Here is a 115,343-nt window from a genome sequence, read left to right as displayed (position 1 = left end):
GCGCGCGTCTACCGGCTCATCGAGGCGCTGAACGTCGCGGCCATCGCGGGGCTGGCCATTGCGTGCATCGGCTACCTCTGGGCGAACCGGCTGGTGCCGCTGGGCATCGACCAGCGCGCCGGCTGGGAACTGCGCGTGTTCTTCGGCCTGTGGCTGTTGGCGCTGGCGCATGCCTTGCTGCGGCCGCCGGCAAAAGCCTGGCGTGAGCAACTGGGTCTTTTGGCGGGCCTGTGCCTGCTGCTGCCGCTGCTTAACTTCGTGAGCATCGGTGACCACCTGGCCGCCCAGTGGCGGCGTGGCGATTGGGAAAGCATGGGCGTCGAGCTGGTGTCGCTTGCCTTTGGCATGGCGGCGGCGTGCGCTTTGCGTTCTCTTGGGCGGCGTGGCAGGCATGGTGCCGCGCTGCGTCGTTCGCCGCGAGCATCGATCACGGCGGAGTCCTCGCCATGACGACGCTGCACGCATCACTACTGGCACTTGCGCTGGCCTTCTCCGGCATGGGCGGGCTGGGCTTTGCCATGGGCCGCCACTACGAGCAGCTCACGCAGTCGCGTGAAGCGCCGCGCCGGCATTGCCTGCTGCTGCGCGGGGCGGGCGTTGTGCTGCTGGCGGCTTCGCTCATTCCCTGCGTGCTGGCCTGGGGCGGCAGCGTGGGCGTGGTGGCGTGGCTGGGTTTTCTTTCTGCCGGCGCGCTGCCGCTGGCGCTGCTGCTTCCCTACCTTCCGCGCGCTGCTGCGGTGGCTGCGGCGTTCTCTGCCGTGGCTGGCCTCGGTGGCCTGGCGTTCTCGCTGGCGCTGTATCCCATCTGATGACCCCGAGATTTTCTTGTCCATGAAGCCTATGTCCGTGACCCTTCGCCTTCGTTCCCTGTCGTTCGCCGCGGCCGTTCTGTCCCTGGCCTGCGCTGCCCATGCCGACTATGTCTGGCTGGCCCGCGATGCCAGCGGCGCTGCCAGTGCCCATGTCGGTGCGCTTGGCAAGGCGCCCCAGCCGGCAGCCAGCGTGGCAGCGCCGCGCGCCTTCCTGGCCGATGGCCAGGACTTGCCGCTGACGACCGAGGCTGAGCGCTTGGTGGTCGCCCCGGCTGCTGCCGGTGACCTGCGGCTGGTCGCCAGCCGCGTGACCGACAAGGGCGTGCTGAACTACTACCAGGCACGGTTTGGCCGCACCGAGACCAAGGCGGTCAATGACCTGGAATTGGTGCCCACCGAGCCCGGCGGCAATAGCTTCAAGTTGTTCTGGAAGGGCAATGTCGTGGCCGCCAGCCAGGTCAACGTCGACACCTCCGAAGGCTGGCGCCGGGTGTTGGCACCGGCAGCGGATGGCAGCATCAGTCTGGGCACGCCTTTCCCTGGCCTGTATGTGCTGGAAGTCACGGCCAAGGTGAATGGCTCGGTCACGGTTGACGGCAAGAAGTACGAGGACGTGCGCCACACCGCCACGCTGAGCTTCGAGGTGGCCCGCTGATGGCGGCGGCCCGACCCGCGCGCAGCCGGCGCGTGCTGGCGATTGCGCTGTTGGCCGCACTGGCAGCCGGTGCCGCGATCTGGTGGTGGGGCGCCCGGCCGTCCGTCGTCTACCAGACGCAACCGGTGTCGCGTGGCGACGTCGAATCCACCGTGACCGCCATCGGCACGCTGCAGCCGCGCAGCTATGTCGACGTGGGCGCGCAGGTGTCGGGCTTGATCCTGCGCTTGCCGGTGCAGCCGGGCAGCGTGGTGAAGAAGGGGCAGTTGCTGGTCGAGATAGACCCCAGCGTGCAGCAGGCCACGGTCGACGCCGGCCGCGCCGCCCTTGCGGGCCTGCGCGCGCAGCGCACCGACCAGCAGTCGCAGCACCGGCTGGCCGAGCAGCAGCTTGCGCGCCAGAAGCAGATGGCCGCCGATGGCGCCACGCGCGCCGAAGACCTGCAGACGGCAGAGGCCACGCTGGCCTCCACCGCCGCCAAGGTTGCGCACCTGGATGCGCAGATCGCGCAGACCCAGGCCACGCAGCGCGCCGAAGAGGCGCGGCTTGGCTACACCCGCATCTACGCGCCCATGGCGGGCACGGTGGTTTCGGTCGAGGCGCGCGAGGGGCAGACGCTCAACGCCACCTACCAGACGCCCAACATCCTGCGCATTGCTGATCTGTCGGCCATGACGGTGTGGACCGAGGTGTCCGAGGCCGACGTGCGCCGCGTGAAGGCGGGCATGCCGGTGTACTTCACTACGCTGGGCGGTGTCGACAGCGCATCGCCGCGCCGCTGGACGGCCAAGGTACGCCAGGTATTGCCGGCGCCGCCGGTGCCGGAAGGCGGGGGCGCCAAGGCTGCAGGCGGTGCGGCGGCCGGTGCCTCGAAGGCCGTGGTCTACACCGTGCTGTTCGACGTCGACAACACCGACGGCGAACTCATGCCGCAGATGACGGCGCAAGTCGGCTTTGTCGCCGCGCAGGCCAAGGGCGTGATCGCCGTGCCGCTGGCTGCGCTCACCGCCGTAGAGGGGCAGCCGGGCGACTTCAGCGCCCGCGTGCTGGGCGCCGACGGCAAGCCTGCGGCGCGCCAGGTGCGCGTGGGCGTGCGCAGCCGCCACCTGGCGGAGGTAGCTGAAGTGGATGGAGGCCTGGCCGAGGGCGAGCGCCTGATCGTCGGCGAGACACCCGCTGGCGGCATGCGGTGGATCCAGTGGTGACGGCGCCCTTGATCGCGCTGCGCGGCATTCGCCGGCGCTACGGCGGCAGCAACGGGCAGCCCCAGGTCGAGGTGCTGCGCGGCATTGATCTGGACATCCAGCAGGGCGAATTTGTGGCGGTGGTCGGCAGCTCGGGCTCGGGCAAATCGACGCTGATGAACCTGCTCGGCTGCCTGGACCGGCCGAGCGACGGCAGCTACCACTTCAGCGGCCACGACGTGGCTGCGCTGGGCGCCGACGAACTCGCCTGGCTGCGGCGCGAGGCCTTTGGCTTTGTGTTTCAGGGCTATCACCTGATAGCGACCGAATCCGCCCGCGAGAACGTAGAGGTGCCCGCCATCTACGCCGGCATGCCCGAGCACGAGCGCGCCACACGCGCCGCCGCGCTGCTGGGCCGGCTCGGCCTGCATGACAAGCTGGAGAACCGGCCCAATCAGTTGTCTGGCGGGCAGCAGCAGCGCGTGTCGATTGCCCGCGCGTTGATGAACGGTGGCCGCATCATCCTGGCTGACGAGCCCACCGGCGCGCTCGACTCCAAAAGCGGCGCCGAGGTGATGGCGCTGCTGCGCGAGCTGGCCGATGCCGGCCACACGGTGATCCTCATCACGCACGACCGTGAAGTAGCCGCGCAGGCACGCCGCGTGATCGAGATCCGCGACGGCGAAATTGTTGGCGACAGCGCCCAGGGCGCGGCCATCATCTCAGGCAACACGCTGCCGCCGCTTAACGTGGCCCATGCCGCAAATGCCGGCGGTGCATCTTTTAGCGCCGACCTGCGTGAGGCCGCGCGCACCGCCTGGCGCGGCATGCGCATGAACCGCGCCCGCACCGGGCTCACGCTGCTGGGCATCGTGATCGGCGTGGCCTCGGTCATCGTGATGCTGGCCATCGGCGAGGGCGCGCGGCAGCGCGTGGTCGAGCAAATGGGCAGCATGGGCACGGCCATCCTGTACATGGGCAGCAGCGCGCCGGCCACCGGCGGGCCACCGGGGCAGATCACACCGGAAGACCTCGACGCCGTGGCCGAGCTGCCCGAGATCCGCCGCGTAATGCCCGTGATCGGCGACCCGATCACCGTGCGCTACGGCAATGCCGACCGGCAGATCTATGTCTTTGCCGCCAGCGAAGACATGCCAAGGGTGCACCACTGGCGCGTGGCGCTTGGCCGCTACTACAGCGACGCAGAAGACCACGACCTGGCACCGCTCGTGGTGCTGGGCCACAAGGCGCACCAGCATTTTTTCCCCGACCTGCCAAACCCGCTGGGCAAGCAACTGCTCATTGGCAACTCGCCCTTCGAGGTGATCGGCGTGATGGCCGAGCGCGGCGCGGAATCAGGCGCGCAAAGCTATGACGACATGGTGTTCATCCCCTATCGCGCCGGCCGCGCACGGGTCTACCAGGTGCAGACGCAGCCCGACTACGTGGTGATAGAGGCCGCATCCTCGGGCCAGGTGAGCGAGGCCGAGGTGGCGATCAGAAAGCTGCTCACCGCGCGCCATGGCCGCGAAGACTTCCGCATCAGCAATGCGGGCGCGCGCCTGCAGGCCGAAGTCGCCACACGCAAGAGCATGACGGTGATGCTGGGCTTGATCGCAGCCGTGTCGCTGGTGGTGGGCGGCATTGGCGTGATGAACGTGATGCTGATGACGGTGCGCGAGCGCACCCGCGAGATCGGCATCCGCATGGCGACCGGTGCACGCCAGCGCGACATCCTGCGCCAGTTCCTGACCGAGTCGGTGCTGGTCACGGTGATCGGCGGTGTGGCGGGCGTGCTGCTGGGCCTGGCGCTGGGCCTGTTGCTGCTGCTGGGCTGGGGCGTGCCGGTGATCTTCTCGCTCACGGCCATGGCGGGGGCCTTTGGCTGCGCCGTGGCAACGGGGCTGGTGTTTGGCTACATGCCGGCAAAGCAGGCGGCCGGGCTCGACCCGGTCGTTGCGCTGGCAAGCGAATAGGGCGGGGCATGCGGTATTCGATACTTTCGGCGGCCTTGTGCGCTGCCCTGTTGGGCGCCTGCGCCGCGCCGACGGCCACGCCTGCGCCAGTCGTGCAAGCGTCAGCCTTTGCCGCGGAGGGCCTGGACTTCGGCAGCGACGAGCTGCGCGCGCTCCTGGCCCGGGGCGCACTGCAAAGCCTTGACCTGGCCGCCGCCCAGGCGCGCGTGCGCCAGGCCCAAGCCCAGGCCCGCATCGCCGGCGCTGCCTTGCTGCCCGAACTGGCGGGCAACCTGGCGGCTGATAGGCAGGCACGGCTGGGCGGCCAGGCCGTGGACGGCAGCAGCTATAGCGCTGGCCTGAGCGCCCGCTATGAGCTCGACTTCTGGGGCCGCAACCGCGCGCTGCAAGACAGCGCCCTGCAATCGCTGCGCGCCAGCGCCTTCGACCGCGACACCGTGCGGCTTACGGTGACGGCGGGCATCGCATCGCTGTGGCTGCAGGCCGTGGGGCTGCAAGAGCGCAGCGACATCGCCGGGCAGAACCTGGCCAGCGCGCAGCGCTTGCTGGCCGCTGTCGAATCCCGCGCCCGCGCCGGTGCCGCCAGCCCACTGGAGCTGGCGCAGCAGCGCGGCCTGGTGGCCGGCCAGCAGCGCAGCCTGGCCGCGCTGCGCCAACAGGCCGGCGACGCCCGCACCGCCTTGGCCGTGTTGCTGGGTGGCCCGGTGCCCGGTGCAGCGCCCGGGCCGGCCAGCCTGGCCACGCTGCGCCTGCCCGTGTGGGACGCAGGCCTGCCGTCGCAACTGCTCACGCGCCGCCCCGACATCGCCCGGGCCGAAGCCGCGCTGGCCGCCGCCAACGCCAACATCGCCGCCGCCCGCGCCGCCATGCTGCCCAGCCTGTCGCTCACGGCCGGCATCGGCCTGGGCAGCGACCGCCTGCGCACCCTTGCCGACAACCCGCTGGCAAGCCTGGCTGCGGGCCTGACCGTGCCCATCTTCAACGCCGGCCGCCTGGCAGCCGGCCGCGACCTGGCGCAGGCGCAGCGTGAGGAACTGCTGGCCAACTACCAACAGTCCATCGTGGCCGCCTTCGGCGACGCAGAAGTCGCCCTCAACGCCGTTGGCGCACTAGACGCCCAGATCGCGGCCCAGACCGAAGAACACACCCAGGCCGAGCGCGCCTTTACCCTGGCCGAGTCCCGCTACCGCGCCGGCGCCGAAACCCTGCTGACCCTGCTCGATGTGCAGCGCACCCTGTATGCCGCGCAAGAGGCAGCGGTGCAGCTACGGCTGGAACGCCTGCAGGCCAGCGTGGGGGTGTATCGGGCCTTTGGGGGCGGGTGGCGGCAGGTCGCGAAGATCTCATGACTACTCAGGCCCATTGAAAGTGCTGCACGACGAAGCCATCAAGGACCGAGCTGAAGGAGAAGGAATGCGTGCCCGACAGGTTGGTAGCTATCGACCAAGTCCTGCCAGACGCTCATGTGGAAAGACGGCTGAGCGTGAAAAATTGGGCGTAATTCGCGCGTTACTACTGTTACTTAATGACTCTTTTGGTACTTTCCGTTAACATTTGTTTGCGTTTTGTGATTCTCACCAGCGCAGCAAAGAAAAAACGGGAGGGGGGATGGGCGTTTACGAACGGGGTGCCTTTGCGGCTGCCTGGGCGCGTTTCATATTGCTTGTCTTGCTGTGCGCAGGACCGAGCTTCTTTGGCCTTGCGGTTGCGCAGGACGCCGACTGCGCCGAAGTCAAGATCGTCATTGAGCAAAAGCTCTCGCTTGAGCGCCAGGCCTTCGATGCGCATATGGTCATCACCAATGGCTTGGATGGCTCGGCGCTACAGAACGTGGGCGTTGAGCTGTACTTCCTTGACCAAGCTGAGCAGGCGGTTGTCGCCACTACTGACCCCAATGCCACAGGGGCAAGTTTTTTCTTCCGCACTGACAGCCTTTCAGGCATCGATTCGATCGACGGGCGGAGCACGATTGCCTCAAAGACTGCAGCTGATATTCATTGGCTGATCATCCCGGCGGCCGGCACAGGTGGCACCGACAGCAAAGGCAAGCTGTACTACGTCGGCGCCAGGGTCACTTACACACTGAACGGCCTGACAAGCACGGTGGACGTCACTCCTGACTACATCGTGGTGCGCCCCCAGCCCTTGCTCAAGCTGGACTACTTTTTGCCGGCTGAGGTTTATGCCGACGATCCTTTCACCTCGGCAGTCGAACCTCCCGTGCCCTTCACGCTGGGCGTGCGCATCAAGAATATCGGTGGCGGAACGTCCTACAAGACCTCGATTGAATCCGCCCAGCCCAAGATCGTCGAAAACAAGCAAGGCTTGTTGATCGGTTTCCAGATTCTTGGTGGTTACGTGGCGGACAAGCCTGTGGGCAAGAGTCTGCTCCTGGACTTTGGTGACATTGCACCGGCCACATCGCAGATGGGCCGCTGGAGCATGGTCACGACCCTGTCTGGTCGCTTTGTGGCCTTCGATGCCAATTATTCGCACGCTGATAGTTTGGGTGGGGCGGTTACCTCGCTGATTCAAGAGGTCGTGACCCATACGCTGGTCCATGACGTCAAGGTGGACCTGCCCGGGCGTGACAACGTACGCGACTTTTTGGCCAAGGATGCGGATGTCCTGCGTGTCTATGAATCGGACGGGCCTGACACCACCGTCTCTGACCAGTCCGCTACGGCCAGACTGCAGACCTCTGGATCCACCTCCTCCCTGAGCTTCAACGCCGCCCCGGGCTTCGTCTATGTGCGGGTGCCGGATCCGTCGAGTGGAAGCAGGGAGCCTACTCGCGTGCTGCGTTCTGATGGCAAGCTCATGGCCCCTGAGAACGTCTGGCTCTCCAAAACCCAGAACCAGGACCTGAGCTGGTCGTATTTCCTCAATCTTTTCGATGCCAATTCCACGGGCAGCTACTCGTTTGCTTTTGGGGAAGGCTCCACAGGCTCGATTGCGGGTGCTGTCTACAACGACCTCAATGCCAACGGCTTGCGGGATGCAGGCGAGCCAGGCATTGGCCTGGTCGGCATTGCGCTCAAGGGCGAAGACCAAAGCGGCGTTTCGGTATCAGTCACGGCGTTCACTGACGCGCAGGGCGGTTTCAGCTTCGCGGGACTGAGTCGTGGCCGATATTCGCTGCAAGCAGCACCGCAGTCAGGCTTGGTCGATGGTGTGGCGTTGGCCGGCTCCTCTGGCGGTACTTCGTCACCTGGCCAGATTGCCGATGTTGCCGTGACGGCGGGCACCGTCGCAAGTGGCATCTTGTTTGCCAAGCGCGCAAGCACTACCACGACGACGGAGAAGGCAGACCTCTCCATACGACTTGAGGCCAATCCGACAAAGTTGCGCAAGGGCGGCAGCGTCGCTCTTACGCTCACTGCCGCCAACCTCGGCCCGGACGCGGCTGCCGACGTGTCGGTGACGGCGGCCCTACCCGCAGGCCTGATGCTGCAAGCGAGCCAAACGGGCGTGGGAACCTACGACGCCGGGACTTGGCGTATTGGCACCTTGGCCACAGGCCAGACGGCAACCCTGTCACTGACCACCACCGCGAGCGAACTGGCTCAGGCCGTCACTCTCACGGCAGCCATAGGGAGCAGAACGGCAGATCTTGTTCCTCAGAACAACACAGCCTCTATCGTGCTGGAGCCAGACGCCGACACCAAGCTTAGGGTGGAGCAAACCTTGCCCAAGGACCTGCGCCTGTTGTTGCTGGCCTCCTGCCCCGACGCGACCCAACCGGATGGTGAAGACGTCGCATGCGTCACGGCCAAGGCAGATTTTGCCAAGGCCTACTTGGAGAGCGAGGGTTATTCCACGCAGATCGTCACAGGGGGGACTGATTTCCGGGCAGCCTTGCGCTCAGGTTTTCACAATGGCATCTGGATCAGTGCCGGCGCTCGCAAGCTAACTCCTCAGCTGTTGGAGGAGGTGCGTGCCGCATTGCGACATGGCACTGTGCTGCTTCTCGACGGGGCGCCTGATCCCTCGCTGGCAGATCTGGCGGACGCATGGGGCGGCAGCTTTGCCGCCGCCGCCGCTGCCTCTGCATCCGGAACCTCCGTGACACTGGACGGTACTGGCACACCCATCGCGGTTGCTGGTGAAGCGTGGCCATTGCAACTCGCGGGCGCACAAGCGCTCGCACATTTCGCTACGGGTGAGAGTGCCATCGCTGCAGGAACCTACGGCGAAGGTCGAGCCCTGGTATTTGGCTTCGATCTGCTGGCCAATTTGCATACGACGACGGCGGACCCCACGCTGGCGGCCTTCTTGAGGCTGCACTTGGAGCAGGCTACGCCCGCCGTTGCCAATCCGGCACTGGCCGGGAGCCGTGCGCGTATCCGGACAGTGATCGAGAACGGCGACACGGCCCCGGTGCAGGCAAAGCTTGTAAGCATGCTGCCTACCGGCATGTCCTGGAGCGCCGCCACGCCGATACCAAGCATGGCCTCGGTTCAGCAACTGAGCTGGGACTTGTCGCTACCGGCGGGGGAGGAGAAGGCCGTGCATTGGCTCGCAGAACTGCCGAAGGTTTCAGGTACTGCCACCATTCAGACTGAAACCCTGAATGCATCCGACGGCAGTGTCGTTAGCAGTCTTGCCCAAGGCTTCAGTCTGTTGGGTGCCGATGTCCTTGTACCGCGCGTGGCAACCAATCTTGCAGTGCTGCCGGCGGCTGATGCAGCACAAGCCGAGTTGCTTGCGCAAGCACGCACAGCTGCGGCAATGGCGCAATCCGCCCATGGCACATCGCAGTACGAAACGGTGATCCAGCAACTGATCGCGGTGGACAAGGCCTTGCGCCAATTGCCCGCAGAGCTTGTCGACGCGAGCCGGCTCGACGTCGCGCGTTGGATCGCGTTGGCCGCAATGCAATGGCAGCAGCCACCCACGGATGGCGTGCCGGCCAGCCTCATTGCCGTGGGCGGCACGCCGCAGACCGTGCAGGTAGGGCAGGCATTCGCTCAGGCACTTCAGGCCAAGGTCATGGATGCGGCAGGGCGCCCGCTGGCTGGCATCAATGTCAATCTGTCGATGCCGGCCAGTGGTGCAAGCGCCGTGTTTGCCAACCAGACTCATGCTGCCACTGCATTGACCGCTGCGGATGGCGTTGCCACATTCCCGGCCCTGGCGGCGAACAACGTTGCGGGCAGCTACCAGGGGCTTGCAACCGTGGCGGGCATTGCGAGCCCCGCAGCCTTCTCCCTGACCAATGCCACAGCGCAGGCAACGGTCCGGGTACTCACTGCTGTCGGTGGCGGGGGGCAGAGCACGGTTGTGACAACGGCATTTGCCCAGGCGCTGCAGGTGCGGGTGACAGATGCAGGCGGCCTGCCGCTGACGGGCATATCGGTTCGGTTTACTGCGCCTTCGGCCGGTGCCTCGGCCAATTTCAGCGGTGGCTCGAACTCGGCGCAAGTTCTGTCGGGCCTGGATGGCGTCGCGACTTCGCCCGTGCCGATGGCCAATAGCCTGGTGGGCACCTTTGTCGTCACAGCCTCTGTTGAGAATGCTGCAACGCCAGCGAGCTTTGCCCTTGGCAACGTGGCCGCTGGCGCCGGAAGCAGCAACTTTGCGGGGGTAAGCGCTACAGGCACTGGTGTGGTGAGCGCGACCACCTCGGGCGGTGGCCCTACGTGCGCCTTCAATCCTGCGGGAACCAGGTTGGCGCCTGCTGATGGTGTGCTGCCCATCCTGCAGAACGTACTGTTGCCGCACGGCGTGTTCGAGTTCGAGCTCAACGGCTGCATTCCCGGCAGCGTTGTCACGGTGAGCACTACCTGGCCCAACCTGCGCGGCATTACTGGATACCTGAAATACGGACCAACCCCTGAAACCGGGTTGTCCCGCAAGGTTTGGTACGTGCCGAACAATCTGCGCATCCAGGGCAATACCGTGACCTACACCGTGCAGGACGGTGGCCTGGGGGACGATGACCTGGTCGCAGACGGCACCATCCACGATCCAGGCGGGCCCGTAGTTCAGGCGGCGGTGGCCGGGGCTATTACGCCCGTGCCTGGGTTGCGGCCTGCATTCCTGGCGGTGCTGTCACTGCTTTTGCTAGGGCTTGGCGCTGCCTATCTGCGGCGTACTCGGTGTGTTGCTCATGGCGCCTAGTCATATGCCTGCCCACAACCTACGGCGCTCATCGCGCGCAGTCTTGCTGACCTTGAGTGGCATGTTGCTGCTGTCCGCGCACGCGAACGAGCCAGTGCTGGCGCCGGCAACCTGTTCTCGCGCCGAAGAAGAAGCCCGGGCCTTGCCTGAACCCGCGGTTGCATTTCATGGGGGCACGCGGAGCATGTCGAACGCAGCGATGGATGCCAGTTGCTGGATTGACGAAATTGACGCCGCGCGCATGGAAAAGGCGGGCGCCATGTTCTGGATTGATATCCGGTCGGCGGAGAAAGCAAAGGCCAGTGCACTCCATGGAGCCTTGCAGATCCCTGCTCACGAGCTTGCAAGCAAAGACTTCTTGCGTGAAGAGCGCGTAGTGCTTGTCGGCGGCGCCTTTGACGAAAACGAAGCCATGCAGGCCTGCCGCTCATTGCGTTTGGCGGGGTTCTCGAGCGTGCATGCACTTGCCGGCGGAGCCCGTGCCTGGGCTCAAGCGGGGCGCTCCATTTCGGGGTCTTCGCTGGGGCCGTTGGATGAGATGACGCCCGAGGAGTTCATCGCTGGCGGCATGAAGGGCCACTGGGCCTTGGTGACTGTCGGACTCGGCGATGACGAAACCAAACTGTTGCCTCTTGAAATCACGAAATCCTTTTCGATGGGTGAGGTGATGGCGGGTAAAGGGAAGTATTGGTTGGAGTCGATGCTTGCTAAGCATGGGCGGGGCAAGAAGTCTCTTAATGACGGGCGTTCAAAGAGATTTTTAATTGTCACCCGCAATGCCGAGATGATTGATGTGCTGAGGCGTGAATTTATTAGAAATGAGGTCGATGTGATATTTGTGAAAGGCGGGTTGACATCCTATCGAGAGTATGTTTCTCAATGGAGCGGGGTGCTTGCCTATTCCAATCGCGGCGTCGTAAAGCCCTGCGGAATCAATTGATGGTGTGCTGAGATGAAAATATTTTTTGAAAGATTGGGTTTTTATTTTCCCAGTCGCTTTGGAGCGGCATGCATTAGGGGTGTTTTCCGCATCGGTTTGTTGCTAGGGTTGCTTGGTTGTGGCCTGGCTGTATCTGCTGTGGGAGTGGATTCTGGGTTTGGTATGTACGAAAACAAATGGTGCATCGGCCCTGTGGAAATAGGATTCAATTTTAAATTTAACAATCGTGAATTCAGAGTGATTGATATTTATGATTCGCAAATAAGGCTAATTCCTGATGGGATTTATCAGGAAGGAGGGCAAGACTGTGATGGTTATTATGCGGAATTTTATAGCATATCGCCGGAGCCTATTTATGGATTGATGCGGTCTAATTTTTATCAAACGAATGCAGCCGTCCATTATTATAAATTTGGTGATGCACCAAATCGTGTGCTGCAAATTCAATTCACGAATTGGACAACATACTATGCAACTGATCAGGCGACCACCTATCAAGTGGAACTCCGCGAAGGAAGTAATGAGGTAAGGTTTTCCTATGGCGGCTTTCACTCGCAGGAGGGAGGGGTCTATGCTGGGTACAGGCCAGTGGGTCTATATATTAATGAGGCTGCTGTTGCTAGTTTTGATGGTGCTGATATTTTGGCTGGGGATGTGATTTCATTTTTACCAAAGTCGGGCGGGGTCGGATATTCTATAGAGAAGAAGGCGGGATTAGGGTTTTCTGATATATCAGGATATGAGCAGTGGAGGGGGCGCCTTCAAAGCATATCTCCGGTGACTTGGGATCGTAATAGAATTGATGGTGGATTTTCTAGGGATAATCCGAAATGGCGCTGGTATCAGCATCGGGATATTAGCAATTGGGAGATTGAAGTTGAGAAAAATGAAGGTGAATTAAATATTTATAATCCATCGAATTATGGATCCTTAGAGCTTATTTTGCCGGGCATTGCGGAAGATGGGGCGACCTACAGGGCTCGTGTCAGAGGGCGTGAAAATGAGGGGGCGCTGTGGATGCCTTGGACCAAATTTTCTTCACCAATAACCATTGACAAAAAGCCGCCTCATGCGGAGTTGGTAAGCCTAATTTCGTCCGGGGATGCTCTAGAAGTTAACTACAAACTTGGTGATGAGGGAAGTGGCCTGGATTGGGCGCAGCTTCGCCTATGTTCTAACATTTGGTTTACAAATGATTGCACTTACTACCGGTTGGATGTTAATGGCTCAATTGGCTATTTTCTCTCTTTTCCACCAGAGGAGAGGTATTTTAGAATAACTGCATATGACATTGCTGGTAATGAATTCCATTCGAATGTGATGAGGTACATGTATGACGCTCCCTATGGGGAGTATCCAAAGGCATCGTTTGTTGCGCAGCCAACTTCCGGGGATGTCCCATTGCAAGTCGAACTCAAAAACACAACGACCGGGCCGGCGCTGGAATATGAATGGGACTATGGAAACGGAACGGATAGTCCCTACTACTCAAGTGTTGGTGAATACACCATTGCACTGACAGCACGTGGCGTGTCGGGTGTTACCCGTGCTACCAAGGTTATTAGTGTTGGCCCCGATGTTGTTGGCCCAGAGATATTTCAGGTCCAGATCGATGGTGTCGATGTAGCGGGGGAGGCCACTATTGCAGGCGCTGCGGCACTCTCTTTTAGTGCGACTGACCGCAGTGGCGTTGCCTGGGTGGGCCTGACGCTAGGCACTCAAGTACTGGCGCCATGGAGTGACGGGGCGCCGCGTTATGCCGCAACACTAAATCCCGGCAACTTGGCAAACGGGACCTACGCGCTGAAGATCACCGCGCGGGACACCAAGGGCAATGAGAGCACGCGCGAGATAGCCGTGGTGTTGGCGCGACCAGTTCCACAAGCGCCGCAAATCGCTGCGCCTGCGGCGGGGGCGACAGTTCGTCAAAGCTCCGTACGGGTCTCTGGGACTGCTATGGCAGGTGCACAAGTGCAGCTTTACCTAAACAGCGCGGCCGTTGGCGGTTTGACGCTGGTGAACGCATCTGGTGGCTTCTCTGCTGAAGTCGTGTTGCCCGCCGAAGGCAGCTATACGCTGGAGGCTGATGCGCGCAATGCGGCGGGCATCGGGCCCAGGAGTAGTGCGGTGCCGTTCACCTACACCGTGCCTGCTCCGGAGCTTGTCTTTGTTGCGCCGTCCTCAGGCGCGGTGCTGACGGGGCCGAGCACCGTTGAAGTATCTGCCGTGGATGCAAGCGGCATAGCGGGCGTCACTTTGTATGTCGATGGCGTCCAGTTGGCCAGCCTCTCCACCCCGCCCTACAGCACCACTTGGAATGCGGCAGGCGCAGCAGACGGCGCACATACCTTCAAAGCCGTGGCGATCAACACCACCGGCAAGTCCACGACGGCCGAGCGTAGCGTGGTGGTACGCAATATCCCGGTTGAGCCGGTGGTGCCCCCAACCGCATACACGGGCAGTGTGCGTTTGGTTTCGCCAGGTGTCTCTTATGGGGAGCAGCGCATCACCATCGCCGGCAACGCCGTCGACAGGGCGAGCGGTCAGAGCGTGCCCAATGCTGTGCTGCGTGTTGTGCTGCGCGTGAGCGGGTTCCAGCGCCGCATCAGCATTGCAACCGATGCGCAGGGGAACTTCGAGTACGAATTCGTTCCGCAGGCAAGCGACAGCGGTACCTATACCGTCTCGGTTGTCCATCCAGACGAGACTGCCTTGAGTGACCAAGGCAGCTTCACCATCAATCGGGTCGGCTTCAGCATCGCGCGGTACACATTGACAGCTGCCCGGGGGTTTCCGTCTGCGGTAACTGTCAGCGCCAGCACAAGTGCTGGCACCGGCGTGCGTGGGCTGCGCTGGGTGGCCCGGCCTGATGACCAGCCGAGCGGGGCGCTGCCTGCTGGCATCCAGATCGATGGTGGGGCCGGCATCAACCTGCCGCCAAGCGCCAGTGCCCCCATGAACATCGGCTTTGTTGCCAATGCGTCGGCCGGACCGACGGGGATCGTGATCCTTTCCGCGTTGGCGGACGACTCCGGCGATATGGTGCGCGGCCAGCTTCGCATCGAGTACCGGTTGGTGGATGCCATGCCGGCGCTGTTTGCCAAACCGACCTACATAGAAACTGGCGTGCAGCAAGGTGGCAGCGCCAGCGAGAGCGTTGCCATTGGCAACCGCGGGCTGGTGACTGCGGTCAATGTCCGGGCTCAACTGGTTGATGCCCAAGGTGGTACGCCGCCCGCGTGGGCGTTTCTCTCCAGCACGGGGGTGTTGGGCGCAGTTGACGTGGGGGCTTCTGTGGCCTTGCAGGTGACGGTTAACCCAGACAGTAGCGTGAGCGACGGCGTCTACAACTTCAAGCTTCTGGTATCTGCTGACAACGACGTCGGCGGTACCGTTCCTGTCTCTGTCAGGGTCACGCAGAGCGGGGAGGGCAACGTCACCTTTGACGCGGCGGATGTCTACACCGCTACGCTCGACGCGAGTGGGCAGCGCATTCCCGGATTGAAGGGGGCCACGATCCGTCTGCAGAACGAGGCGGTTCTTTCGGTGCAGCAGACCTTGGTCACCGATGAGCAGGGGCTGGCCACGGCCAGCAAGTTGCCGCCGGGGGTTTACCTGTACCGCGCCAGCGCCCCCAACCATGCGGATACCAGTGGCAGGGTGCGGATCCGGCCAGGCACCACGGTGAAGGAGCACGTGTTCCTGGACTACAAGGCGGTGAGCATCGAGTTCAGCGTGACCGAAACCACGATCAAGGACCAGTACGACCTGACGCTGACCGCGACCTACAACACGCAGGTACCCGCCGCAGTCGTGCTGATAGAGCCGCTCTCCATCAACCTGCCGAGCCTGCAAGTGGGAGAGGAGTACACCGGAGAGGTGACCATCTCCAACTATGGGCTGGTGCAGGCGGACGATGTGAGTTTCACGCTGCCCGTATCGGATGCGTATTACCGCTATGAGTTCTTCGGTGAGGTGCCCAAAACCATCCCGGCCAAGACCCGCATCAGCATCCCGTACCGGGTGACGGCTGTACAGCTTCGCCCGCAGGGCGCATCCATGCCGGTGGATGTGATGGATTCACCCGTGCAGGCCTATGTCAAGAGCTTGTCTCCCCGCAGTGGAGCGGCCTGCTCCAGCTACATCGCCTCGTTCGGGGTTAGCTTTTCCTGGACTTGCGCCAACGGTGATGTGCGCGGTGGCAGCGTAGGTAGCTATTTCAGCCGCATTGCCGGCTCTAGCTGCACAGGTGCTGGCGGTGCTGCAAGCGGTGGTGGTGGCGGCGGTGGCGGCGGTTTCGGTGGCGGTGGTGGCACCGGCTGGAGCGCTTCCCCCATACCTCTTGCGCCAGGCTGTACGCCTCGTTGTACTTCGGCTGCCTGTATTGGAGGCGGAGGCGGAGGAGGAGGAGGAGGAGGTGGTGGAGGTGGAGGTGGAGGTGGAGGTGGAGGTGGAGGTGGAGGTGGAGGTGGAGGTGGAGGTGGAGGTGGAGGTGGAGGTGGAGGTGGAGGTGGAGGTGGACCTGGACCTGGACCTGGACCTGGACCTGGACCTGGACCTGGACCTGGACCTGGACCTGGACCTGGACCCGGACCTGGACCCGGACCTGGACCCGGACCTTTGGACCCTCCGCCGCCCCCCCGGCAACCGGATGAGCTGCCGCCATGCGCGCAGTAATGGAAACCCGTGGGAGCGGAGGCGCTGGGAGCAGCACTTCGCTCTATTGCAGTTCAAGCCAACCTAGAGCCATGTTTGTCCAATTGCTTCTTGATCGTCTGCAGCCTGCGCTAGTGCAATTCATGCAGGTGATGGCGTTGGTGTTGTGCTGCTGGCTTGCTTTGCCGGCGCCTGCGTCAGCGCAGCAGGTCCGTCTTCCCAATGGGGAGTACACGGAGTCCATCGTGGATCTGCAGGCGAAGGTTCTGGGTGGCTATGTGCGCATCTCGCGCACCTGGACGGGCGGGCGCTGGTATGTCAACTCTGCCTGGGCCACGCTCGCATTCGTCAGGGACCCGCTGGACCAAGGTGTCAAGGCCATCAATCGTGCAGGGGCGCTGTATGAGCGCAGCGGTACGAGCGATGTATACATCTTCGATGGCGTTCTGAATGACCAGGTCTTCATCCGCAAGACCAGCACGGGTTGGCGCTGGTACGACCGCGCGGGCAACTGGATCACCTATGACGCGGCGGGCCGTATCACGGCCTATGGGGACAGCAATGACGTCAAGGTGCAGTTTGTGCTGGATGGCGCGGGGCAGCGCATGGCCATACGCGACCACCTGGGCAACACGGTCTTCACATTCACCTACCAGAACGACCGCCTGACTTCCGTGCAAGACCGTGCAGGCCGCCAGGTGCTCTACACCTGGACCGGCGAGCGCCTGACTCAGGTTACGGACGTGCGCGGTGGCCGCTGGCTGTACCAGTACGACGCTAAAGGCCAACTGACCAGGCGCACTGATCCGGCAGGCGGCACCATACAGATTGCATACGCGGACAGCGTGCAGGCGCCACCGCCCGCCATGGACAGCGGCAAGACCGCAGGCCAAGAGAGTCCGACCAGTGGCATCGTCACCACAGGTTCAAGCAGCAGCACCACGCAAGGCGGCGCGGGCCGGGTCGGAACACTCACGGATGAGTTGGGTGCGACCACTGTCTGGAATACGGCGTACGACCGTATCAATCGCCAGTACACCGTTACTTCCCAGATGCCCGACGGCCAGTCGGTCGTGCGGCGCTACGACAAGGATGGGCGGCTGTTCTTGCAAAGCGTCAATGGTGTGGCGCGCATCACCGTGACGCGCGACGGCAAGTACATGGACAAATACACCGATGCGCGCGGCCTGAGCAGCACCATCGAGTACGACGGTAACCGCCAGCCGCTCAAGATCACCTACCCCGATGGCACGACGGACAGCTTTGCCTATGACAGTGTCACGGGGCGACCAGTGCGCCATACCAATGCACTTGGTGTTGCGACCAGTTTTGACTACGACAGCAAGGGCAACCTTGTCAGGCAGACCGAGGCACAGGGCAAGCCCGCGGAACGGGTGACCACCTGGGTCTATGACGCCTATGGCCAGCCAAGCTCCGTAACGGTGGGTACGGGGGGGAATGCGATCACGGTGCGCAGCACCTACGATGGCTACGGCAACGTGGCCAGCCTGACCAATGGGGAAGGCGCGGTTGACCGCTATACCCACAATGTGCTGGGCCAGCCCCTGACGCACCAGGATGCGTTGGGCCACAGCTGGCTGGCAGAGTACGACAGCGCTGGCAATTTCACCAAGGCAGTCGATCCGCTGGGGCATGCCACGGTCTACACGCTGGACGCGGTCGGGCGCGTGACAGAGGCGCGCAACCCCTTGGGCCAGACGGCGCGCTACAGCTACAACGCTAAGGGGCAAGTCACCAGCCAGACAAACGCCTTGCAGGGCGCCTGGGCCTACCAGTACGACAACATGGGGCGCTGGACGCGCATGAGCAGCCCCAGCGGGCTGGCGCTGCGGCAGGAGTATGACGCGGAGGGCCGCCCACTCAAGCGTATCGACCCCGCCGGCAATGCCACGCAGTACGAGTACGGCACGGTAGACAACGGTCTGCAAGGCCTGCTGGCCGCGCGCATCTACCCTACCTACCGTGAGGAGTACCGCTACGACCAGCGCCAGCGCATGACGCAAGTAGCCCAGGTACTGGATGCCGCCACGCGGCACACCACGCGCCTGGGCTACGACGCCGTGGGGCAGCTCATCAGCCACACGGGAGCCGACGGCGCCGCGACGCTTGTGCAGTACGACACGCTGGGGCGCAAGGTCCAAGCCACTGATGCCCTGGGTGGCAAGACGAGGCAAGAGTGGGATACCTTCAGCCGCCCTGTTCTGCTGGCGGACGCCGCCGGCAATCCGCACCGTTTCGAGTACGACAAGGCGGGGCGCTTGCGCAAGGAAACCCGCCCCGGCGGCGGCGCTACCACCTATGCCTATGACGCCGTGGGCCAGCTCATTCGCCGCACAGAGGCCGCCGGCAACAGCGTCGAGTACCGCTACGACGCAGCCCGGCGAAGAACAGCCGCCATCTACACGGCTGCGGGCCAGACCAGCCCGAGCCAGACGGTGACCTATGGCTATGACGACGCAGGCTGGCTGCGGGATATCAGCCAGACGGGCGACACCGTCACGCGCTTTGTCTACACCCGCGACGCCCTGGGCCGCAAGACGCAAGAAGTCATCACCTATGGCAGCGGCCCGGACGCCCTCGGCAAGACCCTGCAATACAGCTATGACGCAGATGGCAACAAGACCGGCCTGACCTATCCGGACGGCAGCCGGCTGGGTTTCAGCTACGAGCTGGGGCGCCTCAAATCAGCACAGTTGCCCAACAGCCAGGCAATCGCCTGGGGTGGCTACCAGTGGCAGGTGCCCACGCAGGTCAACTTCCCTGGTGCAACCGAGACCATTGGCTATGACCCATTGCAGCGTACCCGGCGCATCCAGGTGGCGGGCGCCAATGGCAGCGTGCTGGACCGCAGCCTGGCATACGACGCCGCTGGCAACATCACCCGACGCCAGACCGAGGACGGCAGCTTTGCCTATGGCTACGACCGCCTGGGCCGGCTGACCCAGGCAACGCCGCCCGCCGCGCTGCAGCGCGGCGACACCAGGCCAGACGGCCTGCCGCTGGAACAGTACAGCTACGACGCGGTGGACAACCGCACTAGCAGCGCGCATCAGCCCGGCGCATGGGTATACAACGCCGACAACCAGTTGCTGCAGTGGGGCGTGGGCAGCGAGCAGACCACGGCCCGCTACAACGCCAACGGCAACCTCGACCAGCAAACCTACGGCGGGCAGACCCGCCACCATGTCTACAACGCCGTGGATCGTCTGGTGGAGATACGGGACGACCAGGGTCTTGGCGCCCGCTACAGCTACGACCCCCTGGGCCGGCGCATCAGCAAAAGCTTTGAAGGCAAGACCACCTGGTACGTCTACAGCGACGAGGGTCTGGTGGCTGAATTCGATGCACAGGGGAAGCTTGCCAAGGCCTATGGCTGGCAGCCTGGTAGTACGTGGGGCACCGCCCCGCTGTGGCAGGCCGAGCCTGCGGCCGGGCAGGGCTTGGGCAGCGCGGACTACCACTACCTGCACACCGACCACCTGGGGACCCCGCAGCTGGCGACCGACGGCAGCGGGCAGACCTCATGGAAGGGCCAGTCGGAAGCCTTTGGCAAGACCACGCCAGAGGGCAGCAGCCGCATCGCGGTGAATCTGCGCCTGCCGGGGCAGTATTGGGATGCGGAAGTCGGAACCCACTACAACCGGTTCCGGGACTATCAGCCGGCCATGGGGCGTTACATCCAGGCTGATCCAATTGGTGTGGAGGGAGGAGGGAATCAATACCTTTACGCTAACGACACGCCGCTGATGTTCACGGACCCGTTGGGGCTCTATACGGAAGTCGTTGTATGGCAAGGCGTTGGAATGGGTTCCTCTTCCTTTGGGCATGTCTCGACTAACGTCAATGGGCAAAACTTCTCTTGGGGTCCTGGCGGTTGGGATACGCAGTCAGCAACAGCAGCTGAGTACAACAGGCGGCAGCAGGACTTCCGAGGTGGTAACGGCGTCATGCTCAGCTTGAGCTCGCAACAGGAGGCTACTCTGGCTTCGTGTATGAGGGCACAGACGGCCGCCTACAACGCTATCACTAACAATTGCGGAAACCCTGTGCAGCAATGTTTGAATATGGTGGGAGCGGGCATTGGTAACTCAGTGCTGCCAAGCTCTATTCTTGAAAATCTGCGCTCATCCCCGAACGCCAACGGAAACGTGTCGTATCCCTCACCACGTCCAAGCGGTGGCGCCGGAAGTGGATTCGGAGGTGGTTTGCTATGGCGATGAGCGTGAAACGTAAGCTGACCTGGGGCGTTGTTGTTGCCCTTGCGGTCTATGGGGGGAACTGGGTGTTGATGGGGCAACGCATCAGTGTGACCGCTAGGAGCCAGATTAATCTGTACGACCGTCCGACGGGCGGGCGGGTCGTCAAAGTTCTAAAGCCTGGGGACGTCGCGGCAGTAGTGGCGTGTGAGGACGTGAAGCATTACATCATTCCCGCCGTCTTGATAGACGGGCGGCGAGCTTACGTGCAAGAAGGTGACTATCGTTTGAACAGGAGGGCTGCATGGGCGTTCAGCACTGCGCCCGTCTCCTGGTCCTGCCGGTGATTCGAGTTGCTTCGAATTTTGCGAAGGCTTCACCTCTTTAGAAGATGAATCCATGAACAAGTTCTCTCCTGATGTACGTGAATGCTTGATATCGGCTGGCTATGAAAATGACGAGGTCACTGCTTGTTTGGACCCTAAGCGGTGCAATTTGTATGCTGCTCTATATGCTGATTGATTGTGCATTCAGCTTGAATGACTCGAGGTCGCAAAACGACTTTCTGCGGGCAAAGTGTGTGTTACTTGCGAGGCTTGCTGATGATGGGCGTCGTGGTCGTGCCATCGATGCCGCGATCGGCGCTGTGGGGACGGATGTGACCGCGAAAACTGAAGGAGCTGAGCTTCGTTTGGACGACGTGGTTCTGCGCATTGATGGGGGCAGAGTGACTGGTATCGACGTTGCGGAGACTTGCCAATAACTCGATGCTCTGGCTTAAACGGTGGCGCAGAGTCAAAAGCCCGCTATTTGCCCCACCACCCGCTGCACCACACCACCCCAATCCCCCCGCGTCTCCTGCTGAAACAGCCGCATCTGCGGATACCAAGGCGAATCCGTGCGGCTGCGCAGCCAGCGCCAGTCGTTGCGGTAGGCCGGTAGCAGCACGCAGCAGGGGCGGCCCAGTGCGCCGGCCAGGTGGGCGGCGGCGGTGTCTACTGATACCAGCAGGTCCAGTTGCTGCAGCAGGGCGGCGGTGTCGGCGAAGCTCTGGATCTCGCCGCCCAGGTGCAGCAGCGGCTGGTCGGTGGGGGGCTGGCGGGCCTCGTCTTCGCCGGCGATTTTCTGCAGGCTGACGAAGCTGGCGCCGGGCAGTTGCCAGAGCGGTGCCAGCGTGGCCAGGCCGGGCAGGGAACGGTCGGCGTCGTTGTCGTGCCAGGCGTTGCCGCGCCAGACCAGGCCTATGCGCGGGCCGGCGCTGCGCGGCGGCAGCGCGGCATCCAGGCGCCGGGCCCAATGGGCGCTGCGGGCCGGGTTGGCCTGCAGGTAGGGCGTGTGGCTGGGGATGTTGTCCAGCGTGGTGCCGCAGAACAGGGGCAGGCTCAGCAGCGGCACCCAGTAGTCGTGCGTGGCCAGGGCGGCGGGGGCGTCGGCCAGCGCGATGACCTGGTCCGGGCCATGCACGCCGCGCAGCAGTTCCAGCAGCGGCTCGCTGCAGGCAAAGCTGAGCTGGGCGGTTTGCTGTTGGGCGCGCACTATGGCCAGGTAGCGGCAGAACTGGATCTGGTCGCCATGGCCTTGCTCGGGCCAGACCAGCAGGCGCTTGCCTTGCAGTGGCTCGCCGGCCCAGCGCGGCGTGGCGGTATGCGCGGGAAAGCCGGGCAGGGCGCCGGGCACGCGCAAGGTGTAGCGCAGTTCCACATGCGGCCAGCCCTCTTGCAGGCGGCCGAGCGACAGCAGCAACTGGCCCAGGTTGAGGCGGGCCGAGGCAAAGTCCGGCTGCAGCGCCAGCGCGGCGCGCAGGCTGGCCTCGGCCTCTGCGGTGCGGCCCAGGTCGAAGTACAGCGCGCCCAGGTTGGAGTGCGGCACCGGGTCTGTGGGCTGCAGGCGGGCGGCTTCGCGGTAATGCGTTTCGGCCTCGGCCTCTTTGCCGGGCTGCCGGGCCAGCACGCCGGCCAGGTGGTTGTGGATTTGAGCGGTGCAGGGGGCCAGCGCCAGGGCGCGGCGCTGGTGCTGCTCGGCCTCTGCGATGCGGCGGGTTTCTTCCAGCAGCAGGCCCAGGTTGGTGTGGGCGGCGGCGTCGTCAGGGGATTGCGCCAGCGCGGTGCGGTAGGCCTGCTCGGCCTCGTCGTGGCGGCGCAGGCCAGCCAGCAGCACGCCCAGGTTGACGCGGGTGCGCAGGTGCTCAGGGGCCAGCGCCAGGGCTTGGTGGTAGGCGGCCTCGGCGGCGGCGGGCTCGCCGGCCTGCATGTGCAGCAGGCCCAGGTTGCCCCAGGTGATGGCATCGGCCACGCCTTGCTGCACGGCGGTGGCGTAGCAGGCCAGGGCCTCGGCCGGCCGGCCGAGCGTAGCCAGCAGTTCGCCCAGGCGGTTGCAGCCTGCGGCGGTGGGCTGCAGCGATGCCGAGCGCTGCCAGCAGTGCACGGCGCGCTCGGCATCGCCGCACAGGCGCGCCGCCAGGCCGGCGACGCTCCAGAGCTGGGCATCATCGGGGTACTGCGCCAGGGCCGCGTCGGCCGCCGCGCGCGCGGCGGCCGGTTGGCCGGCCTCCAGCGCGTCGAGGACGGCGTTCAGGGCCTGCGTCATGTGCGTCAGGGCACGGCCCGGATGCGCTGCACCAGCGCGGTGGTGGAGTGGCCCTGGGCATAGGGCAGGGCCAGTGCGCGGCCGCGCCAACTGCGTACCAGTGCCGCCTCGGGCAGCGTGGCCATGTCGTAGTCGCCGCCCTTGACGTAGACCTCGGGCTGGATCTGGCGCAGCAGCGCAAGCGGCGCGGCTTCGTCGAACAGCACCACCAGCGATACCGCGGCCAGAGCCGCCAGCACGGCGGCGCGGTCTTGCTCGGCGACGATGGGGCGGCCCGGCGCCTTGCCCAGGCCGCGCGCCGAATGGTCGCTGTTGAGGCCCACCACCAGCGCCGCGCCCAGGGCGCGCGCCTGCCGCAGGCAATCGGTGTGGCCGCGGTGCAGCAGGTCGAACACGCCATTGGTGAAGACCAGCGGGCGCGGCAGGGCGGCCAGGTGCGGCGCCAGATCAAGCGCGGTGCAAATAGGTGCGGCTGGCGTCATGCGAACAGCTCGTCGTAGCCCACGCTGGCCGTGCCAAAGCGGCCGACCACGATGCCGCCCGCACGGTTGGCATGCGGCACGGCAGCGCGCGCCGGCAGGCCACAGGCCAGCAGCACGGCCATGACGGCGGCCACGGTGTCGCCGGCGCCGGTCACGTCGAACACCTCGCGCGCGGTGGCCGGCTGGTGCAGCGCGCCGGCGCTGTCGAACAGGCTCATGCCTTCGTCCGCGCGGGTCAGCAGCAGGGCCTGCAGGCTGTGCGCATGGCGCAGCGCCTCGGCACGTGCGGCCAGGTCGGGCTCGCTGTGCCAGGCGCCGACGACCTGCTCCAGCTCGGCCCGGTTGGGCGTGATCAGGCTGGCGCCCGCATAGCGGGCGAAATCATGGCCGCGCGGGTCTACCAGCACCGGCTTGCCGGCGGCGCGCGCCAGGGCGATCAGTGCGGGGACCTGGGCCAGCGTGCCACGGCCGTAGTCGGACAACAGCACGGCATCGTGCTGCGGCAGGGCGTGGGCAAAGGCGTGGGCCAGTCGCTCCAGCGCGGCGGCGCCGGGCTGGCCTTCGACGAAGTCGGCGCGCAGCAGTTGCTGTGCGCGGCCGATGATGCGCAGCTTGACGGTGGTGGGCAGCGCCGGCTCTTCGCAGGCGGCCCAGGCGGCGCCGCTGGCCTCGACCAGGGCGCGCAGGCGCGCGGCGGCGGCATCCGTGCCGGCCACGGTGAGCAGGGTGGCGCCCGCGCCCAGTGCCCGCACGTTGAGCACAGCGTTGGCGGCGCCGCCCGGGCGCTCTTCCTCGCGCGCCACGCGCACCACCGGCACCGGGGCCTCGCGTGAGATTTGCTCGACGCTGCCAAACCAGTAGCGGTCCAGCATGGCGTCGCCCACCACCAGCACGCGGCAGGTTTCTATCTGGCGGCGGGTGGGGGTCATGGTGCGTTCAGGCTTGTTTTGCCCAGTGCCGGATCTGGTCGATGGTGGCCGTGGCACCGCCGCAGACCACCACCAGCAGGCTGTCGAACGGCTCCAGCTCGGGCGCGCGTTCATAGACCGCGGCCAGGCTGGCGCCGCAGGCGGGTTCTACCAGCAGGCGGTGGTCGGCCAGGAAGCGTTCACAGGCGGCCAGCGCGCTGCGGTCGGACACCAGCAGGCTTTGCACCGGGCGCTCTTGCGTCCACTGCCGCGCCCGGTCGCAAACGCGCTTGGCGCCGAGTGTGGTGGCGATGCTGCTGAGCCGTTCCAGCTCGACGGCATGGCCTGCCGCCATGGCGGCATGCAGCGATGCAGCGCCATCGGTTTCTACCGCGAGGATGGGGATGTCGGCGCCGCCATTGCGCTGCAGGCCTTCGGCCACGCCCGACAGCAGGCCGCCGCCGCCAACCGACAGCACCACGGCGCCGGGCTTCAGGCCGGCGCCAAACACCTCATCGACCATCGACGCATGGCCTTGCCACAGCAAAGGGTCATCGAAGGGGTGGATGAAGGCATCGGTCGCGCCCACCATGGACTGCGCCAGCGCATTGGCCTCTTGCCACGAGGCGCCATGGACGATCACCTCGGCCTCTTCCTGGCGCAGCAGGGCTTTGGCGGTGTCGGAGGTGGTCTCGGGCACGACCACGACCACCGGGATGGACAGCTTGCGGCCGGCATAGGCCACGGCCAGCCCGGCGTTGCCGCCGGAGGACGAGACAAAGCGCTGCGCGCCGCGCTGCCGGTGGGTGTCGCAGGCCAGGCCAACGCCACGGATCTTGAAGGAGCCGGCGGGCTGCAGTGCCTCGAGCTTGAGCCAGACGGGGCGCCCGGCGGCCAGGCTCAGCGGGCGGGATTCGACGAGGGGCGTGGTGATGTGCAGGGGCATCGTGTGCGGGCTCATGCGCGTTCGATCAGTTCGATCTGGTAGCCATCAGGGTCGCGCACAAAGGCGATCACGGTGGTGCCGCCCTTCACGGGCCCGGCCTCGCGCGTGACCACGCCGCCGGCGGCCTTGATTTTTTCGCAGGCCGCGGCTACGTCGGGCACGCCCAGGGCGATGTGGCCGTAGCCCTTGCCCAGGTCGTAGGAGTCGATGCCGTAGTTGTAGGTCAGCTCGATCTCGGCATGCTCGGGGTTGCTGCCGTAGCCGACAAAGGCCAGTGAATACTTTTGTTCGGGCCGGTCGGTGGTGCGCAGCAGCTGCATGCCCATGACTTCGGTATAGAAGGTGATGGAGCGTTGCAGGTCGCCAACGCGCAGCATGGTGTGGAGGAGTCGCATGGGGGCTTTCTTCTGGGAGAGAAAAACAGCCCCGGATTGTGGCCTACCGGGTGGGCAGATCGAACACCAGGCAGGTGGTGGTCGCATGCGCATACAGCGTGCCGTCCGGCCCGGTGAGGCGGGCCTCTGCGGTGGCCAACTGGCGGCCGCAGTGGATCACCTTGCCTTCGGCGCGCACGCGCTGCACCTTGGGCGTGATGGCCTTGACCATGTTGATGCCCAGCTCGGCCGTGGTGTAGCCGCGGCCCGCCAGCATGCGGGTTTGAACGGCGCAGCCCAGGGCGGAATCCAGCAGCGTGGCAAACCAGCCGCCGTGCACCGTGCCCATGGGGTTCAGGTGCTCAAAGCGTGGCGTGCCCTGGAACAGCGCGCGGCCTTCGTCCACTTCCAGGATCAAAAAGTCGAGCGTCTTGGCCATGGGCGGGTAGGGCAGTTCGCCTTGCAGCATGGCCTGCATCTGCTGCAGGCCGGTGAGGCCGGCGATCTGCTCGGGCCGGGCCACGCCGGGGCCGACGCCGCTCTGCAGACGCTGGTTGACGGCGTCTTCCTCGGCCAGCCAGAGGACAAGGGCGGCAGCGGGATCACGTGCGGTCATGGGTCAACTTCCATAATGTTGTAGCTGCAATGATTGTAGCTACAATGGTTTGGATGAAAGCCGCCAGCCCGTCCGACACACCGCAGGGTTGCACCAACCTCAAGCTGCGCCAGCTTACCCGCCGCGTCACCCAGCGCTATGACGTCGAGGTGGGCAAGACGGGGCTCAAGACCACCCAGTATTCATTGCTGTCGAATGTGATTCGGCTGGGCCCGCTGCGCCCGGTGGACCTGGCCGCGGTCATGCGCATGACGGCATCCACGCTCAGCCGCAACCTGCAGGTGCTGGTGGCCGATGGCTATGTGCTGCTGCAGGCCGGCCCGGATGCGCGCAGCCGCCTGGTCAGTGTCACCGAGGCTGGCCGCGCCAAGCGCAGCGAGGCCCAGCGCCACTGGAAGGCCGCGCAACTGGCGCTGAATATGCAGTTGGGCGAGGACCGGGTCGTGGCGCTGCATGCGCTGCTGGACCAGGCGCTGGCCTTGCTGGCCGACGCCGACGCCGACAGCGAAGTCGCAGAAGACATCTGAATTTCCCCCACTCGAAGGACTCCCCCCGATGCGCTCCCCGCAACTCGCCGCGCGCCTGCAAGGCCGTGGCATTCACTATGGCTGGGTGGTGGCGGCCGTCACCTTCTGCACCATGCTCACCATGTCGGCGGCGCTTGGGCTGCCGGGGGCGATGATCCAGCCGCTCGGGCGCGAGTTTGGCTGGAGCACCGAGCAAATCTCATCCGCGCTGGCGCTGCGCTTTGCGCTGTTCGGCCTGATGGGGCCGTTTGCCGCGGTGCTGATGGAGCGCTTTGGCCTGCGCGCGGTGATCTGCACCGCGCTGGCCATGGTGGCCGGCGGCATGGCCTTGTCCACGCAGGTCACCGCGCTGTGGCAACTGGTGGCGCTGTGGGGCGTGATCCTGGGCCTGGGCACCGGCATGACGGCGCTGGTGCTGGGTGCGGTGGTGGCCAACCGCTGGTTTGTGGCACGGCGCGGGCTGGTGGTGGGCTTGCTCACCGCCAGTTCGGCCACCGGGCAACTGCTGTTCTTGCCCTTTGGCGCCTGGATGATCGAGCACTGGGGCTGGCGCTCGGCCGTGCTGCCGGTGGTGCTGGGCTGCGCGCTGGTGGCCGGGCTGGCCTTCTTGCTGATACGCAACCGCCCGGCCGACGTGGGGCTGCGGCCCTTCGGCGAGGCGGCCGACGCGCCGCAGGCACCCGCCGTGGCGGCGGTGCCCATGACCTTCGCCACGCCATTTAAAGTGCTGCGCGAGGCCTCGCGCAGCCGCACCTTTTGGGTGCTGTTTGGCACCTTCTTCATCTGCGGGCTGTCTACCAATGGCCTGGTGCAGACGCATTTCATCTCGCTCTGCGGCGACAACGGCATGTCTGCGGTGCCGGCGGCTTCGGTGCTGGCGATGATGGGGGCGTTTGACCTGATCGGCACCATAGGCTCTGGCTGGCTGTCGGACCGCTATGACAACCGCAAGCTGCTGTTCTGGTACTACGGGCTGCGCGGTTTGTCGCTGCTGTGGCTGCCGTATTCAGAATTCACCTTCTATGGCCTGGGCCTGTTCGCCATGTTCTACGGGCTGGACTGGATCGCCACCGTGCCGCCCACCGTGAAGCTGGCCGGTGCCGCCTTTGGCCCGCAGAAGGTGGGCTTGGTGTTTGGCTGGATTTTTGCGGCGCATCAGATCGGCGCGGCCACGGCGGCCTGGGGCGCGGGCCTGACCCGCACGCTGCTGCTGACCTATACGCCGGCGTTGTTTGCTGCCGGCCTAGCCTGCCTGCTGGCGGCAGCGACGGTGTTCTTGATTCGCCGGCCACCGCCGCGCGCCTGAGGCAAGCATGACTACCACCGCGTTTGATTCGCGCACCCGCGCGTTGCTCGAAGGCCCGATCCTGCCCACGCTGCTGCGCATGGCCTGGCCCAACGTGCTGGTGATGGCGGCGCAGGCCGGCGCCGGCCTGATCGAGACCTGGTTCATCGGCCGGCTGGGCACCGACGCGCTGGCCGGCATGGCGCTGGCGTTCCCTACCGTGATGCTGATGCAGATGGTGTCGGGCGGCGCGATTGGCGGCGGCATTGCCTCGGCCATCGCGCGGGCGCTGGGCGCGCGGCGGCGCGACGATGCCAATGCGCTGGTGCTGCACTCGGTGGTGATCGCCATCGGCTTTGGCCTGCTGTTCACGCTGGTGATGGTGTTGGGTGGGCGCGCGCTGTATGCGCGCATGGGCGGCAGCGGCGCCTCGCTGGAGGCGGCGCTGATCTACTCGCACTGGGTGTTTGGCGGCGCGGTGCTGGTGTGGCTGTTCAACTCGCTGGCGGCGGTGATCCGTGGCACCGGCAACATGGGCTTGCCCGCAGCCGTTACCTGCGTGGGCGTGGTGGCGCTGCTGCCGCTGTCGCCCCTGCTGATCTTTGGCTGGGGGCCGCTGCCGGGCCTGGGCATTGCGGGTGGCGCGCTGGCGCTGCTGCTGTACTACGCCGTGGGCACTGCGGTGCTGGCGGCCTACCTGTGGCGCGGGCGCTCGCCGCTGCGGCCTTCTTGGGCGATGGCGCAACTGCGCCGGCCGCTGTTTGCCGACATCCTGCGCGTGGGCCTGCTGGCGGCCTTGTCGGCGGTGTCCACCAACCTGGCGATAGGCGTGGCAACGGCGCTGGTCGGGCGCTTCGGGCCGGCCGCCATCGCCGGCTATGGCACGGCGGCGCGGCTGGAATATCTGCTGGTGCCGCTGGTGTTTGGCCTGGGCGCGCCGCTGGTGGCCATGGTCGGCACCTGCATGGGCGCGGGGCTGCGCGAGCGGGCGCTGCGTGCCGCCTGGATGGGCGCGGCGATGGCCGCCGGCCTGACCGAGGCCGTCGGCCTGGCCGCCGCCATCTGGCCGCGCCAGTGGCTGGGCCTGTTCGGCAGCGATCCGGCCATGTTGGAGGCCGGCGCGCAGTACCTGCGCCTGGTCGGGCCGACCTATGGCTTCTTCGGCCTGGGGCTGGCCTTGTACTTTGCCTCGCAGGGCGCGGGCCGGCTGCGCTGGCCGGTGATTGGCAACCTGCTGCGGCTGGCCGTGGCGGCCGGTGGCGGCATCTGGGTGCTGCAGGCCGGCGGCGGGTTGGGCGGCGTCTTTGCGGTGCAGGGCCTGGCGCTGCTGCTGTATGGGCTGTGCATTGCCTCGGCGATTGCCGGCGGCGCCTGGTTTGGCCGCGTCGGCTGGCCGCGCAGCACCAGCGGATTGCTGCGGCGGCTTGAGGCGGCTTGATTGTGTGCTATGTAAAATATAGCTATATGCCCAGGCCTGGCCTGGGCTAGAGGCCTATTTCATTCAAAAATCAAGGCTTGGCTCGCTGCAATAGCGAGAACAGGCCCATGCCGGCCAGCATCGCCAGCACAAACAGCCAGGCCTGCGCATGGCCCGCTGCGGCACTGACCAGCGCCGGGCCGGGGCAGAAGCCGGCCAGGCCCCAGCCCGCGCCAAAGGCCAGGCCGCCCAGCACCAGCCGGCGGTCGATGTGGCGGCTGCTGGGCACCTGCAGCGGCGCGCCCAGCAGGCTGCGCGGCCGGCGCCGGGCCCAGGCAAAGGCGGGTGCGGCGACCGCGATGGCGCCCAGCATCACCAGCGCCAGCGAAGGGTCCCAGTGGCCGGCCAGGTCCAGAAAGCCCAGTACCTTGGCCGGATCGGTCATGCCCGACAGCAGCAGGCCCAGGCCAAACACCAGGCCAGCGAGCAGTGCGGCCAGCAACGGAGCGGTTTTGCGCATGTTCAGGCTCCCAGCAAGTGGCGAACAAGGTAGACCGTGGCAAAGCCCGCCGCCATGAAAGCAGCAGTGGCCACCAGCGAGCGCGGCGACCCGCGCGACAGCCCGCACACCCCGTGCCCGCTGGTGCAGCCAGCGCCGTAGCGCGTGCCCAGTCCCACCAGCAGCCCGGCCGCGATGAGCGTGGGCGTGCCCGCCGCTATATGCGGCAGTGGCAGTGCGCCAAACGCATGCCACAGCGGCACGGCCAGCAGCAGCCCGGCCACGAACAGCACGCGCCACAGCCGATCGCCCGCAACGCTGCGGCCCAGCAAGCCGCCGACGATGCCGCTGATGCCCGCGATGCGGCCATTGAGCAGCAGCAGGAGCGCGGCGGCCAGCCCGATCAGTGCGCCACCAGCGAGCGATGCCCAGGGGGTGAAGTGTTGCCAGTCGATGTTCATGCTGGGGTGTCCGGTGCAGAGTGTTGGGCATGGCCGCAAAGGCTGGCGTGCAGGGCTTGCATCACCGCCAGTACCTCGGCGCTGGCCAGGCGGTAGTAGATGAATTTGCCTTCGCGCCGCGTCTCTACCAGGCCTTCGTCGCGCAGCACGCCCAACTGCTGCGACAGCGTGGGCTGGACCACGCCGGTGTGGGCCAGCAGCTCGCCGACATTGCGCTCGCCCTCGGCCAGTTGGCACAGCAACAGCAGCCGGTCTTCATTGGCCATGGCCTTGAGCAGCGCGCAGGCGCGCCCGGCCGAGGCACGCAGCAGCGCCATGGCTTCAGGGGATAGGGGGGCGTCACCAGAGGCGGTGGTTGGGGCGGCGTTCATGTTTCATTATATTAATTTATATAATGTGTTTTTGCCAACCGACTTGCGAGAGCCTGCATGCACGCGCCTTCCAATCCCCAGGTCCAGGCCTTCTTCGACCCTGCCACCTCGACCGTCACCTATGTGCTGTTCGAGGGCGAGGGCAGCGCCTGCGCCATCATCGACTCGGTGCTGGACTACGACGCGGCGGCCGGCCGGGTGTCCACCGCCTCGGCGGACCGGGTTGCGGCCTTTGTGCGTGCGCACGGCCTGCAAGTGCAGTGGCTGCTGGAGACGCATGCGCATGCAGACCACCTCTCGGCGGCGGCCTATCTGCGCAAGCAGGTGGGCGGCACCATCGCCATTGGCGAGGCGATCCGCACGGTGCAGGGCGTGTTCCAGAAGCTGTTCCACCTGGGTGCGGAGTTTTGCCTGGATGGCTCGCAGTTCGGGCATTTGTTTGCGCCGGGCGAGTCGTTTCAGGTGGGCCGCCTGCGCATGCGCGCGCTGCATGTGCCGGGCCACACACCGGCGGACATGGCCTATGTGCTGGAAGACCAGGCCGGCACGGCGCAACTGGCCTTTGTGGGTGACACGCTGTTCATGCCGGACGTGGGCAGTGCGCGCTGCGACTTTCCGGGTGGGGATGCGCGCGTGCTTTATGGCTCGGTCCAGCAACTGCTGGCGCTGCCGCCGGCCACCCGGCTTTTCATGTGCCACGACTACCCACCGGGCGACCGCGCGCCGCGCTGGCAGACCACCGTGGCCGAGCAGCGGGCCGGCAACATCCACCTGCACGACGGCGTCGATGAGGCGCAGTTCGTTGCCATGCGTGAACAGCGTGACGCCACGCTGGGGATGCCGGCCCTGATCCTGCCGGCGATCCAGATCAACATCCGCGCCGGTGAGCTGCCACCGCCGGAAGACAACGGCGTGCGCTATCTGAAGATTCCCCTGGGCGTCTTCTGATTTTTAGTAACTACTCAGGTTCCCATACCGTTCGGGCTGAGAAGGCGTGAAAAAATCAACTCCCATGCGCCAACAGGCGGCTTGAAGGCCGCGGTGGCCAATTGAACGGGGCTGCGGCGAGCTCCTGGCCTCTCGGAGGTCCCAGAGCGCCCAGCCGCAGTCTTGGGGCCTTGTGGAGGCTGCAGGGCGAGCCCGCAAGCGCGCTCAGTTCACCCCCCGAGCGCAAACCCCAGCGAGCGCATGCGCATCAAGTTATGCGCCAGCGCGTGCCACAGCAGCACCGCGCGTGCCTTCAACTTGCCGCACACATTCAGGCGGTACAAGCCCCGTCGCCTGAGCTGCGCATTGGCGCATTCGATACTTGCGGCGCGGCGCCTGTAGAGCTTCTGGCCCTCGTCACTGGCCATGAACGCGCGCCACTGCGCAATCAACGGTGAGTCACTGGCCTTGGGGCTGAGCGGATCGAAGCCAGGTTTGCGGCTGCGCGAGGGCGGCACCACCGGCTGCGTGCCGCGACGGCTGAGTTCCTCGAGTGCGTCGTACTGGGGGTAGCCACCATCGGCCAGCCAGTGCGTGGGCGTGCGGCCGTAGCGCTGCTCGATCTGGCGATGCATGGGCGCCATCTCATGCATATCGCTGCCCGCGCAGACCACCGCGATACCGGCGATCAACTGCGTGGCCTCGTCCACCAGCACCTGCGCGTTGTAGGCCGGACGGAATCCTCCGTCGGCCATCTTCATCACCCGGGCGTCTGCATCCGTGGTGCTGACCCGCTTGGGCGCGCCTGCGCTGGACTTCGGCTGCGCCTCGCCGCTGGCGGGGCGTGGCTCGGCAGGTGGGGCGTCGGGTTCGGGCAGGGCGCTGGGAGCATCCCCGGCGGGGCTATCACCTACTGGGGCCTGGCCAGACTTGCCTCGCCTGGCACGCGCACTGGCCTTGTTCTTGATCTTGTCGAGTGCGCCCCGCTCGATCTCGCCGAAGGTCTGCAGTGCCCGGGCCAGGCGCTCCTCGCGCTCCCGTGCGGCGCGTTCGCGCGCGGCGGCCTTGCGCCGCGTGCTGGCGCCCGCATCGGCCTCGAGTTCGCTCTTGAGGGCGTTGACCTGGGCGAGCGCCAAGGCATGCAGCTCGCCCAGGCGCTCCTTGCGCCGGAAGCTCGAGGCCTTGGCGTGGGCGCGAACGCGCAGGCCGTCCTGGGCGACTACGTCGAGCGTGACCAGCTTGCGCTCCATGAGCGCGGCGATGCTGCGGGTGAGTTGCGCATCGAGCCACTCGGTGTTGGCTGTGCGAAAGCTCGCCAGCGTGTGGTAGTTGACCCCGACGCCACCGCAGAGCCAGCGGTAGATGTCGTCGCGCTCGCACAGCCGGTCGATCTCGCGGGCCGAGCCCACGCCCTCGACGGTGGCCCACAGCCACAGCGCCATGAGGATGGCCGGATCGATGGCGGGTGCGCCGGCCGAGCCTTGCACCGACTTGACCTGGGCGTAGAGCGGCGCGAGGTCCAGCGCCTGCACAAAAGCCCAGACGCTGCGCGCGGGATGGTCTGCCGCGACAAGGGCATCGAGGTCGCAGGGGCGTAGCTCGATCTGCTGGCGATCGGCGTGCAGCAGGCGTGGTGTGCCTGCTGTGTGCGCCGGCTTTGCTGGCCGTGGCGTTGCAACTACGGCGCCATCTGCGGGCGCTTCGTGGAACAGGGCCGCTTGTTCGGATGTCTTGGGGGCGTTGCTTGCGTTGGCCATTCGCTATCAACGCACGGGGGCGGATATTCGTTCACACCTTCTGAGCTTGTCGAAGCCCTGCCACGCATCACCAAGCCCTTCGACAGGCTCAGGGCGAACGGGGGTGAGTAGTTACGATTTTTAGAAGAAAAGTGCCTCTAGCCCAGGTGCCGCCTGGGCTTATAGCTATCTTTTTTGTAGTTTGAGCCCAGCCACCATCAACGCAGCGCCGTCAGCACCTGGTCCAGCTTGCCCACCAGCTCATCCGCATGGGCGCGGGCAAACACCAGCGGCGGCCGGATCTTCAGTGTGTTGGCGTGTTCGCCGGTGGCGCCCAGCAGCACCTGCTGCCGGCGCATGCCGTTGACGACCTGCGCGGCCAGGGCGGTGGCCGGGGTTTTGGCGGCGCGGTCGGTGACCAGTTCCAGCCCCACGAACAGGCCGGCACCGCGCACGTCGCCAATGGCCTCGTGGCGCTGGGCCAGGGCTTGCAGTTGCGTGCGCAGGTACTGGCCCACCTCCAGCGCATTGCGCTGCAGGCCTTGGCCCTGGATCACGTCGAGCACGGCCGTGGCCGCGGCCATGGATACCGGGTTGCCGCCAAAGGTATTGAAGTAGCGGCACTCCTGGCCGAATGTGGCCAGCACTTCAGGCCGCACCGCCAGGCCCGCTACCGGGTGGCCGTTGCCCATGGGCTTGCCCATGGTGACGATGTCGGGCACCACGCCGTGGTTCATGAAACCCCAGAAGGCCTCGCCCGTGCGGCCAAAGCCGGGCTGGACCTCGTCCGCGATGAACAGGCCACCGGCCTCGCGGATGGCGTTGGCGGCCTCTTGCAGGAAGCCGGCGGGCGCGGTGCAGACGCCGTCGCTGGAGAACACCGTATCCACCAGCAGCGCGGCGGGCGCAATGCCCTGGGCCTGCAGGTCGGCGATGGCGGCGCGCACGCCGGCGGCAAAGACGCTGCCCAGTTGATCGGGCGCGCAGCGGTAGCTGTCGGGTGCGGGCACGGTGCGCACGTGTTCGCCCAACTGCACGAAGCGGCCGAGCGAGGGCGATGCCTCGGCAATCGACGAAGTCACGCCGTGGTAGGCGAACCGGGTCACGATCAGGCCGCGCCCTTTGGTGTGGGCACGCGCGATGCGCATGGCCAAGTCATTGGCCTCGCTGCCGGTGCAGGTGAAGATGGTGTGGCCCAGCGCGGGTGGCAGCGTGGCCAGCAGGCGCTCGGCGTAGTCCAGCACGCTTTCGTGCAGGTAGCGGGTATGGGTGTTGAGCGTGGCCGCCTGCTGCGCCATGGCCTGCACCACCTGCGGGTGCGAGTGGCCAACGCAGGCAACGTTGTTGTAGGCGTCCAGGTAGCGCTGGCCGTCGGCGTCGTACAGCCAGACGCCTTCGCCGCGCACCAGGTGCAGCGGCTCTTCATAGAACAGCCGGTAGGCCGGGCCCAGCAGGCGGGCGCGGCGGGCAAGAAGCTCAGGGGTGGTGGTCATATCAGGCTTGGGGGCAGGCCGCAAACAATGCGTCGCGGGCTTGTGTGTCAGTGATGGCATCGCAGGCCTGCAGCCGCGCCCAGGACACGGCGTTGTTGCGCAGCAGGTAGGCGGCGTTGTCGGGCTGGCGGGCGGCGCGCCAGCCGCTGATGGCGACCACCATGGCCAGGCGCGCACGCACCAGGTCCAGCAGCACATCGAGCTCGGCCGGCTGCAGCGGCAGCACCGCGTGGTAGGCGCCGGCAAAGGCGGCGATGGTGGCCAGCGCGTCGCCTTGCTCGTCGAGCTGATAAGAGGCGGCCACGGCCAGGTCGTTGACCATGGGTGCCTCGACCATGTCGCCAAAGTCGAGGATGCCGGCCACCTGCTGCGGCGCGGCCGGGTCGACCAGCAGGTTGTAGATGTTGAAGTCGTTGTGGATGGGCTGGCGGCGCAACGTGGCCAGCCGGGGCAGGGCGTGCTGCTCGAAGCGGTCCAGGGCGCGGCCGGCCAGCGCGCGGCGATGGGCGTCTGGCACATGGGCCAGCAGGCCGCGCACGCGGTGGGCGCGCTGGATGTCCCAGGGCAGCTCCAGCGCGCCGGCCGGGTGCTTGAGGCCCGCCAGTGCGCGGTCCAGCCGGGCCAGCATGCTGCCCACACTGGCGCGCTGCGCGGCCGAGCGCGGCGCCTGCGGCATGGGCAGGCCTTCCAGGTAGCTGAACAGCCGCACCACGCGCGCGGCACCGTCGGGCGCCTGGGCGATGAAGGAGTGCGCGCCGCCGAGCGTAGGCAGCAGCCGCTGCACCGGCAGGCCGGGGTCGGTGGCGGCGATGTGCAGCAGCGCCTGGGTCTGGAAGTCGGCCACCAGCGGCGACTCAATGGGGTGCGACACCTTCAGCATGCGGCGCCCGGTGGGCTCGCTGAGCAGGAAGTTGGCATCGCGCTCACCCGTGAGCGCACTCAGGTCGCCGGCCAGGCCGTAGTGTTCTTGCAGCAGCGCGGCAGCCCAGGCGGCGGGCACGGGGGCGGCGGGCGCGCTCAGCACGGCCGCTTCGGGCAGATCATTCATGCGGCCGCCGCAAAGCCACTCAAGGCGCTGGCCAGGTTGGGGCCCAGGTCATCCGACAGGTAGCCGCCTTCCTGCACCAGCACGGTGGGCAGGCCGAGCCGGGCGATCTCGGCGGTGATGCGGGCAAAGCCTTCGGTGGTGACGGCCAGCGCGCGGTAGGGGTCGTGCTCATGCGCGTCCAGGCCCAGTGCCACCACCAGCGCGCCGGGGGCATAGGCGCGGATGTCGGTGCAGGCGCGCTTCAGCTCGGCCAGGTAGGCATCGGTGTCGGTGCCGCGTGCCAGCGGGCGGTTGATGTTGTAGCCCAGGCCATCGCCTTCGCCGCGCTCGTGCGCGTGGCCGGTGAAGAAGGGCGTGCAGAAATGCGGGTCGCCGTGCAGCGAGATGGTGAGCACATCATTGCGGCGCCAGAACACGCCCTGCGTGCCGTTGCCGTGGTGCACATCCACATCCAGTATGGCCACGCGCGCATGGCGCTGGCGCAGGTGCTGCGCGGCAATGGCGGCGTTGTTCAGGTAGCAAAAGCCATTGGCGCGATCTGCATAGGTGTGGTGGCCCGGCGGGCGGCACAGGGCGTAGCTGACGCGCTCGCCCTCCAGCACCAGTTGCGCCGCATGCGTGGCCACGTGCGCCGATTGCGTGGCGGCATGCCAGGTGTTGCGGCCGATGCTGCAGGCGGTGTCGCCCATGTGGTAGCCGGCCTGGCCCACCAGGCTGTCGGGGTAGGTGAAGGGCTGGCCGGGGAAGGGGTGGATGTTGGGCATCACCTCTTCTGACGGGTCGTCCAACTGCTGCCAGCGCTCCCAGGCGGTTTCCAGAAAGTGCAGGTACTGCGGCGTGTGGATGGCCGCGCGCGGGCCGGGGCCGTGGTCGTCCGGCGCCACGATGTCGTGGCCCTGCGCGCGTGCGGCGGCCAGCAGGCGCCAGGCGCGCTCGGGCTGCTCGTTGCTGCGCTTCATGCGCCCGCGCACGATGAACTGCTGCGGGTCGTGGTCCTGGTGCTGATCGCTGTAGACGACTTTCATGGGCTGCGTGTGTGTTGTGAGGATGGGGTTCAGTACTGCGGCTCGACCGTCCAGCTGATCGGGATCTCGGCCACGCTGGCGGAGGCGGGCAGCTCCAGCGCCATGCGGGCGATGCGTGCCACGTCTTGCGGCTGGGTGACTTGCTGGCGCTGCCCGGGCGCCAGCGCCGCCGCCATGTCTGTGGCGACAAAGCCCGGACACAGCGCGGTGCAGCGCACCCGGCTGTCGGCACCGCAATGGCGGATGCCGTGGGCCAGCGCCAGCACGGCGGATTTGCTGAGCGCATACAGCGATGCATCGGCGGCGCGCACCCGCTTGGCGGCGAGCGATGCCATGACCAGCACCTTGCTCTCGCCGGCCGCCACCAGGTGCGGCCAGGCCTTGCGGGTAAGGCGCAGCGGTGACTTGACGTTGACTTCCAGCAGCCGGTCGACCTCTGCGTCGTCCGCGTCAATGACCGAGCGGGTACTGAGGATGCCGGCGTTGTGCACCAGTGCGTCGATGCGGCCAAAGTCCGCCGCGGTGGCGGCCACCCAGTCAGTCTCGCTCTGCGGGTCTTGTGCGTTGAAGTGGTAGCGCCGCAGCTGGCTGGGCGCGTAGCCGGCAAAAGCATCGGTGCTGCTGCGCGCGCCAATGCTCACGCGCCAGCCATGGTCCAGCAGCTCGCGGGCAATGGCCAGGCCAATGCCGCGGTTGCCGCCGCTGACCATGGCGACCTTGGCTGGTGTGGGCAGCGCACTGGTATCCATGGCTACAAAAACAGGCCGCGTGCGTGGGCCTTGGCGTCTTCCAGGTGAAAGCGCAGCGCATGCTGGGCGGCGGCCACGTCGCGCTGTGCCAGCGCCTGGGCAATGGGGCGGTGGGTTTCGGCCAGCGCCTTCAGGTCGCCGTAGCTGTCTTCACTGAGCGCGAGGAACATCCGCACCTCGGTCTGCATGTTGTCGAACAGGCGCTGCAGGTACTCGTTGCCCGAAAGCTCACTGATGGTCGAGTGAAAGGCCAGGTCCATGGCCACGCGCTCGGCGGGCGCCAGCGCCTCGGCCTGCGCCACCATCTCGTCCACCAACACATCGAGGTGGGCCAGCTGGGCGTCGGTGGCGTGCTGGCAGGCCAGCGCCGCGCTCATCAGCTCTAGGTTGATGCGTACCTCGTACAGGTCATCCACCTGCTTGACGGACACCGTGCGCACCGCAAAGCCGTGGCGCGGGCGGGATACCAGCAGGCCCAGGCTCTCTAGCCGGCGCGCGGCCTCGCGCACGGGGGCGCGGCTCACGCCCATCTGGCGCGCCAGCTCGGCCTCGACAATGCGCTCGCCGGGGGCGAGGCGGCCGGCCAGAATGGCCTGTTGCAGCTGGGCCTCGATCACACCGACCAGGTCGGGGACCTGGATGGACGCGAAGGCGGGCGAATGGGCTTCGTCGATCGGGCCGAACACCGGTGTTGATATGGTTTTTGGTCGGGGCATGTTGGGTCCTTGTCTCTGGGCGGTTCAGGCCGGGCGGCGTGCGCGTGCCAGGTAGACGCCTGCCACCGCGATCAGTGCCATGCCGGCCAGGGCCAGGCCGTCTGGCGGCCGCTGGAACCACAGGGTGCTGATCAGCACGGCCAGCATCAGTTGTACATAGTTGAGCGGCGCGAGCGTAGCAGCGCCCACGCGGCGAAACGCCGCAAGCAGCATCAGTTGCGCAACGCCACTGCAAGCACCACCGGCGATCAGCATCAGCATTTGCGGCCAGGGTGGCAGCGCCACATGGGGCATGAAGACGGCGGGCAGGTTGGTTACCACCAGGCAGACCAGCGCCATGTGGGCGAACTGCACCGGCGCAGGCACCAGGCCCGACAGCCGGCGCGTGAGCACCTGGAACATCGCATAGCAGACGGCCGACACCGCCATCAGCAGCGTGCCCACCAGCGGCAGGCTGCCGCCCGGACGCACGATGAGCAGCATGCCCGCAAAGCCCAGCATCACCGCCGTCCACTGGATGCGGCCCACCCGCTCGCCCAGCAGCCAGGGCGAGACGGCCACCATGACCAGCGGCGCGGTGAAGTAGATGGCGGTGGCCTCGGCCAGCGGCATGCTCACCAGCGCGGTCATGAAACAGGTGGCGACGATGGCCAGCATCAGGCTGCGCAGGGTCAGCAGCTTTTGGTGCGGCTGGCGCCAGAGGCGCATGTCGTGTGTGCGGCCATGGCGCAGCAGCAGTACCAGCGCCATGGCGCTGATTGCCACGTAGCGGCCCAGGTTGACGACCGTGGGCGGGTAGCTTGCCACCATCTGCTTGGCAAAGGCGTCGTAGCAGGCAAAGGCCACCAGCGCGCCCAGGAACAGGGCGATGCCGTGCCGCTGGCTGGCACGTGCGGCTGGAAGAGCGCCGACTGCAGTCGCGCTGCTCAAGCAATAGCTCCGGCGTGGGTCAGCAGGGCGCCCAAAAGCACGTTGGCACCGGCTTCGAGGTGGCGCGGGTCGGCGTCTTCGATCTCGTTGTGGCTGATGCCGTCTTTGCACGGCACGAAGATCATCGCCGTGGGCACCTGGCGCGCCATGTAGACCGCGTCATGGCCGGCGCCGGTGATGATGTCGCGCTGGCTGTAGCCGCGCGCCACGGCCTGCTGGCGCACGGCATCCACCATGTCGGCGGCAAAGGGCGTGGGCGGGAACTCTTGCACATCCACCACCTTCACGTCCATTGCGTGGCCGGTGGTGCTGCCGTCGGCAAGTGCGGCGGCAGCCTGGCGAAAACGCTGCTCCATCAGGTCGAGGCGGGCCGCATCCTGGTGGCGCAGGTCTACGGTGAAGGTGACCTGCCCGGGGATCACGTTGCGCGAGTTGGGGTGCACGCCGACCGTGCCAACCGTGCCGCGCCCGTGCGGTGCAAAGTCTGGGTCATTGGCAATGTCCACCACGGCCTGCATCAGGTGCGTGGCGGCATAGAGCGCGTCGCGGCGCAGGGCCATGGGCGTGGGGCCGGCGTGGGCCTCCATGCCGGTCACGGTCACGTCGTACCAGCGCAGGCCGAGCGAGCCGGTGACCACGCCAATGACGGTGTCTTCGGCCTCCAGGATCGGGCCTTGCTCGATATGCGCCTCGAAGTAGCGGCCCGGCCGCACCGTGCCTATGGGCGCCGTGCCCGCATAGCCGATGGCGGCCAGCTCGTTGCGCACCGACATGCCTTGCGCATCGACCGCTGACAGCGCCGTTTCCAGCGGGAAGACGCCGCAGTGCACGCCCGAGCCCATCATCACCGGCACGAAGCGCGTGCCTTCTTCATTGGTCCAGATCACCAGCGCCAGCGGCGCCTCGGTTTCTATGCCGTGCTCTTGCAGCGTGCGCATGACTTCCAGCCCGGCCAGCACGCCAAAGCAGCCGTCGAACTTACCGCCGGTGGGCTGCGTGTCGATATGGCTGCCGGTGGCCACCGGGGCCAGGGCCGGGTTGCGCCCGGGGCGCACGCCGAAGATGTTGCCGACCGCATCGACCGTGATCTGCAGGCCGGCGGCGCGCATCCAGCCCACCACCAGGTCGCGGCCCTGGCCGTCGAGTGCCGACAGCGCGAGCCGGCAGTTGCCGCCCTTGGGCGTGGCGCCGACCTGGGCCAGTGCCATCAGCGAGTCCCACAGACGGCCGCCGTTGATGTTCAAGGTTTGCTTCATTGCTTGAGTCCAAACCTTAGCCGTGCAGGCCCTGCAGGAAGGCCGTGAGGCCGGGGCCGATGGCCTCGACCATGTAGCCGCCTTCTTGCACCACCACGGTGGGCAGGCCGAGTTGGCGCACGCGCTCGCCCACGGCGCGGTAGGCGTCGAAGTCGAGCTTGAGCACGCTGATCGGGTCGTCCTTGTAGGTGTCGAAGCCCAGCGGCAGCACCAGCGCCTTGGGCGCGAAGTCGCGCAGCGCAGCGCAGGCCTGGTCAACGGCGGCCATGAACTCGGCATTGCCGCTGCCATGCGCCAGCGGCAGGTTCAGGTTGCAGCCCAGGCCCGCACCGTGGCCGCGCTCGTGCGGGTAGCCGGTATAGAAGGGGTAGTAGTTGGCCGTTTCGGCGTGGGTAGATACCGTCATCACGTCGGCGCTGTCGTAGAAGATTTGCTGCGTGCCGTCGCCATGGTGGGCGTCCACGTCCAGCACGGCAACCCGGCCAAAGGTCTGCAGCAGGCGCGCTGCAGCCGTGGCGCTGTTGTTGACGTAGCAAAAGCCGCCCGCGCGGTCACGGTGCGCATGGTGGCCCGAGGGGCGGCACAGCGCATAGGCGGCCGCTGCGCCAGCGCACACGGCATCGGCCGCAGCTACCGCGCTGTGGGCCGAGCGCAGCACGGCGCGCCAGGTTTGCGGCCCGATGGGGCAAGACAGATCGCTGAGGTAATAGCCCGTTTGCGCCACGACTGAGGGCGAAGGGCAGGGCGCGCGCTGCACTCCCTGCTGGCCGCTGTAATAGGGCGACAGATTGGGCAGCACCTCGATGCCCGGCTCCAGCCCCTGCTGGCCCAGCGTCTGCCAGCGGGCGTAGGCGTGCTCCAGGTAGTCGAGGTAGTCGCTGCTGTGCACCTGCTCCAGCGGCGCGCGGCCGTACTCGGGTGGTGCCGATACCGGAATGCCCAGGGCCTCTAGTGCGCTTTGCAGCGCCTCGGCACGCGCGGGCAGGTCGGTGGGCTTGCGGATGCGCCCCAGGCGCATGAACTGCTGCGGTGTGTGCAGCAACTGCTCGGGGGAGAAGAAGGCCTGCATGCTCAGACCTCGGCGGTGAACAGCTCCAGCGCGCGGGTCAGGCGCTGGAACATCTCGTCAAGTTCGGTGCTGGTGATGATCAGCGGCGGGCACAGCGCGATGGTGTCACCCATGGCGCGCACGATCAGGCCTTGTTGCAGCGCCAGCTCGGCCACGCGCGGGCCGGCCTTGACGGTGGTGGCGAAGGGCTGCTTGCTGGCCTTGTCGGCGACAAGCTCCAGCGCCCCGATCAGGCCCACGCCGCGCGCCTCGCCCACCAGCGGGTGCTGTGCGTAGTGGCGCAGTGCCGCCTGGAACTGCGGCGTCAGCGCCTGGGTGTGGGCAATGATGCCCTCGTCCTCGTAGACCTTGAGGTTCTCCAGCGCGATGGCCGAGGCCACCGGGTGGCCAGAGTAGGTATAGCCGTGGCCGAAGGTGCCGATCTTGCCGCTGTTGGCGGCCAGCGCCGCATGCACCTGCGCCGACACCATGACGGCAGAGATCGGCACGTAGCCCGACGACAGCGCCTTGGCGCAGGTCAGGATGTCGGGCTGCATGCCGTAGGTGGTCGAGCCAAACATGTTGCCGGTGCGGCCAAAGCCGCAGATCACCTCGTCGGCCACCAGCAGCACCTCGTACTTGCGCAGCACGGCCTGCACCTTCTCGAAGTAGGTCTCTGGCGGCACCAGCACGCCGCCCGCACCCATGACCGGCTCGGCAAAGAAGGCCGCCACGGTGTCGGGGCCTTCGGCCAGGATGCGCTGCTCCAGTGCGTTGGCCAGGCGGGTGGCAAAGTCGGCCTCGCTCTCGCCGGGCTGGCCGTAGCGGTAGTGGTGCGGGCAGTCGACATGCAGGATGCGGTCTATCGGCAGGTCGAAGTCGGTGTGGTTGGCCGCCAGGCCGCTCAGGCTGGCGGCGGCCACGGTCACGCCGTGGTAGGCCTTTTGCCGCGCGATGATCTTCTTCTTGCCCGGCTTGCCGATGGCGTTGTGGTAGTACCAGACCATCTTCACCGCCGTGTCGTTGGCCTCGGAGCCCGAGTTGGCAAAGAACACGCGCGCCATCGGTACCGGTGCGATGGACAGCAGCTTTTCCGACAGCTCCGCCACGGCCGGGTTGGTGCGGTGGTTGAAGGTGTGGTAGTAGGGCAGCGTCTGCAGCGCCTTGGTGCCGGCCGCGACCAGGCGCGGGTGGCTGAAGCCCAGCGCGCTGCACCACAGGCCCGACATGCCTTCTATATAGCGGCGGCCCTGCTCGTCCTCTACATGGATGCCGTCGCCGCGCGTGATGACCAGCGGCCCGACCTGCCCGTGGGCGGCCAGGTTGGTGAAGGGGTGCAGGTGGGCGGCAATGTCCTTGGCCGCGAGAGGGGTGGGTGCGCTCATGGTGGTTCTTGTTGCAGAGTCTGTTGTCATGGATGAGGGAAGGTGTCTCTCAGTTTTTCATGGCGCTGTGTGTCACCCGCAGCGCATGAAACCGAAAGGCCCAGAGGGCCGCGGAGCAGGCCATGCGCGGACATCCGCGGAACCGGCTTTGCCGGGCCGCAGGATGTGTCCCCTCGCAGGGGGGGAGGCGAAGACACGAAGTGCGTAGCCTGGGGGTGTTTCATCAGTAGCCCCGTGTCAGGTCCACGGCCACGGCCGCAGCCCGGCCGCTGCGGATCTGCAGCAGGTTGTCGTGGGTCTGGCGCGCAATGACCGAGGGGTGCGTGCGCGTGGCGATATGCGGCGTGACGAGGATGCGCGGGTCTTGCCAGAAGGGGTGATCGGCCGGCAGCGGCTCTTGCGTCAGCGCATCGAGCGTGGCGGCGCCCAGCGTGCCATCGGCCAGGGCCTGCAGCAGATCGGCCTCGACCAGATGCGCGCCACGGCCCACGTTGATAAGGTGCGCGCCGCGTGGCAACTGCGCAAACAGCTCGGTGCACAGGAAGCCGCGGGTTTCTTCGGTCAGCGGCAGCAGGCAGACCAGGGTGTCGCAGCCCGCCAGGAACGCGGCCCGGCCAGCGTCGCCGTGGAAGGATTCGACGCCTGCGGGCAGCTCGGTTTTGGGGCTGCGGCTCCAGCCGCGCACGCTGTAGCCAAGGGTTTGCAGCGCGCGAGCGCAGGCCAGGCCCAGCGTGCCCAGGCCGGCAATGCCGACGCGGTGCAGGCGCGGCGGCACCACGGGTTGCTCTTGCCAGCGGCGCGCCGCCGCGTTGGCGATGTAGCTGCCCATGCTGCGCTGGTGCTGGATCACGGCCCAGGTCACATAGGCGCTCATGCCGCTGGCCATGTCGGTGTCGACGATGCGGCAGACCGGCACGGCGGGCAGCGCGGGGTCGAGCGTGATGTGGTCTATGCCGGCGCCAACGGATTGCACCAGCTGCAGCTTGGGCATGCGCGCCAGCAGGCCTTCGGGCGGGTACCAGCAGACGGCGGCGTCTATTTCGTCCAACGCGCCCAGCTCCTTCGTCAGCCGCAAGTCGGCACCGGGGAACTGGGCTTGAAAGGACGGCAGCAGGTAGCCCATCTCGATCTGGCTGCTGAGGAAGGCGATGGTGGGGGCTTTGCTCATGCCTGGCGTACCTCCAGGCTGCGGTCTGCGGCCGAGTTCAGGCGCGGCACGGCGTCGATCAAGGTGCGGGTGTAAGCATGCTGCGGATCGCGAAGCACCTTGTGCGTCTCGCCGTATTCGACGATGGCGCCGCGCTGCATCACCGCGATGTGGTCGCACATCTCGCCGGCCACGCGCAGGTCGTGCGTGATGAACACCATGGCAAGCTTGAAGCGCTCGCGCACCTCGGCAAACAATTTAAGCACCTGCGCCTGCACCGACACGTCGAGTGCCGACACCGGCTCGTCGGCCACCAGCAGCTCGGGCTGCATGGCCAGCGCGCGGGCAATGCCGATGCGCTGGCGCTGCCCGCCCGAGAATTCGTGCGGATAGCGCTGCGCGGCATCGGCGCCCAGGCCGACCAGTTGCAGCAGCTCCATGGTGCGGGCCATGGCTTCGGATTTGCTCACGCCTTGTGCAATCGGGCCGCCGGCGATGGCGGCACCAATGCGGTGGCGCGGATTCAGCGACGCGTATGGGTCCTGGAACACCATCTGGATCTTGCCCGCGGCCTCGCGCCGGAAGGCGTCGCCCTGCGGCAGGTTGCGGCCCTTGAACAGGATGCGCCCGCTGTCGAAGGGCGCCAGGCCCACCAGGCAGCGGCCCACGCTGGATTTGCCCGAGCCGGATTCACCCACCAGCCCCAGCGTCTCGCCCCGCAGCAGGTCGAAGCTGATGTCCTTGGCGGCCTGCACCGAGCGGCCGCGCTTGAACAGGCTGCCGCCCGACTGGTAGGTCTTGCACAGGTCCTGCACCTGCAGCACGCGGGTGATCTCGTCCGAGCGCGCCAGAGGCTCTGCCTGGCCAGTAGGGATGGCGGCGATCAGCTTGCGCGTGTAGGGGTGCTGCGGCGCATCCAGCACCTGGCGCGCCGGGCCGGATTCGACCACCTTGCCGGTCTGCATCACCACCACCTGGTCGGCGATCTCCGACACCACGCCGAAGTCATGCGTGATGAACAGCACGGCGGTGCCACGGCGCTGCTGCAGCTCGCGCACCAGCTTCAGGATCTGCGCCTGGGTGGTTACGTCGAGCGCGGTGGTGGGCTCGTCGCAGATCAGCAGCAGGGGCTCCAGCACCAGGGCGCAGGCGATCATCACGCGCTGGCGTTGGCCGCCGGATAGGCGGAACGGGTAGCTGTCGATCAGCAGCTCGGGCTCGGGCAGGCCGACGTCGGCCAGCGCGGCCAGGATGCGCTGGCGCTTCTCGGCCGCGGGCACATGGCCGTGGGCGTCGAACACTTCGCCGATCTGCTCGCCAATGCGCATCACCGGGTTCAGTGCCGTCATCGGCTCCTGGAACACCATGCCGATGCGCCGACCGCGCAGCTCACGCATCTGCGCTTCGCTCAAGGTCAGCAGGTCGGTGCCTTCGAACAGAATCTTGCCGGCCACCGGCGCCACATGCGGGCGCGGCAGCAGGCCCATCACGGCATTGGCGATCATCGATTTGCCGGAGCCGGATTCGCCCACCACGCACAGCGTCTGGCCGGGCAGCAGGGAAAGCTTGGCGCCTTCCACCGCCAGCGCGCGGTCAGCGCCCTGGGGTAGCGAGATGCTCAGGCCGACGATGTCGAGCACCGGCTGCGAAGTCTTCAGGGGTGTCACGGCGGCACTCATTTGGTTCTCCCGTCCAGGCGGGTGTTGAGCCCATCGTTGAGGCCTTCGCCCACCAGGTTGAGCGCCAGCACGGTCAGCACGATGGCCAGACCGGGGAACAGCGCCATCCACCAGGCTTGGCGCAGCACCGTGCGCGCGGCACCCACCATGTAGCCCCAGCTCATCTGGTTCGGGTCGCCCAGGCCCAGAAAGCTCAGGCTGGACTCCAGCAGGATGGCCGTGGCCACCATCAGCGAGGCCATCACGATGATGGGCGACATGGCGTTGGGCAGGATCTGCGTGAGGATGATGCGCGGCGTGGATTGGCCGGCCAGCAGCGCGGCCTGCACGAAGTCGCGCTGGCGCAGCGTGAGGAATTCGCTGCGCACCAGGCGCGCCACCGGCGGCCAGGAAACGATGGCAATCGCCGTCACGATGGAGCCCACCGAGGGCTGGAAGATCGCCACCAGCACGATGGCCAGCGCAAAGCTGGGCACGGCCTGGAACAGCTCGGTGAAACGCATCAACGCGGCGTCAACCCAGCCACCGAAGTAGCCCGCAATGGCGCCCAGCGTGACGCCGATCAGCAGCGCGACGACGGTAGACACCACGCCAATCAGCAGCGAGATGCGCGCGCCGTAGATCACGCCCGACATGATGTCCCGGCCCAGCGTGTCGGTGCCCATGGCAAAGCCCGGCTCGGCCCAGGGCCGCAGGAAGGGCTGCTGCACCATGCCCCAGGGATCGTTGCTGGCGATCCACGGGCCAAACACCGCGACGATGGCGACGATGGCCAGCACCACCATGCCGGCCACGGCACCCTTGTTGCGGCAGAAGCGCCGCCAGAATGGGCTCTTGATAGTCATGTCAATTCAATCCGTGGATCGACCAGCGTGTAGACAAGATCGGTGATGAGGTTGAACAGCACGGCCATGGCCGCAGTCACCAGGAAGGAGCCAAGCAGCAGGCTGTAGTCGCGCTGCAGCAGGGCATCGAACATGAGCCGGCCCAGGCCGGGCCAGGCAAACACGGTTTCGGTCAGCACGGCGCCGCCGATCAGGCCGCCGGCCTGGATGCCGGCCAGCGTGACCACCGGCAGCAGCGCATTGCGCAGCACGTGCGCACGCAGGATGCGGCCGGGCTTCACGCCCTTGGCGCGCGCTGTCTTCACAAAATCCATTTGCGCCACTTCCAGCATGGTGGCCCGCGTCATGCGCGCATACACGGCCATGTAGAACAGCGCCAGCGTCAGCACCGGCAGCACCAGATGCTGGGCAATGTCCCAGGCCAGCGCCAGGCCGGTGGCGTCCGAGCCCACGGTGCTGAAGCCAAAGCCCGGCAGCCAGTCCAGCTGCACGCTGAACACCAACACCGCCATCAGCGCCAGCCAGTAGAGCGGCGTGGCATAGAACACCAGCGCCACCGTGGTGATGGCACTGTCCACCCAGGTGCCGGCCTTGCGCGCCGACAGCGCCCCCAGCGTCACGCCAAACAGCAGTGACAGCACAAAGGCGCTGCCGGTCAGCAGCAAGGTGGCGGGCAGGCGCTCGGCGATCAGCTTGAGCACCGGCTGCTGCTGGCGGTACGAGTAGCCCAGATCCAGCCGCACCACCTTGCCAAGGTAGGTGGCAAGCTGTGTCGTGATGGGTTGGTCCAAGCCAAACTGCGCGCGCAGCTGGGCGACAAACTGCGGGTCAGACGCGCCGGCCTCGCCGGCCATCACCGACACCGGGTCCCCAGGCGCCGCGCGCACCAGCATGAAGTTGACGGTAGCGATCAGCAAGATCGCCACCAGACCCTGCAGCAGCCGGGTCAGCATGAATTGCGTACGTTTCATTCCATTACTCATCCATCAAAGCTGAACAGGCCCATCTCATACCAAGGACACCGCGGAGCCGGCTTTGCCGGTCTGCTGGTGTCGTCCCCTGCAAGGGGGTTGGCGAAGACGCGAAGCGCGCAGCCTGGGGGTTAGCTCAGCCAGGCGCCGCTGAGGCTGTCGTTCAGGCCGATGCCCGAGCTGATGATGTTGTTCAGCTTGGTGCGGTAGAGCGTCGGGAAGTTGATCTCGTAGAGCCAGGCCAGCGGGGCTTCTTCCACCAGCAGCTTTTGCACTTGCAGGTAGATGGCTTTGCGCTTCTCGGGGTTGTTCTCTTTGGCGCCGGCATCAAACAGCTCGTCGACCTTGGGGTTGGAGTAGCCCTCGGCGTTGTTGAAGGGCGAGCCCTTGGCGATGTTGGCCGTGGTGTAGTTGCGCGCCACGCCCAGCGCCGGGTCGCCGTACTGGTAGACGTAGTTGAAGGCCAGGTCGTAGTCCCATTCGCTGAGCTTCTGGTTCCAGCCGGCAACGTCTGTCGCGACCATCTCGGTCTTGATGCCGGCCTGGGCCAGGTTCTGGCGCAGGATCTCGGCCGAGCGGGCCCAGGTCTCGCCGTAGGGCAGGGGCAGCAGGCGCAGCACCTCGCCCTTGTAGCCGGCTTCGGCCAGCAGCTTCTTGGCCGTCTCCACATTGCGCGGGTACTTGGGCACGTCTTCGCTGTAGTACTTGATGTGGCTGTTGAACGGGCCGGTGGCGGGTTTGGCAAAGCCCTGCCAGGCGATCTTGCAGATGGCTTCGCGGTCGATGGCGTACATCAGCGCCTGACGGAACTTGATGTTGTCCATCGGCGCCTTGCGGTTGTTGACGTTCAGCCAGGCATGCGGCGCAAAGAATTCCCAGCCCTTGCTGGTGATGCCCACGCCGGGCAGCTTGGACAGGCGCGTCACGTCGAACAGCTCGACCGCGCCGCCGGGCACGATGTCTACCTTGCCCGATTCGAAGGCGGCGGCGCGCGCGGCGGCGTCAGGGATCACGTGGAAGTACAGCTTCTCGACGATCGGCATGCCCGCCGTGTGGTACTGCTCGTTGGCCACCAGCTGGATGTAAGAGCCCTTGATCCATTCCTTGAACTTGAACGGGCCGGTGCCGATGGGCGTGGCATTGGCCGGGTTGTTCAGGAAGTCCGTGCCTTCATAGATGTGCTTGGGCACCATCGGCATGGTGCCGGTCTCGAACAGGCCGATGAAGGGGCCGAACGGGTACTTGAGCTTGAACTCCACCGTCAGCGGGTCCAGCGCCTTGACCGTCTCCAGCGCGGCCAGGTTGCCGCGCAGGCGTGCATGGGTCTTGCGCAGGAACACGTCCACCGAGAACACCACGTCGTCGGCCGTAAAGGGCTTGCCGTCATGCCACTTGACGCCGGGCTTGAGCTTGAAGGTGTAGACGGTGCCTTCGGCATTGACCGTCCACGAGCTCGCCAGCAGCGGCTTGGGGTTGATCTGTTCGTCGTAGCGCAGCAGGCCTTCGTAGATGTTGCCGGAGATCAGCTGCGTCGGCGCGTTCTGCACGATGCCCATCATCAGCCCGGGCGGCTCTGGCTGCACCAGGACATTGATGGTCCCCCCCTTCTTGCCCTGTGCCAGCACATGCAGCGGGACTCCGGCGATGGACACGCCCAGACCGGTGGCACCCATTTGAATCAGATGGCGACGTTTCATGACGAGGGACCTCTATGTTGAGAAGGTGGAAGGAAATACGTGGGGGATTCAGGTACGGAACGAGGCCGAGGAAGCCGGCTCCAGGCGCTGCAGCATGGCGCGCCACTCGCGGGCATTCGGGTCGGGGTCGCCCGGCTGGCGGTTGGTGTCGCCGCTTTCGTATTGCTGCGCGGTGCGCTCGCACACATCGGCGGGCACCGGGTGGATGGGCTCGCCGCTGGACTGGATGGCGAGCTGCACGCGGCAGGCGCGCTCCAGGTTGAGCATGAGGATGAAAGCCTCGGACACCGTGCGGCCCAGCGTGATCAGGCCGTGGTTGCGCAGGATCATGGCGCGCGCGCTCGGGCCCAGGTCGGCCACCAGACGCACCCGCTCTTCATGGTCGAGCGCAATGCCCTCGAAGTCGTGATAAGTCACCCGGTTGTAGAACTGCAGCGCCCACTGGTTGCAGGGCTGCAGCCCGCAGGCGAGCGACGAGACACCTACGCCCGCCACCGTGTGGGTGTGCAGCACGCAGGTGGCGTCATGCCGGGCGGCGTGCACCGCGCTGTGGATGGTGAAACCGGCCGGGTTCACGTCGTAGTCGCTGGGCTCGACGATGCGGCCCTCAAGATCGATCTTGACCAGGGATGAGGCCGTGATGTCCCGGAACAGCATGCCAAACGGGTTGATCAAAAACTGGTCTTCGGTGCCCGGCACCCGCGCCGAGATGTGCGTGTAGATGCTGTCGTCCATGCCGTAGAGGGCGACCAGCCGGTAGGCCGCTGCCAGGTCTTCGCGAACCTGGCGCTCTGCGGCGGCGTGGGAAGGGGATGCGTGCGGTACGACTACGGGAGCCATGGAGATTCCGTTGAAGGTTCGCCCAAGAGGCAGCTTGGGCACGGCTGTCTGAATCAATGCCTGCAGACTGTCATCTGTCGACAGTATTCAATTAAGCATGAATGGTGCCAGCGCTTGGTGCCGCTTCAATGGGGGTTTGCACGAGGGTGCGGCACTGCTCTGGTGCCGGAATGGGCGGGGACGGGTGGCGATGCCCGGGCGCGGTGCCGGGTGTTCCCTGGAATGGCGCGGTGCTGCGCTGCGGGCTTTGAGGCCTTTTCGGGCGGAATTCGAAAAGTCTTAGCGAAATATGCCTCTAGCCCTTTATCCACCTGGGCTATTAGCTATCTATTTGATAGTTCGCCCGTGGCGTCAGCGCGTACGTCCCAGCTCTGCAGCGCACCCTCGCGCATGCGGCCGATGGCGTCGGCCATGGTGGCGGCCTCGGCTTCGTTGTGGGTGACCAGCAGCGCGGTCTGGCCGGCGGCGCGCAGGATGTCGCGCACCTCGCGGGTCAGGCGCTCGCGGGTCGGGCCGTCCAGGTTGGAGAAGGGCTCGTCCAACAGCAGCAGATCAGGTGCCGGCGCCAACGCACGGGCCAGCGCAATGCGCTGCTGCTGGCCGCCAGACAGCTCATGCGGGTGGCGCGCCGCAGCGTCGGACAGTCCGACCAGGGCCAGCATCTCGGCCACACGCGCCTGCTGCGTGGCGCGTGGCTGGCGGCGCAGGCCAAAGCCCACGTTCTGCGCGGCGCTCAGGTGCGGGAACAGCGCGTATTCCTGAAACATCATCCCCACCCGGCGCCGCTCGGGCGGCAACTGCTGCGCAGCCGAGGACACCACCGTCTCGCCCAGCAGGATGCGGCCCGCGCGCACCGGCTCGAAGCCGGCAATGGCGCGCAGCACCGTGGTCTTGCCGCAGCCCGAGGGGCCGAGCAGGCAGCCGATGTGGCCGGCCTCCAATTGCAGCGAGAGCTTCTGCACAACAGTGTGCAGGCCGCGCCGGCCGGGGTAGGCCAACTGGATGGCGTCTAGTCGCAGGTTGGTGCTCATGGGATCAAAGAATCTTCAGTCGGCCCGCGCAATTGGGTGCGCGCCAGCAGCACCACCGGCAGCAGCCCGGCCAGCACGATGGCCAGCGCGGCAACCGCGCCTTCTTCATAGGTGCCGCGCGCCGCCTCGGCATAGAGCCAGGTGGCCAGGGTGTCGAAATTGGCCGGCCGCAGCAGCAAGGTGGCGGGCAGCTCCTTCATGGCATCGACAAACACCAGCAGCGCGCTGGCAGTGAGTGCAGGCGTGAGCAGCGGCAGGTGCACGCGGCGCAGCGTGCCGGTGGCGGTCTCGCCCAACAGGCGCGCGGCCTGCTCCAGCGCCGGTGGTATGCGCGTCAGGCCAGCCTCGATGCCGCCCACCGGCATCGCCAGAAAGCGCATGGCGCAGGCCACGACCAGGATGGCGCCCATGCCCATCAGCGGCAGGTCCGGGCGGCCCAGCAACTGGCCCAGGGCCGCGTCCACGGCCAGCGCCGGTGTCAGCAGGCCAATGGCCAGAACCGTGCCGGGCAGGGCATAGCCCAGCGTCGCGGCGCGTGCCTGCCAGCGCGCCTGCGGCGGCCCGCTGCCGGTGCGGCGCGTGGCCCAGGCAACGACCAGGCCCGCGCCCAGCGCCAGCACGGTGGCGCCGCCGGCCAGCAGCAAGGTGTTGACCAGGCTGCTCACCAGGCCAGCCGATATGCCGCCGCCCTGCAGCAGCCGCTTGCAGGTCTCCGTCAGCAGGTAGAGCGCCGGCGCGCCAAAGCCCAGCAGCACCGGCAGCGTGGCCGCCGCCGTAGCCAGCCAGGCCTGCGCGCCGCGCAGCCGGCGCGGCTGCACCGGCCGCATGCGCTGGGTCGAGCCAAAACGCTGGTGCCGGCGGCCATGCCGCTCGAGCAGCACCAACAACAGCACGGCGCCCAGCATGGCGCAGGCGATCTGCGCAGCGCCGGCCAGGTCCGAGCGCGTGATCCAGGTGGTGTAGACCGCCACCGTGAGCGTGTGCACGCCCAGGAATTCAGAGGCGCCAATGTCGTTGAGCGTCTCCAGCAGCGCCAGGCTCAGGCCCACGGCCAGCGCCGGGCGGGCCAGCGGCAGCACCACGCGAAAGAAGCTGCCCAGGCGGGTTTCGCCCAGCGTGCGCGCGGCCTCCAGCAGATGCGCCGGCTGCGTCATGAACATGGCGCGCGCCGTCAGGTAGACATAGGGGTAGAGCACAAAGCCCAGCACCAGGATCGCCCCGCCCATGGAGCGCAGATCCGGCAGGCGAAACTGCCGTGGGCTGTCATAGCCCAGCAGCCAGCGCAGCGCGCCCTGCACCGGGCCGATCGGGTGCAGCAGGTCCAGATAGGCAAAGGCGACGATGTAGGTCGGCATGGCCAGCGGCAGCAGCAGCGCCCAGTGCAACACGCGCCGCCCCGGAAAGTCGCAGGCGGTGACCAGCCAGGCGCAGCCGGTGCCAATCACCAGTACCAGCACGCCCACGCCGGCCAACAGCACAGCGGTATTGCGCGCCGCATCGGGCAGCACGTGGCTGGCCAGATGCGCCCAATGCGAGAAATCCGCGCCCAGCGCCAGCCAGGCCAGCGACAGCACAGGCGCCAGCACCCCCAACGCAATCAGCGCAGAAGCGCCGCGCCATAGCGGCCCAACAGGACGAGCAATCACGCGCGCTCAGCCTGGGGGAGAGTCACTTGTCCATTCCGACCTTGTCCACCAAGGCACTGGCTTCTTTGCGGTAGCGGGCGATCTCGGTGAGCGGCAGCGGATCGATCTGCAGCGTACCTATGCTCTGGGCAATGACCGGGTCCAGGGCCACGCCCTTGCGCACCGGGTATTCGTAGTTGGCTTGGGCATAAAGCGCCTGGGCCGGTTCGGACACCAGAAATTCCAGCAGCTTCACCGCATTGGCCTTGTGCGGCGCATGTTTGGCGACCGAGGCGCCGCTGATGTTGACGTGCGTGCCACTGGGCTTGCCGGCAAAAGTCGGCTTGATCACCTGGATGGCGTCGCCCCACTTGCGCGCGTCCGTGCCTTCCTTGGCGGCCTTCATGTGGCCCACGTAGTAGGAGTTGGCCAGGCCCACATCGCAGATGCCGCCCAAAATATCGCGCGCCACGTCGCGGTCGCCGCCGGTCGCCTTGCGCGCCAGGTTGGCCTTGACGCCGTGCAGCCACTGCTCGGTCTTGGCCGCGCCGTCGTGCGCGATCATGGCCGAGATCAGAGCGGTGTTGTAGGGATGCTGGCCAGCGCGGATGCAGACCTTGCCCTTCCACTGCGGGGATGCCAGGTCCTCGTAGCGGAAGGAGTTGAGCTTCAAGCCCTTGTCCGCATACAGCACCCGCGCGCGCAGCGACAGCGCAAACCACTCGCCCTGCGCGCCGCGCAGGTTGGCGGGAATGGCGGATTGCAGCGCGGCAGATTGCACGCCCTGCGTGACGCCGCCTTCCACCAGATCCAGCAGGTTGCCCACGTCCACCGTCATCAGCACATCGGCGGGCGAGCGTTCGCCTTCGGCACGCACCCGCTCCAGCAGGCCGTCCTTCACGAAAACGGTGTTTACCTTGATGCCGCTCTGCGCCGAGAAGGCCGAGAGCAGAGGCTGCACCAGGCCGGCCTCGCGCGTGGTGTAGAGCGTGACTTCCTCCGCCGCGTGGGCGGGCAGGGTGGCGGCGAGCAGGGAGGCAGCAAAGGCGAGCGCAAGCGTGCGCTGCGGCCGATGGATTCGGGTCATGGCATTCCTTGGGATGGCGTACAGAGACAGGGGAGGGTTCCGCCCGTTCTGTATATATGTTGTAGGAATGCCGGGGGATGCGAACGATTATCAGCGCTGCCTTCTGGTCGCCCGCGAATCACGTACGGAGCCGGGGTGTATTTTGGTTCGCAGAAAAGAAAAAGGGCGCCGCAGCGCCCTTTGATCCTGAAGGCCGGGCAGTCATGCCCGGCGCTTGCTCAGCGTCCGTATGAACGGTTGCCACCGCCGCCGCTGCGGCCATAGCCGCCACCACCGCCGCCGCCCGAGCGGTTGCCACCGCCACCACCACCGGAGCGGCCACCGCCGCCGCCGCGTCCGCGGCCCAGCATGCTGTCCACGCTGGTGCGCAGCGGATCAGGCTGGCCGGCAGCGCCGCCGACCGACTCGGCACGGCGATGCGCCACCACGTCGGCGTGCGACGGGCTTGGGGCATTGCCGTGGTGGCGTGGTTGGCGTTCTTCGCGCGGCACTTGCGCGCCGCCACCACCACCGCCATTGCCTTGGTGTGCCGGGCGTTGGCCCTGGCCACCGCCGCGCGGGCCGCGGGGCTGGCCATTGCCGCCACCGTTGCCGCCGCCACCATTGGCACCACGTGCCGGCGCGCCGTTGCGGCCTTGGCCGTTGCCGCCAGAGCGGCCACCGCCGCCGCCGTTACCGCCATTGCCACCGCGCTCGCCGCCTTGCGTGGCCTTGTTGTCGCGGATGCGTTGCATCATTTCGGTACGCGCAGCCTTGGCTGCCGCCGCCATGACGTCACGGCTTGGCGGCTTGCCGGCACCGCCCCAGATGGTCTGGCGGCCCATGGCGATCGGCTCGGCATGCTCGCCGGCTTCCGGGCCGAAGCCGTCGATCACCTGGACCGGGATCTTCTGCTTGGTGAAGCGCTCGATGTCATACATGAAGCCTTCTTCGTCCAGGCAGACCAGGCTCACGGCAGCGCCGTCGTTGCCGGCGCGGCCGGTACGGCCGATGCGGTGCACGTAGTCTTCGCTGACGTTCGGGATTTCGTAGTTGACGACGTGCGGCAGCTCGTCGATGTCGATACCACGCGCGGCGATGTCGGTGGCCACCAAGGCGCGGATCTCACCGCTCTTGAAGCCGGCCAGTGCCTGGGTACGGGCCGACTGGCTCTTGTTGCCATGCAGCGCCATCGCCTGGATGCCGTTCTTGGTCAAGAACTCGGCCACGTTGTTGGCGCCGAACTTGGTGCGGGTGAACACCAGCACCTGGCTCCAGTTGTGTTCGCTGATGATGTGCGCGAGCAACTGCTTCTTCTTGCCGCGGCCGACCGGGTGGATCACTTGCGTGATGCGCTGCACCGTGGTGTTGGAGGGCGTGACCTGGATGCTTTGCGGGTTCTTCAGCAGCGTTGCTGCCAGTTCGCGGATCTCGTCGCTGAAGGTGGCGGAGAACAGCAGGCTTTGCTTGTTCTTGGGCACCAGGGCCAGCACCTTCTTCACGTCATGGATGAAGCCCATGTCGAGCATGCGGTCGGCTTCGTCCAGCACCAGGATCTCGACCGTGGACAGGTCGAGGTTGCCTTGCTGCTGCAGATCCAGCAGGCGGCCGGGCGTGGCCACCAGGATGTCGACGCCGCGCTTGATGCGGTCGATTTGCGGGTTCATGCCCACGCCGCCGAAGATCACGGTGGAGGAGAGCTTCAGGTGCTTGCCGTATTCGCGCACCGACTCTTCCACCTGGGCCGCGAGTTCGCGGGTCGGGGTGAGCACCAGGGCGCGTACGCCCTTGCCACCAAACTTGCTCTTGGGTGCTTCCTTGGCCGACAGCAAGGTCAGCATGGGCAGCGTGAAGGCAGCAGTCTTGCCGGTGCCGGTTTGGGCTCCGGCGAGAAGGTCGTGTCCCGCGAGAACCGCGGGAATGGCTTGTGCCTGGATTGGGGTGGGCGTGTCGTAGCCCTGTTCGTGAACGGCTTGCAGAATGGCCGGAGCCAGGTTCAGATCGTCAAAGGTCATGGTGAAGTGCCCATCCAGGGCACAGGGGAATCGGTCTGCCGCAATGTGTCGGAGGACACGGTCCAGAGGAGGCAGGCCAGGTTCTGAGGCGGGAGCGAATGTCCCCAGCAGAGTGCTGACGTCGAGGCAACTGGAAGCCCGCGACTGGCGCTATTGTCGCATGGGTCGATAATCATGGGTTACGCGCTGTTCAATGGCGCATTTTTTCTCTCGATACCGGACTCAATTCCCAGATGGCTCAATACGTCTACACCATGAACAAGGTCAGCAAGACCGTGCCGCCCAAGCGGCAGATCTTGAAGGACATTTCGCTCTCCTTCTTCCCGGGCGCCAAGATCGGCGTGCTGGGCCTGAACGGCTCGGGCAAGTCCACGCTGCTGAAGATCATGGCGGGCGTCGACAAGGAAATCGAAGGCGAGGCCATGCCGATGCCCGGCCTGTCGGTGGGCTACCTGCCGCAAGAGCCGCAACTCAACCCCGAGCACACGGTGCGCGAAAGCGTCGAGGAGTCCATGGGCGCGGTGTTCGCGGCCAAGGCGCGCCTTGAAGAGGTCTATGTGGCCTACGGTGCCGAGGATGCCGACTTCGACGCCCTGGCGGCCGAGCAGGCGGAACTCGAAGCCATCATCGCCACCGCCGGCACCGACTCCGAGCACCAGCTGGAGATCGCCGCCGACGCGCTGCGCCTGCCGCCCTGGGATGCCAAGATCGGCCTGCTGTCGGGTGGTGAAAAGCGCCGCGTGGCGCTGTGCCGCCTGCTGCTGTCCAAGCCCGACATGCTGCTGCTCGATGAGCCGACCAACCACTTGGACGCCGAGTCGGTCGAGTGGCTGGAAGTGTTCCTGAAGCGCTTCTCGGGCACCGTGGTGGCCATTACCCATGATCGCTACTTCCTCGACAACGCTGCCGAATGGATCCTGGAGCTGGACCGCGGCCGTGGCATCCCATGGAAGGGCAACTACAGCACCTGGCTGGAGCAAAAGGGCGACCGCCTGGCGCAAGAGCAAAAGAGCGAAGAAGCCCACGCCAAGGCCCTGAAGAAGGAACTGGAATGGTCGCGCCAGAACCCCAAGGCGCGCCAGGCCAAGAGCAAGTCGCGCCTGGCCCGCTTTGAAGAGCTGAGCGATTTCGAATACCAGAAGCGCAACGAAACCCAGGAAATCTTCATTCCTGTGGCCGACCGCCTGGGCAACCAGGTGTTCGAGTTCAAGAACGTCAGCAAGTCCTTTGGCGACCGCATGCTGATCGACAACCTGAGCTTCAACATCCCGGCCGGCGCCATCGTCGGCATCATCGGCCCGAACGGCGCCGGTAAATCGACGCTGTTCAAGCTGCTGGCCGGCAAGGAAAAGGCCGATAGCGGCGAAGTCGTCATTGGCTCCACCGTCAAGATGGCCTTCGTCGACCAGCACCGCGACGTGCTCGAGAACGAAAAGACCGTCTGGGAAGATGTCTCTGGGGGGCTCGACATGCTCAACGTGGGCAAGTTCCAGATGGCCAGCCGTGCCTATTGCGGCCGCTTCAACTTCAATGGCGCCGACCAGCAAAAGCGCGTGGGCAGCCTGTCGGGTGGTGAGCGTGGCCGCCTGCATCTGGCCAAGACCCTGATCGCCGGCGGCAACGTGCTGCTGCTCGATGAACCGTCGAACGACCTGGACGTGGAAACCCTGCGTGCGCTGGAAGACGCGTTGCTGGAATTCGCCGGCTCCGTGCTGGTGATCAGCCATGACCGCTGGTTCCTTGACCGTATCGCCACCCACATCCTGGCCGCCGAAGGCGACAGCCAGTGGACCTTCTTCGATGGCAACTACCAAGAGTACGAAGCCGACAAGAAGAAGCGTTTGGGCGAAGAAGGCGCCAAGCCCAAGCGCATGCGCTTCAAGGCATTGAGCTGAGTCGCACGGGCGGTCGAGCGGTGATGTCCGATTCGAACGCTGCGGCGCCGAGTGCGGTCTTTCATGCTTGCCTGGCCGATGCCGTCGCCCACAGCGGCGCCCTGATGCAGGGCCTGGTGGCCAGCGCGCGCGACGCGCTGCTGCTCCAGCGCAGCCGCCAGGGCCTGCAGCTCCAGCGCCGCGGCGTGGTTGGCGAGATGCTGCACCTGCTTACCGAGCAGGCGGCCTTTCTGGTCGAGCGCTTTCCGGCCGTGCTGGAAGAGGCCGTGCGGGAAGACATGCTGGGCGAAGCCAAGGCGCCCGCGCCACCGCAGGAGCTGTCCCTGGTCGATGACGCCGAGCTGGAAGACGCGGTGGAGCTTGCGCGCTCCCAGCAGGCGGCGTTGCAGGCAGTGGAAGGGGCGTTGGCTGAGTTCGACAGCCTCATCTGCGCAGCCCAGGGCCTGGGCCGTGTGCAGCCGCAGCGCAACATGCTGCGGCCCGCCGTCTACACCCGGGCCTTGCAGACCCTGGTCCGGCGCACCGCAGCGGCGGCCGATGCCCGCTCTACCTGGATGCTGCACCTCAGTGCGGCGCTTGGCGAGAACCTGGCGCAGGAATACCGCCGGCTGTCGGCCTTTCTACAGCAGGCGGGCGTGCAGCCGGTGGGTTACGTGGCCGTGCCTCAGGCACCTGCGCCGCCCCCGGGGAACCGCGACGTGCTGTACACCGAGGAGCGGCGCCTGCTGGCGGCGCGCATTGCGGCCGAGATAGACCGCAGGCCCGAAATGCGCCGCGTGCCAGAGGCGGTGCGCAGCTTTGTATGCGGCCCCTGGTCCGAGGTCATCGCCGCGGCGCAACTGGCTGCGCGCGGCGGCCCGGTCGATCCGGATGGCTATGCCGCGCTGGTCCCGCCGCTGCTCTGGAGCGTCCAGCCAGACCTGGGCCGCACCGATCCCGGCCGCCTGAAGTCGCTCAGCGCCACCCTGTTTCCGCTATTGCGCGCGGGCCTGGCCAGCATTGGCTATCCCGAGCTGCAGGCGCAGCCTTTCTTCGAGGCGCTGGTGGAGCTGCACCGGATCGGGCTGCGCAGCCCCGGCAGCTCCTTTGCCCCGCGCCAGGATGTGCGCGGCCTGCCGGCAGTCCTGTCGACCCCCGGTGAGACCGCCGCTGTACCGGCGCCGCCCACGCCAGCAACGGGCCAGGGCGAAGCGCTGGCGCCCGGCGTCTGGGTGAGCCTGCTGCAGGACGGCCAGTGGCAGCGCCTGCACCTGACCTGGGCCAGCCCGCGCGGCAGCCTGCTGCTGTTCACCCACGCGGACGGCCGCACCGAATCCATGACGCGCCGGCTCTGCCTGGAGCGCATGGCCGCGCAGCAGCTGCGCATCGTCGAAGGGCCTTCAGCCTGAGGCGAGCTTGTTGCGCGCCAGATCGATGTGATCGCGCAGCGCATACAGCTCGTCGGCATAGGACAGCGGCACGCTGATCTTCTCGACCTGCCGCTCCAGTTGGTCGAGTTCGGCGCGCAGCGCCTGCGGCGTGTCCTCGCCAGACTCGGCCCGGGCCTCGATCTCGCGCAGCCGGCCATACCAGCGGAACACGCGTGAGCGCACGCGGAAGGCATAGAGCGGCGGCACGATGCGGCTCATGGGCAGCAGCACCGCCACCAGAATGCCCAGCACCAGCCACATGCGTTCCACCAGGTTGCCAACCCAGAACGGCAGGTAGCGCTGCAGCAATGAAGGCGTGCCGTTGATGGCACGGTCGCCTTCCGGGCTTACCGGCAGCTCGCTGGTACGGGTGTTGGGAAACTCCCGCGCCCGGTTGAACCAGCCAGCACCGCTGTGCAGCGTTTGCCCGGCCTGGGCAAACAGCTGGCGCAGGGCCGGGTGGGTTTCTTCGCGCGAGAGCAGCGAGGTGGTGGTGGCGATCAGGCCGATGTCTTGTGTCGGCACGTCGCGCGCCAGGTCCACCACGCCGCGCGGCAGCGTCACGGGGGTCAGGAAGGCAAAGCGGCGGGAGTAGGCCTCGCTCTGCCCAAAGTCCATCAGCCGGATGCCGCGCGCCTGCAGCAGGCGCTGCACCAGCGGCGACTCTGGCGCCGATGCCAGCACCAGTGCATCGAGCTTGCCCTCCAGCAATGCGGCCGTGGCCGGCGCCTGCTCCAGGTGCGACAGGCGCAGGCGCTTGGGGTCTATGTGGTTGGCCGTCAGCAGCCGGTCCACCATGGCGGGCACACCGCTGCCTTCGGTGTCCACGTTCAGGCGCAGCCCGCTCAGGTTGGGCAGGGTGGTGAGCGCGCCGCTGTCATGGCGCAGCCGGCGCGCCGCATCTTCGCGGTAGAAAAACCAGAGTGGCTCCACGAACAGGCTGCCAAGCGAGGACAGGCCGGCTTCTTCATCAGCCACCGGGTCTGCGCTGCCGCCGCGCACAAAGCCCAGATCGGCGCGGCCTTCGCGCAGCAGCTGCAGGTTGTCGGATGAACCACCGGTGGGCAGCAGCACCACTTCGATGCCGTTGGCGGCCAGCGCATGCGCGTAGCGCCGGCCAAACTCGGCATAGGCGCTCTCGGCCGGGCCGGTGGCCAGCGTCACGCGGCGCGGCGGGTTCGGGTCCAGCCAGCGGTAGGCGCCCACCAGCAGCACGGTGGCCACCAGCGCCAGCGGCCCGATGGAAATCAGCAGGTCGCGCAGCGACAGCAAAAGGTTGCGCAGCGTGTGGGACATGCGGCTCATGGCAGATCCGCCGCCAAATCTGCGGCGCTGGGCAGGTGCAGGCCCTCTGCCGTGGTGATGCTGCGGGCGGCCTGTACGGCCCGCAGCACGGCGCGCGCGGTGGCTTCTGCGGCCATGACGGCCAGCACCACCATGCCGGGCGAGCTGCTGGCGCGGCCGGTGGCCAGCGCGAACAGAGCGTCGCCATCCGACATGGTGTGCACCGGGTTGATGCTGCGCGCCAGGCCGTCGTGCGCCACCTGCGCCAGGCGCTGTGCCTGGGCTTTGGTGAGTACTGCGTCGGTGGCGATCACGCCGATGGTGGTGTTGGTGCCGGCCAGCAGCGGCTTGGGCGTATCGCCGCGCAGCAGGGCGCGGCGGGTGTCGCGCAGGCTGCGGCCGTCGTCATTGCGGGCGCCGGCCACGACCTGGGCGGTGTCGGGGTCAAGCACATCGCCCAGCGCGTTGACTGCGATCAGCGCGCCGACAGTGACACCGCCGACCGTCACCGAAGCCGTGCCGACTCCGCCCTTCATCGCGTGCTGGATGCCAAACAGCTTGCCCACCGCGGCGCCCGCGCCGGCGCCGACATTGCCTTCTGCGGGGGGTTGCCGCGACGCGGCGGCGCAGGCGGCGTAGCCGGCGTCGGCATCCGGGCGCACGCGCATGTCGCCCACCAGCAGGTCAAACAGCACGGCCGAGGGCACGATGGGCACGTGGCCCACACCTACCGATATGCCAATGCCGCGCTCTTCGAGCCAGCGCATGGCGCCGCTGGCCGCGTCCAGGCCGTAGGCGCTGCCGCCGGCCAGCATCACGGCATGCACGCGATCGACCAGGTTCTGGGGCGCGAGCAGGTCGGTCTCGCGCGTGCCGGGCGCGGCACCGCGCACGTCCGCGCCGGCCACGGCGCCTTCGGGGGCCAGCACCACGGTGCAGCCGGTGGGGCGCAGGGGAGAAGTCCAGTGGCCGACTTCGATGCCGGCAACGTCGGTAATGGCGCCGGAGGCAGATGCAAATGACATGGCGGCTGATTATGGGCGCGCCCTCGGTACCATACGGCCGCATGACAGTAGCAAGAAGTTTCCCTGGCGACGCTGCGCGCCACGTCGTGGTCATTGGCGCGGGTGCGGTCGGCAGCGCCACGGCCATTGAGTGCCTGCGCGCCGGCCTGCGGGTGACCGTGGTTGAGCCGGGCGAGCCCGGCGGCACGCAGGCGACCAGTTATGGCAATGCGGGCTGGCTGTCTTCGCATTCGGTGATACCGCCCGCGCTGCCAGGTGCCTGGCGCAAGGTGCCGGGCTGGCTGGCCGACCCGCTGGGGCCGCTGGCGGTGCGCTGGCGCTACCTGCCGCGCGCCTTGCCATGGCTGCTGCGCTATCTGGCATCGGGCTGGACCGAAGCGCGCGTGCAGCGCACGGCCGAGGTGCTGCGCACGCTGCTGGGCGACGCCCCGGCGCTGCACCAGCGGCTGGCGGCCGAGGCCGGTGTGCCGCAGCTGATCGAGCAGCGCGGCCTGCTGCATGTGTACCGCTCGCGCGAAGAGCTGGAAGGCGACGCGCTGGGCTGGCGTGTGCGGGCGCGCGTCGGTGTGCGCTGGGAGGAGTGGGACGCGGCCGAGCTGCGCCGCCGCGAGCCAGACCTGGACCCGCGCTACACGCTGGGCATCTTCGTGGCCGAGGCGGGCCATTGCCGCAACCCGGGCGCCTATGTGGCCGCGCTGGCGCAGCATGCGCTGGATGCCGGTGCGCAGCGCGTTGCGGCGCGGGCCACGGGCTTTCGCATTGAGGGCGGCCGCTTGCGTGCGGTGCTGACCGATGCCGGCGAGATTGCCTGCGATGGCGCTGCCATCTGCGCTGGCGCGCGCTCGGGGCCGCTGGCCGCCGCGGCGGGATCGCCGGTGCCGCTAGAGACGGAGCGCGGCTACCACGTGGTGGTGCCAGGCGCCGAGGTGGGCCCGCGCACGCCCATGATGGCAACGGACGGCAAGCTCATCGTGCACTGGATGGATGGCGGCCTGCGCGCGGCGGGCCAGGTCGAGATTGGCGGGCTGCAGGCCGCGCCCGACTGGCGGCGTGCGCAGATATTGCTGCGCCACCTGCAGTCCATGTTCCCCACGCTGGCGCCCGAGGCTGAGGCGCAGCAATGGCTGGGGCACCGGCCCAGCATGCCGGATGGCCTGCCCTGCATAGGCCCGGCAGGCGCCAGCACTGACGTGGTGCTGGCCTTTGGCCACGGCCACGTGGGCCTGGGCGGGTCGGCGCGCACCGGGCGGCTGGTGGCGCAGTTGCTGGCGGGCGGCACGCCTGAGACGGCGCTGGCGCCGTTTGACCCGGCACGCTTTTAGTTTGCTGGCGCTATCGACAGCACGGTGAGCGCGCCGTTGATGCGGTCGGCGGTGAAGCGCACCTTGTCGCCGGTCTTGAACTGATCTAGCAGCGCCGGATCCTGCACGCGGAAGACCATGGTCATGGCCGCCATGTCGAGGTTGTCGATCTGGCCGTGGCGCAGCGTGATCTTTTGTGCACTGGAATCTACCTTGCGCACTTCGGCCTCTACCTGCGGCAGCGGGGCCTGGGCGAAGGCGCTGGCGGCGAGCAGGGCTGCGAGCAAGGGGGTGAGCAGTTTCTTCATGGCGGGAACTCCTTCTTCGATCAATGGTGGGCGTGTGGGTCGGCGGGCTTGCGCACGGAGGGCGCGGCGCCATCGGTAGCAGCGGGCGCCTTGCGTGGCGCGGGCGGCGGGGCGCCTTCATAGGCGTAGGCCACGCTGCCGGGCGGGTGGCGGAACGGGCCTGGGTCGCGGTAGTCGCCGGGCGGTTGGTCGCGGCGCACCTTGAGCACGCTGAACATGCCGCCCATCTCCAGCGGGCCAAACGGGCCCTGGCCGGACATCATGGGCAGGGTGTTGTCGGGCAGCGGCATTTCCATGCTGCCCATCTCGGCCATGCCGGTGGCGCCCATGGCCATGTAGTCGGGCACGATCTGGCGGATCTTGTCGGTCAGGTCCTTGTGCGGCACGCCGATCATGGTGGGCACGTCGTGGCCCATGGCGTTCATGGCGTGGTGGCTCTTGTGGCAATGGATGGCCCAGTCGCCTTCCTCGTCGGCGATGAACTCGATCTGGCGCATCTGGCCCACGGCGACGTCGGTGGTGACCTCGGGCCAGCGCGCGCCTTGCGGCACCGGGCCGCCGTCGGTGCCGGTGACCGTGAACTCATGGCCGTGCAGGTGGATCGGGTGGTTGGTCATGGTCAGGTTGCCCACGCGTATGCGCACGCGGTCGCCCTGGCGCACGTTGAGCGTGTCTATGCCGGGGAAGACGCGGCTGTTCCAGGTCCACAGGTTGAAGTCGGTCATGGTGTTGACCTTGGGCGTGCGGCTGCCCGGGTCTACGTCGAAGGCGCCGAGCAGAAAGCAGAAGTCGCGCTGCACCGGCGCGATCTGCGGGTGCGCGCCCTTGGGGTGGGTGACCCAGAAGCCCATCATGCCCATGGCCATTTGCACCATTTCATCGGCATGCGGGTGGTACATGAAGGTGCCGGGCCGACGCGCGGTGAACTCGTAGACAAAGGTCTTGCCCACGGGGATGTGCGGCTGCGTGAGGCCGCCGACGCCGTCCATGCCGTTGGGCAGGCGCTGGCCGTGCCAGTGCACGGTGGTGTGCTCGGGCAGGCGGTTGGTGACGAAGATGCGCACCCGATCGCCCTCTACCACCTCGATGGTCGGGCCCGGGCTCTGGCCGTTGTAGCCCCACATGTTGACCTGCATGCCGGGGGCCAGCTCGCGCACGACCGGCTCAGCCACCAGGTGAAACTCTTTAACACCGGCGTTCATGCGCCAGGGCAGGGTCCAGCCGTTCAAGGTGACAACCGGCGTGTAGCGCTGGCCGTGGGCGGCGGCCAGCGGGGCGGCGGTGGCGGCGGATGCCTGGCTGGCCGGCTCGGGCAGCGCGCCCAGGGCCGAGCGGGCGACGGTGGAAGCCGCCACGGCGGTGGCCGCACCGGCAAAGAAATTGCGGCGATTCATGTCAGTGGCCTTGTGTGGGGGCAGAGGGCGCGGCGGCGGCCAGCGTGGTGGCGGCGCCGGGCGAGCCGCCGGTGAGGGCCTGGCGCAGATCGGTGTCGGCGAGCCAGAAGTCGCGCTCGGCGGCGGTAGTGGCGTCGACTGCGGCCAGGCTGGCGCGGGCCTCGGCCAGCAGCTCCCAGACGCTGGCCAGCATGCCGTTGTAGCGCAGCACGGTTTCATCCGTGATGTGGCTGCGCAGGGGCACGACCTCGTCGCGGTAGTGGCGTGCCAGGTCATAGGCCGTACGCCAGGCCAGCCAATGGCTGCGGGCCTCGCTGCGGGCGCGCACCGCCGCCTCTTCGACCTGGGCCGTGCTTTGCAGGTAAAGGCTGCGGGCGCGTGCGGTGCGTGCCTGGCCCCAATCGAACAGCGGGATCGGCAGGGCCAGCTCCCAGCCGCGTTTGGTGCTGCGGGCGCCGTCGGCATCGTCGAAGCGGGAGTTGCGCACATAGCCGATGTCCAGGTCGCTCACATAGGCCGTGGCGCGTGTCAGGCCCAGCGCGCGGGCGGTCTGCTGGCTGCGCTCCAGCGCCAGGCGCACGTCCAGGCGCTCGCGCAGCGCGGTGGCTTCCACTGCCGCGCCATCGGGCAGGGCGTCGGGTGCGGGCAGTTCGGGCAGGCGCTCGGGCAGCCGGTAGCCGGCCTGGGTGCCCCACAGGCCCAGCAGTTGGGCAAGTGCCTCGCGCTCGCGCGTGGCGGCCTGCCGCGCACGGGCCAACTGGGCCGTGCTTTCGGCCAGTGCCAGTTGCTCGCGCGACTGCTGCAGCGTGCTCCAGTTGCCGACGCGGGCCATGCGCTGCGCCAGTTCTGCGCCGGCCGCGCTGGCCTGCTGCATGCGCTCTGCGGCTGTGGCCGATTGTCCGGCGGCCACCGCGCGCACCCAGGCGCGGCGCACGTTTGCTGCCAACCGCACCACGTCTTGCGCGGCCTGGAGCTTGGCCACCTGCAGTTGCCGGCTTGCCACGTCGGCGCGCCAGGGCAGGGTGAGCAGGCCCAGCAGGCTGAAGCTCAGGCTGCGTTCGATCTCGCGCTCGCTGCCTTCGGTGAGGCGGCCGATCGCAAAGCCCGGATTGGGCAGGGTGGCCGCCTGGACCCGCTCTGCGTCGGCAATGCCCAGCGTGGCCAGCGAGCCTTGCAGCGCCGGGCTTTGCAGCAGGGCGATGCGCACGGCGGCATCCTGGGTGAGCGGGGCTTGCAGCAGGGCTGCGACGGCGTCAGCGGACGCGGCGCCGGGCGCTGGCAAGGCCAGATCGACGCCGGTGCGGCCTTGGGCCAGGGCGCTGACCTCGCCGCGCAGGCCGTCGGGCGCCACGCTGGTGCAGCCGGCCAGCAGCAACAGTGCCGCCAGGGCGGCAAGGCGGGCGCTCATGGCGCCTCCTTGTGCTTGTGCTGCTGTTGCGGGGCGCTGTGCGTGCCTTTGCCGGCTTCTGCGGCGGCGGCCGCATTGGCGGCGCGCCAGTCGGTGCTGGTGCTTGCTACGCCCTTGGGTTGGCCGGCGAAGGCGGAGGCATAGCGGGGCGGCGGCACGGGCGTATCAGGCCGGGCGACCTGGGGTGCTTGCGCCCAGGCCATACCAGCGGCTGCCGCCAACGTGCCCAGCAGGCACGCGCGGAAACAATGCGAAAACATGAGGGGAGACTCCGAACGAGACCAAGAACGCGACCGCCGGCAGCCCGAGTTAACAGGCTGCTGGCGGACGCACCACGGGCGTCAGGTCCGGAGAATCGGGGGTTTGATCTGCCGTGCCAGATCCGCGCTGGCAAAGGCCGCGCGGCCGGTCACGGGGGCTGCATGCGGCAGCGGCGGGGCGCTGGGCACGGCCAGGTCGGCCGTGAGCCAGGCGGAGTGGCAGACCTGGCAGTCGCCGCAATCGGTGTGCGCATGGCCGTCTTCGCTGGCCGTGTGGGCCGCCTGCATGGCATGGGCGGCGCCGTGGTCGCCGTGGTCCATATGGTCCATGGGCGGCATGCTGGCCGCCATGGCGCCGCTCGTGAGGCCGCGCAGGGCCATCAGCATGATGAGGATGAGAAATATGCCGCGGCGCATGGCGGCAATGATAGTCCTGCGGCTTGGGGGGCTCGCTAGCCTGGCTTTTGAAAGACTGTGCAACCCAAGGGTAAACCCTAGGATTTCTGCCTAGAATGCCCGACCCGATGGAGGGGGCATCCACGCCCATCACTTCCCCAGCGGTTTCACAGCAGAAATGAAAGAAAAATGGATATGAAATCACTGAGCAAATCGTTCGCTCCCCTGATCGGCCGGGCACTGGCCGTGGCCTTGCTGGGCTGTGCCGCCGCCAGTGGCGCGGCCGCAGAGGAAGCAGCGCGGATTCCCGCGATCAAGCTGTACAACACCCCGGACAAGCGGGCGGTCTTTGTGCGCGGCACCGTGCCGGCGCTGCACAAGATCCAGAGCCAGCAGTTCTGGCTGAGCAATTCGGTGGAGGCCTGGGAGCAGAGCGTGCACCCGGCGCCCCGGCGGCAATATGTGATCCCGCTCAAGGGCGAGCTGGAGTTCCAGGTCAGCGACGGCTCCACCTTCCGCCTCGCGCCGGGCACCGTGCTGCTGGCAGAGGACACCGAAGGCGCAGGCCACAGCTGGAAGATGCTCTCCGCCGACAAGGAATGGGTGCGTGTCTACATTCCCATGGTGTCTGAGAACGACGAGTTCGAACCGGCCCGCTAAATGGGGCTGCAATTGCGTGCTACATAAAATATAGCTGCATGCCGGCGTGCTGATTGCACTTCAGGTGCTTATGGGCCTGAAGTGCAGGAGGCACGCCGGCAATAAGCTATCTATTGGATAGCGCCATATCCGGCATCAAAACGCCTCTTGCTGCCGCCCGGCCGCCAGTGCCTCGATAGGCCGGCGGCCCCACAGCGCTACCAGGGCGGGGGTGAGGAAGGCGTCGAGCAGGGTCGAGGTGATCAGGCCCGAGAAGATCACCACCGCCACCGGGTAGAGGATTTCGGTGCCGGGCCGCTCGGCCTCGAACAGCAGCGGGGCCAGGGCCAATGCCGCCACCAGCGCGGTCATCAGCACCGGCGTCAGGCGCTCTTGCGAGCCGCGCAGCAGCATGGGCGTGCCGAAGGCTTGGCCCTCCAGCGCGCACAGGTTGGCGTAGTGCGATACCTTCAGGATGCCGTTGCGCACCGCGATGCCGGCCAGCGTGATAAAGCCCACCAGCGCCGCCACCGACAGCGGCTGCCCTGACAGCCACAGCCCCGCGACCGCGCCCACCAGCGCCAGCGGGATGTTGGCCATGATCACCGCCGCCAGCACGCCGGATCGGTAGCGCGAGTACAGGATCAAAAAGATCAGCGCGACCGAGCCCAGCGACAGCAGCCCGATCAGCCGCGAGGCCTGCTCCTGCGCCTGGAACTGCCCGCCCAGGGTGATGAAGTAGCCCTGCGGCAGTTGGGCATCTGCCACCACGGCGCGGATATCGGCCACCACGTCGCTCAGCGCGCGGCCCTGCACGTTGGCCGAGACGACGATGCGCCGGCGGCCGTCGTCGCGGCTGATCTGGTTCGGGCCGTCGGCCTCTTCGATGCTGGCCAGCTGCGCCAGCGGCACGCGGCCGCCGGGCGTGGCTATCACCAGGCCGCGCAGGCCCTCCATGCCGCGCGCGCCCTCGGGCAGGCGCAGCACCAGCCAGAAGCGGCGCGCGCCTTCCACCACCTGGGTGACGCGTTCGCCATCGACCAGCATTTGCAGCTCGCGCAGCAGCTGCGCGGGGGCGATGCCGTAGCCCAGCGCGCGGTCGTAGTCCACGCGCACCTGGATCTGCGGCGTCAGCACCTGCTTCTCGACCTCAAGATCTGCAATGCCGGGGATGGCGGCCAGGCGCTGGCGCAGCGCCTCGGCCTGGCCGCGCAGGGTGTCGAGGTCGTCGCCAAACAGCTTTACCGCGATCTGCGAGCGCACGCCCGACAGCATGTGGTCGATGCGGTGGCTGATCGGCTGGCCTATTCCCTTGGCGCCGGGCAGGCCGGCGATGCGGCTGCGCAGGTCGGCGTAGACGGCTTCCAGCGGGCGATCGCTGCGGCGCAGCTTTACGTCCAGCTCGGACACGTGCACGCCCTCGGCATGCTCGTCCAGCTCGGCGCGGCCCGAGCGGCGGCCTACGTGCTCTACCTCTGGCACGCCGCGCACGGCCTGCTCGGCCAGGGCGCCGATGCGGGTCGACTCGGCCAGCGTGGTGCCCGGCGCCAGCCGCAGCCCGACCAGGGCCGTGCCCTCATTAAAGGGCGGCAGAAAGGTGGTCGGGAAGAAGGGCACCGAGGCCGCCGCCACCAGCACCGCCACGCCCGCAGCCGCCACCCAGGGCGCGGGCCGGCGCAGCACGCCGGCCAGCAGCGCGGCGTAGCGCGCCTTGGTCCAGGCCTGCACGCGGGTGTCGCCGTGGTCCAGGTTCTTCAGGCCCGGCAGCAGCCAGCAGGCCAGCACCGGCGTGACGGTGACCGAGACGATCATCGACGCCAGCAGCGACACGATGTAGGCCACCGCCAGCGGCTGCATCAGCCGCCCTTCGATGCCCGGCAGGAAGAACAGCGGCAGCAGCACCAGCACGGTGATGGCGGTGGCGTAGACGATGCCTGATCGCACCTCCAGCGTGGCGCGCGCCACCAGCGCCAGGGTTTCGCCAGCGGTGGCGCGGCGGCCCTCGGCCTGGCGCTGCTCTTTCATGCGGCGCACGATGTTCTCCACGCCCACCACGGCGTCGTCCACCAGCTCGCCCAGGGCGATGGTCAGGCCGCCCAGCGTCATGGTGTTGATCGACAGGCCCAGGTAGCGAAACACCAGCACCGTCGCCAATATCGACAGCGGGATTGCCGCCAGCGATATCAGCGTGGTGCGCAGGTTCTGCATGAAGAAGTACAGCACCACGGCCACCACCACGGCGGCGGTCATGAGCTTGCCCTGCAGCGTGCCGACCGATGCCTCGATGAAGCTGGCCTGGCGCATGGTCACCACCGGCGCGCCCATGCCGGCGGGCAGGCCGGGCTGCAGCTCGGCCAGGGCGGCCTCGATCTGCCGGGTCAGCGCCACGGTGTCGGCGGCGGGCTGCTTCTGCACGCCCAGCACTACTGCCGGCGCGCCGTTAAAGCCGGCGTCGCCGCGCCGTATGGCGGGCGCAAAGACCACGTTGGCCACCTGCTGCAGCTGGATGGCGCGTTGCTGGCCGTCCGCACCTTTCCAGGCCACGGGCAGGCGCTGCAGGTCTTCCAGCCGCGTGGTGCGGCCGATGTTGCGGATCAGGTACTCGCGCGCGTTCAGCTCCAGAAAGCCGCCGCTGGTGTTGGCCGAGAAGCCCTGCAGCGCCTGCGCAAGGTTCTCTAGCGTGACGCCCAGCGCGGCCATGCGCGCGGTGTCGGGCTGCACCTGGTACTGGCGTACCTCGCCGCCGATGGGCACCACCTGCGCCACGCCGGGGATGGTCAGCAGGCGCGGGCGGATGACAAAGTCCGCCACCTCGCGCACGGCCATGGGGCTGATCTTTTGCGGGTCTATCGGCAAGGCCAGCAGCATGATTTCTCCCATGACCGAACTCACCGGGCCCATGCCCACGTGCTGCACGCCGGGCGGCAATTGCTCGCGCACCACGGCCAGGCGCTCGGACACCAGTTGCCGCGCGCGGTAGATGTCGGTGTCCCAGTTAAAGGTCACGTAGACAAAGGACAGCCCCACGCTGGATACCGAGCGGATCGACTCCACCCCCGGCAGCCCGCCCATGGCGGTTTCCAGTGGGAAGGTGATGAGCTGCTCGATCTCTTCCGGCGCCATGCCGCCGGCCTCTGCCTGCAGCGTGACGGTGGGCTTGTTCAGGTCGGGGAACACGTCCACCGGCATGCGCGTGAGCGTAAAAGCCCCCGCCGCCAGCAGCACCAGGGCCGCCAACACGACGAACAGGCGATGGGCCAGCGAGGCCCTAACGATCTTTTCAAACATCGCCTTACCTCACTTGATTGAGCAGGGGCGCGCCCTGGGTCACGACCCGGTCGCCGGGCTGCAAGCCGTCCAGCACGGAGACCCGCGCGCCGTCCAGCGCCACGCTGCGCACTACGCGCGGCTCGAACTGCTCAGCCCCGGTGTGCAGCCACACCACGTCCTGGTTGGCCGGGTTGCGCACCACGGCGCTGGCCGGCAGCGCAAAGCCTTCGACCGTGTCGCGCGTTTGCACCAGCACGCGCACCGGTTGCTGCAGCGCCAGCGCCGGCCCGCCGGGCAGGGTGCGGAACTGCAGCGGGATGGCGCCTTCGCGCAGCGCATGGCCGGCGCCGCTGAAGGCCAGCGCCACGGGCGCCTGCCCGGGCGCCGCGATGGCGCTGGCACTGGCCACGCGCGCGGCCAGCGTGGCGTCGAAGGCCTGGGCCTCGACCAGCAGGCGCGAGGCATCGACGATCTCAAACAGCGTGTCGCGCGCATCGACCACCTGGCCGGCCACCACATTGCTGGCGGCAATCACGCCTGAGACCGGCGCGCGCAGCGCCTCGGTGGCTTCCACGCTGGCGCCGACGGCGGCCAGGCGCTGGGCCAGGCCGTTGGCATCGGCCTGCGCGGCGTCTATGTCTTTTTGCGGCACCGTGCCTTCGAGCTGGGCCAGGCGCTCGGCGCGGCGGCGCGCGGTCTGCAGGTTGGCGCGCAGCTCGGCGGCCAGTGCCACCTGGTTGGCGCGGTCTATGGGCGCGGCGGCGCTGCGCGCCACCGCCAGCACCTCACCACGGCGCACCGCCTGGCCCAGGCGCGGCAGGCCTTGCGGGCCGGCTTCGATGCGGCCGGGCGCGGTGGGCTGCACGCGGCCGCCACTGTTCGGGTCGGCCAGCACGCGGCCGGTCAGCTCCAGCGTCATGGGCTGATGGGCTTTCTCGGCCAGCAGCGTGCGCAGCTGCCATTGGCGCTGGCTGGGTTTGGGCAAAAACACGCTGCCATCGGGCAGGCGGCGCGGGCTGTCGGAAGACTCGGCACTGGCGGCCGGGGCGTCGTGGTCATGGCCGGCACCGGCGCGGGCCGGGGCGCTGGCCAGCAACGCAGCGAGGGATAAGAGGGCAACAAAGGTGCGCATGGGAATCCGCTCAGACAGAAGAAGGGTTGGCGGCGCGGCGACGCCGGGCACGCAGGAGGAAGAAGGCCAGCACGGCCAGCAATGCGGCGGCAGCCAGCACGGTGCGCCAAGGGATCTCGGCGTGGCCGTGGTCGGGCTCCGCGCCGTCGGCGGCAATGGCGAGTTCGGTGCTGAGCAGCTCGGCAACGCCCGCCGCCTCGATGGCGAAGTGCACGGGCACGGTGCCGGCCGTCTCCAGCGCGTCATGCTGGAAGCGGTAGCTGCCATCGGCCTGCGGCTCAGCCAGGCCGCTGGCGGCGCCGGCCTCGACCTCGATGCGGGCGCCGGTCACCGGCTCGTTGCTGGCGTAGCGGTCCAGGTAGAGCGTGAGCGTGTCGTGCGCCAGCGCGCCGGCGATCTCGAACTGTGCGGATTGGGCGCTGAGCCGGCCGGGTGGGCTGGCGGGGCTGGCGGGCGCTTCGGCATGGCCTTCGTGTGCGCCGGCGGGCAAGCTGATGAAGGCGATGGATGCTACTAAAGATATAGCTACTAGCCCAGGCAGGTACTGGGCTACAGGCACTTTTTTCATAAATTCAGACCGATTTCTCATGGAGCCGTATACCGCTCGCCACGAGTGAAGACAGAAGGCCGCGGAGCAGGCCATGCGAAGACATCCGCGGAACTGGCTTTGCCAGGCCGCAGGATGTGCCCCCTGCAAGGGGGGTGGCGAAGACGCGAAGCGCGAAGCCTGGGGGTGCTTCATAAGTCACGGGAGTTGGCCCAAGGCTTGCAATAAGCGGGACTGGGCGCGCTGCCCGTCCAGGCGCGCACGCGCCAAGGCCAGGTCGGCTTCGTACTTTTCGTTGTCGGCGCGCAGGCGCTCCAGCAGGCTGCTTTCGCCCAATTGGTAGCCACGTCGGATCAAGGCCTGGGCCTCGTCGCTGAGGCGGGCGCGCTCGGCGGCGGCCTCAATGCCGCGCTGGCTGGCGGCGAGGCCGCTGCGCGCGGCGGTGACGGTGGCGGTTATTTCCCTTGCCACGGCATCGCGCTCGGCATCCGCCGCTGCGGCTTCCGCCAGCGCGGCGGCCTGCCGGGGGCGGTTGCGCTGCTCGGTCGCCAGTGGAATGCGCAGCAGCAGCCGCGCGCTGTACTGGCCGCGTTCGCCGTAGGCGCCACGGTCATGGGTCAGGCCCACGCCCACCTCGACCGGGTCGCGCCGGTCGGCATCCACCAGCCGCAGGCGCGCCTGGGCGGCGGCCTGGCGTGCCTCGGCGGCCTGCAGCGCGGGGTGCGCGGCCAGGTCGTCGCTGGTGGCGGGGTGGGCGCTTTCCTCTGGCGAGGCCACCGTGGCCAGGCCGGTCAAGGCACGCCAGTGCGCGGTGGCGTCGGCCAGCGCCTGCTCGGCCTGGGTAAGCGCGGCGCCGGCCTGCTGGCGCAGGGCCTGGGCCTGCAGCGCTTCGACACGGGCCGATTCACCGGCGCGCACGCGGCGCGCCACGTCGTCGGCCAGCGTGGCGGCCTCAAGCTGGCGCCGCAGCGCGGCCTCGCGTTCTATGCGTGCCACGGCGGCCTGGGCTGCGGCCTCGCGCAGCGTGCCGGCCAGTTGCAGGCGTGCGCGCGCCAGTTCTTGCTCAAAGGCCGTGCGGTCGGCGCCGACCTGGCGCTGCGTGGCGTCACGCAGGCCGGGTGTCCAGAGCGGGACGGCGATCTCGGTTTCGGTCTCGCTCAGGCCGCCGCGGCGCTGCAACTGGTCATTGCGCTGCGACAGGCCCAGCACCGGAGGGCCGGCAATGGGCGATGTGGCGCCACGGGCGCGGGCGTCCAGCTCGGCGCTGCGGCCGGGCTGGCTGCGTGCCGGGGCGCCCAGCGCCCAGGCCTGCTCCAGCGCCTCGCGCAGGGTGGGAAGGGGTTGTGCTGTGGCAGTGGCGCACAGCGCGGCCAGCAGCAAGCCGGCCGTGCGGGCGGCACACAGCCGCCCAGGGAAATGGGGCATTCAGTTCTCCGAAAGTCAGACAGGACGACGACTTCGGCGAACCGCGCAAGCGGGCAGGGAAAAGGGGGAAAGAGAAAAGCTGCTGTGCGGTCCGCCGTCAGGCGGCGGACCACTGGGGGCGCTCGTGGCGCGGGCCGTCCCAGTCCGGCAGCGCGGGCACGGCGCGCAGGCCGGGCGCGCTGAGCACGGCTTGCCCGCCGCGTTCCGCGTGGCCTTGCGGCAGGAAGGTGCAGAGGCTGTGGCAGCTGTGCCCGACGGGGCAGCACTGGTCGGCGGCGGAGGATGTCTGGTGCTGCTCGCCAGCTTCGGCGAATGCCGCGGCGACCGCTACGGCGCCCGGCGTTGCGTCATGGCACAGATGAACGGCGGCCCAGCTCGTTTGCAGGGCCATCACCCCGATCAGCAGCAGTGTCCAGAACCGTTTCATCGGGGCGGATTCTAGCGGCCGGCCGTGACGCGCTCAGGCCGCAGCATGCGCAGCCCGTTGGCCACCACCAGCAGGCTGGCGCCCATGTCGGCAAACACCGCCATCCACATGGTGGCCTGGCCGGCCAGCGCCAGGCCAAAGAACACCAGCTTGATGCTCAGTGCCAGCGCAATGTTCTGCCACAGCACGGCATGGGTGCGGCGCGACAGGCGCACGGTTTCGGCCACGCGGCGCAGGTCGTCGTTCATGATGACCACGTCGGCCGTCTCCATGGCCACGTCGGTGCCGGCCGCGCCCATGGCAAAGCCCACGTCGGCACGGGCCAGCGCCGGGGCGTCGTTGATGCCGTCGCCGGCCATGGCGGTCATGCCGTGCTTTTGCTGCAGCGTGGCGATGGCGGCCAGCTTTTGCTCGGGCAGCAGCCCGGCCTGCACCTGGTCGATGCCGGCCTCGCGTGCGGCAGCGTGTGCGGCGGCGGCATGGTCGCCGGTGAGCATCACCGGCACGATGCCCAGCGCGCGCAGGTCGGCCACGGCCTGCACCGCCTGCGGTCGCAGCGTGTCGGCCACGGCAAACAGGGCGCGCACGGCGCTGCCGTCGGCCAGCAGGGTGACGCTGCGGCCTTGCGCCTCTTGCGCGGCCACGGCCTGCTCCACCGTCTCGTTCCACAGGCCGCGCTCCTGCATCAGCCGGCGGTTGCCCAACTGCCACAGCGTGCCGCCCACACGGGCGGCTACGCCCCGGCCGGGCAGGGCGTTGAAGTCTTCCACCACGGGCAGCGATGCCGGCGCGTCCAGCCCGGCCGCAATGGCCTTGGACACCGGGTGGTCCGAGCGGCTGGCCAGCGCCAGGGCCACATCGGGCGCGGCGTCGTCGCCAAAGCTTTGCTGCGCCACCAGCACCGGCCGGCCAGCGGTCACGGTGCCGGTCTTGTCGAAGGCCACGGCACGGATGCCGCGCGCCTGCTCCAGCCAACTGCCGCCCTTCACCAGAATGCCGCGCCGCGCCGCCGCCGCCAGCCCGCTCACCACCGTGACCGGCGTAGACAGCACCAGCGCGCAAGGGCAGGCGATCACCAGCAGCACCAGCGCGCGGTAGACCGCGTCCAGCCAGGCCCAGCCCAGGACCAGCGGCGCGCCCACGGCCACCGCCACGGCCAGCACGAAGACGGCCGGTGTGTAGATGGCGGCAAAGCGGTCGACAAAGCGTTGCGTCGGCGCGCGGGTGGCCTGGGCCTGCTCGACGGCGCGGATGATGCGGTCCAGCGTGGTGTTGCCGGCGGCAGCGGTCACGCGGAATTCCAGCTCCGACTGCGCATTGAGCGTGCCGGCGTACAGGCTGTCGCCGGGCACCTTGTCCACTGCCAGGCTTTCACCGGTAACGCTGGATTCATCCACCGCGCCGCGGCCAGTGGTGACCGTGCCGTCCAGCGGCACGCGCCCGCCCGGGCGAATACGCACCACCGCGCCCAGCGGCACCTGCGCTGCGGGCAAGGTCTGCCAACTGCCGTCAGCCTGCTGCACCTCGGCCTGCTGCGGGCTCAGCGCAAGCAGCGAGCCAATTGCGTCGCGCGCCCGGCCCACGGCGCGGTCCTCGATGCGCTCGGCCAGCGCGTACAGCGCCATCACCATGGCCGCCTCGGGCCACTGGCCGATCAGGAAGGCGCCGGTCACGGCCACCGCCATCAGCGCGCTGATGCCCAGTTGCCCGCGCAGCAGCGAGCGCAGCCCGCTGCGGTAGATGCCCAGGCCGGCCAGCAAGATGGCTACGGCCGCCAGCAGCATGCCGGCGCCGTGCCAGATCGTCGTATCCGGCCCCAGCAGGTGCAGCAGCTCGGCGCCGGTGGCGGCCACCAGCGCCGCGCCAATCCGGCCCCAGCCGGGCAGCGCGCCGTGGTCATGGCCTTCGTGCGCGTCTTTGGGCGCTGCGGCCGGGCTGGATGTTGCGCAGCCGCCACCACAGCAAGACACCTCGATGCGCGGCCCCGTGGCCTCGGCCCGTGCGGGCCCATGGGCGTGGTCGGGCGTATGAGGGTGCGGGTGGCGGTGGGCGTGTTCTGTCATGGGTTTTCCAGTTGCGGAGGCTGTCATGTCATCATTGAAAACCTTGAAGCCGCTTGAAGGTCAAGCCATGTCCAGTCAAAGCCCCTGCCACCGTATCGGAGATGCCGCCCGCCTGTCGGGCGTATCGGCCGCCAATATCCGCTACTACGAGAAGGAAGGCCTGCTCGCGCCCCAGGTGCGGGCAGTGAACCGCTACCGCATGTACAGCGACGAAGAAGTGCACCGCCTGCGCTTCATCCGCCTGTGCCGCGCCATGGACATGTCGCTGGACGAGGTGCGCACCTTGCTGGCGCTGGACCTGGGCGACCAAGGCGACTGCGCCCGCGCGCGCGGCGCGCTGACCGAGCACCTGGGCCATGTGCGCGAGCGCCTGCTGGAGCTGCAGGCGCTGGAGGCCGATTTGTCCGCGCTGCGCGACCGCTGTGACGGCCAGGAGCATCGTTGCAGCATCATCGAAGCCCTGCACGCCCGCGCCGACGCCCAGCCTGCCGGCGAGCCGCTGGCGCCAGGTGTGCGCCGGCATGTGTAGGGGGATTCCGATACGCGGCAGCACGGGCGCCATGGCCGGCGGTCATGGCGGCAGGGCGATGAGGTACAAGGATGGCCAATGGGTCGAAACTGTCGCCGGCCTGCAAAAAATCCCATCAGGACGCCTTACCCGATGCTGAAAAAGATCGCCGTAGACCAACTGCGCACCGGCATGTACCTGCACAAGCTGGGGGGCTCCTGGCTGCAGCACCCGTTCTGGCGCAGTGCCTTCGTGCTGGAGAGCCTGGACGACCTGCGCGCGGTGCGCGAATGCGGCATCGAAGACCTGTGGATCGATACCGCCAAGGGCCTGGATGTGGAGTCGGCGCCGCCCGTGCTGGCAGCGCCTGTGGCTGTCGTCGCGGCGGCTGTCTTGCCACGGCACAGCCCGGCCGGGTTCGAAGAAGAGCTGGAGCGCGCACGCGGCATTTGCGCATTGGCCGGCGGCGCCATGGCCTCGATGTTCACCGACGCGCGCATGGGGCGCGTGGTGGGCATTGGCGCCGCCCAGCCGCTGGTGGAAGACATTGCCGCCTCGGTCGCGCGCAATCCGGCAGCCTTTGTCAGCATGGTGCGGCTGAAGGCGCTGGACGACTACACCTACATGCATTCGGTGGCCGTCTGCGCGCTGATGGTGGCGCTGGGGCAGCAACTGGGCTGGCCCGAAGCCCAGGTGCGCGAGGCCGGCATGGGCGGCCTCATGCACGACCTGGGCAAGGCGCTGATGCCGCTGGAGGTGCTCAACAAGCCCGGCAGCCTGACCGAGCACGAGTTCGGCATCATGAAGGGCCACCCCGAGGAAGGCTGGCGCCTGCTGCGTGAAGCCGGCACGGCCAGCGAGACGGTGTGCGACGTGGCCCTGCACCACCACGAGAAGTACGACGGCGCGGGCTACCCGCACCAGTTGGCCGGCGAAGGCATAGGCGTGTACGCCCGCATGGGCGCCCTGTGCGACGTCTATGACGCCGTGACCTCCCTGCGCAGCTACAAGGCGGCCTGGGACCCGGCCCTGGCCATGCGCCGGATGGCCAGCTGGAAGGGCCATTTCGACCCGGTGCTGACCCAGGCCTTCATCAAGAGCGTGGGGATCTACCCGGTGGGCTCGCTGGTGCGGCTGGCCTCGCAGCGCCTGGCGGTGGTGGTGGAGCCCAACGCAGGAGCCCTGCTGTATCCCCGGGTCAAGGTGTTCTATTCGGCGGCGCGGCGCGAACCCTTGCAGCACGCGATCGTCGATTTGTCGGTGCTGCGGGCGCAGGACAAGATCGTGGGCGTTGAAGACCCGCAGAGCTGGGGCTTTGGCGACCTGGATGCGCTCTGGTTGCCGCGCTAGTGTCGCGTCAAGCGTGAGGTGACGGATGGGTGCGAAGGCATCGGCGTGCAGCGCAAGGCGCAGGCCGCAGCCCAGGCTTCACGCCTGGGCAAGGGCTGCAACGCAGCGATGCGCGGCGAGGGCAAGCGCACACCGGCAGATCATGCTTGACGCGACACTAGGCCTAGAGCTTGGCCAGCCGCTCCAGCGCGGCGTGCAGCGTTTCTTCCTTCTTGGCGAAGCAGAAGCGCACCACGCGCTGTTCCGTGCCATCACCATAAAAGGCCGACAGCGGGATCGCCGCCACGCCATGGGTGCGGGTGAGCCATTGGCAGAAATCGGCCTCTGACAGATCGCTGATCGCGGCAATGTCCACGCACTGGAAGTAGCTGCCCTCGCTGGGCAGCAGCCGAAAGCGCGTGGCCGCCAGGCCGGCGCGGAACAGATCACGCTTGGCGCGGTAGAACGCCGGCAGGTCCAGGTAGGGCGCCGGATCGCGCAGGTACTCGGCCAGGCCCACCTGCATCGGCGTGTTGACCGAGAACACGTTGAACTGGTGCACCTTGCGGAATTCTTCCATCAGCCGCGCCGGCGCCGCCACATAGCCGATCTTCCAGCCCGTGACGTGAAAGGTCTTGCCAAAGCTCGACACCACAAAGGCGCGCGCTGCCAGGCCAGGGAAGCGCGAGGCGCTCTGGTGCTCGCCGTCGAACACCATGTGCTCGTAGACCTCGTCGCTGATCAGCAGCACGTCGGTCGGGGCCAGCAGCGTCTGCAACTGCAGCATCTCGTCCTGGGTCCAGACGGTGGCGCTGGGGTTGTGCGGCGAGTTGGCAATCAGCGCCCGGGTGCGCGGCGTGATGGCTGCGGCGATCCGCGCGAAGTCCGGGCGGAAGCTGCCGGGCGTGAGCGGCACGCGCACCACGGTGCCGCCGGCCAGCTCGATGTTGGGCACGTAACTGTCGTAGCAGGGTTCGAGCACGATCACCTCGTCGCCCGGCCGCACCACGGCCAGGATGGCGGTGAGGATGGCTTGCGTAGCGCCGGCGGTGATGGTGATCTCGGTCGCCGCGCTGTAGCGGCGGCCGTGCAGTACATCGATCTTGGCCGTCACGGCCTCGCGCAGCGCCGGTACGCCGGCCATGGGCGGATACTGGTTGGCGCCGTTGCGCATGGCGTCGGTCACCGCCTGTACCAGGCGCGGATCGCAGTCGAAGTCGGGAAAGCCCTGGCCCAGGTTCACCGCGCCGGTCTCGGCCGCCAGGGCAGACATCACGGTGAAGATGGTCGTGCCCACGCCGGGCAGCTTGGTAGTGAGCGGCGGGGTCACGGCCGCGTCGAAAGTCGTAGCAGAGGGCTGGGCAGACATCGTTATTGGTTCAGAGGTCGTAGTCGTCGAAGCGGCCGGAAAGCGCCTTGAGGATCAGGTCGCGGCTCAGGCGGTCGCTCAGCAGGGTGGCGAAGTCGTACACAAAGTTGCGCAGATAGGCGCTGCGCTTGAAGGCCAGGCGCGCGACATTGCTGCCGAACAGGTGGCCCAGCGGGCGCACCACCAGATCGGTGTTGGAGTCATCACGCACCGCCATCTCAGCCACGATGCCCACACCCAGGCCCAGGCGGACATAGGTCTTGATGACGTCTGAATCAATCGCCTCCAGCGCGATGCGGGGCGTGAGCTTGCGCGCGGCAAAGGCCTGGTCGATGCGCGTGCGGCCGGTGAAGGACGGGTGGTAGGTGATGATCGGCTCGCGCGCCAGGTCTTCCAGGCTCAGGCGCTCGATCTGGGCCAGCGGATGGTCCACCGGCATCACCAGCACATGCTGCCATTCGTAGCAGGGCAGGGTGACCAGGTCGGCATAGTCAGCCAGTGATTCGGTGGCAATGCCGATCTCGGCCACCTCGTCCAGCACCATGCGCGCCACCTGGTCGGGCGCACCCTGGTGCAGGCTGACATTGACCTTGGGATAGGCCTCGCGCAGCTTGGCTACCGGCACCGGCAACACATAGCGGGCCTGGGTGTGGGTGGTGGCGATGGACAGCGTGCCGCTGTCCTGGGCACTGAACTGCTCGCCAATGCGGCGCAGGTTGTTCACCTCGCGCATGATCAGCTCGATGCTCTTGAGCACATGCTGGCCGGGCTCGGTGATGCGCTTCAGGCGCTTGCCGTGGCGGGCGAAGATCTCGATGCCCAGCTCTTCCTCCAGCTCGATGATGGCCTTGGAGACGCCCGGCTGCGAGGTGTGGAGCGCCTTGGCCGCCTCGGTGAGGTTCAGGTTGCGGCGCGCTGCCTCCTGGACGAAGCGGAACTGGTGCAGGTTCATGCCGGTCGATGATTGTGGAAGGCCCGCATTATGGCGGGCGCCGGGGTGATTTCAGCCGACGGCGATAGCGGCCATCAGCTCCAGCAGTTGCGGATGCTCGCCAATGGCGGCCTGCAGCTCGAATTGCACGCCCGGATATTGCTGTCGCAGTGCCTCCACCAGGGCTGGCAGGTCTTCCCGCGCATGCCGGCCCACGCCCAGAAACATCGGCACGACGCGGATGTCGGTGGCGCCACCGTCGACCAGGGCGGTTGTCACGCTGGGAAGGTCGGGCTCGGTCAGCTCAAGATAGGCGCAGGCCACGGCCACCTCGGGCGCCAATGCCTGTGCGCGGGCCGCCACCGCCTCGATCGGCAGGCGCCACAGCGGGTCGCGCGAGCCGTGGCCAAACAGCACGACGGCCCGGCGCGTCATCTTCGCAGCACTAGCCAACTGAAGGCCGCCAGCGACAACACGCTGTAGATCATGCCCGGCGCAGCCGCCGTAAGCCAGGGCAGCCAGTTCTGAATATTGCCCACGTAGCCGAACACGTTGTTCAGCAGGAAGAAGCTCACGCCCGCCATCACGCCGCCAAAGACATAGGTGGCGATGCCGCCCGAGCGAAAGTGCAGGTAGGCAAAGGGCAGGGCCAGCACCACCATCACCAGGCAGGAGATTGGGTAGAACACCTTGCGCCAGAACTGGATCTCGTAGCGCTGGGCCGCCTGGCCGTTGGCGTCGAGGTGGCGGATGTACTGGAACAGGTCCAGCGTGCTCATGCTGTCGGGCTTGAGCAGCGCCGCGCCCACCATTTCGGCGGTGATATTGGTGGGCCACAGCAGGGTGGGCTCGCTGCTGCGCTCGATGCGGGGCTGCGGGTCCTGGGTGCGGAACTGGCTGCGCTGCACGTTCTCCAGCGTCCAGGCCTCGTTCGGGCCGAAGTGCGCGCTTTCGGCCAGGATCTGGGCTGACAGAAAGCCGCGCTGGTCGAATTCAAAGATGCGTATGCCTTGCAGCGTGCCATCCGGACGCAGCGCGCGCACGTTGGCGGCATACGAGACATCGCCCTGGCGCTCGCGCAGCCAGGCGCCGGTTTGCCCGATGGTGATCTGCCCCTGGTAGCGCGCCTTGACCAGTTGCGCCGCACGGTCGGACGCGGGCGCCGCATAGTCGCCCACCGCAAAGGTCAGCAGCACGAACACCAGGCCAAGCGAGAGCAGGGTGCCCAAGGCCCGCCAGGGCCCCAGGCCGCTGGTGCGCAGGATGGTGAATTCAGAGCTTTGCGCCAGCCGCGCCATGACGAAGATGGTGCCTATCAGCACCGTGATCGGCAGCAGCTCGTACAAGTGGTCTGGCAGCGACAGCGCCACAAAGAGCAGCGCCTGGGGCAACTGGTACTCGCTGTTGGAGCGGCCGATGAAGCGCAGTTCGTCGACAAAGTCGAAGAAGAAGAACAGTGCCAGAAAGCCCAGCGTGACAAAGGCCACGGCCTTGAGCACCTCGGCATAGAGAAAGCGTCGGATGGTTTTCACGCAGCGGACTTTCTTGCGCCAGGGCGCAGCAGGCTGCGCCAGGACCATTGCATATGCCGCTTCACCAGCAGCAGCAGGCCGCAGACCAGCACGCCACCGTGCATCAGCACCAGCACCTGCCCGAACGAAACCCGGCCGCCCAGCATCCAGCTCTGGCCCAGGTTGAGCAGGTTGTAGTAGATGACGAAGGCGAACAGGGCGAACACCAGATTGCCGCTGTGGCCCGCGCGCGGGTTGACGCTGGAGATTGCCAGCGCCAGCACGACGAAGTTGATGCCGGCAAACACCATGCCTATGCGCCAGGCCAGCTCGGCCTGGTATTCCAGCCCGGGACTGCGCAGCAGCTCCAGGGTGGAGCGCAGCTTGGCGGGGGTTTCTTCCTGGGCGCCGGCCTCGGCGCCGCTGATCACGTTGCCGTACTCGCGGAACTCACTGATCTTCAGGCTCGGGTCGCTGGGCTTGCTCTCCATGCGCTGCCCGTCGGTCAGCACCACGAAGCGCTCACCCTTGATCGTTTCCAGGCGCCCGCTGCGCGCGGAGGTGACCATGTCCTGGCCGTGCTCGCTGGACGTGATGAAGACGTTGCTCGCGGTCTGGCTGTCGGGGGCGGCCTTGTCGATGAAGAACACGCGGTTGCCGCCGGCCGACTCCTGGAACTGGCCCGGTGCCACGCGGTCGATGTCGCCGCGCTGCTCATAGCGGTCCTTCATGTCCTGGATCTGGGTATTGGCCCAGGGCCAGACGCCCAGCGCCAGCACGGCGATCAGCGCCAGCACCGGCCAGGAGAAGCGCATCAGCGGGCCCAGCAGGCTGCCCAGCCCGCGCCCGGCCGACAGCCAGATGACCATTTCGCTGTCGCGGTACATGCGCGACAGCGTGCCGACGATGGACACGAACAGGCTGAGCGCCAGGATGGTGGACAACTGGCTGAGCACGGTATAGCCCATGACCAGCAGGACTTCGGAGGGGTTGACGCTGCCGCGCGCGGCCTGGCCGAGCACGCGGATCAGCATGATCGTCATCACCACGGTGGCCAGCACCACCAGGGTCGCGCCAAAGCTGCGGCCCAGCTCCTTGCGGATGGAGGAATGGAATAACATCGGTTCGAAGGAAAACACGAATTATGGACTTCCAACTCAAGACCCTCGACGCCGCGGGCGCATGTACCGAAAAGACCGATGCCCTTGTAGTGCTGGTGGCTGAAAACGCCAAGCCTGGCGCGGATGCGCTGGGGCGCAGCATTGCCGAGGCGCGCAAGGCCGGCGACTTCGACGGCAAGGCCGGCAAGCTGCTGGCGTTGTATCGGCATGCGGGCATCGCCGCATCGCGCGTGGTGCTGGTGGGCATTGGCGACGGCAGTGCGCGCGCCGTGCGCCAGGCGGTGGCCGCTGCGGTCGGCACGCTCAAGTCGACGCCGGTGCGCCGCCTAGCCCTGTTGCTGCCGGCGGCCGACGGGGCTTGCGTACAGGCCGCAGTGCTGGCGGCCGCCGAGGCCAGCTATGTCTACACCACCACCAAATCCAAGCCCGAGCCGCGCAAGCTCGAGCGCGTGACGCTGGGCGTGCCCGACGCCGCCGCTGCGCGCGAGGATTTCGCCCGCGCCACGGCCACGGTCGCAGGCGTTGAATTCGCCAAGGAATGGGGCAACCGCCCGGCCAACCACGCCACGCCGGCCTTGCTGGCGCAGGCGGCCAAGTCGCTGGCCGCGTCCAAGGCCTCGCGCATCCAGTGCCAGGTGCTGGGCCCGCGCGAGGTGGCCAAGCTGGGCATGGGCTCTTTCATGGCCGTGGCCCAGGGTTCGGAAGAAGAGCTGCGCTTCATCGTGCTGCAGTACAGCGGCGCGGCCAAGGCCGAGGCACCAGTGGTGCTGGTGGGCAAGGGCATCACCTTCGACACCGGCGGTATCTCGATCAAGCCGGCGGCCGAGATGGACGAGATGAAGTTCGACATGTGCGGCGCCGCCAGCGTGCTGGGCACCTTCCGTGCGTTGGCCGAGCTGCAACCGGCCGTCAACGTTGTCGGCCTGATCCCAGCCTGCGAGAACATGCCTGATGGCCGTGCCCTGAAGCCCGGCGACGTGGTCACCAGCATGAGCGGCCAGACCATCGAAATCCTCAATACCGACGCCGAAGGGCGCCTGGTGCTGTGCGACGCACTGACCTACGCCGAGCGCTTCAAGCCGCGCGCCGTGGTGGACATCGCCACGCTCACTGGCGCCTGCGTAATCGCGCTGGGCAGTGTGCACAGCGGCTTGTTCTCCAGCGATGACGCCCTGGCTGACGCGCTTCTGGCGGCGGGCCGGCTGGCGCAGGACCCGTGCTGGCGCATGCCGCTGGACGACGAGTACGCCGAAGGCCTGAAGACCAATTTCGCCGATGTCGCCAATGTGGGCGGGCGCGCGGGCGGTGCGGTGACTGCGGCCAAGTTCCTGCAGCGCTTCACCGGCAAGTTTGCCTGGGCGCATCTGGACATCGCCGGCAGCGCCTGGAAGAGCGGTGCCGCCAAGGGCTCTACCGGTCGCCCCGTAGGTTTGTTGCTAAATTACGTTCTAGCCCAGGCTACACCTAGGCTTTCGGCTATTAAAAAAGTAGCTAAGGGCGTAGCAAAGAAGCCGCGTGCGGCCTGAATGCCGGGCGCTGCCAAGCAAGGTTCGCCATGACTGAAGTGGCTTTCCATTTCAATGCGCCCGACAAGCTGGCCTATGCCTGCCGGCTGCTGCGCAAGGCCCTGGGCGGTGGCGCACGGGTGGTGGTCACCGCAGCGGCGCCCACGCTCGATGCGCTGGACCGCGCGCTGTGGACGTTTTCACCGGTCGACTTCCTGCCGCATTGCCGTGCGACGGGTGATGCGGCTGTGCTGGCCGCCTCGCCCATCGTGCTGGCCGAGGCGGGGCAGCCGGTTCCACACCACCAGGTGCTGCTCAACCTGGGCGAAGAGGTTCCGGCCGAGTTCGGCCGCTTCGAACGGCTGATCGAGGTGGTCGGCCGCGACGACGAGGGCGATCGGCAGCGCGCCCGGCAGCGCTGGAAACACTACGCCGACCGTGGTTACACCATCACCCGGCACGACCTGGCCTTGAAATCCTGATGAGCGCACCTCCTGTTGCCCCGCGTTTCGTCCCGACCCTGACCGAGGTGGTGGATTGGCAGCCCGAAGACGCAGTGCCGGCGCCGCCGCCGGAGGCCCCGGAGCCAACGGTGGATACGGCGGCGGTTCTTGCGCTGGAAGAAGGCATCACGGCGCAGGTGCTTGAGCGGGTCGATCAGACCTTGTCGGGCCGGCTGTCGGACGCAATCACCTTGGTTGTGCTGGAGCAGACCCGCTTCATGCTGCCCCGCCTGCGCGAGGAGATCGCCGAGGCCGTGCGCCGCAGCGTGGAGGATGCGGTTCGCCAGGAGTTGGGCGGCACGCGCTCAGCCGGCGACAGTTGATGTAATTTGCCCCGGCGCACGGGCATCAATCCTCTGGTCGATGCGCGGAAATTGCGATACGGTTGACGGCTCACTCCGTCCTCGGATCGATTCTTTCTACCGGAGATTCCCATGCGCCTGAAGTTGAAATTGACCATGGTCGCGGCGATTGCCGCATCGGCCACCGCCGTGTCCGCCCAGGATGCGCAGGTTGTGCGGCTGGGCCATGTCGGTCCCGTGTCGGGAGCGCAAGCCCACTTTGGCAAGGACAACGAGAACGGCGCCCGCATGGCGATCGACGATCTCAACACCCAGAACATCGTCATCAACGGCAAGAAGATCAGATGGGAGCTGCAGGCCGAGGACGACGCCGCCGACCCCAAGCAGGGCACGGCCGCTGCGCAAAAGCTGTGCGACGCCAAGGTCGCGGGGGTGGTGGGCCACCTCAATTCCGGCACCACCATTCCGGCCTCCAAGGTCTACAACGATTGCGGCATTCCGCACATCACCGGCTCGTCCACCAACCCCGCACTGATGAAGCCGGGTTACAAGACCACTTTCCGCATCATCGCCAATGACAACGCGCTGGGCGCCGGCCTGGCGCTCTATGCGGTTGATACGCTCAAGCTCAAGAAGCTCGCGGTCATTGATGACCGCACTGCCTATGGCCAGGGCGTGGCCGAGGTGTTCAAGAAGTCTGCCGCGGCCAAGGGGGCGACCATCGTCTCCGAGCAGTTCACCACCGACAAGGCTACCGACTTCATGGCCATCCTGACGGCGATCAAGGCCAAGGCGCCGGACGGCGTCTTCTTTGGCGGCATGGACCCGCAAGGTGGCCCCATGCTGCGCCAGCTGGAGCAACTGGGCATGGGCAATGTCAGGTACTTTGGCGGCGACGGCATCTGTACCTCGGAGCTGGCCCGTCTCTCCGGCGGCGCCAAGATCCTGGGCAACGTGGTCTGCGCCGAAGGCGGCACCTCGCTGGCCAAGATGCCGGGCGGCGTGGCCTGGAAGGCGCGCTATGACGCCAAGTACCCAGGCCAGTTCCAGATCTACAGCCCCTACACCTATGACGCGACCATGCTCTTTGCAGACGCCATGAAGCGCGCCAATTCCTGGGACCCGAAGGTCTATATCCCGGTGCTGCTCAAGTCCGAATACAAGGGCGTGACGGCCAATATCGCCTTCGAGCCCAATGGCGACATGAGGAACCCGGCGATCACGCTCTACACCTACAAGGACGGCAAGCGCGTACCGCTGGAGAACTGAGGTTTTCCCTCCCCACAGCAAGGCCACCGCGAGGTGGCTTTTTTGGGCGCAGCACGGCAAGGGCCGCTCCCTATAATCCGCCGCTGGTGAAGAGGCGGCTTTGGTGCGCTGCTTCACCACAGTTCGAAGGTGCCCCGCACGCCGTTTTTTGGCGCCAGGGGTTCAACGGGAAACAGGTGCGTCGTGTCCGTATGGATGTGGCCAGGCCTGTGCTGCCCCCGCAACGGTAAGCGGATCAAGAAACTCTCGGGCCAGCGTGCAACAGCGCTGGCAGCCACTGCGCATCGGCGTGGGAAGGCGAGAGGGTTTCGGTTTCATGCCCTCAGGCATGAAGCGCTCCGCAAGCCCGGATACCGGCCTTCGCGACGATCTTCGGGCGCTGCGGGAGTGCGTTTGTCCGGGCAGGCCGGTGCGCGCGCATCCGGCCCGGCTTTGGCGCATGTCTTCCAGCGTATGGCTCATACGGTGTCCCGCGGGGTTGCGGGGCCGTGCTTGGAACAGACATGCGAAACACGATCTCCCGCAAACGGGTCATCCACAGCAAGAGATTGGCCCATGGCGGCATGGGCTTGGCACGCGGTGCGCAAATGGGCCTGCTGGCCCTGCTATCGGTTGCGGCGGGCGACAGCCTGGCGCAGGAAGCCGACGCGTTGAAGGAAATCTTCGTCACCGCCACGGCCCGCAAGGAAGAGCGCAGCCGCATCGCCGGCACGACCCAATCCATAGACCGGGCGGCCATCGAGCGCTCGACGGCCAAGTCGGTGACGGATCTGCTGGCGGAGAACGCGGTGGGCTTCCTCAGTGAATGGACCGCCGCCCAGACCTCGATCAATATCCGCGGTGCGGCCAGCGATGGGCAGGGGCGCGACTTTCGTAGCCAGGTGCTGGTGCTGGTCAATGGCCGTCGCGCCGGTACGGCCAATCTGTCGAAGTTCAGCACGGCAAATATCGAGCGCATCGAGATCGTGCGCGGCCCCTCTTCGGTGATCTACGGCAGCCAGAACATGGGCGGCGTGATCAACATCATCATGAAAAACGGCCAGAACGCGCCACGCACCCAGGCCGAGCTCGCGACCGGCTCCTGGGGCCTGGTGCAGGGCCAGGCCCAGACCAGCGGCGGCGATGAGCGCATCGACTGGTTCATTGGCGTGGCCGGCGGCCGGCGCGGCGATTACGAGTCGGGCGAGGGCGGCTCGCGCATGGGCAATACCGCCTGGGAGCGCCGTGGTGTCAGCGGCGCCGTGGGCTTGCAGATCGACGATCTGCAGCGCATCGACCTGAAGCTGCGCACCGATGGCGTCTACAACGCCGGCTTTCGCGGGTCGGGCGCCAACCTCTACAGCACGGACAACCGCAGCAACCGCTCGGTGGATGCAAGCTATGAAGGCCGCACCAGCGATGGCCGCACCAGCTGGCTGGCCCACGCCTACGGGCTCACGGACGTGGATGAGTTCAACTGGGCCTCGCCCGTGATCAGGTCTGGCACGCAGGCGGTGCCGGGCACCTCCAGTGACTACAACAAGCGCACGCTGGATGTGGTGGGCACGCGGCTGCAGCCGCGCTTCAAGATCGGTCAGGGCAATGATCTGCTGCTGGGTTACGACTGGGAGCGCAGCCGGCTGCGCTCGGACCGCTTCCGCGTTGCCATGCCGGGCGGCCCGGCCGGGCAGGTGGCGCCCTATGACAACAACCAGACCGAGCACGTGAATGCGCTGTATTTTGAAGATGCGCAAACCCTGCTGGATGAGCGCCTGACGCTGCGCGGCGGCCTGCGCAAGACCTGGGGCCGGACCAGCTTCGATCCCACGCCCAATCTGCCACTGCAGCGCAGCGGCACGCAGTCTTACGACGCCCGAACCTGGTCGGCCGGTGCCACCTGGCGCGCGCTGGACTGGCTCAACTTGCGCACCGGCGCCTCCACCGGCTTTCGCGCGCCGACCGCGACCGAGCTGGCTTCGGATTTCACCGCCGTGGGCGGTGGGCGCACCTTCGGCAACCCTGATCTGCAGCCGGAGACCAGTCGTCAGATCGAGGTTGGTGCCGCGGTCCAGTTGCCGCTGTGGCGGCTGGATGCTGCGCTGTTTCAGAACACCATCTCGAACCGCATCATCACCGTCTCGCGCGGTGCGGCCACCAATACCTCGGACTACCGCAACAACGCCGCCGACATCGTGGCGCGCGGCCTGGAGCTGAGCGCGGACGTGGACCTGGCCAAGCTGCTGGCGCTGGGCGCTGGTGGCCACCGGCTCAACGCCTATGCCAACGGCTATTACAACTTCGAGATGCGCGACAAGGGCGCGGCGGCCGACGCCACGACCAGCCGCGTGCAGCGCATGTACCAGTACGAGGCTGCAATGGGTGTGCGCTATGGCCGTGGCAGCGGCGAGCTGCCCGGCAATTGGGGCGTGCAACTGGCAGCCCTGCTGCGCGGCCCCATGTGGTACGACACCGAAGAAAACCTGCTGATCCCGCAGGGCGAGCCCAACAGCACCTTTATTCACCGCAAGGGCGCATTCACGGTCTGGAACCTGCGCAGCGACTACCGCATCAGCCAGAACGTGCGCCTGTTTGCGGCGGTCAACAACCTGTTCAACATCAACCAGCACCCTGTCTTCATCGCCCTGGACCGCAGCCCCTGCATCGCCAACCCGGCGTTCCAGAATGGCGGTTGTGGCACCTCGATGCCGGGGCGTGAACTGCAGATTGGTTTACAGGCGCGGTTCTAGTGAAGCTCGTGGCGTTTTTGCTGGCCGCTGTTGCGGTGCTGGCGCATGCGGAGCCCATCGTGGTCCGCGATGCGCTGGGCCGCAGCGTGGTGCTGCCTGCAGCGCCGCAGCGCATCGTCACGATCTTCTCGTCCAACACCGAACTGGTGACCTCGCTCGGTCTGGCCGCTCGCATCGTCGGCGTGGAGGATTTCACGCGCTACCCGCCGGAGGTACTGCAGCGGCCCAAGGTCGGCGGCCGGCTGGGCTTCTCGGTGGACGCGGTGGTGGCGCAGCGGCCGGATCTGGTCATCGTCACGCCAGCGCGCCAGGCCGCGCAGCAACTGGTCGATCCCATGGAGCGTATCAGCGTGCCGGTCATGGTGCTGCTGAGCCGTTCGGTTGAAGAGGTGCTGGACAACATCCGCCTGGTCGGCCAGGCCACCGGCGTGCCTGAGCGCGGTGAGGCCTTGGCGCGGGCGCTTACGCAGCGGCTGGAGCAGGTCGCCGCACGGATCACCGGGCAGCCGGAGCCGCGCCTGGTCATGGTCACCGGCCGAATGGGCAATGGCATGCTGCTGGTGGCGCGCGCCGACACCTACACCGGCGAGGCCATGCGCCTGGCTGGCGGCCGCTTTGCGCTGACCGGGCGCGGCGTGGTGCCGCAGGTCTCTCCCGAGAGCATTCTGGCGGCGGACCCTGACGTGCTGCTGTTTGCCGGCACGCAGGCCGCCCTGGACGAACTGGTGCGCCAGCCTGGCTGGCGCGACCTGCGTGCCGTGCGAGACAAGCGCGCAATCACCGTGGCGCGCAGCGAGTTCCTGATCCCCGGCCCACGCACCATAGACGGCATAGAGAAGCTGGCGCGCGTGCTTCATCCGGACGCGGAGGCCTCGCCATGACGCGCCGTGCTTCCTGGTACTTGGCCGGCGCGGTGCTGGTGGCCGCACTGTTGCTGGCCGCCTGCGCCGGCCACGCGTGGGCCACGCCGGCCGATCTCTATCACGCGCTGATGGGTGATGACAGCATGCGCAGCCGCTTGCTACTGCAGTGGCGCCTGCCGCGCGTGCTGGCGGCGGCACTGGTGGGCGCGCTACTGGGCTTGTCTGGCGCGGTATTCCAGGGCGTGTTCCGCAACCCCTTGGCCGAGCCCTACCTGCTGGGCGCCTCGGGCGGTGCAGCGCTGGGCGCCACGGTGGCGCTGCTGGTGCCGCTGGGCTTGCCGCAGTCCCTGTTGCTGCCGGCGCTCGCCTTTGCCGGCGCCTGGGGCGCCACGGTGCTGGTGCTGGGCGTGTCGCGCGTAGCGGGTGCGCTGGATGCGGCCGGCATGTTGCTGGCAGGCGTGGCGATTGCCGCCGTGCTGGGCGCACTGCGCTCCTTTTTGATGCTGGCGCTGTCCGACGAAACCATGAGCCTGCAGGTGGTGATGAGCTGGGTACTCGGCGGCATTCAGACGCCCACCTGGCCGGGTCTTGGCCTGTTGGCGTTGCTGTGCCTGGCCTGCCTGGCGGCCACCGACCGTATTGCGCGCGGGCTGGACCTGCTGGGCCTGGGCAATGTGGCCGCGCAGGGTTTTGGGCTGGATGTGGCGCGCTTCACGCCGCTGGCGGTGATGGTGGGCTCGCTGGTGGTGGCGGTTGCCGTGGCTTATGGCGGGCTGGTGGCCTTTGTCGGGCTGGCGGCGCCGCATATCGCGCGCTGGATGGTTGGGCCCATGCATCGGGCATTGCTGCCGGCCTCGGCGCTGGCGGGTGCCATCGTGGTTACGGTGGCAGACGCCATTGCCCGCAGCGCGCTGCCGCCGGCCGAGATTCCGCTGGGCCTGGTCACCGCCGTCGCGGGTGGCCCTTTCTTCATCGTGTTGCTGGCACGCAGGCTGCGCTCGTGATGCTGCCGCTGGCCCCATCCCGCCTGGAGGCGCGCGGCCTTGGCCTGTCGCGGCGCGGCCGTACTGTGCTGGCCGACGTATCGCTGCGCCTGCCCGCCACGGGCGCGGTCGCCATCATCGGCCCCAACGGCGCAGGCAAATCGACGCTGTTGTCATTGCTGGCTGGCCTGGTGCCGGCGGAGCGGGGCGAGGTGCTGCTCGATGGCCGGCCCATCGGCACGCTGCCCGTGGCCGAGCGCGCACGCGCCATCGGCTTCATGCCGCAGCGCTTTGAGCCGCATTGGGACCTGACGCCGCAAGAGTTGCTGGGCCTGCGGCCGGCGCAGCTTGCGGTGGACGAGGTGCTGGCGCGGGAAGGCTTGGGTGCGCTGCGTGCGCGTCGCTGGTCCACGCTGTCGGGCGGTGAGCAGGCGCGCGTGCTGCTGGCCATGGTGCTGGCACCCGATCCGCCCATTCTTTTGGCAGACGAGCCCGGCGCCAGTCTGGATGTGCGGCACCGCCTGGCCCTGGTCGAGGCGCTGGCCGAGCGCGGCCGCACGCGGCTGGTGGTGGTGGCCATGCACGACCTGGACCTTGCCTTTGCGCATTTCGAACACGTCATCGTCGTGGCCGAGGGAGGTATTGCGGCCACCGGCGACGCCGAGCTGGCCAACGCTCCTTTGCTGGACCAGGTCTTTGGCGTGCGCTTCGAGCGTATCGGTACCTCGCCCGATCTGGTGCTGCGCGCCCGGCGCGCAGAGCAGGAGGCAGTCTGATGCGCATTGACCTGGCCGGCTGGACGCGCGAGGCCACGCAGGGTGATCCGCGTGCCTTCATGGCGCTGTTCGAAGAGGCCGACCGGCTGGGCTTCGACGGCGTCTGGTTCAGTGAATTCCGCCTGCCCAACCCAGCCTGGCCCTATCCGTCGCCGCTGCTGCTGGCCGCCGCAGTGCTGGCGCGCACCGAGCGCTTGCGCGTAGGCACGGCGGTGCTGGTACTGCCACTGCACCATCCGCTGATGCTGGCCGAGGAGATCGCGCAACTGGATTGGCAGAGCGGCGGCCGCATCGATATCGGCCTGGGTCGCGGCACCGAACCCGGTGCACTGCGCGCGCTGCAATGCGATGCCAGCCAGACGCGGGAGCGCTTTGAGCGTGGCTGCCTGCTGCTGCGCCAGGCCCTGAGCAGCGCCCCGGTGCATTCGGCCGATGGGCCCTGGGTGTTCGACGCCATCACGGTCGGGCCGGCACCAGTCCAGCAGCCGCACCCACCGCTCTACCTGACAGGTTCCACGCCTGAGACACTGGCCTTCAGTGTGGCGCAGGGCTTCCCGCTGTTGCTGAGCCTGGAGCCACCGGAGGGCGCGCAGTTGGCGCGGGTGGACGACATATTGGTGCGCAACGCGCTGCCGGCGCAGCCGCTGCGCGGTCGCTCATCCCTTGCGCGCTACGTCTGCATTGGCGCCAGCGCGGCACAGGTGGCAGCGCAGCTGGAAGCGTTGTGGCCGCTGCTGCTACGCAGGCGCCAGCATTTCGCCGGCCTGCGCGGCGTGCCGCCCGAAGACGTGCCACCACTTGATGTGGCACGTGTGCTGCGCGAGCAATTCATCCACGGCGACCCGGCCGCCTGCCACGCGCAAATCCGCGAGCTATGCCAGCGCACCGGCATTCCGCATCTGCGCTGCGTATTCAACGCCAATGGCCTGTGGAGCGACTCTCAGGCCTTGGCCGGCATGCGGCTGTTTGCCCATGAAGTTCTGCCTTTTCTGAGAACCGCCGCTTGAGTGGCGCGCTGGCCCCATCATTCCAACCCTTAGCGTTCGAGAGACCCCCATGCACACCGCGAAGATCCCCGCCACCATCGTCACCGGCTTCCTCGGCAGTGGCAAAACCACATTGCTGCGCCACATCCTGAACAACGCCGAGGGCCGACGCATCGCCGTCATCGTCAACGAGTTTGGCGAGCTGGGCATCGATGGCGAAATCCTCAAGGGCTGCGGCATAGGCTGCGACGAGGACGGTAACGAGCGCGAAGGCACGCTCTATGAGTTGGCCAACGGCTGCATGTGTTGCACCGTCCAAGAAGAGTTCTTCCCCGTGATGCAGATGCTGGCCGAGCGCCGCGACCAGATCGACGCGGTGCTGATCGAGACCTCGGGCCTGGCCCTGCCCAAGCCGCTGGTCCAGGCCTTCCAGTGGCCGGAGATCGCCAACGTCTTCACCGTGGACGCGGTGGTCACCGTGGTCGATGGCCCGGCCACGGCAGCCGGGCAGTTCGCGGCCAACCCGCAGGCCGTTGACGAGCAGCGCCGCGCCGACCCCAACCTGGACCACGAATCTCCCCTGCACGAGCTGTTCGAAGACCAGCTCTCGGCCGCCGACCTGGTGGTGCTGAACAAGGCCGACCTGATCGACGAGACCGCGCGCGCGCAGGTCGAAGCCCTGGTGCGCCAAGAGATCCCGGCCGAGGTCAAGATCGTCACCGCCACCGAAGGCCGGCTGCCACTGGCCCTGCTGCTGGGGCAGGGCCGCGCGGCCGAGACGCAGATCCATCTGCGCACCAGCCACCACGACCATGAAGAAGAGCACGACCACGACGAGTTCGACTCGCTGGTGGTCGATTTGCCCCCAGTGGACCGCGACCGCCTGCTGGCGGCCCTCCAGGAATTGGTGGAGCAGCAGACCATCTACCGCGTCAAGGGCTTTGCAGCAATCCCGGGCAAGCCTATGCGGCTGTTGCTGCAGGGTGTGGGCAAGCGCTTTGATCAGCACTTCGACCGCCGCTGGCAAGAGGGCGAGGCACAGCGCACGCGCCTGGTCTTCATCGGAGCCGACCTGGACGAGGCCGCACTGCGCGCGGCGTTGGCCGGCACCGCCGCATAAGCCTGCCATGCACTTGCTGAGCACGCGGCCCGGTGGCTTTGTGGAGGACGACAGCGTCGTCACCCGGCTCGACCAGACCCCGGCGGAGATCGTGGTGCTCAGCTCGGCCGACACCACCTTGTCGTTGCTGGCCGCGGCCCGCACGGCGCTGGCGGCCTCGGACCCTGCTTACCCCGGGCTGCGGCTGGCCAATCTGCTGCACCTGCGCCAGCCGGCTTCGCTCGACCTGTATGTGGATGAGGTCCTGCAGCATGCGCGGGTGGTGATGGTCGATCACCTGGGCGCCGAATCGGCCTGGCCCTATGGCATCGACCAACTGGAGCGGCTGGCACGTCGCCATAGCCAGCAACTGGCCATGTTCTCGGGCGACTTGCAGGAGGATGCCGCGCTGCTGGGCCGCAGCACCGTGCCGCCCGCGCTCAGCCGCCAGCTCTGGCAGTACCTGCGCGCCGGTGGTGCGGCCAATGCGTTGCAGTTTCTGCGCGCCGTGGCCTTCCACTGCCTGGGCCATGGCGAGGCGCCCCAGCCGCCGCGCAGCCTGCCGCAGGTAGCGCTGCATGCGCCGCGCCTACCGGGCACTGTGGCCGCACATGCGGTGGATGGCATCGACGATCTGCGCGCCCAGTGGCATGCGGGTGCACCGGTGGTGGCCCTGGTCTTCTACCGCTCGCATCTGCAGTCGGGCAATACCGCGGCTTTCGATGCCATGGCGGCCGCCTTGTCTGCGCAGGGCCTGAACCCCTTGCCGGTGGCGCTGGATTCATTGAAGGACCAGTTATGCCTGGCCACGCTGCGCGAACTCTGCAGCGCCAATGCGGTGCAACTGGTGCTCAACACCACGGCTTTCGCGGCATTGGGCGAGGGCGGGGCGCTCGCGGGTGATGCGCCCGTGCTGCAGGTGATCGCCAGCGGCGGCAACCGCGAGGACTGGCTGACCGACAGCCAGGGCCTGCGGCCGCGCGATATCGCCATGCAGATCGTGCTGCCCGAGATGGATGGCCGCATCATCACCCGCGCCGTGAGCTTCAAGGCCAGCGCGCAGCGCTGCCCGCTGACCCAGACCGAGCTGGTGGTCTACCAGGCCGAGCCCGACCGCGTGGCCTTTGTGGCCGAACTGGCGCGGCGCTGGTGCCGCTTGCGCAGCCTACCTGCTGCCGACAAGCGGCTGGCACTGGTGCTGGCCAACTATCCTGGCAGCGAGGGGCGCATAGGCAGCGGCGTGGGCCTGGATACTCCCGCCTCGGTGATGTCCATCCTCTGTGCGCTGCAGGCAGATGGCTACACGCTTGGCGACCCGGCCGCGCTACCAGCCGATGGCGATGCCTTGATGCAGCGGCTGCAACAGGGCATCGCCAATGACCCAGAGCAGTGGCCCTTGCGCCCGGCCTGGCAGAGCTATGCGCTGGCCGACTACCGCCAGCGCCTGCAAGCACTGCCCGAGGGCATGGCTGCCGCCATCGACGCGCGCTGGGGCCCGCCCGAGCAAGACCCCATGCTGCGCCAGGGCCGCTTCATGATCGCCGGGCTGCGCCTGGGCCGGGTGTTTGTCGGCATCCAGCCCGCGCGTGCGCTGGCCGGGCAGGGCGCTGAGGACTACGCCAGCTACCACGATGCCGAGCTGGTGCCGCCGCACAGCTACCTGGCCTTCTACTTCTGGCTGCGCGACGCGTTTGCCATAGATGCCATCGTGCATGTCGGCAAGCACGGCAATCTGGAATGGCTGCCAGGCAAGAGCCTGGCCTTGTCGCAGCACTGCTGGCCCGACGCCATCCTGGGCCCCTTGCCGCACCTGTATCCCTTTATCGTCAACGACCCGGGCGAGGGCGCGCAGGCCAAGCGGCGCAGCCAGGCAGTCATCATCGACCACCTGATGCCGCCCCTGACCCGGGCCGAGAACCACGGCCCGTTGCAGGACCTGGAGCGCCTGGTCGACGAGTACTACGAGGCGCTGCTGGTCGATGCACGCCGCGCCCGGCTGCTGCGCAGCCAGATCCTGGCCGCCGTGCGCGAACAGCATCTGGCAGAAGAGCTATCGCTACCCGCCACCGACGGCTCCGAGGACGCCGTGCTGGCTCGTGTCGATGCCTACCTGTGCGAGCTCAAGGAAACCCAGATTCGCGACGGCCTGCATGTGTTCGGCGCCTCGCCACAAGGCCGGCAGCGGCGCGACACGCTGCTGGCGATTGCGCGCTATCCGGTGGGCGATGGCCTGAATGGCAATGCCGGCCTGCCGACCGCGCTGGCACGCGATCTATTGCCGGCAGACGCCTTCGACCCACTCGACATCGATCCCGCCACGCCCTGGCAGGGCGCGCGCCCAGCGCTGCTGCAGCAGATCAGCACGGACGCCTGGCGCCACCATGGCGACACGCGCGAGCGGCTTGAGCTGCTGGCCTTGCATCTGCTGGATGAGGGGCATGGCCCGCAGGGCTTGCCACAGACGGCCGCCGTGCTGGCGCGTATCGCCAGCACCATTGCCCCGGCGCTGGATGCCTGCGGCACGCAGGAATCGACGCAACTGCTGCGCGGGCTGCGGGGTTGTTTTGTGCCACCCGGCCCAAGCGGCTCGCCTTCGCGCGGGCGGCCAGATGTACTGCCCACCGGGCGCAACTTCTACGCACTCGATACCCGCGCCATTCCCACGCGCACGGCCTGGCTGCTGGGACTCAAGTCGGCCCAGCGGCTGGTCGAGCGGCATTTGCAAGAGCACGGCGACTATCCGCGCGCACTGGGCCTGTCGGTCTGGGGCACGGCCACCATGCGCACCGGCGGTGATGATCTGGCGCAGGCCTTTGCGCTGATCGGCGTGCGCCCGAAGTGGGCGGCTGGCAGCCAGCGCGTGGTCGACTTCGAGGTGCTGCCGCGCGTGGGCCTGGGGCGCCCGCGCATCGACGTCACGCTGCGCATCTCGGGCTTTTTTCGCGATGCGTTTCCGGCAGCGGTGCAGATGTTTGATGCCGCCGTGCAGGCGGTGGCCGCACAGGACGACGAGGACGCGCAAGACAATCCCATCCGCGCCCGCATCCTGCAAGAAAGCGCAGCCCTGCAAGCCCAGGGCCAAGCGCCCGAGGCCGCGCGCGCGCAGGCCGGCTGGCGTGTGTTCGGCTCGCCGCCGGGCCACTACGGCAGCGGCCTGCAATCGTTGTTCCAGCAGGGGCATTGGCAAGACGACAAGGACCTGGCGCAGGCCTATGTCGGCTGGAGCGCCCATGCCTATGGCCAGCAGGCCGAAGGCGCGCCCGCCAGCGCTGCGTTGCAGCGCCGCCTCAGCCAGATGGACGTGGTGGCGCAGAACCAGGACAGCCGCGAGCACGACCTGCTCGACTCCGGCGACTACTACCAGTTCCAGGGCGGTATGGCCGCCGCCGTGCGCCATCTGAGCGGGCGCCAGCCAGCGCTCTACCACGGTGACCACGCCAACCCGCAGGCGCCGCGCGTGCGCACGCTGAAGGAAGAGATCGGCCGCGTGGTGCGCGCGCGGGTGGTCAATCCCAAATGGCTGGACGGCATCAAGCGCCACGGCTACAAGGGCGCCTTTGAGATGGCGGCTACCGTCGACTATCTATTTGGCTTTGACGCCACGGCGCGCGTGGTGGGCGACCACCAATACGCCATGGTGGCCGACGCCTATGTGCTGGACGCCGCCACGCGAGAGTTTTTGAACCAGCACAATCCCCGGGCGCTGCAAGACATGCTGGCACGCCTGCTCGAAGCCATGGACCGCGGCCTGTGGCAGTCGCCAGGCGGCTATCGGCAGCAACTGGAAGACCTGCTGCTGGACCACGAGCAGCACATGGAAGGACCCTCCACATGACAACGGCATTGCCCGCACTCTTTCCCTTTTCTGCACTGGCCGGCCAGCCGCAACTGCGCCTGGCCCTGCTGCTGGCTGCGGTAGACCCGGCGCTGGGCGGTGTGTTGATCGAAGGGCCGCGCGGCACCGCCAAATCGACCGCCGCCCGCGCGCTGGCCGAGCTGCTGCCCGATGCGCCCTTCGTCACCTTGCCGCTTGGCGCCAGCCTGGAGCACCTGGTCGGCACGCTCGACCTGCAGCAGGCACTGGCCGGCCACGCGCTGCGCTTTGCCCCCGGGTTGCTGGCACGGGCGCATGGTGGCGTGCTGTATGTGGACGAGATCAATCTGTTGCCCGACGCATTGGTCGATGCGCTGCTGGACGCCGCCGCCAGCGGCGTCAACAGCGTGGAGCGCGACGGTATCTCGCACCGCCACGCGGCGCGCTTCGTGCTGGTCGGCACCATGAACCCGGAGGAGGGCGAGCTGCGCCCGCAACTGCTAGACCGCCTGGGTCTGTGCGTGCGCCTGCACAACATCGGCGACCCGGCCGAGCGCCTGGCCATCGTGCGGGCCCGGCTGGCTTTTGATGCGGACCCGGAGGGCTTTCGTGCGCAGCATGCGGCCGAGCAAGCCGCACTTTCCCGCCAGCTGCAGCAGGCACGAGCGACGTTGGCCGATGCCACGAGATTGGTCTATGGCGACCACGTCCACGCCGCTGTCAGCACCCTGTGCTTGTCGGCGCAGGTAGATGGCCTGCGTGCCGATCTGGTGATGTTGCGCGCGGCGCGTGCGCTGGCCGCCTGGGAGGGCGCCGCGATCATCACCCCGGTGCATGTGGAGCAGGTGGCCGAGCTGGTGCTGCTGCATAGACGCAAGCCGGGCGCTACGGGCCAGCCGCCCGAGCCGCATCGGCAGGATGATCGCCACGACGCTGAATCGCATGCAGACCTGTCGGATTGGGGCGCCATGCCCCCCATGCCGGTGGGCATCGAGCGCGTGAAACCGCTGCGGCCCCTGATCCCGGCAGACCCGGCAGGTGCCTCCCTAAAAAAAGCCTAGGCCTCCGGCCCATGGCGCCACCCGGTGCGCGCCACGGAGACCGGAGGCAGGGCCAGGACCGTGAGGCTTTCCATGGCATGGCAACGCGCGCCGCGCCCCTGAACTGGCCGCGCACCCTGGTTGCGCGCGGTGCCGGCGCATTGCGCAATGAGCATCTGCGCCGCCAGCCCACGGAGGCGCGCAGCGGCAGCCTGCATTGCTTTGTGCTGGACTGCTCGGCCTCCATGCTGGCGCAAGGCCGGCTGGCACGCGCCAAGGGCCTGCTGCTGGACTTGATGGCCGAGGCCTACCGCCGGCGCGAGCAGGTGGCGCTGCTGTGCTTTGCCGGCAACACGGTAGAGCTGCGCCTGCCGCCGCGCCGTCCCGCCGCCTGGAACGATGGCTGGGTGGCGCCGATTGCAGGCGGCGGCGGCACGCCGTTGGCGCTGGCCGTGGCGCGTGCTGCCCAGCTGCTGCAGCGCAGCCCGGCGCAGCGCCGCTGGCTCTGGCTGCTGACCGACGGCCGCAGCCGTGAAGCACCAGAGCGGCCCGCCGCAGCCGAGATGGCCTGCGTGGTGGACTTCGAAGGGCCGCGCGCCCCGCTGCGCCGTGCCGAGGCACTGGCACAGGCCTGGCGCGCGCAGTACTGGCAGGCTGATGTGCCGGCTTTCACCAACATTCCCGGCAGTAGAAAATATTGATGAAATATGCCTTTAGCCCAGGTGTGGACTGGGCTTATAGCTATCTATTTAATAGTTAAGGCCGGCGACCACCAAGCTGCGCGATGCAGGCCACGACCTCGTCGGCCGCCTCGTCCAGCCGCGGCCCTGGCCGCATCAGCACCTCATAGCGCGCGGCGGGCAGCTTGCAGTAGCGCCCCAGGCGTATCGCCTGCATGGCAGACCAGCCCGGGCGGTCTGCCAACTCACCCGGCCCGGGTGTCATCAGCAGATCGGGGTTGGCACGCACGATGAACTCCGGGCTCATGCGGGGGAAGGGGCCCAGGTTGCCGGGCACCACACTGTGCAAACCCAGCCGCGCCAGCGTCTCGCCAATGAAGGAGCTTTCGCTGGCCACGGCGCTGCCGCCATGCAACTCGATATAGACGCTGCGGCCTTGCCAGCCCGCGGGCATGCGGGCCCGGGCCACCTCGAAGCGGGTGTCCAGCGTTTGCCAATAGGCCTCACCCGCGCCCGGCTTGCCCAGCACCTGGGCCACGGTCTCCAGCACGCGGCGCAGATCGGCATGCGTCTTGGTGTCGAGCGCCAGCACCTTGATACCCAGGGCGTCGAGCCGCTCCACCACACGGCTGCCGGAGCGCAGCAGCACCACATCGGGCCGCAGCGCGACCACGCTCTCGACGCTGGCGTCTTCCATGCCGCCCACGCGCGGCAGCTGTTGCACGGAGGCCGGCCAGTTGGAGTTGCGGTCCACGCCCACCAGCCGGTCGCAGGCACCCAGCGCGCACACGGTTTCGGTCAGGGAGGGCAGCAGGGACACGATGCGCGCTGCCGGTTGCGCCAACTCCACGCTGCGGCCGCGGTCGTCGTTCACGCGGATGCCGGCATGCGCCAGCCCGGCGCCCATGCATAGCAGCGCGGCCAGCGCGAGACGAAGTTGGAGCAACGTGAGCTTCATGGCAAACCAGATTCCGACGGGCAACAAAAAAGCCCAGAGGCGCTGGGCGCACTGGGCTTTTCCGAACATTCGCGAATGGCAGCGAACATTAAATTGGCGGAGCAGGCGGGATTCGAACCCGCGGTGGGCTATTAACCCACACACGCTTTCCAGGCGTGCGACTTAAACCACTCATCCACCGCTCCTGAGCCTACGATTATAGCATTCAGATTGCGGCTTTTTGGCGCCAAGCGCACGGCAGATATCAGGACGAGCGTGCCGCGCCAGTGCTGACCATCTTCATGGCCGAGGTGATCAGTGCCGACACCTCGGTCATGTTGCTGGGCACGATCAGCGTGGTGGTGGCGTCGGCCGCGACCTTGCTATAGGCATCGACAGCGCGCTCGGCCACCTTGAGCTGCACCGCCTGCTCGCCGCCGGGCTGGCGGATGGCGGCGGCAACGCGCTCGATGGCGGTGGCGGTGGCCTCTGCCACCGCGATGAGCGCGGCGGCTTCGCCCTGTGCGTTGTTGATGGCTGCCTGCTTCTCGCCCTCGGAGCGCGCGATGAAGGCCTCGCGTTCGCCAGTGGCGATGTTGATCTGCTCCTGGCGGCGACCTTCAGAGGCCGCGATCAGCGCGCGCTTGCCGCGTTCAGCCGTGATCTGTGCCTGCATGGCCAGCAGGATTTCCTTGGGCGGGGTCAGGTCCTTGATTTCGTAGCGCAGCACCTTCACGCCCCAGTTCAGCGCGGCTTCGTCGATGGCAGCCACGATCTGGGCGTTGATGACATCGCGCTCCTCGAAGGTCTTGTCCAGCTCCAGCTTGCCGATCACGCTGCGCAGCGAGGTTTGCGCCAATTGGGTCACGGCCATGATGTAGTTGGACGAGCCGTAGCTCGCGCGCATCGGGTCGGTCACCTGGAAGTACAGGATGCCGTCCACTTGCAGCTGAGTGTTGTCGCGTGTGATGCAGACCTGGCTGGGCACGTCGAGCGGGATTTCCTTCAGGCTGTGCTTGTAGGCCACCTTGTCGATGAAGGGGATGAGAAAGTTGGCGCCCGGCGTCATGGTGCTGTGGTACTTGCCCAGACGTTCGCGCACCCAGGCGTTCTGTTGCGGCACGAACTTGACCGACTGGCTCACGAAGATGATGGCAATGACCAACAATACGAGTGTGACTTCCACGGATGATTCCTCTCTCTTTGTAGGGCTCTGGTGGAGCCGGATTTCAGTACTTCTCGACGACCAGGCGGTTGCCGATGACTTCTACGATGCGGTGTGTGCCGGTGCTGCCGGGCAGGCTGCCGGGGCTGGGCACGGCCGTCCAGCGGGCGCCGCGGTAATGCACGAAGGCCGTGCCATCGGCCTCCCATTGCGTGACCTGCAATGTTTCGCCCACGTCCAGGTTGACGTTCGGGTTGGCGGTAGCTGCTGGCCCGGCGGGCTCCCGGCGCTTGATGGCGCGCCAGATCAGTACCGCGCCGGCGCCGACCACGGCGGCCACCACCATCTGCAAGGGCAGCGGCAGGCCCAGGTGGGCCGCCAGTGCTGCAAAGCAAAAGCCCAGCCCGATCAGCAGCAGGTAGACGGTCCCGGTCAGGAGCTCGGCGATCACGGCCACGCCGGCGAACAGCCACCAATAGGTCGAGAGTGCCATGCCCAGTCCCTTTATGTCTGCAGTATGAATGTGTGGATTCCCTTGGAGTCCACTGCGCATTCTGGGTGCAAAACCGCAGGGCACCCCGCCAATTCCTTACACTTCGCGGCGTTTTCGAATTTAGCCTGTACTTTTTGCCGCCTTTTCCCAATCGGAGCCCTGCATGAAATTTCGTTTTCCCATCGTGATCATCGACGAGGATTTTCGATCGGAAAATACGTCCGGCCTGGGCATCCGTGCCCTGGCCCAAGCCATCGAGACCGAGGGTTTCGAGGTGCTGGGCGCCACCAGCTATGGTGACCTGTCGCAGTTCGCGCAGCAGCAAAGCCGCGCCAGCGCCTTCATCCTGTCCATCGATGACGAGGAATTCACCGCCGGCCCCGACCTGGACCCGGCGGTGCTGAACCTGCGTACTTTCATCGAAGAGGTGCGGCGCAAGAACCTGGACGTGCCGATCTACATCTATGGCGAAACCAAGACCTCGCGCCACATCCCCAACGACATCCTGCGCGAGCTGCATGGCTTCATCCACATGTTCGAGGACACGCCGGAATTTGTGGCGCGCCACATCATCCGCGAGGCCAAGAGCTACCTGGAAGGCGTGCAGCCGCCGTTCTTCAAGGCGCTGCTGGACTACGCCGAAGACGGCTCCTATTCCTGGCACTGCCCGGGCCATTCGGGCGGCGTCGCCTTCCTGAAGAGCCCGGTGGGCCAGATGTTCCACCAATTCTTTGGCGAGAACATGTTGCGCGCCGACGTTTGCAACGCGGTGGAAGAGCTGGGCCAATTGCTGGACCACACCGGCCCGGTGGCCGAGAGCGAGCGCAATGCCGCGCGCATCTTCAATGCCGACCACTGCTTTTTTGTGACCAATGGCACGAGCACCAGCAACAAGATGGTCTGGCACCACACGGTGGCGCCGGGTGACGTGGTGGTGGTGGACCGCAACTGCCACAAGTCCAACCTGCACGCGATCATCATGACCGGCGCCATCCCGGTATTTTTGAAGCCCACGCGCAACCACTTCGGCATCATCGGACCGATCCCGCGCTCGGAATTCGACGTGGAGACGATCAAGGCCAAGATCCGCGCCAATCCGCTGCTCAAGGGCGTGGACGCCGATACCGTCAAGCCGCGCATCCTCACGCTCACCCAGTCCACCTACGACGGCGTGGTCTACAACACCGAGACCATCAAGAGCGCGCTCGACGGCTATGTCGACACGCTGCACTTCGACGAGGCCTGGCTGCCGCACGCGGCCTTCCATCCGTTCTACGGCCCCTACCACGCCATGGGCAAGAAGCGCGCGCGTCCGAAAGACACGCTGGTGTTCTCGACCCAGTCCACGCACAAGCTGCTGGCCGGCATCAGCCAGGCCAGCCACGTGCTGGTGCAGGATTCGCAAGACCGCAAGCTGGACAGGCACCTGTTCAACGAGGCCTACCTGATGCACACCAGCACCAGCCCGCAGTACGCCATCATCGCCAGCTGCGACGTGGCCGCCGCCATGATGGAGCCGCCCGGCGGCACCGCGCTGGTGGAGGAAAGCATTCTCGAAGCCCTCGACTTCCGCCGCGCCATGCGCCAGGTCGAGGCCGAGTTCGGCGAGAACGACTGGTGGTTCAAGGTCTGGGGCCCCGAGAAGCTGGCCGACGAAGGCATTGGCAGCGCCGACGACTGGATCATCAAGGGCGAGGAGCGCGACGCCAAATGGCACGGCTTTGGCACCTTGGCCGACGGCTTCAACATGCTCGACCCGATCAAGGCAACCATCGTCACGCCGGGCCTGGACATGGATGGCAAGTTTGCCGATACCGGCATTCCGGCCAGCATCGTCACCAAGTTCCTGGCCGAGCACGGCGTGATCGTGGAGAAGACCGGGCTCTACAGCTTCTTCATCATGTTCACCATCGGCATCACCAAGGGACGCTGGAACACGCTGCTGACCGCGCTGCAGCAGTTCAAGGACGACTACGAGAAGAACCAGCCGATGTGGCGCATCCTTCCGGAGTTCTGCCAGGAGCACAAGCGCTACGAGCGCATGGGCCTGCGCGACCTGTGCCAGCACGTGCACAAGATGTATGCCGAGTACGACATCGCCCGCCTGACCACCGAGATGTACTTGAGCGACCTGACCCCGGCCATGAAGCCGAGTGACGCCTTCGCCCACATCGCGCACCGCAAGACCGAGCGCGTGGAGATCGACCACCTGGAAGGCCGCATCACCACCAGCCTGGTCACGCCGTATCCGCCGGGCATCCCGCTGCTGATCCCGGGTGAGGTGTTCAACAAGAAGATCGTTGACTACCTCAAGTTCTCGCGCGAATTCAACGCCAAGTGCCCGGGCTTCGAGACCGACATCCACGGCCTGGTCGAGCTGGAAGGCGAGGATGGCAAGGTGCGCTACTACGCCGATTGCGTGGCCAGCGGCACGTCACCAGTCGCTACCCAGCCACGGGCGACGGAAGACAACCTGGTGCAGGTCGGCTCCGACGGGCCATTCGCGCGCACGATCTGAGCGCTGGCCCCGTTTGGGGCCAGTTGAATCCGCTCGCAGCTTTGCTCCGTATTGAAGACAGGGCCGCATCCCTTGATGTGGCCCTTTCTTCCATCTACAGGAGCTCTACATGGCTGCACGTATTTCCACCCGCACCTTCGCCTTGCTTGGCATGGCTGCGGCGCTGACATTCGGCGCTTTCTCTGCCACGGCCCAGGTCATGGTTGGCGGCGCGGCGATGTACCCGACCAAGGACATCATCGACAACGCGGTCAACTCCAAGGACCACACCACGCTGGTGGCTGCAGTCAAGGCGGCCGGCCTGGTCGATACGCTCAAAGGCCCGGGCCCGTTCACTGTCTTTGCCCCGACCAACAAGGCCTTCGCCAGACTGCCCAAGGGCACGGTCGAGACCCTGCTCAAGCCTGAGAACAAGGACAAGCTGACCGCCATCCTGACCTACCACGTGGTGCCGGGCAAGTTAGACGCTGCGGCCATCCTGGCGCAGATCAAAGCGGGCAAGGGCAGCGCCACGCTGACCACGGTGCAAGGCGAGACACTCACGGCCAAGGCTTCCGGCAAGACCATCACCGTGTCTGATGCCAAGGGCGACAAGGCCAAGGTGACGATTGCCGATGTGGTTCAGTCCAACGGCGTGATCCACGTGGTCGATACGGTGCTGTTGCCCAAGTAGGGCCCGCTGCCGCCGCGCGTCACTTCCCGAGGTCAGGCCGCTCGCGCAGGAAGGTGGCGAAGCGCGGCAGGCCGCTGTCGTGCAGGCCACGGAAGCGGTAGCTGATCCAGCTGCCTACTGCTGGTGGGTGACGCCGCTGAGCGTCGCTCAGGCCCGAGCCGACCCTGAAGCGCTGGCCGCTTGGCATCTCCACCAGCAGCGCGCCCAGCATGCCCGCGTACTTGCCCTGGCCCGGCAGATGGGCGACCACGCGCGCGTCGGCGTCTTCATGGGTCTTGAGCTTGAGCAGGTCGTCGTTGCGCTCGGCTTTGTAGAGCGAGCCGCCCCGGTGCAACATCAGCCCTTCGCCGCCGCCGTGCACGGTGCTGCGCAGCAGCTTCATCAGGGCCTCATGGCTGGCGACGCGGCTCTGCGCCACGGGCCGGGCATAAGGCGAATCGAGTGTGGAGAGCAGGCCATTGAGTGCTGCCAGGCGCTCGGTGAACGCGCCGCCGTGGCCGGGCAGGTCAAACACCATGAAGCGCATGCCGCGCCAGGCTTGCTCATTGGGCACTTGCTGGCGCACGGTCGATACCGCCTTGGCGAACTGGCCACGGCCGGCCCAGAGTTCGCCGTCCAGCGGCTCTGCCGGCCAGTCCTTGGTGAACCAGGCGGGGGCGTTGATTTTCTCGCCGCCGCGCGTCCAGAGCTGGCGGCCATCCCAGTAGCCGCGCACGCCGTCCATCTTCTCGCTGACCCAGTAGTCGGCCAGCGGCAGGCCGGGCCGGTAGACATTGGCCAGCATCAGGGCCGGTGCGGGGCCCGCCAGCAGCGGCGTGGCAAAACCTGCCAGCAGGGCTGCCAGCAAGCTGCGTCGGGAAAAGGTTTTGCTATTCAAAAGATAGTGGGTAGCCCAGGCTGCATAAGGGCTTGAGCCACCTTTTCTTCAAAAAATCAGGCGCCTGCCGGCTCCGCAATACCGCCCACGGTCTGGCTGAAGCCGCCGTCGACGTAGGTGATCTCGGCGCTGACGCCGGCGGCCAGGTCCGACAGCAGGAAGGCGGCGACATTGCCCACGTCGTCGATGGTCACGTTGCGGCGGATCGGCGCGTTCTCTGCCACCACCGACAGGATCTTGCCAAAGCCCTTGATGCCGCTGGCCGCCAGCGTCTTGATCGGGCCGGCGCTGATGCCGTTCACGCGCATGCCCTTGGGGCCAAGCGACTCGGCCAGGTAGCGCACCGAAGCTTCGAGCGATGCCTTGGCCAGGCCCATGGTGTTGTAGTTGGGCACGGTGCGCAGGGCGCCGAGGTAGGTCAGCGTGAGCAATGCAGACTTGTTGTTGAGGTAGGGCAGGGCGGCCTTGGCCATGGCCGGGAAGCTGTAGGCGCTGATGTCATGGGCGATCTTGAAGCCCTCGCGCGACAGACCTTCCAGGAAGTCGCCGGCAATGGCTTCGCGCGGGGCGAAGCCGATGGCATGCACAAAGCCATCGAACTTGGGCCAGTGCTGGGCCAGGTCAGTGAAGAGCTTGTCGATCTGCGCGTCGTCGCCCACGTCGCAGTCAAAGATGAGCTTGGAGTCGAAGTCGGCCGCGAATTCGGTGATGCGGTCCTTGAAGCGCTCGCCGACATAGCTGAAGGCCAGCTCGGCGCCTTGTGCGTGGCAGGCCTTGGCGATGCCATAGGCAATCGAGCGGTTGGAGAGCACGCCCGTGATCAGCAGTTTCTTGCCGGCGAGAAAACCCATATATCTAACTCCGAAAAAACGCATGAAAAATCCAGCAGAATTGTCGCATGCGGGTTTTGCTACTGTCCTTGCTGCTGTGGAGCGCGTCGTTGCCGTCGTGGGCCGCGCATGGCTACGCGTTGTGGGACGACCTGAAGTACGCCCCCGGCTTCAAGGCTTTTGACTACGTCGACGTCGACGCGCCGAAGGGAGGCGAGCTGCGGCTGGTGAGCAACCAGCGCTATTCCACCTTCGACAAGTACAACCCATTCACCATCAAAGGTGCGCCCCCGGCCTATCTCGACAGCATGCTGTTCGAGTCGCTTCTGGCCGGCTCGATGGACGAGACAGCCTCGGGCTACGGCCTGCTGGCCGAAGACGTCACGGTCGCGCCAGACCGCCTCAGCGTCACCTTCAAGCTGCGTCCCGAGGCACGCTTCCACAATGGCATGCTCGTGGAGGCGGCTGATGTGAAGCACAGCTACGACACACTGATCGGCCCCTACACCTCGCCCGGCTACAAAACGCTACTGCAGGAAGTGGACGGCTGCGACGTGATCGACGCACGCACAGTGCGCTTTCGCTTCAGGACGCCCAACCGCGAGTTGCCCCTGACGGTCGGCGGCCTGCCCATCTTTAGCCGCGCCTGGGGCATGGAGAACGGCAAGGCCAAGCCCTTCGACCAGGTGGTGATGGACATCCCCATCGGCAGCGGCGCCTACAAGATCGGCCCGGTGGCCTTCGGCAAGGACATCACGTACGTTCGCGACCCCAATTACTGGGGCCGCAACCTGCCGGTCAACGTCGGCTCACATAACTTCGACCGCATCACCGTCAAGATCTACCGCGACAACACCGCGCGCCTTGAGGCACTGAAGGCCGGCGAGTTCGATCTCATGAGCTTCTATTCAGCCGGTGACTGGGCGCGACGCGTGAACGGCCGGCGCTTCGACACTGGCGAGCTGGTCAAGCGCGAATTCCCACACCGCAAGCCCGCGGGCTTCCAGAGCTACGTGCTCAACAGCCGCCGCGACAAGCTCTCCGACCCCCGTGTGCGCGAGGCACTGGGCCTGGCGCTCGACTATGAGTGGATGAACCGGCAGATGTTCTACGGCGGCTATCCGCGCGTGCGCGACCTGTTCGGCAACACCGACTGTGCGGCTGAGGGCCTGCCCTCGGCCGAGGAAAAGAGCTTGCTTGAACCACTGCGCGGCAAGATCCCCGACGCCGCTTTCGGTCCGATGTACGAACCTCCGGTGACCGAGGGCGCGGGCCATTCGCTGCGCGACAACCTGCGCCGCGCACGCGAGCTGATGAAGCAGGCCGGCTGGGAGTACCGCAATGGGGCGTTGCGCAATGCAAAGAACGAGCCCATGGTGCTGGAATACCTCGACAGCAAGGAAGGCGGCGCCCGCACCGTCACGCCGTGGGTGCGAGCTCTGGAAAAGCTGGGCATCACGCTGAACTTTGCGAGCGTCGATTTCGCGCTCTACCAAGAGCGGCTCGACCGGTTTCAGTTCGACATCACGACCATCAACTTCCCGGGCACCAACAACCCGGGGCAGTCCCTGCTCGAAATCTTCGGCAGCAAAGCGGCCAAAACCGAAAGCTCGGGCAACTACATGGGCGTGTCGAGCCCGGCGGTCGATGCGCTGCTCAAGGACATCGTCAGCGCCCACACCAAGGCCGAGTTGCTGCCGGCCTGCCGTGCGCTGGACCGCGTGATCATGCACAGCCACTACCTGATTCCCCAATGGACGCTGACCAGCCACCGGCTGGTCTATAACGACTGGAGGCTCGCCTTCAAGTCGCCGATGCCGCCCTATGCCAATGCCGAGGAATGGGTCATGAACTTCTGGTGGGCCAAAGCGCCGCCCAAGCCCTAGAGGGAAGCGCACCGTGTTCGCCTACATCGTCAAACGCCTGTTGCTGTTCATCCCGACCTTATTCGGCGTGCTGCTGCTGACCTTCATCGTCATCCAGTTCGTGCCCGGCGGGCCGGTCGAGCAGTACCTGGCAGAGGCCAAGGCCGCGGCGGGCCATGGGGGCTCCGGTGGCTTTGAGTCGGGCGGCGGTAGCTACCGTGGTAACCAGGGTGTCGATCCGAAGAAGCTGGAGCAAATCAAGGCGCTCTATGGCTTCGATAAGCCTGTGCATGAGCGCTTCTTCACCATGCTGGGTCAATTCGCGCGCTTTGACCTGGGGCGCAGCTTCTTCCAGAACAAGGACGTGTGGCAGTTGATCCGCGAGAAACTGCCCGTCTCCATCAGCCTGGGCCTGTGGACCTTCTTCATCAGCTACGGCGTGGCCATCCCGCTGGGTGTTGCCAAGGCGGTGCGCGCCGGCACGCGTTTTGATCTGATCAGTACCTTGTTTGTACTCGTGGGTTACGCCATACCGGGCTTCGTGCTGGGCGTGGCGCTTCTGGTGGTGTTCGGCGGGCAGTTGCAATGGTTTCCACTGCGCGGACTGACTTCGGCCAATTGGGATGACTTGGGCTGGGGCGCGCGCATCGTCGACTACCTGTGGCATATCACCTTGCCCGTCACGGCCATGGTGCTGGGCAGCTTTGCCGTCACCGCCATGCTGACCAAAAACGCCTTTCTCGAAGAAATCCGCAAGCAATACGTACTGACCGCGCGCGCCAAAGGCTTGGGCGAGCGGCAGGTGCTGTGGAAGCATGTGTTCCGCAATGCGCTGATCCCGATCATCACAGGGCTGCCCTCGGCCTTCATTGGGGCGTTCTTTGCGGGCTCGCTGCTGATCGAGACGCTGTTTTCGCTCGACGGGCTGGGCCTGCTGGGCTACGAGAGTGTGATCCGGCGCGACTACCCGGTCGTACTGGGCACGCTCTATCTCTTCACGCTGATCGGCCTGTTCACCAAGCTGATTTCCGATCTTTGCTATGTCTGGGTGGACCCGCGTGTCAAGTTTGACTGACACCCCCAAGGCGGCCGGGCAAGGCCCGCTGAAAGAAGGCGCCTTGCCGGTCTCGCCGGGGCGGCGCGCCTGGCAGCGTTTTCGCCGTAACCGCCTGGGCTTCTGGAGCCTGGTGATTTTCTCGGTGCTCGTTGTGCTCAGCTTGTGCGCCGAGGTGCTGTCGACCGACAAGCCGCTCGTCGTGCGCTACGAGGGCACGACCTATTTCCCGGTGCTGCACGACTACTCCGAAAAGACCTTCGGCGGCGACTTCGAGACGCCCGCCGACTACCTTGATCCCTTCATCCGCGAGCGCATCACGCAAGGCGGCAACTGGGCCATCTACGCCCCCAACCCCTACGGCCCGAGGACACTCAATTACTTTGCCAAGGCACCGAGCCCGGCCGCGCCCACACGCGATAACTGGCTCGGCACTGACGACCGCGGACGCGACCTGCTGGCGCAACTGCTTTACGGCTTCCGCGTGAGCGTGCTGTTCGGGCTTGCGCTGACCGCCATCGGCACGGTGCTGGGCGTCGTGGCGGGCGCAGTGCAGGGCTACTTCGCAGGCAAGACCGACCTCGCGTTCCAGCGCTTCATCGAAATCTGGAGCTCCATGCCCGAGCTCTACCTACTCATCATCTTCAGTGCCATCTTCGCGCCCAGCGTGGCCCTGCTGCTGATATTGCTGAGCCTGTTCGGCTGGATGGGCCTGGCCGACTATGTGCGCGCCGAGTTCCTGCGCAACCGCCAGATGGACTATGTGCGCGCAGCCCGTGCGCTCGGCGTGGGCAACTTGCAGATCATGTGGCGCCACATCCTGCCCAACAGCATGGTGCCGGTCGTCACTTTTTTGCCCTTTCGCATGAGCGCAGCCATCCTCGCCCTGACCTCGCTCGACTTCCTGGGACTCGGCGTGCCACCGGGGACACCGTCGCTCGGCGAACTGCTTAGCCAGGGCAAGAACAACATCGACGCCTGGTGGATTTCCATCTCCACCTTCGGCGTCCTCGTCATCACCCTGATGCTCCTGACCTTCATGGGCGACGCCCTGCGCGACGCGCTTGATCCGCGCAAGGCCGATCGATGACCGCCACCACGAACCAACCCCTGCTCGACGTAAAGGGCCTGCGCGTCGGCTTCGCAGGCAAAGAGGTCGTGCACGGCATCGACTTCCAACTAAAGGCCGGCGAAAAGCTCGCGCTAGTGGGCGAATCCGGCTCGGGCAAAACGGTTTCGGCGCTGAGCCTGCTGCGCCTGGTGCCCGATGCGCAGTACGGCGGGTCGGCCATGTTCGCCGGCCTGGAAGACGTTGCAGACAAGAAACCACGAGACTTGCTGGCCCTGCCCGAGCGCCAGTTGCGCGGCGTGCGCGGACGCGAGATCGCCATGATCTTCCAGGAGCCAATGACGGCCCTGAACCCGCTGCTCACCATCGGCGAGCAGATTACCGAGGTCCTACAACTGAAGAAGGGCCTGGCCAAAGAGCAGTCTTGGCAAGGTGCCATCGAGCTGTTGGCGAAAACCGGCATCCCAGAACCCGAGCGGCGTGCGCGCAGCTATCCGCACCAGCTCTCGGGCGGCCAGCGCCAGCGCGCCATGATCGCCATGGCGCTGGCCTGCCGGCCGCGCCTGCTGCTGGCCGACGAACCCACCACCGCATTGGACGTGACGTTGCGCGGTCAGATCCTCGATCTGCTGTCGCAATTGCAGCGCGACAACGGCATGGCGGTGCTGCTGATCACCCATGACCTGCACCTGGTGCGGCGCTTTGCCGACCGTGTCGCGGTGATGGAAAACGGGCACATCGTGGAGCAGGGCCCGGTGGCCGATGTCTTCGCTGCGCCGCAGCACCCCTACACCCGCCGCCTGCTCGACAGCGTGCCGACACGCGATGTGATCGAGGCACCGGCGCAGGCTGACGCGCCAGCCTTGTTGGAGGCGCGCGGCCTGCAGGTGAGCTACCCCGTGCCGCGCCCCGGCCTGCGCGGCTGGTTCGGGCGGGATCAGTTCATAGCCGTGCAAGGCGCCGACCTGCGCCTGCAGCCCGGCCGCACGCTGGGCGTGGTGGGGGAGTCCGGCTCGGGCAAGTCGACGCTGGCGTTGGCTGCGCTGGGACTGCAGCCCTTCAGCGGCTTGCTGGAGGTCGCAGGTGGCCGCTGGGGCCAAAGCCGGGCCCAGGACCAGAAGCTGCGCCAGCGGGTGCAGGTGGTGTTCCAGGACCCGTTTTCTTCGCTGTCGCCGCGCATGACGGTGGGCGAGATCGTGGGCGAAGGCCTGCGTGTGCACCAGCCAGGCCTGGACGCCGCCGCACGCGAAGCCCGCGTGCGCGCCATCCTGGCCGAGGTTGGCATGGCCGAGGCGCAGTTTCCGGGCCTGCTGGACCGCTATCCCCATGCCTTCTCCGGCGGCCAGCGCCAGCGCATCGCGGTGGCGCGTGCGCTGATCGTCGAGCCCGAGCTGCTGGTGCTGGACGAGCCCACCAGCGCGCTCGACGTGACGATCCAGAAGCAGGTGCTGGGCCTGCTGCAGCGCCTGCAGAAGCAGCTCGGCCTGGCCTACCTGCTGATCACCCACGACGTGGACGTGGTGCGCGCCATGGCGCACGACGTCATTGCCATGCGGGCCGGCGAAATCGTAGAGGCCGGGCCGGTGGCACAGGTGCTGGATGCTCCCCGGCACCCCTACACCCGGCAATTGGTGGCGGCTGCCGGCGGGGCCTGAGCCGCGTTTGTGCACCAGCCTGGGGCAATATGTCCAGGCGCGGGGGGCGCGCCGTGAGCCGTGGCAGGACTAAAGTCCGACGTTCATTCCATAACAAGAGCGCCCCCCATGTCCTTCCTGCAAGCTGCTGCTTTTGCGGCGTGCGTACTGGCGGCATTGCCGGCTCTAGCCGCAGCCGCAGCCGCGCCCGATGCCTCGATGGCGCCGCGCGTTGCTGCTTGCACCGCTTGCCATGGTGCGGAGGGGCGGGCCACCAACCACGGCTACTTCCCGCGCATTGCTGGCAAGCCGGAAGGCTATCTGTTCAATCAACTGGTCAATTTTCGCGACGGGCGCCGGCAGTACGCGCCCATGGCCCATCTGCTGCGTAACCTGGACGACGATTACCTGCGCGAGATGGCGGCCTATTTCTCGCGCCAGCACCTGCCATACCCGCCGCCGCAGACCACCGGCGCCCCGGCCGCAGTGCTGGAGCGGGGCCGCCAACTGGTGCGCAGCGGCGACGCGGCGCTGGGCATCCCGGCCTGCGTGCAGTGCCATGGCGAGCGCATGACCGGTGTCGCGCCCTTCATTCCCGGCTTGCTGGGCCTGCCGCGCGATTACCTCAATGCCCAACTGGGGGCGTTCAAGAACGGTCTGCGCAAGGCGCATGCGCCGGACTGCATGGCCAGCACTTCTGTCCGGCTCACGCCGGCTGATGTCAGCGCCGTCTCGACCTGGCTGTCTTCGCAAGCCTTGCCGGCTGACACCACCCCAGCATCCGCATTGCCCGGGCCGCTGCCTGTGCCGTGCGGCGGGTTGAGCGGTTAGGCGACGCCATGCTGATCGCATCCACTTCTGCTCGCCGTGTTCTTGGCGCCTTGCTGGTGCTGGCGGTGCTCGCCGGCCTGGCTATTGCTGCCATCTTTGCGCTGGCCCGTCGTGGTGAAGAGCCACTGGCGCAGCCGGCACCAGCTTTTGCGCCCACCGCGCAGCAGATCCAGCGCGGCGAATACCTGGCGCGGGTGGGCGACTGCATCGCCTGCCATACGCCCCAGGGCAGTCAACCCTTTGCGGGCGGGCTGCCCTTGGCCACGCCCTTTGGCACCGTCTACACCCCCAACATCACCTCGGATGCCGAGGCTGGCATCGGCCGCTGGTCGGCCGCCGAGTTCTGGCGCGCCATGCACCACGGCCGCGCAAGGGACGGCCGCATGCTCTACCCGGCATTTCCGTATCCCAGCTACACCCAGGTCACGCGCGAGGATTCGGATGCCATCTACGCCTACCTGCAGTCAGTGCCGCCCTCGGCGCAGCGAAACCAGCCGCACGACGTCGGCTTTCCCTACAACACCGCGCTGGCCATGGCGGTGTGGCGGGCATTGTTCTTTACGCCGGGCAGCTTCGTGCCGGAGCCAGCCCGTTCCGCGGAATGGAACCGCGGCGCCTACCTGGTGCAGGGCCTGGCGCACTGCAGCGCCTGCCACAGCCCGCGCAATGCGCTGGGCGCCAGCTCCACGGCGCAGCCGCTGGGCGGCGGCCTGATGGCAGGCCAGAACTGGTATGCGCCATCGCTGCATTCGCCGCACGAGGCCGGCCTGGCCGAATGGCCGGTGGAAGAGGTGGTGCAACTGTTGCAGACCGGCCTGACGCCACGTGCTTCTGTCATGGGGCCGATGGCCGAGGTGATCAGTAACAGCACCCAGTACCTGAGCGGGCCCGACCTGCGTGCCATGGCGGTGTATCTGCGGGCGCTGCCGCAGGAGCAGGCCCACAGGCCGGTATCCAAGGCCGCCGACGCCCAGGCCATGGCGCGTGGCAGCAACATCTACAGCAAGCAGTGCGCGCAATGCCATGGCGACCGGGGCGAGGGCCGGGCCGGGCAGTTCCCGGCACTGGCCGGCAATCGCGCGGTTTTGCTGGATTCCCCCGTGAATGTGGTGCAGATCGTGCTCAATGGCGGCTTTCAGGCCCAGACGGCAGGCAATCCGCGCCCATTCGGCATGCCGCCTTTCCTGCACGTTCTTGACGATGACGAGGTGGCGGCGGTAAGCACCTTTATTCGCAATGCCTGGGGTAACCGGGCCGACCCAGTGGACGGCTTTGCCGTGCGCCGGCTGCGCTAGCATTCGGTTTTTGCCAGGGAGTGTCGATGTCGCAATGGTGGGTGGTGTGCCTGTGTGCCGACTGGTGCGGCGTCTGCCGTGAATACCGGCCCGCCTTCGAGGCGCTGGCCGAGCGCCATCCGGGCGTGCAGTTCCGCTGGCTGGACGTGGAGGACGAGGCCGAGCTGGTCGGCGACCTTGACGTGGAAACCTTCCCCACCTTGCTGGTGGCCCAGGGGGCTGCGGTGCGATTTCTGGGCCCGTTGTTGCCGCAGCCAGGGGTGCTGGAGCGCCTGCTGGAGAGCCTGCGGGAGCAGGGCGGGGCGCCGCTCGCGGCCCCGGATGCTGCCCAAGCGGCACT

Annotated in this window: 95 protein-coding genes, 1 tRNA gene and 1 riboswitch (2 of these 97 cut by a window edge); of the genes, 43 read left to right on the top strand and 53 right to left on the bottom strand. The window is 67.2% G+C overall.

Annotation, left to right across the window (positions count from 1 at the left end):
- From AAFF27_14500 to AAFF27_14455, 10 genes are all read left to right on the top strand, one after another.
- Positions 1-450, top strand: the final stretch of a protein-coding gene (locus AAFF27_14500; protein ID XAH26243.1) for a PepSY-associated TM helix domain-containing protein. The gene continues 1,215 nt to the left of window position 1, outside the view; the window shows 450 of its 1,665 coding nt (coding positions 1,216-1,665); its start codon lies off the left edge, out of view; the stop codon is at positions 448-450.
- Positions 447-809 carry a DUF3325 domain-containing protein gene (locus AAFF27_14495; GenBank protein ID XAH21238.1) on the top strand — a complete coding sequence of 121 codons (363 nt, stop codon included), beginning with the start codon at positions 447-449 and terminating at the stop codon, positions 807-809. Before AAFF27_14500 ends, AAFF27_14495 begins: the two co-directional genes overlap by 4 nt.
- Before the next feature lie 31 nt (positions 810-840).
- A complete protein-coding gene (locus tag AAFF27_14490; protein XAH21237.1) occupies positions 841-1,467 on the top strand; it encodes a hypothetical protein in 627 nt (208 codons plus the stop codon).
- Positions 1,467-2,672 (top strand): efflux RND transporter periplasmic adaptor subunit, encoded by a 1,206-nt coding sequence (locus tag AAFF27_14485; protein XAH21236.1) that lies wholly within the window; start codon positions 1,467-1,469, stop codon positions 2,670-2,672. Before AAFF27_14490 ends, AAFF27_14485 begins: the two co-directional genes overlap by 1 nt.
- Positions 2,666-4,627: a MacB family efflux pump subunit gene (locus tag AAFF27_14480; protein ID XAH26242.1), complete on the top strand. Its 1,962-nt coding sequence runs from the start codon at positions 2,666-2,668 to the stop codon at positions 4,625-4,627. Before AAFF27_14485 ends, AAFF27_14480 begins: the two co-directional genes overlap by 7 nt.
- Positions 4,628-4,719: 92 nt before the next feature.
- Complete coding sequence (locus tag AAFF27_14475) at positions 4,720-5,976, top strand: efflux transporter outer membrane subunit (protein XAH21235.1); 1,257 nt, start codon at positions 4,720-4,722, stop codon at positions 5,974-5,976.
- A gap of 259 nt (positions 5,977-6,235) precedes the next feature.
- Positions 6,236-10,750 (top strand): choice-of-anchor U domain-containing protein, encoded by a 4,515-nt coding sequence (locus tag AAFF27_14470; GenBank protein ID XAH21234.1) that lies wholly within the window; start codon positions 6,236-6,238, stop codon positions 10,748-10,750.
- A 61-nt stretch (positions 10,751-10,811) separates the two neighbouring features.
- Positions 10,812-11,690, top strand: a complete 879-nt coding sequence (locus AAFF27_14465; GenBank protein ID XAH21233.1) for a rhodanese-like domain-containing protein — start codon at positions 10,812-10,814, stop codon at positions 11,688-11,690.
- Between the two features lie 12 nt (positions 11,691-11,702).
- A complete protein-coding gene (locus tag AAFF27_14460) occupies positions 11,703-16,367 on the top strand; it encodes an Ig-like domain-containing protein (GenBank protein XAH21232.1) in 4,665 nt (1,554 codons plus the stop codon).
- Between the two features lie 224 nt (positions 16,368-16,591).
- Positions 16,592-20,587 (top strand): RHS repeat-associated core domain-containing protein, encoded by a 3,996-nt coding sequence (locus tag AAFF27_14455; protein ID XAH21231.1) that lies wholly within the window; start codon positions 16,592-16,594, stop codon positions 20,585-20,587.
- A gap of 771 nt (positions 20,588-21,358) precedes the next feature.
- Here AAFF27_14455 and AAFF27_14450 read toward each other — a convergent pair.
- The 6 genes from AAFF27_14450 to AAFF27_14425 are packed head-to-tail and all read right to left on the bottom strand — an operon-like array spanning position 21,359 to position 26,475.
- On the bottom strand, positions 21,359-23,149 hold the full coding sequence (locus tag AAFF27_14450; GenBank protein ID XAH21230.1) for a tetratricopeptide repeat protein: 1,791 nt from the start codon (positions 23,147-23,149) through the stop codon (positions 21,359-21,361).
- A gap of 5 nt (positions 23,150-23,154) precedes the next feature.
- Positions 23,155-23,631, bottom strand: coding sequence for an adenylyltransferase/cytidyltransferase family protein (locus AAFF27_14445; protein ID XAH21229.1), 477 nt, complete (start codon positions 23,629-23,631; stop codon positions 23,155-23,157).
- Complete coding sequence (gene rfaE1 / locus AAFF27_14440; GenBank protein ID XAH21228.1) at positions 23,628-24,560, bottom strand: D-glycero-beta-D-manno-heptose-7-phosphate kinase; 933 nt, start codon at positions 24,558-24,560, stop codon at positions 23,628-23,630. The genes AAFF27_14445 and rfaE1 overlap by 4 nt, the downstream gene beginning before the upstream one ends.
- Before the next feature lie 7 nt (positions 24,561-24,567).
- Positions 24,568-25,485, bottom strand: a complete 918-nt coding sequence (locus tag AAFF27_14435; GenBank protein ID XAH26241.1) for a pyridoxal-phosphate dependent enzyme — start codon at positions 25,483-25,485, stop codon at positions 24,568-24,570.
- Between the two features lie 11 nt (positions 25,486-25,496).
- The gene (gene gloA, locus AAFF27_14430; GenBank protein ID XAH21227.1) at positions 25,497-25,880 is read right to left on the bottom strand and encodes a lactoylglutathione lyase; all 384 of its coding nucleotides are present in this window, start codon (positions 25,878-25,880) and stop codon (positions 25,497-25,499) included.
- A 43-nt stretch (positions 25,881-25,923) separates the two neighbouring features.
- Positions 25,924-26,475 carry a PaaI family thioesterase gene (locus tag AAFF27_14425; protein ID XAH21226.1) on the bottom strand — a complete coding sequence of 184 codons (552 nt, stop codon included), beginning with the start codon at positions 26,473-26,475 and terminating at the stop codon, positions 25,924-25,926.
- Positions 26,476-26,528: 53 nt separating this feature from the next.
- Here AAFF27_14425 and AAFF27_14420 point away from each other — a divergent pair, with 53 nt between their 5' ends.
- From AAFF27_14420 to AAFF27_14410, 3 genes are read left to right on the top strand one after another with little or no spacing between them, the layout of a single operon-like run.
- On the top strand, positions 26,529-27,002 hold the full coding sequence (locus tag AAFF27_14420) for a MarR family winged helix-turn-helix transcriptional regulator (GenBank protein XAH21225.1): 474 nt from the start codon (positions 26,529-26,531) through the stop codon (positions 27,000-27,002).
- 28 nt (positions 27,003-27,030) lie between these two features.
- Complete coding sequence (locus AAFF27_14415) at positions 27,031-28,308, top strand: MFS transporter (protein ID XAH21224.1); 1,278 nt, start codon at positions 27,031-27,033, stop codon at positions 28,306-28,308.
- 7 nt (positions 28,309-28,315) lie between these two features.
- Positions 28,316-29,725: an MATE family efflux transporter gene (locus AAFF27_14410; protein ID XAH21223.1), complete on the top strand. Its 1,410-nt coding sequence runs from the start codon at positions 28,316-28,318 to the stop codon at positions 29,723-29,725.
- A 70-nt stretch (positions 29,726-29,795) separates the two neighbouring features.
- Here the strand turns inward: AAFF27_14410 and AAFF27_14405 are convergent, their stop codons facing one another.
- From AAFF27_14405 to AAFF27_14395, 3 genes are read right to left on the bottom strand one after another with little or no spacing between them, the layout of a single operon-like run.
- Positions 29,796-30,224: a DUF6691 family protein gene (locus AAFF27_14405; GenBank protein XAH21222.1), complete on the bottom strand. Its 429-nt coding sequence runs from the start codon at positions 30,222-30,224 to the stop codon at positions 29,796-29,798.
- Between the two features lie 2 nt (positions 30,225-30,226).
- On the bottom strand, positions 30,227-30,664 hold the full coding sequence (locus AAFF27_14400; protein ID XAH21221.1) for a YeeE/YedE family protein: 438 nt from the start codon (positions 30,662-30,664) through the stop codon (positions 30,227-30,229).
- Positions 30,661-31,035, bottom strand: coding sequence for a metalloregulator ArsR/SmtB family transcription factor (locus tag AAFF27_14395; GenBank protein ID XAH21220.1), 375 nt, complete (start codon positions 31,033-31,035; stop codon positions 30,661-30,663). The genes AAFF27_14400 and AAFF27_14395 overlap by 4 nt, the downstream gene beginning before the upstream one ends.
- Positions 31,036-31,092: 57 nt before the next feature.
- Between AAFF27_14395 and AAFF27_14390 the strand changes: the two genes are divergently transcribed.
- The gene (locus tag AAFF27_14390) at positions 31,093-31,983 is read left to right on the top strand and encodes an MBL fold metallo-hydrolase (GenBank protein XAH21219.1); all 891 of its coding nucleotides are present in this window, start codon (positions 31,093-31,095) and stop codon (positions 31,981-31,983) included.
- A 209-nt stretch (positions 31,984-32,192) separates the two neighbouring features.
- Here the strand turns inward: AAFF27_14390 and AAFF27_14385 are convergent, their stop codons facing one another.
- The 20 genes from AAFF27_14385 to AAFF27_14290 form a co-directional block, all read right to left on the bottom strand.
- Positions 32,193-33,590 carry an IS1182 family transposase gene (locus AAFF27_14385; GenBank protein ID XAH26240.1) on the bottom strand — a complete coding sequence of 466 codons (1,398 nt, stop codon included), beginning with the start codon at positions 33,588-33,590 and terminating at the stop codon, positions 32,193-32,195.
- 326 nt (positions 33,591-33,916) lie between these two features.
- Positions 33,917-35,191 carry an aminotransferase class III-fold pyridoxal phosphate-dependent enzyme gene (locus tag AAFF27_14380; protein ID XAH21218.1) on the bottom strand — a complete coding sequence of 425 codons (1,275 nt, stop codon included), beginning with the start codon at positions 35,189-35,191 and terminating at the stop codon, positions 33,917-33,919.
- Position 35,192: 1 nt separating this feature from the next.
- On the bottom strand, positions 35,193-36,239 hold the full coding sequence (locus AAFF27_14375; GenBank protein ID XAH21217.1) for a phosphotransferase: 1,047 nt from the start codon (positions 36,237-36,239) through the stop codon (positions 35,193-35,195).
- Positions 36,236-37,264 carry a histone deacetylase family protein gene (locus tag AAFF27_14370; protein ID XAH21216.1) on the bottom strand — a complete coding sequence of 343 codons (1,029 nt, stop codon included), beginning with the start codon at positions 37,262-37,264 and terminating at the stop codon, positions 36,236-36,238. Before AAFF27_14370 ends, AAFF27_14375 begins: the two co-directional genes overlap by 4 nt.
- Before the next feature lie 29 nt (positions 37,265-37,293).
- On the bottom strand, positions 37,294-38,013 hold the full coding sequence (locus AAFF27_14365) for an SDR family NAD(P)-dependent oxidoreductase (protein XAH21215.1): 720 nt from the start codon (positions 38,011-38,013) through the stop codon (positions 37,294-37,296).
- Positions 38,014-38,015: 2 nt separating this feature from the next.
- Positions 38,016-38,729 (bottom strand): GntR family transcriptional regulator, encoded by a 714-nt coding sequence (locus AAFF27_14360; GenBank protein XAH21214.1) that lies wholly within the window; start codon positions 38,727-38,729, stop codon positions 38,016-38,018.
- Positions 38,730-38,753: 24 nt separating this feature from the next.
- On the bottom strand, positions 38,754-39,659 hold the full coding sequence (locus AAFF27_14355) for a DMT family transporter (GenBank protein XAH21213.1): 906 nt from the start codon (positions 39,657-39,659) through the stop codon (positions 38,754-38,756).
- Positions 39,656-40,915 carry a Zn-dependent hydrolase gene (locus AAFF27_14350; GenBank protein XAH21212.1) on the bottom strand — a complete coding sequence of 420 codons (1,260 nt, stop codon included), beginning with the start codon at positions 40,913-40,915 and terminating at the stop codon, positions 39,656-39,658. Before AAFF27_14350 ends, AAFF27_14355 begins: the two co-directional genes overlap by 4 nt.
- A 16-nt stretch (positions 40,916-40,931) precedes the next feature.
- Positions 40,932-41,984: a histone deacetylase family protein gene (locus tag AAFF27_14345; GenBank protein XAH21211.1), complete on the bottom strand. Its 1,053-nt coding sequence runs from the start codon at positions 41,982-41,984 to the stop codon at positions 40,932-40,934.
- A gap of 2 nt (positions 41,985-41,986) precedes the next feature.
- Entirely contained in the window at positions 41,987-43,348 is a 1,362-nt protein-coding gene (locus AAFF27_14340; GenBank protein ID XAH21210.1) for an aspartate aminotransferase family protein, read from the bottom strand.
- Positions 43,349-43,571: 223 nt separating this feature from the next.
- Positions 43,572-44,516 (bottom strand): glyoxylate/hydroxypyruvate reductase A, encoded by a 945-nt coding sequence (locus AAFF27_14335; GenBank protein XAH21209.1) that lies wholly within the window; start codon positions 44,514-44,516, stop codon positions 43,572-43,574.
- A complete protein-coding gene (locus AAFF27_14330) occupies positions 44,513-46,174 on the bottom strand; it encodes an ABC transporter ATP-binding protein (GenBank protein XAH21208.1) in 1,662 nt (553 codons plus the stop codon). Before AAFF27_14330 ends, AAFF27_14335 begins: the two co-directional genes overlap by 4 nt.
- Positions 46,171-47,019 (bottom strand): ABC transporter permease, encoded by an 849-nt coding sequence (locus tag AAFF27_14325; protein XAH21207.1) that lies wholly within the window; start codon positions 47,017-47,019, stop codon positions 46,171-46,173. The genes AAFF27_14330 and AAFF27_14325 overlap by 4 nt, the downstream gene beginning before the upstream one ends.
- Positions 47,016-47,990: an ABC transporter permease gene (locus tag AAFF27_14320; GenBank protein XAH21206.1), complete on the bottom strand. Its 975-nt coding sequence runs from the start codon at positions 47,988-47,990 to the stop codon at positions 47,016-47,018. Before AAFF27_14320 ends, AAFF27_14325 begins: the two co-directional genes overlap by 4 nt.
- 131 nt (positions 47,991-48,121) lie before the next feature.
- Positions 48,122-49,687: an ABC transporter substrate-binding protein gene (locus tag AAFF27_14315; protein XAH21205.1), complete on the bottom strand. Its 1,566-nt coding sequence runs from the start codon at positions 49,685-49,687 to the stop codon at positions 48,122-48,124.
- A 48-nt stretch (positions 49,688-49,735) separates the two neighbouring features.
- The gene (locus tag AAFF27_14310) at positions 49,736-50,527 is read right to left on the bottom strand and encodes a class II aldolase/adducin family protein (protein XAH21204.1); all 792 of its coding nucleotides are present in this window, start codon (positions 50,525-50,527) and stop codon (positions 49,736-49,738) included.
- Positions 50,528-50,850: 323 nt separating this feature from the next.
- Positions 50,851-51,558: an ABC transporter ATP-binding protein gene (locus tag AAFF27_14305; GenBank protein ID XAH21203.1), complete on the bottom strand. Its 708-nt coding sequence runs from the start codon at positions 51,556-51,558 to the stop codon at positions 50,851-50,853.
- The gene (locus tag AAFF27_14300; GenBank protein ID XAH21202.1) at positions 51,555-53,204 is read right to left on the bottom strand and encodes an iron ABC transporter permease; all 1,650 of its coding nucleotides are present in this window, start codon (positions 53,202-53,204) and stop codon (positions 51,555-51,557) included. Before AAFF27_14300 ends, AAFF27_14305 begins: the two co-directional genes overlap by 4 nt.
- Before the next feature lie 22 nt (positions 53,205-53,226).
- On the bottom strand, positions 53,227-54,270 hold the full coding sequence (locus tag AAFF27_14295) for an extracellular solute-binding protein (GenBank protein ID XAH21201.1): 1,044 nt from the start codon (positions 54,268-54,270) through the stop codon (positions 53,227-53,229).
- Positions 54,271-54,488: 218 nt separating this feature from the next.
- Entirely contained in the window at positions 54,489-56,264 is a 1,776-nt protein-coding gene (locus AAFF27_14290) for a DEAD/DEAH box helicase (protein ID XAH21200.1), read from the bottom strand.
- Between the two features lie 233 nt (positions 56,265-56,497).
- Here AAFF27_14290 and ettA point away from each other — a divergent pair, with 233 nt between their 5' ends.
- Positions 56,498-58,159: an energy-dependent translational throttle protein EttA gene (ettA, locus tag AAFF27_14285; protein XAH21199.1), complete on the top strand. Its 1,662-nt coding sequence runs from the start codon at positions 56,498-56,500 to the stop codon at positions 58,157-58,159.
- A gap of 23 nt (positions 58,160-58,182) precedes the next feature.
- Positions 58,183-59,547, top strand: a complete 1,365-nt coding sequence (locus AAFF27_14280; protein ID XAH21198.1) for a DUF1631 family protein — start codon at positions 58,183-58,185, stop codon at positions 59,545-59,547.
- Here AAFF27_14280 and AAFF27_14275 read toward each other — a convergent pair.
- On the bottom strand, positions 59,539-60,873 hold the full coding sequence (locus tag AAFF27_14275; protein XAH21197.1) for a TAXI family TRAP transporter solute-binding subunit: 1,335 nt from the start codon (positions 60,871-60,873) through the stop codon (positions 59,539-59,541). The two genes, AAFF27_14280 and AAFF27_14275, sit on opposite strands and share 9 nt — an antisense overlap.
- A complete protein-coding gene (locus AAFF27_14270) occupies positions 60,870-61,877 on the bottom strand; it encodes a P1 family peptidase (GenBank protein XAH21196.1) in 1,008 nt (335 codons plus the stop codon). The genes AAFF27_14275 and AAFF27_14270 overlap by 4 nt, the downstream gene beginning before the upstream one ends.
- 41 nt (positions 61,878-61,918) lie before the next feature.
- On the opposite strand from AAFF27_14270, the gene AAFF27_14265 reads away from it, so the two are divergent.
- Positions 61,919-63,199, top strand: coding sequence for an FAD-dependent oxidoreductase (locus tag AAFF27_14265; protein XAH21195.1), 1,281 nt, complete (start codon positions 61,919-61,921; stop codon positions 63,197-63,199).
- On the opposite strand, the gene AAFF27_14260 is transcribed toward AAFF27_14265, so the two are convergent.
- The 5 genes from AAFF27_14260 to AAFF27_14240 all read right to left on the bottom strand — a co-directional run bounded on the left by AAFF27_14260 (position 63,196) and on the right by AAFF27_14240 (position 66,965).
- Positions 63,196-63,486 (bottom strand): copper-binding protein, encoded by a 291-nt coding sequence (locus AAFF27_14260; protein ID XAH21194.1) that lies wholly within the window; start codon positions 63,484-63,486, stop codon positions 63,196-63,198. The genes AAFF27_14265 and AAFF27_14260 overlap by 4 nt on opposite strands.
- A 20-nt stretch (positions 63,487-63,506) precedes the next feature.
- Positions 63,507-64,880 carry a copper oxidase gene (locus AAFF27_14255; protein XAH21193.1) on the bottom strand — a complete coding sequence of 458 codons (1,374 nt, stop codon included), beginning with the start codon at positions 64,878-64,880 and terminating at the stop codon, positions 63,507-63,509.
- A gap of 1 nt (position 64,881) precedes the next feature.
- On the bottom strand, positions 64,882-66,288 hold the full coding sequence (locus tag AAFF27_14250; protein ID XAH21192.1) for a TolC family protein: 1,407 nt from the start codon (positions 66,286-66,288) through the stop codon (positions 64,882-64,884).
- Positions 66,285-66,548, bottom strand: coding sequence for a hypothetical protein (locus AAFF27_14245; protein XAH21191.1), 264 nt, complete (start codon positions 66,546-66,548; stop codon positions 66,285-66,287). Before AAFF27_14245 ends, AAFF27_14250 begins: the two co-directional genes overlap by 4 nt.
- Positions 66,549-66,629: 81 nt before the next feature.
- On the bottom strand, positions 66,630-66,965 hold the full coding sequence (locus AAFF27_14240) for a hypothetical protein (GenBank protein ID XAH21190.1): 336 nt from the start codon (positions 66,963-66,965) through the stop codon (positions 66,630-66,632).
- A 174-nt stretch (positions 66,966-67,139) separates the two neighbouring features.
- Here AAFF27_14240 and AAFF27_14235 point away from each other — a divergent pair, with 174 nt between their 5' ends.
- Positions 67,140-67,604, top strand: coding sequence for a hypothetical protein (locus AAFF27_14235; GenBank protein ID XAH21189.1), 465 nt, complete (start codon positions 67,140-67,142; stop codon positions 67,602-67,604).
- A gap of 135 nt (positions 67,605-67,739) precedes the next feature.
- Here AAFF27_14235 and AAFF27_14230 read toward each other — a convergent pair whose 3' ends face one another.
- The 6 genes from AAFF27_14230 to AAFF27_14205 form a co-directional block, all read right to left on the bottom strand.
- The gene (locus AAFF27_14230; protein XAH21188.1) at positions 67,740-70,871 is read right to left on the bottom strand and encodes an efflux RND transporter permease subunit; all 3,132 of its coding nucleotides are present in this window, start codon (positions 70,869-70,871) and stop codon (positions 67,740-67,742) included.
- Positions 70,872-70,875: 4 nt separating this feature from the next.
- Positions 70,876-71,985: an HlyD family efflux transporter periplasmic adaptor subunit gene (locus tag AAFF27_14225; protein XAH21187.1), complete on the bottom strand. Its 1,110-nt coding sequence runs from the start codon at positions 71,983-71,985 to the stop codon at positions 70,876-70,878.
- A 10-nt stretch (positions 71,986-71,995) separates the two neighbouring features.
- On the bottom strand, positions 71,996-72,553 hold the full coding sequence (locus AAFF27_14220; protein ID XAH21186.1) for a hypothetical protein: 558 nt from the start codon (positions 72,551-72,553) through the stop codon (positions 71,996-71,998).
- Between the two features lie 177 nt (positions 72,554-72,730).
- Entirely contained in the window at positions 72,731-73,957 is a 1,227-nt protein-coding gene (locus tag AAFF27_14215) for a TolC family protein (GenBank protein ID XAH21185.1), read from the bottom strand.
- Between the two features lie 97 nt (positions 73,958-74,054).
- Positions 74,055-74,384, bottom strand: a complete 330-nt coding sequence (locus AAFF27_14210) for a hypothetical protein (protein ID XAH21184.1) — start codon at positions 74,382-74,384, stop codon at positions 74,055-74,057.
- 11 nt (positions 74,385-74,395) lie between these two features.
- On the bottom strand, positions 74,396-76,447 hold the full coding sequence (locus AAFF27_14205) for a heavy metal translocating P-type ATPase (GenBank protein XAH21183.1): 2,052 nt from the start codon (positions 76,445-76,447) through the stop codon (positions 74,396-74,398).
- Between the two features lie 67 nt (positions 76,448-76,514).
- On the opposite strand from AAFF27_14205, the gene AAFF27_14200 reads away from it, so the two are divergent.
- The 3 genes from AAFF27_14200 (at position 76,515) to AAFF27_14190 (ending at position 78,455) form a co-directional block, all read left to right on the top strand.
- Positions 76,515-76,976, top strand: a complete 462-nt coding sequence (locus AAFF27_14200) for a MerR family transcriptional regulator (protein XAH21182.1) — start codon at positions 76,515-76,517, stop codon at positions 76,974-76,976.
- Positions 76,977-77,108: 132 nt separating this feature from the next.
- Positions 77,109-78,305 (top strand): HD-GYP domain-containing protein, encoded by a 1,197-nt coding sequence (locus AAFF27_14195; protein ID XAH21181.1) that lies wholly within the window; start codon positions 77,109-77,111, stop codon positions 78,303-78,305.
- Between the two features lie 18 nt (positions 78,306-78,323).
- Entirely contained in the window at positions 78,324-78,455 is a 132-nt protein-coding gene (locus AAFF27_14190; protein ID XAH21180.1) for a hypothetical protein, read from the top strand.
- A gap of 13 nt (positions 78,456-78,468) precedes the next feature.
- Here AAFF27_14190 and AAFF27_14185 read toward each other — a convergent pair whose 3' ends face one another.
- Genes AAFF27_14185 through lptF form a run of 5 tightly spaced genes read right to left on the bottom strand, consistent with a single transcriptional unit; the run spans position 78,469 to position 83,216 of the window.
- Positions 78,469-79,653 (bottom strand): pyridoxal phosphate-dependent aminotransferase, encoded by a 1,185-nt coding sequence (locus AAFF27_14185; protein XAH21179.1) that lies wholly within the window; start codon positions 79,651-79,653, stop codon positions 78,469-78,471.
- Positions 79,654-79,663: 10 nt separating this feature from the next.
- Positions 79,664-80,605: a CysB family HTH-type transcriptional regulator gene (locus tag AAFF27_14180; GenBank protein ID XAH21178.1), complete on the bottom strand. Its 942-nt coding sequence runs from the start codon at positions 80,603-80,605 to the stop codon at positions 79,664-79,666.
- Between the two features lie 51 nt (positions 80,606-80,656).
- Positions 80,657-81,019 carry a CbiX/SirB N-terminal domain-containing protein gene (locus tag AAFF27_14175; GenBank protein XAH21177.1) on the bottom strand — a complete coding sequence of 121 codons (363 nt, stop codon included), beginning with the start codon at positions 81,017-81,019 and terminating at the stop codon, positions 80,657-80,659.
- Positions 81,016-82,116, bottom strand: coding sequence for an LPS export ABC transporter permease LptG (gene lptG / locus AAFF27_14170; protein XAH21176.1), 1,101 nt, complete (start codon positions 82,114-82,116; stop codon positions 81,016-81,018). Before lptG ends, AAFF27_14175 begins: the two co-directional genes overlap by 4 nt.
- Positions 82,113-83,216, bottom strand: coding sequence for an LPS export ABC transporter permease LptF (gene lptF, locus AAFF27_14165; protein ID XAH21175.1), 1,104 nt, complete (start codon positions 83,214-83,216; stop codon positions 82,113-82,115). The genes lptG and lptF overlap by 4 nt, the downstream gene beginning before the upstream one ends.
- Positions 83,217-83,239: 23 nt before the next feature.
- On the opposite strand from lptF, the gene AAFF27_14160 reads away from it, so the two are divergent.
- The 13 genes from AAFF27_14160 (at position 83,240) to AAFF27_14100 (ending at position 99,783) form a co-directional block, all read left to right on the top strand.
- Positions 83,240-84,742, top strand: coding sequence for a leucyl aminopeptidase (locus AAFF27_14160; GenBank protein ID XAH21174.1), 1,503 nt, complete (start codon positions 83,240-83,242; stop codon positions 84,740-84,742).
- 29 nt (positions 84,743-84,771) lie between these two features.
- A complete protein-coding gene (locus AAFF27_14155; GenBank protein XAH21173.1) occupies positions 84,772-85,203 on the top strand; it encodes a DNA polymerase III subunit chi in 432 nt (143 codons plus the stop codon).
- A complete protein-coding gene (locus AAFF27_14150; protein XAH21172.1) occupies positions 85,203-85,547 on the top strand; it encodes a hypothetical protein in 345 nt (114 codons plus the stop codon). The genes AAFF27_14155 and AAFF27_14150 overlap by 1 nt, the downstream gene beginning before the upstream one ends.
- A gap of 111 nt (positions 85,548-85,658) precedes the next feature.
- Complete coding sequence (locus AAFF27_14145) at positions 85,659-86,795, top strand: branched-chain amino acid ABC transporter substrate-binding protein (GenBank protein ID XAH21171.1); 1,137 nt, start codon at positions 85,659-85,661, stop codon at positions 86,793-86,795.
- 110 nt (positions 86,796-86,905) lie between these two features.
- Positions 86,906-87,172: riboswitch (cobalamin riboswitch) on the top strand.
- 126 nt (positions 87,173-87,298) lie between these two features.
- Positions 87,299-89,521, top strand: a complete 2,223-nt coding sequence (locus AAFF27_14140) for a TonB-dependent receptor (GenBank protein XAH21170.1) — start codon at positions 87,299-87,301, stop codon at positions 89,519-89,521.
- Entirely contained in the window at positions 89,521-90,402 is an 882-nt protein-coding gene (locus tag AAFF27_14135) for an ABC transporter substrate-binding protein (protein ID XAH21169.1), read from the top strand. The genes AAFF27_14140 and AAFF27_14135 overlap by 1 nt, the downstream gene beginning before the upstream one ends.
- Positions 90,399-91,388: an iron ABC transporter permease gene (locus AAFF27_14130; GenBank protein XAH21168.1), complete on the top strand. Its 990-nt coding sequence runs from the start codon at positions 90,399-90,401 to the stop codon at positions 91,386-91,388. The genes AAFF27_14135 and AAFF27_14130 overlap by 4 nt, the downstream gene beginning before the upstream one ends.
- Positions 91,388-92,143 carry an ABC transporter ATP-binding protein gene (locus AAFF27_14125; GenBank protein XAH21167.1) on the top strand — a complete coding sequence of 252 codons (756 nt, stop codon included), beginning with the start codon at positions 91,388-91,390 and terminating at the stop codon, positions 92,141-92,143. Before AAFF27_14130 ends, AAFF27_14125 begins: the two co-directional genes overlap by 1 nt.
- Entirely contained in the window at positions 92,143-93,150 is a 1,008-nt protein-coding gene (locus tag AAFF27_14120) for an LLM class flavin-dependent oxidoreductase (protein ID XAH21166.1), read from the top strand. Before AAFF27_14125 ends, AAFF27_14120 begins: the two co-directional genes overlap by 1 nt.
- Before the next feature lie 49 nt (positions 93,151-93,199).
- The gene (gene cobW / locus AAFF27_14115; GenBank protein XAH21165.1) at positions 93,200-94,249 is read left to right on the top strand and encodes a cobalamin biosynthesis protein CobW; all 1,050 of its coding nucleotides are present in this window, start codon (positions 93,200-93,202) and stop codon (positions 94,247-94,249) included.
- A 7-nt stretch (positions 94,250-94,256) separates the two neighbouring features.
- Positions 94,257-98,063, top strand: coding sequence for a cobaltochelatase subunit CobN (gene cobN / locus AAFF27_14110; protein XAH21164.1), 3,807 nt, complete (start codon positions 94,257-94,259; stop codon positions 98,061-98,063).
- Complete coding sequence (locus AAFF27_14105; GenBank protein XAH21163.1) at positions 98,060-99,103, top strand: ATP-binding protein; 1,044 nt, start codon at positions 98,060-98,062, stop codon at positions 99,101-99,103. Before cobN ends, AAFF27_14105 begins: the two co-directional genes overlap by 4 nt.
- Positions 99,104-99,180: 77 nt before the next feature.
- Positions 99,181-99,783, top strand: a complete 603-nt coding sequence (locus tag AAFF27_14100; GenBank protein XAH21162.1) for a VWA domain-containing protein — start codon at positions 99,181-99,183, stop codon at positions 99,781-99,783.
- A gap of 55 nt (positions 99,784-99,838) precedes the next feature.
- Here AAFF27_14100 and AAFF27_14095 read toward each other — a convergent pair whose 3' ends face one another.
- The 4 genes from AAFF27_14095 to AAFF27_14080 all read right to left on the bottom strand — a co-directional run bounded on the left by AAFF27_14095 (position 99,839) and on the right by AAFF27_14080 (position 102,357).
- A complete protein-coding gene (locus AAFF27_14095) occupies positions 99,839-100,720 on the bottom strand; it encodes a helical backbone metal receptor (GenBank protein ID XAH21161.1) in 882 nt (293 codons plus the stop codon).
- Between the two features lie 94 nt (positions 100,721-100,814).
- A tRNA-Ser gene (locus tag AAFF27_14090) sits at positions 100,815-100,905 on the bottom strand.
- Positions 100,906-100,964: 59 nt separating this feature from the next.
- Positions 100,965-101,885, bottom strand: a complete 921-nt coding sequence (locus AAFF27_14085) for a stomatin-like protein (protein XAH21160.1) — start codon at positions 101,883-101,885, stop codon at positions 100,965-100,967.
- A gap of 43 nt (positions 101,886-101,928) precedes the next feature.
- On the bottom strand, positions 101,929-102,357 hold the full coding sequence (locus AAFF27_14080; GenBank protein XAH21159.1) for an NfeD family protein: 429 nt from the start codon (positions 102,355-102,357) through the stop codon (positions 101,929-101,931).
- A gap of 163 nt (positions 102,358-102,520) precedes the next feature.
- Here AAFF27_14080 and AAFF27_14075 point away from each other — a divergent pair, with 163 nt between their 5' ends.
- Positions 102,521-104,875 (top strand): arginine/lysine/ornithine decarboxylase, encoded by a 2,355-nt coding sequence (locus tag AAFF27_14075; protein ID XAH21158.1) that lies wholly within the window; start codon positions 102,521-102,523, stop codon positions 104,873-104,875.
- Between the two features lie 109 nt (positions 104,876-104,984).
- Positions 104,985-105,548: a fasciclin domain-containing protein gene (locus AAFF27_14070; protein ID XAH21157.1), complete on the top strand. Its 564-nt coding sequence runs from the start codon at positions 104,985-104,987 to the stop codon at positions 105,546-105,548.
- Between the two features lie 19 nt (positions 105,549-105,567).
- On the opposite strand, the gene AAFF27_14065 is transcribed toward AAFF27_14070, so the two are convergent.
- Entirely contained in the window at positions 105,568-106,395 is an 828-nt protein-coding gene (locus AAFF27_14065; protein ID XAH21156.1) for a DNA ligase, read from the bottom strand.
- Positions 106,396-106,481: 86 nt separating this feature from the next.
- Positions 106,482-107,276 (bottom strand): enoyl-ACP reductase FabI, encoded by a 795-nt coding sequence (fabI, locus tag AAFF27_14060; GenBank protein XAH21155.1) that lies wholly within the window; start codon positions 107,274-107,276, stop codon positions 106,482-106,484.
- A 47-nt stretch (positions 107,277-107,323) separates the two neighbouring features.
- Here fabI and AAFF27_14055 point away from each other — a divergent pair, with 47 nt between their 5' ends.
- The 7 genes from AAFF27_14055 to AAFF27_14025 form a co-directional block, all read left to right on the top strand.
- Positions 107,324-109,141, top strand: a complete 1,818-nt coding sequence (locus tag AAFF27_14055) for an extracellular solute-binding protein (GenBank protein ID XAH21154.1) — start codon at positions 107,324-107,326, stop codon at positions 109,139-109,141.
- A gap of 13 nt (positions 109,142-109,154) precedes the next feature.
- A complete protein-coding gene (gene yejB / locus AAFF27_14050) occupies positions 109,155-110,195 on the top strand; it encodes a microcin C ABC transporter permease YejB (protein ID XAH21153.1) in 1,041 nt (346 codons plus the stop codon).
- Positions 110,161-111,264, top strand: coding sequence for an ABC transporter permease (locus AAFF27_14045; GenBank protein ID XAH21152.1), 1,104 nt, complete (start codon positions 110,161-110,163; stop codon positions 111,262-111,264). Before yejB ends, AAFF27_14045 begins: the two co-directional genes overlap by 35 nt.
- The gene (locus AAFF27_14040; GenBank protein XAH21151.1) at positions 111,261-112,898 is read left to right on the top strand and encodes a dipeptide ABC transporter ATP-binding protein; all 1,638 of its coding nucleotides are present in this window, start codon (positions 111,261-111,263) and stop codon (positions 112,896-112,898) included. The genes AAFF27_14045 and AAFF27_14040 overlap by 4 nt, the downstream gene beginning before the upstream one ends.
- 108 nt (positions 112,899-113,006) lie before the next feature.
- Positions 113,007-113,708, top strand: a complete 702-nt coding sequence (locus AAFF27_14035) for a c-type cytochrome (protein XAH21150.1) — start codon at positions 113,007-113,009, stop codon at positions 113,706-113,708.
- An 8-nt stretch (positions 113,709-113,716) separates the two neighbouring features.
- Positions 113,717-115,003 (top strand): c-type cytochrome, encoded by a 1,287-nt coding sequence (locus AAFF27_14030; GenBank protein XAH21149.1) that lies wholly within the window; start codon positions 113,717-113,719, stop codon positions 115,001-115,003.
- Between the two features lie 26 nt (positions 115,004-115,029).
- Positions 115,030-115,343, top strand: partial view of a thioredoxin family protein gene (locus tag AAFF27_14025; GenBank protein ID XAH21148.1) — the 5' portion only. 64 nt of this gene lie beyond the right edge of the window; only the first 314 of its 378 coding nucleotides appear in the window; the start codon lies at positions 115,030-115,032; its stop codon lies beyond the right edge, outside the window.

The sequence above is a fragment of the Xylophilus sp. GW821-FHT01B05 genome (genome assembly GCA_038961845.1).
In the GTDB taxonomy this organism is placed as follows: Bacteria; Pseudomonadota; Gammaproteobacteria; order Burkholderiales; family Burkholderiaceae_C; genus Xylophilus.
Note: the sequence above shows the minus strand (reverse complement) of the source record. Positions and strands in the feature narration are given on the sequence as shown.

What these genes read in the sequence shown, in the direction of transcription:
- rfaE1 (XAH21228.1), bottom strand. Translation starts at nt 24,560, where the DNA reads ATGACCCCCACCCGCCGCCAGATAGAAACCTGCCGCGTGCTGGTGGTG.
- AAFF27_14155 (XAH21173.1), top strand. Translation starts at nt 84,772, where the DNA reads ATGACTGAAGTGGCTTTCCATTTCAATGCGCCCGACAAGCTGGCCTAT.
- AAFF27_14205 (XAH21183.1), bottom strand. Translation starts at nt 76,447, where the DNA reads ATGACAGAACACGCCCACCGCCACCCGCACCCTCATACGCCCGACCAC.
- AAFF27_14150 (XAH21172.1), top strand. Translation starts at nt 85,203, where the DNA reads ATGAGCGCACCTCCTGTTGCCCCGCGTTTCGTCCCGACCCTGACCGAG.
- AAFF27_14130 (XAH21168.1), top strand. Translation starts at nt 90,399, where the DNA reads ATGACGCGCCGTGCTTCCTGGTACTTGGCCGGCGCGGTGCTGGTGGCC.
- AAFF27_14495 (XAH21238.1), top strand. Translation starts at nt 447, where the DNA reads ATGACGACGCTGCACGCATCACTACTGGCACTTGCGCTGGCCTTCTCC.
- AAFF27_14275 (XAH21197.1), bottom strand. Translation starts at nt 60,873, where the DNA reads ATGAGCCGCATGTCCCACACGCTGCGCAACCTTTTGCTGTCGCTGCGC.
- AAFF27_14210 (XAH21184.1), bottom strand. Translation starts at nt 74,384, where the DNA reads ATGAAACGGTTCTGGACACTGCTGCTGATCGGGGTGATGGCCCTGCAA.
- AAFF27_14310 (XAH21204.1), bottom strand. Translation starts at nt 50,527, where the DNA reads ATGGCTCCCGTAGTCGTACCGCACGCATCCCCTTCCCACGCCGCCGCA.
- AAFF27_14425 (XAH21226.1), bottom strand. Translation starts at nt 26,475, where the DNA reads ATGACCGCACGTGATCCCGCTGCCGCCCTTGTCCTCTGGCTGGCCGAG.
- AAFF27_14175 (XAH21177.1), bottom strand. Translation starts at nt 81,019, where the DNA reads ATGACGCGCCGGGCCGTCGTGCTGTTTGGCCACGGCTCGCGCGACCCG.
- AAFF27_14360 (XAH21214.1), bottom strand. Translation starts at nt 38,729, where the DNA reads ATGCCCCGACCAAAAACCATATCAACACCGGTGTTCGGCCCGATCGAC.
- fabI (XAH21155.1), bottom strand. Translation starts at nt 107,276, where the DNA reads ATGGGTTTTCTCGCCGGCAAGAAACTGCTGATCACGGGCGTGCTCTCC.
- ettA (XAH21199.1), top strand. Translation starts at nt 56,498, where the DNA reads ATGGCTCAATACGTCTACACCATGAACAAGGTCAGCAAGACCGTGCCG.
- AAFF27_14435 (XAH26241.1), bottom strand. Translation starts at nt 25,485, where the DNA reads ATGCCCCTGCACATCACCACGCCCCTCGTCGAATCCCGCCCGCTGAGC.
- AAFF27_14265 (XAH21195.1), top strand. Translation starts at nt 61,919, where the DNA reads ATGACAGTAGCAAGAAGTTTCCCTGGCGACGCTGCGCGCCACGTCGTG.
- AAFF27_14420 (XAH21225.1), top strand. Translation starts at nt 26,529, where the DNA reads ATGAAAGCCGCCAGCCCGTCCGACACACCGCAGGGTTGCACCAACCTC.
- AAFF27_14095 (XAH21161.1), bottom strand. Translation starts at nt 100,720, where the DNA reads ATGAAGCTCACGTTGCTCCAACTTCGTCTCGCGCTGGCCGCGCTGCTA.
- AAFF27_14185 (XAH21179.1), bottom strand. Translation starts at nt 79,653, where the DNA reads ATGTCTGCCCAGCCCTCTGCTACGACTTTCGACGCGGCCGTGACCCCG.
- AAFF27_14250 (XAH21192.1), bottom strand. Translation starts at nt 66,288, where the DNA reads ATGAGCGCCCGCCTTGCCGCCCTGGCGGCACTGTTGCTGCTGGCCGGC.
- AAFF27_14445 (XAH21229.1), bottom strand. Translation starts at nt 23,631, where the DNA reads ATGACGCCAGCCGCACCTATTTGCACCGCGCTTGATCTGGCGCCGCAC.
- AAFF27_14105 (XAH21163.1), top strand. Translation starts at nt 98,060, where the DNA reads ATGACAACGGCATTGCCCGCACTCTTTCCCTTTTCTGCACTGGCCGGC.
- AAFF27_14045 (XAH21152.1), top strand. Translation starts at nt 110,161, where the DNA reads ATGTCTGGGTGGACCCGCGTGTCAAGTTTGACTGACACCCCCAAGGCG.
- AAFF27_14315 (XAH21205.1), bottom strand. Translation starts at nt 49,687, where the DNA reads ATGAAACGTCGCCATCTGATTCAAATGGGTGCCACCGGTCTGGGCGTG.
- AAFF27_14200 (XAH21182.1), top strand. Translation starts at nt 76,515, where the DNA reads ATGTCCAGTCAAAGCCCCTGCCACCGTATCGGAGATGCCGCCCGCCTG.
- AAFF27_14260 (XAH21194.1), bottom strand. Translation starts at nt 63,486, where the DNA reads ATGAAGAAACTGCTCACCCCCTTGCTCGCAGCCCTGCTCGCCGCCAGC.
- AAFF27_14295 (XAH21201.1), bottom strand. Translation starts at nt 54,270, where the DNA reads ATGACCCGAATCCATCGGCCGCAGCGCACGCTTGCGCTCGCCTTTGCT.
- AAFF27_14280 (XAH21198.1), top strand. Translation starts at nt 58,183, where the DNA reads ATGTCCGATTCGAACGCTGCGGCGCCGAGTGCGGTCTTTCATGCTTGC.
- AAFF27_14340 (XAH21210.1), bottom strand. Translation starts at nt 43,348, where the DNA reads ATGAGCGCACCCACCCCTCTCGCGGCCAAGGACATTGCCGCCCACCTG.
- AAFF27_14075 (XAH21158.1), top strand. Translation starts at nt 102,521, where the DNA reads ATGAAATTTCGTTTTCCCATCGTGATCATCGACGAGGATTTTCGATCG.
- AAFF27_14230 (XAH21188.1), bottom strand. Translation starts at nt 70,871, where the DNA reads ATGTTTGAAAAGATCGTTAGGGCCTCGCTGGCCCATCGCCTGTTCGTC.
- AAFF27_14255 (XAH21193.1), bottom strand. Translation starts at nt 64,880, where the DNA reads ATGAATCGCCGCAATTTCTTTGCCGGTGCGGCCACCGCCGTGGCGGCT.
- AAFF27_14485 (XAH21236.1), top strand. Translation starts at nt 1,467, where the DNA reads ATGGCGGCGGCCCGACCCGCGCGCAGCCGGCGCGTGCTGGCGATTGCG.
- AAFF27_14305 (XAH21203.1), bottom strand. Translation starts at nt 51,558, where the DNA reads ATGAGCACCAACCTGCGACTAGACGCCATCCAGTTGGCCTACCCCGGC.
- AAFF27_14070 (XAH21157.1), top strand. Translation starts at nt 104,985, where the DNA reads ATGGCTGCACGTATTTCCACCCGCACCTTCGCCTTGCTTGGCATGGCT.
- AAFF27_14040 (XAH21151.1), top strand. Translation starts at nt 111,261, where the DNA reads ATGACCGCCACCACGAACCAACCCCTGCTCGACGTAAAGGGCCTGCGC.
- cobN (XAH21164.1), top strand. Translation starts at nt 94,257, where the DNA reads ATGCACTTGCTGAGCACGCGGCCCGGTGGCTTTGTGGAGGACGACAGC.
- AAFF27_14395 (XAH21220.1), bottom strand. Translation starts at nt 31,035, where the DNA reads ATGAACGCCGCCCCAACCACCGCCTCTGGTGACGCCCCCCTATCCCCT.
- cobW (XAH21165.1), top strand. Translation starts at nt 93,200, where the DNA reads ATGCACACCGCGAAGATCCCCGCCACCATCGTCACCGGCTTCCTCGGC.
- AAFF27_14335 (XAH21209.1), bottom strand. Translation starts at nt 44,516, where the DNA reads ATGAGCAAAGCCCCCACCATCGCCTTCCTCAGCAGCCAGATCGAGATG.
- AAFF27_14490 (XAH21237.1), top strand. Translation starts at nt 841, where the DNA reads ATGTCCGTGACCCTTCGCCTTCGTTCCCTGTCGTTCGCCGCGGCCGTT.
- AAFF27_14450 (XAH21230.1), bottom strand. Translation starts at nt 23,149, where the DNA reads ATGACGCAGGCCCTGAACGCCGTCCTCGACGCGCTGGAGGCCGGCCAA.
- AAFF27_14400 (XAH21221.1), bottom strand. Translation starts at nt 30,664, where the DNA reads ATGAACATCGACTGGCAACACTTCACCCCCTGGGCATCGCTCGCTGGT.
- AAFF27_14365 (XAH21215.1), bottom strand. Translation starts at nt 38,013, where the DNA reads ATGGATACCAGTGCGCTGCCCACACCAGCCAAGGTCGCCATGGTCAGC.
- lptF (XAH21175.1), bottom strand. Translation starts at nt 83,216, where the DNA reads ATGTTATTCCATTCCTCCATCCGCAAGGAGCTGGGCCGCAGCTTTGGC.
- AAFF27_14390 (XAH21219.1), top strand. Translation starts at nt 31,093, where the DNA reads ATGCACGCGCCTTCCAATCCCCAGGTCCAGGCCTTCTTCGACCCTGCC.
- AAFF27_14055 (XAH21154.1), top strand. Translation starts at nt 107,324, where the DNA reads ATGCGGGTTTTGCTACTGTCCTTGCTGCTGTGGAGCGCGTCGTTGCCG.
- AAFF27_14245 (XAH21191.1), bottom strand. Translation starts at nt 66,548, where the DNA reads ATGTTTTCGCATTGTTTCCGCGCGTGCCTGCTGGGCACGTTGGCGGCA.
- AAFF27_14320 (XAH21206.1), bottom strand. Translation starts at nt 47,990, where the DNA reads ATGAAACGTACGCAATTCATGCTGACCCGGCTGCTGCAGGGTCTGGTG.
- AAFF27_14375 (XAH21217.1), bottom strand. Translation starts at nt 36,239, where the DNA reads ATGAATGATCTGCCCGAAGCGGCCGTGCTGAGCGCGCCCGCCGCCCCC.
- AAFF27_14325 (XAH21207.1), bottom strand. Translation starts at nt 47,019, where the DNA reads ATGACTATCAAGAGCCCATTCTGGCGGCGCTTCTGCCGCAACAAGGGT.
- AAFF27_14350 (XAH21212.1), bottom strand. Translation starts at nt 40,915, where the DNA reads ATGAAGCAAACCTTGAACATCAACGGCGGCCGTCTGTGGGACTCGCTG.
- AAFF27_14145 (XAH21171.1), top strand. Translation starts at nt 85,659, where the DNA reads ATGCGCCTGAAGTTGAAATTGACCATGGTCGCGGCGATTGCCGCATCG.
- AAFF27_14330 (XAH21208.1), bottom strand. Translation starts at nt 46,174, where the DNA reads ATGAGTGCCGCCGTGACACCCCTGAAGACTTCGCAGCCGGTGCTCGAC.
- AAFF27_14030 (XAH21149.1), top strand. Translation starts at nt 113,717, where the DNA reads ATGCTGATCGCATCCACTTCTGCTCGCCGTGTTCTTGGCGCCTTGCTG.
- AAFF27_14465 (XAH21233.1), top strand. Translation starts at nt 10,812, where the DNA reads ATGTTGCTGCTGTCCGCGCACGCGAACGAGCCAGTGCTGGCGCCGGCA.
- AAFF27_14080 (XAH21159.1), bottom strand. Translation starts at nt 102,357, where the DNA reads ATGGCACTCTCGACCTATTGGTGGCTGTTCGCCGGCGTGGCCGTGATC.
- AAFF27_14180 (XAH21178.1), bottom strand. Translation starts at nt 80,605, where the DNA reads ATGAACCTGCACCAGTTCCGCTTCGTCCAGGAGGCAGCGCGCCGCAAC.
- AAFF27_14270 (XAH21196.1), bottom strand. Translation starts at nt 61,877, where the DNA reads ATGTCATTTGCATCTGCCTCCGGCGCCATTACCGACGTTGCCGGCATC.
- AAFF27_14370 (XAH21216.1), bottom strand. Translation starts at nt 37,264, where the DNA reads ATGAAAGTCGTCTACAGCGATCAGCACCAGGACCACGACCCGCAGCAG.
- AAFF27_14470 (XAH21234.1), top strand. Translation starts at nt 6,236, where the DNA reads ATGGGCGTTTACGAACGGGGTGCCTTTGCGGCTGCCTGGGCGCGTTTC.
- AAFF27_14240 (XAH21190.1), bottom strand. Translation starts at nt 66,965, where the DNA reads ATGCGCCGCGGCATATTTCTCATCCTCATCATGCTGATGGCCCTGCGC.
- AAFF27_14345 (XAH21211.1), bottom strand. Translation starts at nt 41,984, where the DNA reads ATGCAGGCCTTCTTCTCCCCCGAGCAGTTGCTGCACACACCGCAGCAG.
- AAFF27_14235 (XAH21189.1), top strand. Translation starts at nt 67,140, where the DNA reads ATGAAATCACTGAGCAAATCGTTCGCTCCCCTGATCGGCCGGGCACTG.
- AAFF27_14160 (XAH21174.1), top strand. Translation starts at nt 83,240, where the DNA reads ATGGACTTCCAACTCAAGACCCTCGACGCCGCGGGCGCATGTACCGAA.
- gloA (XAH21227.1), bottom strand. Translation starts at nt 25,880, where the DNA reads ATGCGACTCCTCCACACCATGCTGCGCGTTGGCGACCTGCAACGCTCC.
- AAFF27_14380 (XAH21218.1), bottom strand. Translation starts at nt 35,191, where the DNA reads ATGACCACCACCCCTGAGCTTCTTGCCCGCCGCGCCCGCCTGCTGGGC.
- AAFF27_14460 (XAH21232.1), top strand. Translation starts at nt 11,703, where the DNA reads ATGAAAATATTTTTTGAAAGATTGGGTTTTTATTTTCCCAGTCGCTTT.
- AAFF27_14120 (XAH21166.1), top strand. Translation starts at nt 92,143, where the DNA reads ATGCGCATTGACCTGGCCGGCTGGACGCGCGAGGCCACGCAGGGTGAT.
- AAFF27_14410 (XAH21223.1), top strand. Translation starts at nt 28,316, where the DNA reads ATGACTACCACCGCGTTTGATTCGCGCACCCGCGCGTTGCTCGAAGGC.
- AAFF27_14215 (XAH21185.1), bottom strand. Translation starts at nt 73,957, where the DNA reads ATGCCCCATTTCCCTGGGCGGCTGTGTGCCGCCCGCACGGCCGGCTTG.
- AAFF27_14140 (XAH21170.1), top strand. Translation starts at nt 87,299, where the DNA reads ATGCGAAACACGATCTCCCGCAAACGGGTCATCCACAGCAAGAGATTG.
- AAFF27_14290 (XAH21200.1), bottom strand. Translation starts at nt 56,264, where the DNA reads ATGACCTTTGACGATCTGAACCTGGCTCCGGCCATTCTGCAAGCCGTT.
- AAFF27_14125 (XAH21167.1), top strand. Translation starts at nt 91,388, where the DNA reads ATGCTGCCGCTGGCCCCATCCCGCCTGGAGGCGCGCGGCCTTGGCCTG.
- AAFF27_14415 (XAH21224.1), top strand. Translation starts at nt 27,031, where the DNA reads ATGCGCTCCCCGCAACTCGCCGCGCGCCTGCAAGGCCGTGGCATTCAC.
- AAFF27_14220 (XAH21186.1), bottom strand. Translation starts at nt 72,553, where the DNA reads ATGAAAAAAGTGCCTGTAGCCCAGTACCTGCCTGGGCTAGTAGCTATA.
- AAFF27_14225 (XAH21187.1), bottom strand. Translation starts at nt 71,985, where the DNA reads ATGCGCACCTTTGTTGCCCTCTTATCCCTCGCTGCGTTGCTGGCCAGC.
- AAFF27_14195 (XAH21181.1), top strand. Translation starts at nt 77,109, where the DNA reads ATGCTGAAAAAGATCGCCGTAGACCAACTGCGCACCGGCATGTACCTG.
- AAFF27_14100 (XAH21162.1), top strand. Translation starts at nt 99,181, where the DNA reads ATGGCAACGCGCGCCGCGCCCCTGAACTGGCCGCGCACCCTGGTTGCG.
- AAFF27_14035 (XAH21150.1), top strand. Translation starts at nt 113,007, where the DNA reads ATGTCCTTCCTGCAAGCTGCTGCTTTTGCGGCGTGCGTACTGGCGGCA.
- AAFF27_14405 (XAH21222.1), bottom strand. Translation starts at nt 30,224, where the DNA reads ATGCGCAAAACCGCTCCGTTGCTGGCCGCACTGCTCGCTGGCCTGGTG.